Raw genomic sequence first — 112,184 nt, 5'->3', positions numbered from 1 at the left:
CGCAGCGGGGTTCCCCAGCTTCGCGCCGCCTGATGGCGCCTTCTACGTCTATGCCGACAGCCGGCATTTGTCGGACGACTCGCTGTCGCTGTCCACGCGCATCCTGGACGAGGCGGGGGTGGCCGTGACCCCGGGTCTGGATTTCGATCCGGCGCGCGGGGCGGGAATGCTGCGATTTTCGTACGCGCGGGCGACGGCGGACATTGCCGAGGGCCTGGACCGCTTGCGTGATTGGGCCGCAAGGGCCTGATTTTCCTTTTGGCATCGGCGCTGAAATGCTAGGCTACCCCCAGGACCGAGGCGCCAAGACCCCGGCCGAGGCGGGATGACAAGAGGCACGGAATGCATGGGATTCAGAACACTGGCGATTGGCCTTCTGGCGGTGGGGCTTTTGTCCACCGAGGCACGTCCGCAGGAAGACACATCTGACGTCTGGGACGGCGTTCCGGACGAAAGCACGGCTGCCCAGTCGCTGGATCAGGTCCCGGCGGAGGATCAACTGACGGCCCTGGCCCGCATCGACCCCGACAGAAGCCGGATCGAGGATTTCGGCGCCAACCTGCACGTGGAACTGGCCCTCAGCCAGCCGGTGCAATGGCGCGTCTTCACCCTGGACGCGCCGCGACGGCTGGTCATGGATTTCTCGGAAGTCGACTTTTCGGGGGTGGACCTTGAAGCCCTCGTCGCCTCGGACATCGTGGCGGGCCTCTATCGTGGTCGGTTCCGCGAGGGATGGTCGCGGCTGGTGATCGAACTGGGCGCGCCCATGCGGATCGAGACCGCGGGCCTCGCCATCGCCGGGATCGAGGGTGCAGTCCTGAAACTGCAGATGGCCCCCACCACGCAGGAGCGTTTCGACGCCGAAGTCGGCCTGCCGGACGACGCCGCCTTCGCGCTGCCCCAGCCCGAGGAAGTCGCGCCGCCCGTCATGCGCCAGCTCGGCGACCGCCCGTTGCGGGTCACGCTCGACCCCGGGCATGGCGGCTTCGATCCGGGCGCCGAGGTCGGCGGCAGCCGCGAGTCCGACCTGATGCTGCAATTCGCGCTGGAACTGGCCGAGATCCTGAACGCCGCCGGGATGGAGGTCAGCCTGACCCGGACCGACGATGCGTTCGTGCCCTTGCCGGATCGCGTCGGCGTGGCGCGCGCGAGGCAGGCCGACCTGTTCCTGTCCCTGCATGCCGACGCGCTGGCCGAAGGGGCGGCCTCGGGGGCCTCGGTCTATACCCTGTCGTCCGAGGCCTCGGACGACGCGTCGCAGAAGCTGGCCGAACGGATGGACCGGACGGATCTGCTGGCGGGCGTGGATCTGCAGATCGCCGACGACGAGGTTGCGACGATCCTGCAAGAGATGGTGCGCGCCGAGACCGGACCGCGATCCGCCGCATTGGCCGACGAGATCGTGAACGGCCTGTCCCGCGCGACCGGCGATCTTCACAAGCGACCCCGCCTGTCGGCCGATTTCTCGGTGCTACGGGGGGCCGACATCCCGTCTGTCCTGATCGAACTGGGCTTTCTGTCCAGTGACCGCGACCGCCACAACCTGCTGGACGCCGCGTGGCGGCGCGAGGCGGCGCACGGCATTCGCGAAGGCGTCGAAACCTGGGCTAGGGCGGACGCGGCCGAAGCGAAACGATTGATGCAATGACGGGATCACGGCCCCGTGTTCCTGCACATAATTCCGCCGATGCGGTTTTGATTTCACGCGGCCTTCACGCTAGAAGACCCCACTTCCCGTTCCCGACCCCGGAGATCTGCCAGTGATCCGCGCCATCCTTTCCCTCTTCGGCGGACTCTTCACGCTCGTCACCATGGGCGCCCTTGCCGTGGCGCTGTCCATCGGCGGGGTCTTCTGGATCTACGGGCGGGACCTGCCCGATACCGACCAGCTGGCGCAGTACACGCCCCCGACGATCAGCCGCATCTACTCGGCCGAGGGCAAGATCATCGACGAATTCGCCGAGGAACGGCGCCTCTTCACCCCCGCGAACGAGATTCCGGACATGGTGAAGCACGCCTTCATCTCGGCCGAGGACAAGAACTTCTATACCCACCAGGGCTACGATCCGCGCGGCATGGTGGCTGCCGCCCTCGACGCGGCGCAGGGCGGGGCCGTGCGCGGTGCCTCGACCATCACGCAGCAGGTGATGAAGAACTTCCTTCTGGGCGGCGAACGCTCGGCCGAGCGCAAGGTGAAAGAACTGATCCTGGCCGCCCGCATCGAAGAGACGCTGTCGAAGGACAAGATCCTCGAACTCTACCTCAACGAGATTTTCCTCGGTCAGAACAGCTATGGCGTCACTGCCGCCGCGCAGAGCTATTTCAACAAGCCGCTGACCGAGCTCGAGCCTCAGGAGGCCGCCTATCTGGCCGCGCTGCCCAAGGCACCGTCGACCTACCATCCGGTGCGCGCCAAGGAGCGCGCGATCGAGCGGCGCAACTTCGTTCTGCGCGAGATGTTCGAGAACGGCTATCTGACCGAGCCCGAGTATCGCGAAGCCCGCGTCGCGCCGCTTCTGTCCGTGCAGGGCGGAGACTTCGAAAGCTTCCGCGACGAGATCCCGCCGCGCGACTATTTCACCGACGAGATCCGTCGCCAGCTTAGCCGTGATTTCGGCGAGGGGGAGTTCTTCGGCGGCGGCCTGTCGGTGCGTGCCACCATGGACCCCGAACTGCAGAAGGTCGCGGCCGTCGCCCTGCAGGAAGCGCTGGAGAATTACGACCGCGGCCTGGGCCGGTGGCGCGGCAGCGGCAAGACCATCCCCGAAGACCAGCTTGGCGACTGGGAAGATGCTTTGGCCGGCGTGAATATCGCCCGCGACATCGAACTGGACGGGCCGTGGTTCCCGGCGGTCGTTCTGGACATCGCCGACCAGTCCCTGACCGTGGGCGTCGAAGGGCAGGGCACCCAGACAGTCCCGCGCGAGGACATCCAATGGCTGCGCGGCGATTTCTTCGAGAATTTCGCCCGTGGCGACGTGGTCCACGTGCGCAAGATGACCGCCGACGGCGATGGTGCATTCATCCGCTGGACCTTGCGACAGGTCCCCGAGGTCGAGGGCGCGTTCATGGCGATGGACGTGGACACCGGCCGCGTTCTGGCGATGCAGGGCGGCTTCAGCTATCAGCATTCGGTCTTCAACCGCGCCACGCAGGCGACGCGGCAGCCGGGTTCGTCGTTCAAGCCCTTCGTCTATGCCGCCGCGCTGGATTCGGGCTTCTCGCCCGCCACGGTCGTGGTCGACGCGCCCATCGAGATCAACACGCCCCAGGGCCTGTGGCGGCCCAAGAACTACTCGAACAAGTTCTACGGTCCCACGCCCCTGCGCACCGGGATCGAGCAATCGCGCAACCTGATGACCGTGCGCCTCGCACAGGAGGTCGGGATGGACACGGTCGCCAGCTATGCCGAGCGGTTCGGGGTCTACGACAACATGGGGCGGTTCCTGGCCAACTCGCTGGGGTCCGAGGAGACGACGCTTTACAAGATGGTCGCGGCCTATTCGATGTTCGCCAATGGCGGCGAGCGGGTGGAGCCGACGCTGGTCGACCGCGTGCAGGACCGCTGGGGGCGCAGCGTCTATACCCACGACCGACGCCAATGCTTCGACTGCGACATCGCCAGTCTTGAGCCCGGCGTTGCGCCCACCATCGTGTCGAACCGCGAACGTGTGATGAACGCGATCACGGCCTACCAGCTGACGTCGATGATGAAGGGTGTCGTGGAACGCGGCACCGCGCGCGGCAAGGTCGATCTGGGCGTGCCCGTGGCGGGCAAGACCGGCACCACCAACGACGCCAAGGACGTTTGGTTCGTCGGCTTTACCTCGAACATCGCGGCGGGCTGCTATATCGGCCACGACCAGCCGCGAAGCTTGGGCTCGGGCGCGTCGGGCGGCGGCATGTGCGCGCCGGTCTTCAACAAGGTGATGAAGGCCGCGACCGAGAAATACGGCGGCGGCCCGTTCGAGGTGCCCCCGGGCGGTCATTTCATCAAGATCAACCGCTTCACCGGCGCCCGTCTTCCTGACAGCGCGTCCGGTCCGGACGTCGTTGCCGAGTATTTCCGCCTTGGCGAAGAGCCGATCTTCGGCGTGACCTTCGATGGCGGCTTCGAGATGGGCGCGAACCTTCCCCTCGTCGAAGGTGCGGGCGGCGGATCGGGCCAGCAGGTCCAGAACGCCACCGGCAAGACGGTGGTGATCCCCACGAAGAAGGCGACCTTCGGCACGCTCAGCTCGGGCGGTCTCTACTAGGCTCGCTCGGGGCAGGGCTGCGCCTAGGCGTCCCGCGCCGCTCGTTCGGCGTGCATCGGGTCGGGCCCATCCCCTTGGGGCGAGGCGGCCCGGTCCGCGTCCAGCGTTGCGGCAGGACCGTCCGCCAGCGCCCGCGCGGCGATCTTGCGCATGTCCTGCGCCAGCAAAAGCCCGTCTTCGGCATAGGCCAAGCCACGCGCGCTGAGGTCGACGGCGGCCTCCCTGATCCCGGCCGCGTCATGCGTGGCCAGTTGTGCCGCGGCGGTCTGGATCGAGATCTGCACCTCGAAAAACGCCTTCCCGTCGCGGGCCAGCGGGTCCAGCGTGGCCGCAAGGACTTCCTCGGTCTTCAGCGCCGGGACGAAGACCCGCGGGGCAGGCGGCTGATCGAGTTCCCGTTCCGCCGGCATGGTCAACACCAGCCGCGTGATGCGCGAGATCGCGTCCAGCCCCGTGCGCGGATCGTTGATCCCTGGCGACAATGCGCGCTCGCCGATCTCGGCCAGCACGATCAGCGACTGGATGACGTCCTGCCCGGGCTCACGGCGGTCGTCTATGGTGAACGCGGCCCTGAGCTTCGCCTGTCGATCCTCGTCCAGCCGGTCGATCCCGATCTCGGCCAAGACGTCCCCCTGGGCCAGCCAGGCCCCCGGCCGGTGGCGCAGATAGGCCGTGCCGCCCCAGTGATCCAAATCCTTCGACAGCTTGCCGGTATCGACGTTTTGCAAGAACCCCGACCGTTCGGCGGTCAATTCTTGCAGGGCCCCGGCCACGTCTCCCTTCGGACTGCGCCCGCCCAGAAACGGCGTGCGGCGATAGACATCGATCGATTCGACCGCGCGGGCCTCGGCCCGGCGCAGCGTCGCCTCGACCGATCCCAGGCCGTCCAGGTGTCCGACCCACCGCAACAACGCGGCCACGATCAACGCCGCGACCGCGACCGTGAAGGCGTAGATCAGGGCGAATTCGCCCGTCTGGAAGACGCCGAAATCGATCATCACCGTCATCGCCAGCGCATAGACGAAGGCGCCGATGAAGGTCGCGATCACCGTCTGCGTGCGGCTGTCCTGTTGCAGCATCCGGTGCGCCCTGGGGGTCGTGTTCGCATCGGCCGCCAAGTGGGCCGACACCATGATCGACAGCGAAAACGTCGAGACCGTCAGCATCGACGCCGTGATGACGTCCAGCAGATCCTGCAGCGTCTCTTCGTCGATCTTCGCCGCGATGCCAAACGGGATGTAATTGCCCAAAGGCGCCAGGAACGCGGCGATCAACGCCAGTCCGGAAATCAGCGCAGAGCGCACCCAGAGACGCCGCGAGAACAGCCGGAACCGAAAGAAAAGGGAGGAGATCATACGAGAAAGACGTGCCAGACCGGCTGAGGTTCCACGCTTGACAACCCCCGGGCGCTCCGTCATCTAGCGGCCCATATCGGGGCCGTAGCTCAGTTGGGAGAGCGCGTCGTTCGCAATGACGAGGTCAGGGGTTCGATCCCCCTCGGCTCCACCAAACACCGTTTGAAATTTTAGGCCGGTGACGGGTGTCTGTGCGGCCCGTGCCTTTGGGTACACGACGATGTCCGCTTCATGTCGCGTCCGTACGCCTTTGCGGAAAGCTTCAGGTCTTGCGCGCGCGAAACCCCCAATCGCCCGCCCCAAGGGCCGGGGCTGCCCGGTCCACCGTCATGTCGCTGCGTCCGAAGCGGATCGGGGTTCTAAGGCCCTCCATCCCCTCTGGTGCGACGCGCATGCCCCGGGCGGCGATCTGGGGATCGCTCAGCGCTTCGGGGACCGTGTTGATCGGCCCCGCGGGCACCCCAGCCGCCTCGAGCCGGCCGATCAGCGTATCCCGGTCCACCATGGCGGTCGCCTGCGTGAGGTCCGCGCACAGTATGTCACGGTGATCGACCCGAGCCTCGTTCGTGGCGAACCGGGGATCGGCTGCCAGCTCGGCGCGCCCCAGCACGTCGCAGAAGGCGGCGAACTGCCGGTCGTTGCCGCAGGCCACGATCAGGAAGCCGTCGGCGGCGGGGAAGACCTGATAGGGCACGATGTTTGGATGCGCGTTGCCCAGGCGGGTGGGCTGGGTGCCGCCCAGAAGGTGGTTCGCGGCCTGATTGGCCAGCACACCGACCCCGCAATCCAGAAGCGACAGGTCAACGTGCTGCCCGCGCCCCGACCGGACCCGCTCGGCCAGGGCGGCCTGGATTCCGATCACGCCGTAAAGCCCGGTGAAGATGTCGATCCACGCGACGCCGATCTTCTGCGGCTGGCCCTCGGGCTCTCCGGTCAGGTCCATGATGCCGCACATGCCCTGGATCAGGAAGTCGTATCCCGGCTGCCGTGCGCGTGGCCCCGACTGCCCGAAGCCCGTGACCGAGGCATAGACCAGGCCCGGGTTGCGCGCTGAAAGCGTCTCGTAATCCAGCCCGAAGCGCTTCAGCCCCCCGACCTTGAAATTCTCTACCACGACATCCGCCCCGTCGATCAGGTCGCGCAGCCGTTCAAGCTTGGCGGGGTCGCGGAAGTCGCAGGTGATCGAGGTCTTGCCACGGTTGGCCGCGTGGAAATAAGCGGCGACCCGTTCGGTCCCGCCTTCGGGTGTCGGCCTGTCGATGAAGGGGGGCCCCCAACGGCGGGTGTCGTCGCCCTCGGGGCTTTCGACCTTGATGACCTCGGCGCCCAGGTCGGCGAGGGTTTGCCCGATCCATGGCCCTGCCAGGATCCGCGCCAGTTCGACCACGCGCAGACCGCTGAGCGGTGCGTTCGCCCCTTGGGTCGATATCTCCGACATGTAAATCCTCCGTGCCCCGGTGTGGGGGTCATACTGCGCCATGGCCCGAAGCGAAACCGCCGCCGCGCGGGGCTTGGGGAACGCGGGCCCGGCAGCTAAGACATGGGGACCTGCACAAGGATGGATTGAATGCCCGAAATGACGCCCCGATCCTGGCTTTTTATTCCCGGCGACAGCGAACGCAAGCTGGCCAAGGCCGACATGTCGGGCGCCGATGCCCTGATCCTGGACCTTGAGGACAGCGTCGCCCCGGCCGGCAAGGCGGCGGCGCGGGATCTGGTTCTGGAGCATCTGGCCGCCCGACCGGGGGACGCGCGCAGGCCGCTGATCTATGTCCGGGTCAATCCGCTGGACGAGGATGCGCTGGGTGATCTGACGGCGGTCATGCCAGGGGCGCCGGACGGCATCGTGCTGCCCAAGACGCAAGGGGCCGACGACGTGCGCGTCCTGTCGCTGTGGCTCGACGCGTTCGAGGCGGCGCACGGGATCGCCGCCGGTCGCACCCGCATCCTGCCCGTCGCGACCGAAACCGCGGCCGGCACGCTGAAGCTGGCCGAGTTCGCGGAAATCCCCCTGCCGCGCCTGATCGGCCTGACATGGGGGGCCGAGGATCTGTCCGCCGCGCTGGGGGCCGCGACCAACCTGGATCCCGAAACGGGGCAATGGGCGCTGATCTACAGGATGGCGCGGGTGCAGGTGCTTCTGGCTGCGAAGGCCGCGGGGGTGGCGGCCATCGACACCCTGCACATCGATTTCCGCGACGAGGCGGGGCTGCGCCAATCTTCGTCCCGGGCGGCTGGCGAGGGGTTCGCGGGTCGTCTGGCCATCCACCCCGCGCAGGTCGCGCCGATCAACGACAGTTTCGCCCCGTCGCCCGAGGTCGTCGCCCATGCCGAACGTGTCGTCGCCGCGTTCGAGGCCGAACCGGGGGCGGGGACGGTGGGCCTCGACGGCAAGATGATCGACATTCCCCACCTGAAGCAGGCGCAGACCGTCCTGAACCTCCACCGGGCGATTGCCGGGCGGGACTGATCGGGCCCTTCATACGACCGCACGGCCCCCATGCTGGGGTGTCGACAAGTGGACAACGGTGGATCGACAAGTAGACAGGCGGTCGTGAAGGTGTCACAAATTCTCCATGACGGCGGAAACGATCTGGTCTTCCATTGCCGAGACGCTTCGCGCAGAAATCGCGCAGGGCGTCCGTGCACCGGGCGCGCGCCTTCCGACCGAGGCGCAGTTGTCCAAGCGGTTCGGCGTGAACCGCCACACCGTGCGCCGCGCGCTGGCCCACTTGTCGCAGGAGGGGCTGCTTCACTCTCGGCGGGGCGTCGGTGTTTTCGTTGCGTCAAGACCGGCCGAGTATGCCTTGGGCCCGAAGGTGCGGTTCCATCGCAATATTTCGGCCGCCGGGCGCTTCCCGAAACGCCACACCACCCTGATCGAGACGCGAAATCCGACAGAGGCCGAAGCCGAGGCGCTGAAGATTTCGACGTCCGGGCGCGTCATCGCGACCGAGGGGATCAGCCTGTCTGACGGGGTGCCGATCGCCCTGTTCGCCTCGGCCTTTCCCGAAGACCGGTTGCCGGGGCTGGCGGACGCCCTGTCCGAACTGTCGTCGGTCACCGAGGCGCTGGCCCGCGCGGGTGTGCCAGACTACACCCGGCGCACGACCCGGATCACCGCCGTCACGGCCGACCCGGCGCAGGCCGCGCTTTTGCAGATTTCCGCCGGGACTGCCCTGATCCTTGGCGTCAGCCTCAGCGTCGATCCGGCCGGCCGCCCTGTCGAGTTCGGCACGTCCCATTTCGTGGGCGAGCGTGTGACACTGACCCTGGATCACGCCTGACCGACCCGGCTTCGGCCGATCAGGTTCGGGTCAGCATCTCGGTCAGCCACAGGTTGATCGGCTCGCGAACGCTTTGCTGGCGGCTGTGTCGCGCGGTTTCGATCACCTCGCGCGCCTCGCCGATATCCACCCGGCGCAGCAGGTTCTTGACCGGCCCGATCGAGGCGGGGCGCATCGACAGGGCACGCAGCCCGATGGCCGCAAGGCACAGCGCCTCCAATGGACGGCCCGCGTCTTCGCCGCAGAAGCTTAAGGGCGTGCCGAAGGCGTGGCACCGGTCCACGATCATCTGAAGCGCGTTCAGGAACGAGATATTCAGCGTATCGTACCGGCGACGCACCCGCTCGTTCTCGCGGTCGGCGGCGAAGAAGAACTGCTTGAGATCGTTGCCGCCGATCGAGATGAAGTCGGCTTCTTCGAAGAAGGCATCGGGGGCGAAGACCATCGACGGCGTTTCCAGCATCGCGCCCACGCGGATTTGCGTGGGCAGGGTATGGCCCAGCCGACGCTCGCGTTCGATCTCGCGGTCGAGGATGTCGCGCGCGGCCCGGAACTCGTCCAGTTGCGCGATGAAGGGGAACATCACATCCAGCGTCCGGCCCGCCGTGGCGCGGATCAGCGCTTGAAGCTGCATCCGCATCACGCCCTTCTTGTCCAGCCCGACGCGGATGGCCCGCCAGCCCAGGGCCGGGTTCGGCTCGTCCGGGCGCTTCATGTAGGGCAGGACCTTGTCCGACCCGATATCGAGGGTGCGGAACACCACCGGCTTGCCTTGGGCTGCGTCCATCACGCGGCTATAAAGCTTCGCCAGATCGCCGCGCCGGGGCATCGAGCGGTTGGCAAGGAACTGCAGCTCGGTCCGGAACAAGCCCACGCCTTCGGCCCCCGATCCGGCCAGCGAGGGCAGGTCGGCCATCAGCCCGGCGTTCATCGTCAGCGACACGGTGGTGCCGCACAGCGTCGTGGCGGGCTTGTCGCGCAGCGAGGCATAGCGTTCCTGCGCCTGCGCCTGCATCGCCATCTTGTCGCGGAAGGCGGCGGCGATGTTTTCCTCTGGGCGCAGGTGGACGATGCCCTGTTCGCCGTCCAGCATGATATGATCGCCGTTCAGCGCCTCGGTCGTGATGTGATCGGCGTGGATGACCAGCGGAATGGCCAGGGCGCGGGCGATGATCGCGGCGTGGCTGCCGACCGATCCGCCTTCCAGAACAATGCCCTTCAGCGTGCGCCCGTAATCCAGCAGGTCGCCGGGGCCGATGTCGCGCGCGACCAGGATCGGGTCGGCGGGCATCTCGGCCCCCGTCTCGGACCCTTGGCCGGTCAGGATGCGCAAGAGTCTGCGCGACAGGTCGTCGAGGTCGTGCATCCGCTCGCGGATATAGGCGTCCGATGCCGATTGCAGGCGCGTGCGGGCCGAGGATTGCTCTTTCTCGACGGCGGCTTCGGCTGACAGGCCGCGTTCGATGTTCTCGCACATGCGCCGGATCCAGCCGCGGGAATGGGCGAACATGCGATAGGTTTCCAGCACGTCGCGCTGGTCCTTGTCGGCGATCCCGGCACTGCCCAGCATGTCGTCGACGCTGACCTGCAACTGGCGGATCGCGTCGTTCAGGCGCGCGATCTCGGCCTGCGTATCCTCGGCCACGGGGTTGGTGACGACGACGCGGGGCTCGTGCAGCCAGACGTGCCCCTCGGCCGTGCCTTCCTGTCCGACGGTGCCGCGGACCATGACGGGGTGCTGGTGGCGGGCCGACAGGGCCGCGCTGTCGTCGACGAAGGCGCCAAGCTCGGTCATCTCGGCCAGCACCATGGCGACGACTTCCAGGCCGTAGACCTCGTCGTCGGTATAGCCGCGCGCCTCTTTCGACTGGACGACCAGCACGCCCAGCTTGTCGCCCAGGCGCTGGATCGGCACGCCGAGGAAGCTGGAATAGATCTCCTCGCCCGTCTCGGGCATGTAGCGAAAGCCCCGGGTGGAGGGCGCGTCGGCGGCGTTGATGTTCTGCCCCAGCCGGGCGACGCGCCCCACCAGGCCCTCGCCCAGACGCATCCGGGTCTGGTGGACGGCCGCGGGGTTCAGGCCCTCGGTCGCGCAGAGCTCCAGCGTTTCGGGGTCGCGGAACAGGTAGATCGAGCAGACCTCGGTCTGCATCGATGACGCGATGATCGTGGTGATATGGTCGAGCCGTTCCTGCCCCTCGCTTTCCTCGGCAAGGGTGTCGCGCAAGCGCTTCAGCAGCTTGCGGCTTTCGCTTTCGCTCTCGCTGCGATTTGGCATGGCGCGCGTCCCCGCAACCTTTCTCGACCGCTCGCGGCCCGATTAACCCTAACTGCTCTTAGGGGACGTGAGCCGTTCTGGAAAGACGCCAAGGGATGCCCCTGCGGCACCGGGGTGCCCGGTGCCCGGGAATTTCACCCGGGCGAGAGGCCGCCGGGCAGGGATCAGGCGGTGCCGATCTTTTCCAGTTCGAACGCGTCGTGCAGTGCCTGAACGGCCAGCTCCATGTACTTGCGGTCGATCAGGACCGAGATCTTGATCTCGGACGTGGTGATGACCTTGATGTTGACGTTCTCGTCCTTCAGCGCCTTGAACATGTGCGCGGCGACGCCCGCATGGCTGCGCATCCCGATGCCCACGACGGACACCTTGGCCACGTCCTGATCGGCCACAAGCTCGCCGAATTCGTAGGCGCCGGACGCCTTGGCGTCCTCAATCGACTTCTTCGCGCGGGCCACCTGGTCGACGGGGCACGAGAAGGTCATGTCGGTCTTGCCGCCTTCCGAGATGTTCTGGACGATCATGTCCACGTTGATCCCCGCATCGGCCAGCGGCCCGAAGATGGCCGCGGCGATGCCCGGGCGATCCTCGACCCCCAGAAGGGTCATCTTGGCTTCGTCGCGCGAATAGGCGACGCCGTTCACGACATTGGATTCCATGATCTCGTCCTCCGCGCAGACCAGCGTTCCCGCGGTCTCGTCATACTCTCCGAACGAGGAGAGCACCCTGAGTTTCACATTGTAGCGCATCGCCAGCTCGACCGAGCGTGTTTGCAGCACCTTGGCGCCGAGCGATGCAAGCTCGAGCATCTCCTCGAACGCGATGCGGTCGAGCTTGCGGGCCTTGGCGGTGATGCGCGGGTCGGTGGTATAGACGCCGTCCACATCCGTATAGATGTCGCAGCGCACCGCATCAAAGGCGGCGGCGAAGGCGACGGCGGTGGTGTCCGATCCGCCCCGGCCCAGCGTGGTGATCCGTCCTTCGGGGCTGATGCCCTGAAAGCCCGCGACCACCGCGACCTTCATCCCGTCGGCGAAGCGCGCGTCCAGGTTGGCGGTCGGAATCTCTTCGATCCGGGCGGCGCCGTGGGCGCCGTTCGTCTTCAGCGGCACTTGCCAGCCCTGCCAGGACCGGGCGGGAATCTCCATCTCTTGCAATGTTAGCGCCATGAGGCCCGCGGTCACGTTTTCGCCCGAGCTGACGACGGCGTCGTATTCGCGCGCGTCGTAGAAGGGCGAGGTCTCGTTCACCCAGCCGACCAGTTCGTTTGTCTTGCCGGACATGGCCGAGACGATGACGATGACCTCGTGGCCGTTCGCAACCTCACGCGCGACGCGCTTGGCGGCCCGCTTGATACGGTCGAGCGTGGCGACGGACGTGCCGCCGAATTTCATGACGAGACGCGACATCGCGGGCCCCCTTTTCGATCGCGTGCCTCTTATGGGGCCGGACGGGGGGGCGCAAGGGGTCGGGCTTTCCGTCGGGGCATCACGGGCTAGGGTTGAAGGCCGAGATCGCTGCAAGGGAGGAGACGTCATGTCCACACCGGACAGCCGATTCATCCGCGCCTATTCGCGGGTCGAACAGGTCATTTCCGCGTTGATCCTCGTGGGGATGGTCGCTGTGGTGTTCCTGGCGACATGGGCGTTCTTCCGGACCCTGATCGACACCACCCTGGCCGAAAACGCGACGCTGGACTACGGCCAGTTCCAGACTTTGTTCGACCGGGTTCTGGCCGCCATCATCGCGCTGGAGCTGGCGCATTCCATCCGGCAGCTGGTTTCGGGCGAGCATGGACTCGGCCAGCTTCGGACCGTCATCGTGATCGGGATGCTGGCGGTGGTGCGCAAGCTGATCGTGCTGGAAGTGGATTCGACGACCGGGACGTTCCTTTTGGGAATTGCCGCAACCGTGGCGGCGCTGGCCGCGGGGCTGGTCGCGATCTGGTGGGTCAGCGGCGAGAGGTGAGCGCGGACCGGGGGTTTCACACCCCCGGACCCCCGTGGGGTATTTCTGACAAGGATGAATGCGGATGCGGGATTGGCCCGGGGTCGCCTTGGTGAGGCGCCGGGCTGTTCTGCTTTCGACGATGCGAGGAAGAGGGCGGGCCCGCCTGTCGCGAATGGGTCGAGACGGGGCGTCACCCCCGGTCGTGGTCTCACCGGTGAAACCTGTGATCGGGGCGATGTGCGGGGTGTCAGGCCGCACGGCCCCTCTCGATCAAGTTTCGCTGTCTTCGTCGTGGCGCGCGGGGTGGATATGCTCCGGCGCGCGTTAGGATCGGGTGAAGGCGGCGCGCGGTGGATCAGATGGCCGAGATACCGCCGGTGACCGAGATCGTCTGGCCGGTGATCTTCGCCGCCGCGGGGCTGGCGAGGAATGTTGCGAGATGGGCGAGATCTTCGGGCTCGGCCACGCCAAGATGGGCCATTGCTTCTGCCTTCTGGAACAGTTTGCTGGCGAAGGGGTCGGCCATCAGCTTGTCGTAGAGGGACGTGCCCCGCACGATCGAGGGGGTCAGGCAATTGACGCGGATGCCCTGGCGTTTGACCTCGATCGCCATGGCGCGGGCGAACATTGCGATCCCGGCCATGGCGGCGCCGATGGCGACTTCGCCCGGCGTGGCGGTTTTCCCTGCGTCCGAGGCGACCAGCAGGATACAGCCGCCGCCCTGGTCGGCCATCACCGGATAGACGGCGCGGGCGGGCGTGACGACGGGGGCGAGAACACCCGTGATGTCGGCCATGACGTCGCCGACCGGGATGTCCTTCAAGAGCCGTGGCATCGGATCGCCCCCGGCCGAACACATAAGCACGTCGATCCCGCCCATCGCCTCGCGCGCCTCGGCAATCATGCGGGTGGCGTCGTCGGGGTTGGCCGCGTCGCCGGTGACGGCATGGGCGCCGAGGGTTTCGGCGGCGGCTCGGGCGCGGTCGGGGTCGCGGCCCGCGAGGGTCAGCGTCGCGCCGGCGGCCTTCATTGTGCGCGCGGTGGCGAGACCGATGCCGCCGGTGCCGCCGACGATCAGGACGCGGCTGCCTTGCAGATCGCTCATGCCGGGCGCTTTCGCATCAGGGCGGCGCGGTCGCAGGTGCCGCACAGGACGCCGTCCTGGTTGAAGCATTCGTGGCGGAAGTTGACGATGCCGTCGTCGGGACGCTTGCGGCTTTCGCGCTTCGAAAGGACGGTGGTGCGGATGCGGACGGTGTCGCCTTCGAACAGGGGGTGGGGGAACTTGACGTCGGTCATCCCGAGATTCGCGACCGTGGTGCGGAAGGTCGTGTCGTTCACGCTCATCCCGACCATCAGGCCCAGGGTGAACAGGGAATTGACCAGCGGGCGGCCGAAGTCGGTTTCGGTCGCCGCGTAATGGGCGTCGATATGCAAAGGCTGGGGGTTCATCGTCAGAAGCGAGAACCAGCGGTTGTCGGCTTCGGTGATTGTGCGCGTCCAGTCGTGGTCGAAGACCTGACCGTCCTCGAACTCCTCGAAATACTTGCCCGGCATCTTGTCCCTCCCTGGCCGTTTCGGGGCGAGGGTAGGCGGGACGTGCGGGAAGGGAAAGCCCACCCCTTCCGCTTGGCTTCCGGGCGCGTTACCGATGAGTAAATTGCGTCAGGGAGGACGGTCATGGACGATCCGGTGGTCATCGTTGGGGCGGCGCGCACGCCCATGGGCAGCTTCATGGGGGCGTTGTCAAAGCAATCCGCGCCCGAGATGGGATCGGCGGCGATCCGCGCCGCTTTGGACCGCGCCGGGATCGCGCCCGACCGGGTGGACGAGGTGCTGATGGGTTGCGTGCTGCCAGCGGGTTTGGGCCAGGCGCCGGCGCGGCAGGCCTCGATGGGGGCCGGGCTGCCGGAGGGCGTGCCCTGTGCGACGTTGAACAAGGTCTGCGGGTCGGGCATGAAGACCGCAATGATGGCGCATGATGCCATCGCCATGGGGTCCGCCGACATCGTCGTTGCTGGCGGGATGGAGAGCATGACGAACGCGCCCTACCTGCTGGAAAAGGCGCGTATGGGGTATCGTGCGGGGCACGGCAAGGTCGTCGATCACATGTTCCTCGACGGGCTGGAGGACGCCTATGACAAGGGGCGCGCCATGGGCACCTTTGCCGAGGATTGCGCCGAGGCGTATCAGTTCACCCGGTCTGCACAGGATGAGTATGCGCTGGAGTCGCTGGCCCGGGCGAAGAAAGCCATCGAAAGCGGTGCCTTTGCGGGCGAGATTGTGGCGCTGGGCGATGTGGACACCGACGAGCAGCCGGGGCGCGCGAAGCCGGAGAAGATCCCGAACCTCAAGCCCGCCTTCCGCGAGGGGGGGACGGTGACGGCGGCCAACTCGTCCAGCATCTCGGACGGGGCGGCGGCGCTGGCGCTGATGCGTCGAAGCGTGGCCGAGAAGATGGGGCTGACGCCCTTGGCCGTGATCCGGGGCCATGCGGGACATGCGCAGGCGCCGAGCCTGTTCACCACCGCGCCCATCGCAGCCACCCGCAAGCTGATGGAGAAGACCGGCTGGTCGCTGAAGGACGTCGATCTGGTCGAGGTGAACGAGGCCTTCGCTGTGGTGGCCATGGCCGCGATGCGCGACCTGGACCTGCCCCATGACAAGGTGAACGTGAATGGCGGGGCCTGCGCGCTGGGCCATCCGATCGGGTGCTCGGGCGCGCGGATCATCGTGACGCTGCTGCATGCGCTGGCCGCGCGGGACCTGAAGAAGGGCGTCGCGTCGATCTGCATCGGCGGGGGCGAGGCGACGGCCATCGCGGTGGAGCGCCTGGCATGAGCTTCCACGATATCCTCTACGGGGTCGAGGACGGCGTGGCGTTGATCCGGTTCAACCGGCCCGACCAGCTGAATGCCGCGCGGATGGAGACGCATGCCGAGCTGATCCGCGCGCTGGACATGGCCGACGCGGACGACGCTGTGCGCGCCGTCGTGGTCACCGGCGAAGGACGCGCGTTCTGCGCGGGGACCGATCTTGCCTCGGGCGGGTTCGACCTGCCAGAAGGCGGCGACCCGGCCACGGGCGAAGGTGTGCCGCCCGATGTGGGCGGGGTCACGGTGCTGCGGCTGTACGACATGCGAAAGCCGGTGATCGGGGCGATGAACGGCGCAGCGGTGGGCTTCGGGCTGACCTTCACCCTGGGCATGGATATCCGCATCGTGGCCGAAGACGCCAAGCTGGCCTTCCCGTTCACCCGCCGCGGCATCTGCGCCGAAAGCTGCTGCAGCTGGTTCCTGCCCCGGATCGTGGGGCTGGAGCAGGCGATGGAGTGGATGCTGTCGGGGCGGACCTTCCTGGGTAAGGAAGCGGCCGCGAAGGGGCTGGCGTTGCAGGCGCTGCCCGCAGCCGACGTGCTGCCCCGCGCGATGGATCTTGCGCGGGAGATCGCCGCGCAGACCTCGGCCCCGTCGGTCGCGGTGACGCGGGCATTGTTGCTGCGCGGACTGGGCGCGGCGCACCCGGCCGAGGCGCACGCGTATGAAAGCCGCGCGATCTCGGCCTGTCTGGCCGGTCCGGACGCGGCCGAGGGGGTCGCCGCTTTCAAGGCGCGCCGCGCGCCCGCGTTCACGGGCCGCGTGGCCGAGACGGACTACATGCAAGACTGGGAGGCAAAGACGTGAAGATCGACGGACAGATCGCCATCGTGACGGGCGGGGCCTCGGGGTTGGGCGGGGCCACCGCCGCGCGACTAGCGGGGCAGGGCGCGAAAGTCGCCATCTTCGACCGCGACGCCGAAAGGGGCGAGGCTCACGCCGAGGCGCTGGGCGGCAGTTTCCACGCGGTCGACGTCACCGACGAGACCGCGGTGGAAGAGGCCATCGCCGCCGCCGAGGGGCTGCACGGCAAGGCGCGGATCCTCGTGAACTGCGCAGGCATCGGGCCGCCGGGCAAGGTCGTGGACCGCGAGGGCAACGCGATGCCGCTGGCCGAGTTCTCGAAGATCGTGACCATCAACCTGATCGGCACCTTCAACGTGCTGTCGAAGTTCGCCGCCCGCCTGGTTGGCGATCGTGACGGGGACGAGGCTGGGGTGATCATCAACACCGCCTCGGTCGCGGCCTTCGACGGGCAGATCGGGCAACCGGCCTATGCCGCGTCGAAAGGCGGTGTGGTCAGCATGACGCTGCCCATCGCGCGCGAATTCGCCCGCCACGGCATCCGCGTGATGACCATCGCGCCGGGCCTGTTCCTGACCCCGCTTCTGGAAAGCTTGCCGCAGGAGGCGCAGGACAGCCTTGGCGCTCAGGTGCCATTCCCGAACCGGCTGGGCGATCCGGAGGAATACGCGCAGCTGGTGCAATCCATCGTTGAGAACCCCATGCTGAACGGCGAGGTCATCCGCCTCGACGGCGCAATAAGGATGGCCCCGAAATGACCCCGCTGGACCAGATCACCGGACTGTCGGACGAGGCGCGCGACATCGCCGCCCGGATCGAGACCTTCGTGCGCGACACGATCATCCCGTACGAGAAAGACCCCCGCCACGACATGCACGGCCCCACCGACGACCTTGTGCACGAGCTGCGGGGGCTGGCGCGCGAGGCGGGGCTGATGACGCCGCATGTGCGCGACGACGGCACCCATTTCACCCACCGCGAGACGGCGGCGATGCTGATCCGGGCAGGGCTGTCGACGCTGGGGGCGCTGGCGGTGAACGTCTCGGCGCCCGACGAGGGGAACATGTTCCTGCTGGGCCATGTCGGCAGCCCCGAGCTGAAGGAGCGGTTCCTGACCCCCATGATTGCGGGCGAAAAGCGGTCCGCCTTCTTCATGACCGAACCGGCCGAGGATGGCGGCGCGGGCTCGGACCCGTCGATGATGCAGACGGAATGCCATCTGGACGGCAATCACTGGGTGATCAATGGGCGCAAGACCTACATCACCGGGGCGCAGGGCGCGGGCATCGGCATCGTCATGGCCAAGGCCGATGAGGGCGCGTGCATGTTCCTCGTGGACCTGCCCGACCCCGCGATAAGGATCGAACGGGTGCTGGACACGATCGACGGCTCGATGCCCGGGGGGCATTCCGTGATCGCCATCGAGAACCTGCGCGTCCCCGCCGACCAGATGCTGGGCGAGGCGGGCGAGGGGTTCAAGTATGCGCAGGTGCGTCTGGCGCCCGCACGGCTGACCCATTGCATGCGCTGGCTGGGTGCGTGCTATCGCAGTCAGGAGATCGCGACGGATTACACCTGCCGCCGCCACGCGTTCGGCAAGCCCCTGATCGAGCATGAGGGCGTGGGCTTCCAGCTGGCCGAGAACCGCATCGACCTTCAGCAGGCCGAACTGATGACCTTCTGGTGCGCCGATGTTCTGGACCGGGGCAGTCGCGGGACGACTGAATCCTCGATGGCGAAGGTCGCGGTGTCCGAGGCGCTGATGCGCGTGGCCGACCGCTGCGTGCAGGTCATGGGCGGGCAGGGCGTCACGGCCGATACGCCGGTGGAACGCATATTCCGCGAAATCCGCGCCTTCCGCATCTATGACGGGCCGACCGAAGTGCATAAGTGGTCGCTTGGAAAGAAGATCCAGAAGGACTGGCAAAAAGCGCAGGGGTAACGCCCCTGCGACATCGGGGAGGGCGGCATGAGACGGGACGATCTGGGCGCGCGCGACGATTGGGAGGCGAAGGCCGAAGCCGCGGGCTTCACCTTCCACCACATGGACGGGACGCTCTACTGGGACGAATCCGCCGCATACGCCTTCACGCTTGAAGAGATCGAGCGCGAGCTGGAAGGCCCCGCCGAAGAGCTGCACCAGATGTGCCGCGAGGCGGTGGCCGAGATCGTCGGCTCTGACGAGCTGATGGAGCGTCTGCAGATCCCCGAGGCGCATCGTGATCTGGTGGCGGAAAGCTGGCGCATGGGCGAGCCCGAGCTCTATGGCCGGATGGATTTCGCCTATGGTGCCGGGGGTCCGGCCAAACTGCTGGAATACAACGCCGACACGCCCACGACCCTTTATGAAACCTCCGGCTTTCAGTGGCACTGGCTGGAAGACATGATCGCCGCCGGTCGCTTGCCCGAGGGCGCCGATCAGTTCAACGGCATCCACGAGGCGCTGGTCGCCCGGTTCGCCGAGCTGTTCGAGAACGGCACCGAGATCCACTTTGCCGCCTTCGCCGACGCGGTCGAGGATTACGCCACGGTCGAGACGCTTGGCTGGGCCGCGCGCGAGGCCGGGATGGGCGCGCATTTCACCGATATCCGCAAGATCGGCGTGTCCGAGTCCGGCCAGTTCGCGGATGAAGAAGACCGGGTGATCGGCACCCTCTTCAAGCTGTACCCGTGGGAGGACATGCTGCGCGACGATTTCGCCGACGCCATCGTCGGATCCGGCGTGCGGTTTCTAGAGCCTGCGTGGAAGGCGCTGGTGTCGAACAAGGGGATCCTGCCGGTGTTGTGGCGAATGTTCCCGGACCATCCGAACCTGCTGCCGGCGGTCTTCGCCGACGAGGATCCGGCGGTGCTGGGCCCCGATGTCGTGGAAAAACCCATCTTCTCGCGCGAGGGGGCCGGGGTGCGCATTCGCGCCGGGGACGACAGCGAGGTGTCGGCGGACACCAGTTACGACGCGCATCCGCGCATCCTGCAAACCTATGCGCCCTTGGCGAAATTCGGCGAGGATCGCGTCGTGTGCGGCATCTGGATGGTGGGTGCCGAGGCGCACGGGCTGGGCCTGCGCGAAGATGTGTCGCGGATCACCCAGGATACGAGCCGCTTCCGCCCGCACTATATAGAGGCTTGAGATGACAGATATGACCCAACCCCGCCCCCGCAAACGCGCCCGGACCGCCCGCGTGGTCCTTCTGGGCACCGCCGCCTTCAGCCTTGCCGCCTGTCAGCCCGAGGAACAGGTCGAGGCGACCGTTTTTCCGTCGGTCGAGGAATGCCGGGCGCTGGCCGACCTTCCCGAGAACGACTTCACCGCCGAAGAATGTGTTGAAGGATACGAAGAGGCGCAGGCGATCCACCGCGAAAGCGCGCCCCGCTACGAAGATCAGGCCCTGTGCGAGGAACAGCACGAGGGGGAATGCGTGGTCGAACAACGCTCGGACGGGTCGTCGATCTTCTTGCCGCTGTTGGCGGGATACATGATCGGCAACATGCTGGGCGGGCGCGGCATGGCGTCCAAACCGCTGTATCGCACGTCGGGCGGGCGCTATGCGACGCCGGGCGGCGGCACCGTCCTGTCGGGGTTGCGCGGCAAGACGCAGGTGCGCCCCGCGTCCTTCGGCGCCTCGCCCAACACCCGCGCCGCAGCACCGCTCAGCCGGGCAGCGGTGCAAAGCCGCGGCGGCTTCGGCGCCTCGCGCACGGGCGGCGGATTCGGCACCCGCAGCTTCGGCGGGTAGGGACGGCCGGGGAACCGGCACCCGCGGACCTCGTTCAGATCGGTAAGGACGGCGGCACAGGCGCGTCGTCCGGTTCGTTCCGATCTGAGGGGTATCTTATGTTTCCGGACCGCTACAGGGGTCGCTACGACCCCCCGCAGCAAAGCGACATCTGGCAGGCCGCGGGCTTGGCCGCCATCGCCGGCCTGACGGTTTTCGCGCTTTACCAATCGCAAACACGCAACCGAGTGGCCCATCGTCCGCCCGACGACGCCCCGCCGCGCACTGCGCGCGGATCGGGCCGTGGACGGGCCGTCACGGGCCGCACCGTGACCATCGACCGCCCGCGCGGCGAGGTCTACGATTTCTGGCGCGACTTCACCAATCTGCCGCATGTCATGGAAAACGTTCGGGAAATCACGGTTCAGGGCGATCTGACCCGCTGGTCGATCGAAGCTCCGGGGAAGGGGACTGCAGACTTGGTCACCCGCATCGTGGACGACCGCCCGGGCGAGGCGATCTCGTGGGTGTCCACGGAATCGTCGGACATCGCGCATGAAGGACGCGTGACCTTCCGCGACGCCCCCGGCGGGCGCGGGACCGAGGTATCGCTGATCCTGCGCTACGACGCGCCGGCGGGCATGCTGGGGCGGGCCATCGCCAAGATGTTGCAGGCCGAACCGCACCTGCAGGCGCGACGCGACCTCAAGCGGCTGAAGATGCTGCTGGAAACGGGCGAGATCGCCACCAACGCCAATCGCCGTTCGGCGGCCTGAAAGGAAAACCCATGCGCGCACTTACCTGGCACGGCACGCACGACGTTCGGGTCGACACGGTTCCCGACCCCGAGATCGTCAATCCCCGCGACGCCATCATCGAAGTCACCTCGACCGCGATCTGTGGCTCGGACTTGCACCTCTATGACGGGGTGCTGCCCGGCATGCAGCAGGGCGACATCCTGGGGCACGAGTTCATGGGCCGCGTCGTCGAGACGGGTCCGAAAAGCACGCTGAAGAAGGGCCAGCGCGTCGTCGTGCCCTTCACCATCTCTTGCGGAAGCTGCTTTTTCTGCAAGCAGACGATGTATTCGGCCTGCGACAATACCAACCCGGCTGAAAAGCAGGACATGACCGAAGGGTTGTTCGGCCATTCGGTGTCGGCGCTGTTCGGCTATACGCACCTGACGGGTGGCTATCCGGGCGGTCAGGCCGAGTATGTCCGGGTCCCGTTCTCTGATGTCGGCCCCATCGTCATCCCGGATGGCATGGACGACGACGAGGTGCTGTTCCTGTCGGACATCCTGCCCACCGGCTGGATGGGGGCCGAGAATGCCGACATCAAGGAAGGCGACACCGTCGCCGTCTGGGGCTGCGGTCCCGTGGGCCTGTTCGCGGTGCAGTCAGCGCTGGCAATGGGCGCGGCACGGGTCATCGCCATTGACGAGTATCCCAACCGTTTGGCGTTGGCCCGCAAGCTGGGCGCCGAGATCATCGACTTCAAGCGCACCAACGTGATGGAGGCCCTGACCGAAATGTCGGGTGGCCTTGGCCCCGACGCGGTGATCGATGCCGTGGGCATGGAAAGCCACGGCTTCGCGCCGGACACGGTGATGGACAACATCAAGCAGAATGTCGGCATCGGCGCCGACAGTGCCCACGCCCTGCGCGAAGCGATCATGTGTGTACGCAAAGGCGGCACCGTGTCCATTCCCGGCGTCTATGGCGGGATGCTGGACAAGTTCCCGCTGGGCGCGCTGATGGAGAAAGGCGTCCAGGTCCGGTCCGGCCAGACGCATGTGCAGCGCTACCTCGAGCCGCTGCTGGAGAAGATCGGCAACGGCGAGCTGGACACGACCTTCCTGATCTCGCACCGGCTTCCGCTGGAAGAGGCGCCGACTGGCTATGACCGGTTCCGCTTCAACCAGGATGACTGGACCAAGGTGGTCCTGAAGACCAAGGCGGCCTGACCGTCCGCCTGAAGGGCCGGCGCAACAGGTGCCGGCCCGCACTGTCCCCCATTATTGACAGGTTCGACCGGCATGTGACACGCCGACCCACGGGACGGTCCGCCATCGGGCGCGGGCAACCTATGGCGGACAGGGCGCATGCAGATCGAGGACACCACGATTCCGGGCGTGAAGGTGCTGACCCCGCGTCGCTTCGACGACTCGCGGGGCTTCTTTTCCGAGACCTGGAGCGCGCGCACCTTGTCCGATGCGGGCATCGATATCGTATTCGTCCAGGACAACCTGTCCGTATCAGAAACCGCCGGCACCGTCCGCGGCCTGCATTATCAATCCCCGCCGCACGCGCAGGCCAAGCTGGTCCGTTGCGCGCGGGGGGCGATTTTCGACGTCGCGGTGGACGTGCGCAGGTGCGCGCCGACCTACGGGCAATGGGTGGGCGTCGATCTGAGTTTCGAGAATGGACGCCAGCTTCTGGTGCCCGAAGGGTGCTTGCACGGATTTGCGACGCGGCTGCCCGGGACCGAAGTGGTGTACAAATGCTCGGACTTCTACGCCCCGGATTGTGACGGGGCCGTGGCGTGGAACGATCCGGATCTTGGGATCGACTGGGGACTGGCCTCAGGCGATGCGATTCTCAGCGAAAAAGACCGTACGGCCCCTGCCTTCGCCGCCTTCGACAGCCCATTCGTGTGGGAGGGGGCGGTGTGAAGCTTCTGGTCACGGGCGGGGCGGGGTTCATCGGCTCGGCCGTGGTGCGGCTGGCGGTGTCTCGGGGGCACGAAGTCGTCAATCTGGATGCTCTGACCTATGCCGCCTGCCTGGAGAATGTGGCCGAGGTGGCGGACCACCCGTCCTATGCGTTCGTGCAGGCCGATATCCGGGACCGCGCGGCGCTGGATCGCGTTTTTGCGGCCCACGCGCCGGACGCGGTGATGCACTTGGCGGCCGAAAGCCATGTCGACCGCTCTATCGACGGGCCGGGGACATTCGTCCAGACCAACGTGACCGGCACCTTTCATCTGCTTGAGGCGGCACGCGCCTACTGGACCGGGGCGGGCCGGCCCGAGGGGTTCAGGTTCCACCACGTCTCGACCGACGAGGTGTTCGGCGCGCTGCCGCTTGACGCCGACACGCGGTTCACCGAAGACACGCCCTACGATCCACGCTCACCCTATTCCGCCTCGAAAGCGGCCTCCGACCATCTGGTCCGCGCGTGGCACGAGACCTATGGCTTGCCGGTGATCTTGACGAATTGTTCCAACAATTACGGGCCATTCCACTTCCCCGAAAAGCTGATCCCGGTTGTCATCCTGAACGCGCTGGCGGTGCGGCCGATCCCGGTCTACGGGCAAGGGCGCAACGTGCGGGACTGGCTATTCGTCGAGGATCACGCCGACGCGCTGTTGCTGGCGATCCGGCAAGGGCAGGTCGGGCGGACCTATGCCATCGGCGGCGGTGCTGAGGTTGCCAACCTGGATCTTGTTCAGCGGGTTTGCGCGATCCTCGATCGCCTTAGCCCGCGCGCTGAAGGTCCGTATGCCGACCTGATCACCTTCGTCCCCGACCGCCCCGGCCACGACCTGCGCTATGCCATCGATGCCACGCGCATCCGGACCGAACTGGGTTGGAGGCCGGGCGTCACCCTGTCCGAAGGGCTCGAAAGGACAGTGCGCTGGTATCTGGACAACCCGGCCTGGTGGCGTGCCTTGGCGGCGCGCGATGGTGTCGGCCGGCGTCTGGGAACGGGGTAGGAGATGCGGATCCTTGTCTTCGGCAAGACCGGTCAGGTGGCCTCAGCGCTTGGCGGAAATCGGGGCGTGATCACGCTGGACCGGGATGCGGCGGACCTGACCGATCCCGCCGCCTGTGCCGCTGCGGTCCACGCCCATCGCCCCGACGCGGTGATCAACGCGGCTGCCCATACGGCCGTGGACCGTGCCGAGGGGGAGGAGCATCTTGCAACGCTGGTCAATGGCGCGGCCCCCGGTGCGATTGCGGCGGCCTGCGCTGAACTGGGCGTGCCTATGGTCCAGCTTTCGACTGACTACGTCTTCGATGGGTCGGGTACCGCGCCTCGCGCGCCGGCCGAACCATTTGCCCCGGTCAACGCCTATGGACGCTCGAAACTGGTGGGCGAGCGGTTGGTGCGCGACAGCGGTGCGGCCCATGCGGTCCTGCGCACCTCGTGGGTGTTTTCCGGGCGCGGGCCGAATTTCGTGGCGACCATGCTGCGGTTGTCGGAAACGCGCAACACGGTCGACGTCGTGGACGACCAGATCGGCGGACCGACACCTGCTGAGGATATCGCGCAGGCATGCCTGGTCATTGCGGCCCGGTTGGCCCGCGATCCCGGAATGTCCGGGACTTACCATTTGTCTGGCGCGCCCGACATAAGCTGGTGCGGCTTCGCCCAGGCGATCTTCGCCACCGCCGGACGTCGGGTCCGGGTCCGCCCCGTCGCGACCGCGGATTTCCCGACACCGGCGGCGCGGCCGTCGAACTCTCGCCTCGATTGCACCAGCCTGTCGCGCAGTTTTGGAATCGCGCGGCCCGATTGGCGGGACGCCCTGCCGGGGGCGATCGCCGCTCTTTGCCAATCGGAGAGGCAGCCATGACCGCACGCAAGGGCATCATTCTGGCAGGCGGATCGGGCACGCGGCTTTATCCGATCACGCAGGGGATCTCGAAGCAGCTTCTGCCGGTCTACGACAAACCGATGATCTATTATCCCCTGACGGTGCTCATGCTGACCGGAATCCGTGATATTTGCATCATCACCACCCCGCAGGATGTCGACCAGTTCAAACGCACCCTCGGCGATGGCAGCCAATGGGGGATCCGGCTGGACTATGTCATGCAGCCGTCGCCCGATGGCCTTGCGCAGGCCTATCTGCTGGCCGAGCGGTTTCTGGACGGGGCGCCTTCGGCCATGGTGCTGGGGGACAACATCTTTTTCGGGCATGGCCTGCCCGAGCTTTTGGCCGAAGCGGATGCCGAAGCCACGGGCGGGACGGTGTTCGGGTATCACGTGGTCGATCCGGCGCGCTACGGCGTGGTGGCGTTCGATGCCGACGGGCGCGCCCGGACCATCGTCGAGAAGCCTGCGGTTCCGCCATCGAATTACGCCGTGACGGGACTTTATTTTCTGGACGGGGACGCCCCGCGCCGGGCGGCCCGGGTTCAACCGTCGGACCGCGGAGAGCTGGAGATCACGACGCTACTGGAAAGTTACCTGACCGAGGGCGCGCTACGGGTAAAGAAAATGGGGCGGGGCTTCGCGTGGCTTGATACGGGAACGCACGGATCGCTTCTGGATGCGGGCAATTTCGTCCGGACGCTGACAGAACGGCAGGGCCAGCAGGTCGGCAGCCCCGACGAGATCGCGTTCAACGCCGGGTGGATCGGTGCCGATGCGCTGCGAGCCCGGGCCGAGGCGTTTCGCAAGAACGCTTACGGCGCCTATCTTCTGGACTTGATCGAGGGGCGACAATAAGCGCCTAGGCCGCTGCGGCGGGGCGACGCCGAACGGTTTTCAGGACGGTCTGGCAGAGCTCGGCGCGATCCAGCGGCTTGGCAATCTGCCCGTCAAACTCGGACATGTCATTCTGGTGATCGGCCGTCAGGCAAATCACCGGAATGGTCCGCAAATCCGGTTGCGCCCTTATCGCGCTGAGAAGGGCGGTGCCGTCCATCCCGGGCATATGCAGATCCGTCAGGATCAAGTCGATCGGAGCCTGCGACAGGATCCCCAGAGCGGCCTCGCCATGGGCGGCATCCTCGACTTCGGCCCCGGCCAGTTCCAGGAACGAGCGAGCGATCCTGCGATTGAGGGTTGTGTCGTCGACCACGAGAATGCGCAATCCCGCGAGCGATCCGCCCTTTTCACGGCTTGCGTCCGGGTCGGCTTCGGCGGGGGCTTCGGCTGGAACGATTGGCAGCGACAAGGTGAATGTCGAACCGCGGCCGGGTTCGGACGCTACGGTGACTGTGCCGCCCATCAGCTCGGCAAGGGCGCGCGCTATGGCAAGACCGAGACCGGTGCCAATCCCGGCCTTCGAAGCAGTGTCGGCCAGTTGTTCGTAGGGAAGAAAGATCTGCTCGATCCTGTCGGGGGGGATACCGGTTCCCGTGTCGTGGACAGAGAGGTCGACCCAGGGCCGTCCGTCCCTGTCAGCCGGCGCGGCGACGATCCGAACTTGCCCCGCATCGGTATGCTTGATGGCGTTCGACACGAGGTTTGACAGGATCTGCTGGACGCGGATCGCATCCCCTGTGATCCAGTCCGGCAGTGCGTCAGAGGTCTCCAGCTTGAGAGGCAATCCTTTGGACGAGGCCATGTCGGAGAACAGGCCCACGACGTTGCGCAGGATCCTGTCGATCCGCATCGGATCGGAATTGGCGACGAATTGTCCGGCTTCCAACTTGGCGTGGTTCAGCAGATCGTCGAGCAGCGTGCTCATCGCCTTGCCGGAGGCGAGGATCGTCTGCGCGCGTTCGGTTTCCTCGGCGCTGCTTGAACTGTTCGTCATCATCTGACCAATGCCCATGATGCCGTTTAAAGGGGTACGGATCTCATGGCTGACCATGGCGAAGAACCGATCCTTGGAGCGGCGCGACTGTTCCACCCGGTCGAGCGCGTCGATAAGATTGGATCTGATCCGGCGCGAAACCCATCCGGTCTGAAGCGCGAAGGCCAGTTGCAAACCGACGCAGATCAGAACCACACCTTGGAACCCGTCGGGAAAGACGGGTGGTCCGAGTTGCATCGCACCGTATCCGAAGCCGATGAAACCGGGCGCCACGGTGGCGACGTAGACGTTTAGGTCATGGGTTCGGACCACGATGGATTGCGACGTCATGATCCAGACCATGGTCAACGCCATGAAAAGCGACAGGCCGTCCCCGCGTTCCAGGATCATGACGTAGATTATGGCGGGAATGATGCCGTCCACCCAACACCACGCCAGGCACATGGCATATCGCAGCCGGGTGGGGCGGGCGAGATACATCCTGTCGAACGGTTCCGCCGCCATGATCGAGGCGAACATCACGATGGCTGCGGGAACGTACGCTTGCCCGGTGCCGAACCCGAATGCGAGGGCCAGAAAGGCCGCCACGCAGAAAAGACGCAAGGGCCGCTCCTTGCGGTTCAGCCGGATCTGCTGGCATTTTGCGTCCAGTTCGGAATTCATCGAAGGGTCCGGGGCACAGTTCCTCTATGTCCCGAACATATTTCGAACCCGTTGCAGCAACCTTAATTGCGCCCCGGCGATTATATCGCATTCGATGCGATCACCCTTCGTACTCTACCAGAAGGTCCTTCGCGTCGATCTGCGCGCCCGGCGTGACGTGGACGGCCTTGATCACGGCGTCGCGGTCGGCGTGCAGGCCGGATTCCATCTTCATCGCCTCGATGGTCAAAAGCATGTCGCCCTTCTTGACGGATTTCCCGGTCTCGACCGTGATCGAAGCGACGACGCCCGGCATCGGTGCGCCCACGTGGTTTGCATTCCCAAGCTCGGCCTTGGGCCGGGCGGCGGAGGTGCCGGCGAGCTTGCGGTTGGGGACCCGCGCGACGCGGGGCTGGCCGTTCAGTTCGAAGAAGACGCGGACCTCGCCATCCTCCGTCGTCTCGCCCATGGCCTGACAGCGGATTTCCAGCGTCTTGCCGGGGTCGATCTCGGCTGAGATTTCCTGCCCCGGCTCCATTCCGTAGAAGAAGGTGGGCGTGGGCAGGGTGCGGACCGGGCCGTATTCCTCGTTCCGCAGGCGGTATTCGGTGAAGACCTTGGGATACATGAGGTAGCCGAAGAGATCCTCGTCGTCGATCTGGACCCCGCCGCATTTCTCGGACGCCTCGGCGCGGGCGGCTTCAAGGTCCACGGGCTTCAGGTGCTTGCCGGGACGATCTTCCATCGGTTTTTCGCCCTTCAGAATCCGCTTCTGGATCTTGTCGGGCCAGCCGCCCGGGGGCTGGCCGAGCGCGCCGCGCATCATGTCGACGACCGAGTCGGGGAAGGTGACGTCGGTCTTCGGGTCCTCGACTTCCTCGCGGGTCAAGCCTTGCGCGACCATCATCAGGGCCATGTCGCCAACGACCTTGGACGAGGGCGTCACCTTCACGATGTCGCCGAACATCTGGTTCACTTGCGCGTAGGTGTGGGCGACCTCGTGCCAGCGATCCTCAAGCCCCATGGAACGGGCCTGCGCCTTGAGGTTGGTGAACTGGCCGCCGGGCATTTCGTGTAGGTAGACCTCGGACGCGGGGGCCTGCATGCCTGATTCAAAGGCGGCGTAGTGGTTGCGTACGCCTTCCCAGTAGTTCGAGATCTCGCGGATCGCGTCGATGTCGAGGCCCGTGTCGCGGTCCGAGCCAGCCAGCGCCTCGACCACGGTGCCCAGCGTTGCCTGGCTGGTGTTGCCCGACAGCGAGTCCATCGCGCAGTCCACGGCATCGACGCCAGCGTCCGAGGCGGCGAGGATCGTGCCCGATGCAATGCCGGCCGTGTCGTGGGTGTGGAAGTGGATCGGCAGCCCGACCTCTTCCTTCAGCGCCTTGAAGAGGATGCGCGCGGCGGCGGGTTTCATCAGGCCCGCCATGTCCTTGACGCCAAGGATATGCGCGCCTGCGGCCTTCAGCTCCTTCGCGGTGCGGATGTAGTAGTCCAGGTCGTACTTGGCGCGGTCGGGATCGCGCAGGTCGCCGGTATAGCACACGGTGCCCTCGCAGACCTTGTTCGCGGCGATCACCGCGTCCATCGCGACGCGCATGTTCTCGACCCAGTTGAGGCTGTCGAAGACGCGGAACACGTCGATGCCCGAGGTCGCGGCCTGCGCGACGAAACCTTGCACGACGTTGTCGGGATAGTTCGTGTAGCCGACCCCGTTCGAGCCGCGCAGCAGCATCTGCGTCATAATGTTGGGCACCCGCGCGCGGATGTCGCGCAGGCGTTGCCAGGGGCATTCCTGCAAGAAGCGGTAGGCCACGTCGAAAGTGGCCCCGCCCCAGCATTCGAGGGAGAAGAGCTCGGGCAGGTTATGGGCATAGGTGGGGGCGACGCGGATCATGTCGATCGACCGCATGCGCGTGGCCAGAAGGGATTGGTGCCCGTCGCGCATGGTCGTGTCGGTGATCAGAAGCTGGGGCTGGTCGGCCAGCCAGTCGGCGACGGCCTGTGGCCCGAAATCGTCGAGGATCTGGCGCGTACCGGCCGCGGGGCCGTCGGTGCGGAATCGCGGCGCCACGGGGGCCTTCGCCTCGGCCGCAGGCAGGACGCGGCCTTCGGTCTCGGGGTGGCCATTGACGGTGATGTCGGCGATGTAGTTCAGAAGCTTCGTCGCCCGGTCACGGCGGGGGGCGAAGTCGAACAGCTCGGGCGTCTGGTCGATGAACTTGGTGTGGTACTCGTTCGACAGAAAGGTCGGGTGTCGCAGCAGGTTGATGACGAAGTCGATATTGGTGCTGACGCCGCGGATGCGGAATTCGCGCAAGGCCCGGTCCATGCGGGCGATCGCGGCTTCGGGTGTGGGGGCCCAGGCGGTGACCTTTTCCAGCAAGCTGTCGTAGTAGCGGGTGATGACCGCGCCCGAATAGGCGGTGCCGCCGTCTAGACGGATGCCCATGCCGGTCGCGCCGCGATAGGCGGTGATGCGGCCGTAATCGGGGATGAAGTTGTTGGTCGGGTCCTCGGAGGTGATCCGGCACTGGATCGCGTGGCCGGACAGTTCGACGTCGTATTGGCTGGCGGTGCCGGTCGCCTCCATCAGCGACTTGCCCTCGGCGATGAGGATCTGGGCGCGGACGATGTCGATGCCGGTGACCTCTTCGGTCACGGTGTGCTCGACTTGGATTCGGGGGTTCACTTCGATGAAGTAGAAGTCGCCCGTGTCCATATCCATGAGGAACTCGATGGTGCCGGCGCATTCGTATCCCACATGCTCGGCGATCTTCTTGCCCAGGTTGCAGATCCGTTCGCGTTGGGCGCCAGAAAGATACGGGGCGGGGGCGCGTTCGACGACCTTTTGGTTGCGCCGCTGGACCGAGCAGTCACGCTCCCACAGGTGATAGATGTGACCGTGGCTGTCGCCGAGGATCTGCACCTCGACGTGTCGGGCGCGCTGGATCATCTTCTCCAGATAGCCCTCGCCATTGCCGAAAGCGGCCTCGGCCTCGCGGCGGCCTTCCAGCACCTTCTCCTCAAGCTCCTCGGGGCCCATGATGGCGCGCATACCGCGCCCGCCGCCGCCCCACGAGGCCTTGAGCATGATGGGATAGCCGACCTCCTCGGCCGCCTTGCGCGCGGCGTCCATGTCGTCGGTCAGAACCTCCGACGCCGGGACCACGGGCACGCCCGCCTCGATGGCGACGCGCCGCGCGCTGGCCTTGTCGCCAAGTTGGCGCATTGTCTCGGCCTTGGGGCCGATGAAGGTGATCCCGGCCTCGCGGCAGGCATCCACGAAATCGGGGTTTTCCGACAGCAGGCCATAGCCCGGGTGGATCGCGTCGGCACCGCTTTCACGGGCGATGCGGATGATCTCGGGGATCGACAGGTAGGCTTGCACGGGGCCCAACCCCTCGCCAATGCGGTAGGCTTCGTCGGCCTTGAAGCGATGCAGCGACAGCTTGTCTTCCTCGGCGTAGACGGCGACCGTCCTTTTGCCCAGCTCGTTCGCCGCGCGCATCACGCGGATCGCGATCTCGCCGCGGTTGGCAATCAGGATTTTCTTGAAGTCGGTCATCGCACTGCCTTTAGGTATTTCGCGGTTGCAGCATGAGCCTAGGGCCGAGGTTTGCAAGGCCCAATCGTCAGAGACGCTGTCGGGCCTCTGGCGGGGTTCCTATGGCCAACTGGCCCATGTCGGCGATCATCCCCTCGCGCAGGATATGGATGGCGTGGTCGATGCCCGCGCGCCCCAAAGCGGCATAACCGTGATGAAACGCGCGGCCCAGCATCACCAGGTCGGCGCCAAGCGCGATCAGGCGCAGGATATCGGTGCCCGACCGTACGCCCCCGTCGGCGATGAGCGGCAGGTCCGGCACGGCGTTGCGGATCGCGGGCAGGACGGTGGCGGCGGCGGGCGCCCCCTCGAACTGCCGACCGCCGTGGTTCGACACCCAGACGGCGTCGCAAAGGGGGGCGACGGTGCCCGCGTCGTCGGGATCGAGGATGCCCTTGACGATCAGCGCGCCATCCCATTCGGCGCGCAGGGCCTTGAGGTAGTCGAGGTCGGGCGCAACCCGCAAGCGATATCCGATATGGCCGGTGGTGCCGCCGGGCGCGTCGGGGCCGGCATAGGGTTCCAGCGTCTTAAGCCCCGGAATACCGCTGCGCAGCGTGGCCAGCGACCAAGCGGGACGCAGGGCGGCCTGCGCCACGATGTGGGGGCGCAGGCGCATCGGGTTCGTCAGCCGCGCGCGGCGCTGGCGCTCTCGACGCGACGGGGTGCCGACATCCGCCGTCAGGATCAGCGTGTCGAAGCCCGATGCCTTCGCGCGGGCCAGCATGTCGCGGCGGATTTCGGGGTCGCGGGGCGGGTAAAGCTGAAACCAGCCGCGCCCGCCGGTCGACGGCCCGACCTCCTCCGGCGTGGCGGCGGCGACGGTGGACAGGCTGTAGGGCAGGCCCGCCTTGGTTGCGGCCGTTGCCAGCGCGACCTCAGCCCCCGGCCAGACCAGGCCCGACATGCCGACAGGGGCGATCCCGAACGGCGCGTCCCAGCTTTGCCGCAGAAACGTGGTGGTCAGGTCAGCCGTGAAGGGGGAGAGGACCCGGGGTGTCAGCCGCACCGCGTTCAGCGCCGCCGTGTTGGCATGCATCGAACTTTCGTCACCGGTGGCGCTGTCCAGATACTCCCACACGAATCGCGGAACACGCCGTTTCGCGGCGGCGGCAAGGTCGGACAGGGCGGGATAAAGGTCGTCGAGGTCCATTCCGCCCAGATAGCGCGGCCGGACGTGGGCGTCACCATTCGATCAGCGGCGTTCCGTCGGGCGACCATATTTGCGACACCATGCACTCGATCAGGTAAGGACGCAGGGAGCCGTCGCACAGGGTCTCGCCCACCGCTTCGGCGGTCGCGCGGTCGGGCAGACCGCAATGGGTTTCATGCCAATGCGGACCTTCCCGGTGCTGTAGGAACACGTCGACCGAGTGTCCCGCGATTTCGCATGCGGTGGTGACGATGCAATCCTCGGGGAAGCCGCCCTCTGCGACGCAGTTCGACCGCGCGGCCTGGGTCGCATCCTCTATCGTTGCGCCGGTACCGATGCCCCAGCTTTGTTCGACGGCCTGGGCGAACGCGATGGATTGCGCCGAAGCCGGGCCGGACACTGCGACGATCAGGATCGAAAACAGGATTCGCATCGAAACCTCCCTTTCCCGGGCAGGCTACGGAAATGTCGGTCAAGAGAGTATTGAATACTGAGCGAACGAAAGAAGAACAGGCGCTTTTCGTTCGGAATGGGATGGGCTAGAGTAGTGGCATGAGTGAGTTCTCTGACGAAGACGCCTTCGAAGCGGCGGTCCCATTGTCCCGGCAGGCCGCGGCCATGCGGCCGTCGCCGTGGCTGGACGATCTGAACCCGGCGCAACGCCAGGCGGTCGAGGCGCTGGACGGCCCGGTGCTGATGCTGGCGGGGGCCGGGACCGGCAAGACCAAGGCACTGACAGCGCGGATCGCGCATCTGATGACGACGGGGCGCGCCCGCCCGAACGAGATCCTTGCGGTGACCTTCACCAACAAGGCCGCGCGCGAGATGAAGGACCGGGTCGGTCGCCTGCTGGGCCAGACGGTCGAGGGGATGCCGTGGCTGGGCACGTTCCATGCCATCTGCGTCAAGCTTCTGCGCCGCCATGCCGAGCTGGTGGGTCTGAAGTCGAACTTCACAATCCTCGACACCGACGACCAGCAGCGCCTTCTGAAGCAGCTGATCGTGGCCGAGAACATCGACGAGAAGCGCTGGCCGCCGCGGATGCTTGCCGGGCTGATCGACCATTGGAAGAACCGCGCCTGGACGCCCCAGAAGGTCCCCGCCAGCGAGGCCTCGGCGTTCAACCATCGCGGCACCGAGCTTTACGACTATTATCAGCGTCGCCTGAAGGAGCTGAACGCGGTCGATTTCGGCGATCTGCTGTTGCATATGGTCACGATCTTTCAGGATCACCCCGACGTACTGGAGCAGTACCAGCGCTGGTTCCGCTATATCCTGGTGGACGAATATCAGGATACGAACGTGGCGCAGTACTTGTGGCTGCGGCTTCTGGCGCAAAGCCACAAGAACATCTGTTGCGTGGGCGACGACGACCAGTCGATCTATGGCTGGCGCGGGGCCGAGGTGGGCAACATCCTGCGGTTCGAAAAGGATTTTCCCGGCGCCACGGTGGTACGGCTGGAGCAGAACTATCGCTCGACCCCGCATATCCTGGCGGCCGCGTCGGGGGTGATCGACGCCAACCAAGGGCGTCTGGGCAAGACGCTGTGGACCGCGGAAGAGCAGGGCGAGAAGGTGCGCCTGATCGGTCACTGGGACGGTGACGAGGAAGCGCGCTGGGTCGGGGAAGAGATTGAATCGATGGCAAAGGGCACCCGCGGGATGCGGTCCTTCAGCCTCGACGACATGGCGATCCTCGTCCGCGCCTCGCACCAGATGCGCGCGTTCGAGGACCGGTTCCTGACCATCGGCTTGCCCTACCGGGTCATCGGCGGCCCCCGCTTCTATGAGCGGATGGAGATCCGCGATGCCATGGCTTATTTCCGGCTGGCCGTGTCACCCGACGACGACCTCGCGTTCGAGCGGATCGTGAACACGCCCAAGCGGGGCTTGGGCGACAAGGCTCAGCAGAAGATCCAGATCGCGGCCCGCGAGAACGGGGCCAGCCTAGTCGATGGCGCGCGGATCCTGTTGCAGGACAAGGGCCTTGGCGGGAAGGGCGCGGCGGAGCTGCGCGTGCTGGTCGACGGGATCGCACGGTGGCACGATGCGGTGCGCGCGGGCGAGCGCAGCCATATCGAGCTGGCCGAAGTGATCCTGGATGAGTCGGGCTATACGACTTTCTGGCAGAACGAAAAGTCGCCAGAAGCGCCCGGCCGTCTTGAGAACCTCAAGGAACTGGTGAAAGCGCTGGAGGGCTTCGAGAATCTGCAGGGCTTCCTCGAACATGTCGCACTGATCATGGATAACGAGAGCGAAAGCGAAGGTGCCAAAGTCTCGATCATGACGCTGCACGGCGCGAAGGGGCTGGAGTTTCCGGCCGTGTTCCTGCCCGGTTGGGAAGACGGCCTGTTCCCGTCGCAACGGTCGATGGACGAAAGCGGTCTGAAGGGCCTCGAGGAAGAGCGTCGGCTGGCCTATGTCGGAATCACCCGCGCGGAAGAGGTTTGCACGATCTCGTTCGCGGCGAACCGGCGGGTCTATGGCCAGTGGCAATCCGCGCTGCCGTCACGTTTCATCGACGAACTGCCCGCCGATCACGTCGAGGTTCTGACGCCGCCGGGCCTCTATGGCGGGGGATACGGTGCGGCAGGTATGGCCGCCAGCGCATCGCCGCAGATCATGGCCGAGTCGCAGTCGGACCTGCACGACAGGGCGAGCCGGGCGGATGTCTATAACTCACCCGGATGGCGTCGCCTGCAGGAACGCAGCCAGCAGCGCCCGATGAGCCAGCCGCGCGAAAGCCGGAACATGGTGGTGGACGCCGAGGCCGTGTCCTCCTTTACCGAGGGCGACCGCGTGTTTCACCAGAAATTCGGGTATGGCACCGTCACCGGTCTGGAAGGCGACAAGGTCGACGTGTCGTTCGACAAGGCCGGCTCGAAGAAGCTGGTCGGCCGCTTTCTGGTAGAAGCGGCGCAGGCTGGCGACGTCCCGTTCTAGGTACTTTGATTTTCAAAGACTGAAACGAAAAAGCGGCGATGCCCGGGAGGAGGTGGGCATCGCCGCAGCGAACGTGCACCCCGGGAGGAGGTGGGGCGACGTTATACGTGACGACGGTGCCGGGAGGAGGTGACACCGTCGCCATACGCTTGCGCCGGGGAGGAGGTCGGCGCAGCAACTGAAACCTGGTGCGGCGATGGTCGGGAGGAGGTGACCATCGCCGCGAAACCCGCGCCCGGGAGGAGGTGGGCGGGGTGTAGGGTGGCGACGGGTCCGGGGAGAAGGTCGGACCCATCGCCAGATGCATGAACCGGGGAGGAGGTCGGTCCGCTGCATGTTTCTGCAGCGGCGACACTCGGGAGGAGGTGAGTGTCGCCGCCATTTACGTTCGCCCGGGAGGAGGTGAGCGTTCGCAACCTTTTGTTCTGTCGCGACGGCGCCGGGGAGGAGGTCGGCGCCGTCGCTGTATCAGACCGCCAGGGAGGAGCGGCGGGCTGAAACCGTGTATCTCAGTTGCCGTAGGCCGCTTCGCGGGCCACGGCGGTGATGCCGGACCGGTGCAGGCCAAGATCGGCAAGCTCGCGGTCGGACAGTTCGTTCAGTTCCCGGCGCGTCTGCCGGAACACTTTCCAAGCCTCGAACCGGGTGCGCAGATCGCGGCGGATGCCGTCGAAGCGACCTTCGGTGTGGCCGTGGATCGTGGTGGTGTTCAGCGTGGTCATTGTCATCGTCTTTCGGTTGGCGTGTCTGTTGTCGCCGGCGTTGGGAGTAAGATGGGGCAATTGCTGCGAGCGCACAATCCCGAGCCTCGGCAATGCTGCTATGCGGCAAACGCAAGGCGGGCCGGTGGCTGGGCTTAGGGTGGGATGTGGGATCCGGTCGCTGCCGCCTCATGGGAATTTATGGGCGACCCGCGACTTCATGGGATTGCGTGGTCCGACGTTAGTGATTCTGGGAATCGTACAGGATTCGGGAGGCGAGTCTGGCGGCTGCCGGGTCCAGATGGGGCCAAATGCCCAAATATGCCGCGCTCGCTTTCGGATTTTTTGGGGAATGGCGGTGGCCTATATATGGCCCTCGATCCCTTGAATAACCGCTATATCAGCGGAGAGATCACAACCTCACACTGCAAGACTGTGTGGAATTCGCCATACCCGGAGGACCCCTGAACCGGTTCTCTGGACATTTCTTCTTGCCGCCCACGATTTCCCATGGAATACCTTGGGCATCGAAAGGCGGTCGGCTCTAGAGGCGGAAACAGCTTCAGGGTCACATAATAAAAACAAGAGCTTAGGCTTCATACAGGCAAACGATAGGCCGCTTGACGATACATGGTTCCGGTGCGCGGGCGAGCAGACGTTCCCCCAGATGTCGCGCGCTATCGGACTAGCCCGGTGACGGGATGACGGCGGCGATCCGGACAGTGGCAGCAGTTCGGATCGCCGTTTTCGCCCCCGGGAATCAGCAGGATCGAAACGGGGCAGCTTGGTCAAGGGGAGTTTTCGGTGCTCGACGTCTTTATCGGACAGCACGAAAACAAGATCGACGGGAAGGCCCGACTCTCGATCCCGTCGCAGTTCCGAAAGATCATCGAAAGCGGCGATACCGACCGCGAGGCCGGTAGCCTGCCGAACTTCGTCCTGATCTTCGGGGACGAGCGGACCGACTACCTCGAAGGTCTCACAATCAAGCAATACAACAAGATGACGCGCAAGCTGCGCAAGATGGACAAGGGCGATCCCAGGCGGCAGCAGATGGAGCTGATCCTCTATTCCCTGGCGCAATTGATGACCCTGGACGAGACGGGGCGCATCGTCATGCCCCCCAAGGGTCGTGCGAAACTGGCGCTCAACGCGAACGATATGGTCGAGTTCACGGGGGCGGGCGACTCGTTCCGGGTCAAGAAAGCGGCTGGCGAGGCGGAACGGCAGGCTGAACGGCCCGCGGCCAAGCCAGACATCGGGTACCACCCCGACACCAATCCGATGGACTACTTCTCTGGCGACGACGAGGACGATGAGGACTGACAGATGGCACCCCATGTTCCCGTTCTCCTCAGCCCGATCCTGATGCATTGCGCCCCGATCCGGGGGCTTTGGGTGGACGGCACGTTCGGCGCGGGCGGCTATGCGCAGGGGCTTCTGGCCGCGGGCGCCGACCGGGTGGTGGGCATTGACCGCGACCCGAGCGTCTTTCCCATGGCCGCGGAATGGGCGGATGAGTATGGCGACGCGCTGCATCTGGTCGAGGGGACGTTCTCGGACATGGATGAATACGTGGATGGTCCGGTCGACGGGGTTGTTCTGGACCTCGGGGTGTCGTCCATGCAGCTCGACCGGCCCGAACGCGGTTTTTCCTTTATGCGCGACGGCCCCTTGGACATGCGGATGGGCGACGAGGGCGCGACGGCCGCGGATATCGTCAACGAAGCAGGCGAGGGCGTGCTGGCCGACATTCTGTATCATTACGGAGAGGAGCGTGCCTCGCGCCGGATCGCCCGGGCGATTGTCGAGGCCCGCAAAACGGGGCGCATCCTGACGACCGGCCAGCTTGCCGGCCTGGTCGAAAAGGTCCTGCCGCGCCCGAAGCCCGGTCAAAGCCATCCGGCCACCCGCAGTTTCCAGGCGCTCCGGATCGCGGTCAATGACGAGTTCGGCCAGCTGGTCGCCGGGCTGGAGGCGGCCGAGCGTGCGCTGACCCCCGGCGGATGGCTGGCGGTGGTCAGTTTCCACTCGCTCGAAGACCGGGTCGTGAAGCGGTTTCTTCAGCAGCGCGGCGGGAAGGGCGGGGGCGGCAGCAGATTTCAGCCGAAAGTCGATGCGCCAGAGCCACGGTTCACGGATCTTTCCAAAGGGATCGTCGCGGACCATGCCGAAGTCGATCTAAATCCCCGGGCGCGTTCGGCGCGCCTGCGCATCGCGCGGCGGACCGAGGCGCCGGCGGCGCCCGTGGATCGTAGCGGTCTGGGTCTGCCGAAGTTCGACCTCGGGGATCTTTGATGCGTACGCTTCTTTTTGTTCTTCCCGGCCTGGCGATCATGGCGCTGGCGTTCTGGGCCTATTCGGAAAACTACGAAACCCAGCAATCCCTGTCGCATGTCCGCGATTTGCAGGCGCAGATCGGGACCGAGCGCGAGACCCTGGCCATCCTGAAGGCCGAATGGGCCTATCTGAACCGCCCCGCGCGCTTGCGTGACCTGGTGGATCTCAACTTCCAGCGGCTTCAGCTGATGCCATTGATGCCGCACCATTTCGCGGGGGTCGACCAGATCCCCTATCCTCAGCCGGTCCTGCCGGCGCTGGACGGAACCATCACGCTGAGCGGGGAGCTTGACCCATGATCCGCACGCCCCTTCGTCCTCTGGCCCGGGTTCTGGAAGCCCGCGAGAGCGGCGAGAGCCCCGACGCGATCGAGCGCGAGAACCTGCGCCGCCGCCATGACGACATGCGCGACAAGGCGCGGCGGCGTGCCGAAGGGCGTCTGGTCCTGATGGCGGGCTTCTTTCTTTGCGCCTTCATGGTGATTGGCGGACGCATGGCGCTGATGGCGATCTCGGAACCGGCCGAGCCGCGCGCCTATGTCGCCGGAAGCTCGATCGCGGCGCAACGTGCCGATATCGTCGACCGGCACGGGCGGACGCTGGCCACGAACCTGGCGACCTATGCGCTTTACGCCCAACCGCCGCACATGATCGACAAGGCTGGCGCGGCGAAGAAGCTGGCCGGGATCTTTCCCGACCTGAAGGAAGACGAGCTGCTGGAGGACTTCACCGGCAAGCGCAAGTTCCTGTGGATCAAGAAGAAACTCAGCCCCGAACAGCGGCAGGCGGTCCACGATATCGGCGATCCGGGCCTTCTGTTCGGCCCGCGCGAGATGCGGCTTTATCCCAACGGTCCGCTGGCCGCCCATATCCTGGGCGGTGCCAGTTTCGGGCGCGAGGGCGTGAACTCGGCCGAGGTGATCGGCGTCGCCGGGATCGAGCGGGCGATGGACGACACGCTGCGCGACCCCGCCCGCGCCGGTCAGCCGCTGGAGTTGTCGATAGACCTCAGCGTGCAGGCGGCCATGCGCGAAGTGCTGAACGGGGGAATGTACCTTCTGAACGCCAAGGGCGCGGCCGGCGTGCTGATGGACATTCACACGGGCGAGATCCTGTCGATGGTCTCGCTTCCCGATTTCGACCCCAACGACCGCCCCCGTCCGCTGACCAAGGGGGATGCCGCCGACAGCCCGCTGTTCAACCGCGCGGTTCAGGGCGTCTACGAGCTTGGGTCGACCTTCAAGATCTTCACCGTCGCCCAGGCGATGGAGATGGGGATGGTCGGGCCCGACACCATGGTCGATGCGAACGCGCCGATGCAATGGGGCCGGTTCAAGATCAAGGAGTTCCAGAACAAGAACTACGGGCCGCTTCTGTCCGTCACGAACGTCATCGCCAAAAGCTCGAACGTCGGGACGGCCAAGCTGGCCTTGCGGATTGGCGGCGAGGCGCAAAAGAAGTTCCTGTCGGATTTCGGCGTGCTGGAGCCGACCCCGGTCGAGCTGATCGAGGCCCCGGGCGCCGCGCCGCTGGTGCCGCCCAACTGGTCCGAGATCGTGACAATCACGGCTTCCTACGGGCACGGCTTCTCGGCCTCGCCTCTGCACTTGGCCACGGCCTATTCGTCGCTGCTGAACGGCGGCACGAAAGTCACGCCTACCCTTTTGAAGCGTGACCGGGTCGAGCCCGGGCCGCGACTGGTGAAGCCCGAGGTCAGCCAGGCGGCCGCCGACATGCTGCGCGAGGTTGTGCTGACCGGAACCGCCAGCTTCGGCGCCGTGCCGGGATACGAGGTAGGCGGCAAGACAGGGACGGCGAACAAGCCGTTGAAGACCGGTGCGGGATACCACAAGGACAAGAACATCAATACGTTCGCCAGCGTCTTCCCCGCGTCCGACCCGAAATACGTCCTGATCGTCACGTTGGACGAGGCATCGGACGAAACCGGGTCCGAGCCGCGCCGGACCGCCGGCTGGACCGCCGTGCCCGTCGCGGCCGAAGTCATCCGAAGGGCGGGCCCGTTGTTGGGCCTGCGTCCCTCGATTGAACCTCTGCCCCTGACTGAGCTAACACTGGCCTCGGAGTAAGGGGGCTGGTCATGGCCGAGAAGACGACACCGCTGGCGGGGCTGGGCCTGTCCGCGCAAGGCGGGGCAGAGGCCCGGATCACCGGGCTGTCCGTCGACAGCCGCGAGACTCGGGACGGGCACTTGTTCGCGGCCCTTCCTGGCGTGCGGGTGCACGGTGCTGAGTATGTACAATACGCCGTCCGCATGGGCGCTGCCGCGATCCTGACGGACCGGGAGGGGGCGCGCATCGCGGCCCCGGCGTTGGAGGGCACCACAGTCGCGCTGATCGTCGCCGAAGCGCCGCGCCAGGCGCTGGCCTTCGCGTCCGCGCTGTGGTTCGACCGCGCGCCTGAAACGATCGTCGCGGTCACGGGTACGAACGGCAAGACCTCGGTGGCCAGCTTCACCCGCCAGATCTGGGCCGAGCTGGGGCTTCCGGCGATCAATGTCGGAACGACCGGGGTGGAAGGGGCGTGGGATACCCCGCTGCATCACACCACGCCCGAGCCCGTGACCCTGCACCGGGTGCTGTTCGAGGCCGCGCGGGTTGGCATCACCCATGCCGCGATGGAGGCCTCGTCCCACGGGCTGGACCAGAACCGGCTGGACGGCGTGAGCCTGCGCGCCGCGGCGTTCACCAACCTGTCGCAGGATCACCTGGATTATCACCCTGATCTCGACAGTTATTTCGACGCCAAGGCGGGCCTTTTCGCGCGTGTTTTGCCCGAGGACGGGACGGCTGTCATTAATGTCGAGGATTCCAAGGGCGAGGCGATGCGTCTGGTGGCCGAAAAACGCGGCCAGGATATCCTGACGGTGGGGCGGCAGGCCAATGCCGCCCTGCGCATCACCGGGCAACGCTTTGACGCGACGGGCCAGGATCTGCGGTTCACATGGAACGGGGCGGCGCGGCAGGTTCGGCTGAACCTGATCGGCGGTTTTCAGGCCGAGAACGTGCTGCTGGCCGCCGGCCTTGCCATCGGGTCCGGCAGTGACCCGCAGGCAGTGTTCGACGCGCTGCCGGCGCTATCCACCGTGCGGGGGAGGATGCAACTGGCCGCGACGCGCGACAACGGGGCCACGGTGTTCGTGGATTACGCGCATACGCCCGCCGCGCTGGAAACTGCGCTGAAAGCCCTTCGTCCCCATGTCATGGGACGGCTGATCGTCGTCTATGGCGCCGGGGGCGATCGAGACCGGGGCAAGCGCCCGATGATGGGCGAAGCCGCGCGGGACCATGCCGACCTCAGGATCGTCACCGACGACAACCCACGCTCCGAGGAGCCCGCCGCCATCCGCGCGCAGATCTGCGCCGCCGATCCGGAAGCGGGCAATATCGGCGACCGCGCCGAAGCGATCCTGCGCGGGGTAGACGCGCTGGAGCCGGGCGATGCGCTGCTGATCGCCGGCAAGGGCCACGAGACGGGCCAGATCGTGGGTGAAACGGTCTATCCGTTCGACGATGCCGAACAGGCGAGCGTGGCTGTCGCCGCCCTCGACGGGCGTGTGGCATGAGCCTCTGGACCTCTGCCGATGCCGTTGCCGCGACCGGGGGCCGGACCATCTGCGACTGGCAGGCCTTCGGCGTTTCCATTGACACGCGCACCTTGCAGCCCGGCGATCTGTTCGTTGCGCTGACGGTCGCGCGGGACGCGCACGATTTCGTGGCGACTGCGCTGAAAAAGGGGGCTGCGGCGGCTTTGGTCAGCCGCGTGCCCGACGGGGTGGACCCGGGCGCGCCTTTGCTGATCGTCGACGACGTGCAGACCGCGCTGGAAGGTCTCGGGCGGTTTGCCCGGTCGCGTTTGACGGGGCGTGTGCTGGCGATCACCGGGTCGGTCGGCAAGACCACCACCAAGGAAATGGCCCGTGCGGCCTTCGCGGCGCAGATGCGCGTTCATGCGGCCGAGGCGAGCTATAACAATCACTGGGGCGTGCCGCTGACGCTGGCGCGGATGCCGCCCGAGACCGAGTTGGGCATTATCGAGATCGGAATGAACCATCCCGGCGAGATCGCGCCCCTGTCCGAACTGGCGCGCCCGCATGCGGCTATCGTGACCACGGTCGCGCCGGCCCATCTGGAGGCGTTCGAAAGTATCGAGGGGATCGCCGTTGAGAAGGCGTCGATCTTCCGCGGGCTAGAGGCTGGGGGGATCGGTATCTACAACGCCGACATTCCGACCGCATCGATCCTGGCCGACGCCGCCGGGCCAGGGGAAATCGGGTTCGGCACGGGGGAAGGCTGTGACCTGCGGGTTTGTGACGTCATGCTCCGGGACGAGCAGACAATTTTTCGCGCGATCCGGAACGGCACGGAGATCCTCGTCTCTCTGTCCGCCCCGGGCAAGCATCTTGCGATGAACGCTGCATCCGTTCTGGCCGCGGCCGAAGCCGTGGGGGCGGACCCGGATCTGACCGCGCGCAACCTCAGCGCGTGGCAGCCCCCGCAGGGCCGGGGTACGCGAGAGACGATCGTTCTGGACGAGATAGAAGGGCGCCAGATCACGCTGATCGACGACGCCTTCAACGCCAACCCCGCCTCGATGGAGGCGGCGCTGGACCGGTTGGCCGCGGCCCAGCCCGGCCCCGGGGGCCGACGCGTGGCGATCCTGGGCGACATGCTGGAACTGGGCCCCGAAGCGGACGCGCATCACGCCGCCCTCGCGCAGCTTCCCGCGATGGAGCGGATCGCCTGCGTCCATTCCTCGGGGCCGCTGATGCGCATCCTTCATGACGCCCTGCCACCCGACCGCCAGGGGGTCTGGGCCGAGACGGCCGAAGAGCTGGCGGCCGATATTCGCCATCTTGTCCATTCCGGCGATATCGTGCTGGGCAAGGGATCGAAATCGGCAAAAACGTCGGTGGTCGTTGACGCGATCCGCAAAATGGCCCATCGCACCCGCCGTGCCGCCCAACAGGACACCTGACCCATGCTTTACTGGCTGACCGAGTTCTCTGACGGGGGGGATCTGTTCAACCTGTTCCAGTACATCACCTTCCGCGCCGGCGCCGGGTTCTTCACCGCCCTTGTTTTCGGGTTCGTGTTCGGACAGCCCCTGATCAACCTTCTGCGCAAGCGCCAGAAGCACGGGCAGCCCATTCGCGCCGACGGCCCGGAGGGACACCTGACCACCAAGGCCGGAACGCCGACAATGGGCGGGGTGCTGATTCTGGGGGCGCTTCTGGTTTCGACCCTGCTATGGGCGCGGCTCGACAACCCATACGTGTGGATGCTGTTGTTCGTCACGGGCGGCTTCGGCGTGATCGGGTTCCTCGACGACTATGCCAAGGTCACCAAGAACACCCATGCCGGTCTGTCGGGGCGGGTGCGGCTGCTGATCGGGTTCACCATCGCCGGGATCGCGGGGGCTTGGGCCGCATGGTTCCACCCCGCCGATCTGACCGGGCAATTAGCCTTTCCCGTCTTTGCCAACGTGCTTCTGAACCTTGGGGTGATGTTCGTACCCTTCGCGATGATCGTGATCGTGGGGGCGGCGAATGCCGTGAACCTGACCGACGGGCTGGACGGGCTGGCGATCATGCCGGTGATGATCGCCGCCGCGACGCTGGGCGTTATTGCCTATACCGTGGGGCGGACGGATTTCACCGAATATCTGGGCGTCCACTACGTGCCCGGTACGGGAGAGATCCTGATCTTTACCGCCGCGTTGATCGGCGGGGGCTTGGGCTTTCTGTGGTACAACGCGCCGCCGGCCGCGGTCTTCATGGGCGATACCGGAAGCCTCGCCCTGGGTGGGGCACTGGGGGCCATTGCCGTGGCGATCAAGCACGAGCTTGTGCTGGCCATCGTCGGCGGCCTTTTCGTGGTCGAGGCGCTGTCGGTCATCATTCAGGTCCTGTACTTCAAGAGTACGGGCAAGCGCGTTTTCCTGATGGCCCCGATCCACCACCATTTCGAGAAGCGTGGCTGGGCCGAACCGCAGATCGTGATCCGGTTCTGGATCATCTCGCTGATCCTTGCGCTGATCGGCCTTGCGACGTTGAAGCTGCGATGATCCCGGTCACGGGCGTCAGCGGGCGCAAGATCGCCGTTCTGGGCCTTGGGCGGTCCGGCCTTTCGGCCGCGCGGGCGATCCGTGCCGGCGGAGGAGAGCCGGTGTGCTGGGATGACGGTGCCGAGGGACGGCAAAGGGCCGAGGACGAGGGGTTCACCGTCACCGACCTGACCCGCGGCGGCGCGTTCGAGGGGATTGCCGAGCTGATCGTCTCGCCCGGGATCCCTCATCTGTATCCGCAGCCCCATGCCGTCGTGTCGGCCGCCTTGGCGGCAAGCGTGCCGGTGGATAACGATATTGGCCTGTTTTTCCGGTCCGTCGGTGTGGACGGATTGCCCAAGGTGATCGCGGTGACGGGATCGAACGGGAAGTCCACGACCGCCGCCCTGATCGACCATGTGCTGCGCAGTGACGGCCGACAGGTGCAACTGGCCGGCAATATCGGGCGCGGCGTGCTGGACCTGGACCCGCCGGGCGAGGGTGACGTGGTCGTGCTGGAGCTGTCGAGCTATCAGACCGAACTGGCGCGGGCGTTGACCCCCGATGTCGCGGTGTTCACCAACCTGTCGCCCGACCATCTGGACCGGCATGGCGGGATGGGCGGATATTTTGCGGCCAAGCGCAGGCTGTTCTCGGAAGGCGGTCCGGACCGCGCGGTGATCGGCGTGGACGAGATCGAAGGGCGGTTCCTGGCCGGTCAGATGGCCGAGGGCGCCGGCGACGACCGCGTCATCCGCATTAGCGTCGACCGCAAGCTGCCCGGCCCCGGCTGGTCCGTGGTTGCGCGGAAAGGATACCTTGCCGAATGGCGCAAGGGACGACAGGTCGGTGCCATCGACCTGCGCGCGGTGAAAGGACTGCCGGGCAGTCACAACCACCAGAACGCGTGCGCCGCCTATGCCGCGACGCGTGCGCTGGGGCTGTCGCCCAAGGCAATCGAATCCGCGTTCCACAGCTTCGCAGGACTGCCGCACCGGTCGGAACTGGTGGCCGAGCGAGCCGGGGTGCGGTTCGTGAACGATTCGAAGGCGACGAATGTCGATGCGGCCGCCAAGGCCCTTCTTGCCTTCGACAAGGTGCGCTGGATCGCTGGCGGTCTGGGCAAGGAAGGCGGGGTCACCGCGTTGGAGCCGTTCCTGGGATCGGTGTCAAAGGCCTATCTGATCGGGCATTCGGCGCGGGATTTCGCGGTGCAGCTGACCAGTATCCCGGTCGAGATCTGCGAAACCATGGAAGTTGCCGTGGCCCGCGCGGCAGCCGAGGCCGCACCGGGCGAGGTAGTTCTACTGGCCCCCGCAGCGGCCAGTTTCGACCAGTATCCGAATTTCGAGAAGCGCGGCGACGATTTCAAACGCCTCGTCGGTGCGCTGGACCAGACCGGGTAGGCGGGCACGAAAAAGCCCGGCCGCAACGCGGTCCGGGCCTGTCCGGTCTGGCAGTTGGTCCTAGCGCGAGGGGCCGATCATCATGACCATCTGGCGGCCTTCCATCTTCGGGAAGTTCTCGACCTTGCCGATCTCCTTGGTGTCCTCGGCCACACGCTCCAGCAGCTCGCGGCCCAAGTTCTGGTGCGCCATCTCGCGGCCACGGAACCGCAGCGTGACCTTCACCTTGTCGCCGTTTTCAAGGAATTTGAAAACGTTACGCATCTTGACTTCGTAGTCGTGCGTGTCGGTGTTGGGGCGGAACTTGACCTCCTTCACCTCGATCGTCTTCTGCTTCTTGCGTGCCTCGGATTCCCGCTTCTGCTGTTCGTATTTGAACTTGCCGAAATCCATGATCTTGCACACGGGCGGTGTGGCGTTGGGCGAAATCTCGACCAAGTCCAACCCGGCCTGTTCGGCCATTTCCATGGCGCGATCGGGCGTCACGACGCCTGCGTTTTCCCCATCCGCGCCGATCAGGCGGATTTCGGGGGCACGGATGCGGCCGTTGACGCGGGGTCCGGTGTCACGCGTGGGGGGCGCGTTATGAGGTCTGCGGGCGATGGGTGTGTCCTCTCTCAAGACAATATTACAGGCAGGCAATTTAGCGTCTCGGGGCGTCTGCTTCAAGCCATGCCGGACCTTCGTGCGATTTGCCGCGTTGGAAGGCGAATGAGGGCCGGATCCACCGGCGATATCACGAGGAAGGAGTGTCCCTATGTTGACGCGTATGACATCGCTTGCTGCGCTTCTGGCCGCTGGCATGACGCTGGCCGCCTGCCAGGAAGAAGAGACCGAGACCACGACCGAGGAGACCAGTTCGGTCGCGGAGGACTCGACCGACATGGCTGAAGAGGCCGAGGCCGAAGTCGAAGAGACCGTGGACGAAGCATCTGCCGAAGTGGAAGAAGCCGAGGCCGAGGTGGAAGAGACCGCTGAGGACGTCGGTGCAGAAGCTGAAGACGTCGCGCAGGACGTAGAGGCCGCCGCGGAAGATGCCGAAGCCGAAGCCGAAGACGCGGCCGCCGAAGCGGAAGCCACTGCCGAAGAGGCCGAGCAGGAAGCCGAAGAGGCGACCGGGATGACGGACGGCGAAACCACTGCAGCCGGTACGTCGGATGACGAGCAAGCGGCCGCGGTCGATGCCCCCGAGGATTCGGCTGCTGAAGTGACCGAGGCGGAAACCTCGAGCACCGGGGAAGCGTCCTCGGAAGCGACTGAAGCAGCCCGTGCGGCCGCGCAAGATGGCGAATCCCCGGCCCAAGCTGCCGAGGTCGAAGCGACCGAAGCGGCCCAGGAAGAGGGTGTTGCCGGGTCCGGCGCCGATGGCGGCGTCACAATCGACGAGCTTCTGACCGAGGACGGGTTCGATCCGGACCGCATCGTCGCCTACATGGAAGAAGAGCAGACCGATCTCGATCAAGAGACGCGGGATGCCTTGGTCCAGGCCGTAGAGACCGTCGACACCGAGAACGAGGTCGCGGTCGAGGCGTTGATCGAGCGCCTGCGGATTGCGTTCGACATGGAAGCGAACGCCGCTGCCACCACCGAATGACGACAAAGCCCCGGCGCAGAGCTGCGCCGGGGCTTCGCTTTTTCTCCGAAGGTCGCCTGGTTCAGCCGACAAAGGCCTTTTCCACCACGTATTCGGCAGGATCGCTGTTCGCGCCCTCGCGCAGACCGAAGCCTTCCAGAATTTCCTTCAGATCGTTGTTCAGCCCCAGCGACCCGCAGACCATTGCACGGTCCGTGCCCGGCGTAATGCCGTCGATGCCGAGGTCACGGAAAACCTCGCCCGAGCGCAGAAGGTCGGTGATCCGACCCATCTTCGGGCTCTCCTCGCGTGTTGTGGTGGGGTAGTAGACCAGCTTGTCCACGCCCCCCTCAGTCAGCTCACGCATCATCTCGTCCGATTTCACGTGCTCGACCAGCTGCCGGCCGTATTCCAGCTCGGCCACGTCGCGGCAGGTGTGGGTCAGGATGACCTGGTCATAATCCTCGTAGGTTTGCGGCTCGCGGATCAGGCTGGCGAACGGCGCGATGCCGGTTCCGGTCGAGAAGAACCACAGCCGGTTGCCCGGAAGCAGGGCGTCATGCACCAGCGTGCCCACGGGCTTGGGGCGCAGGATGATCTGGTCGCCGGGCTGAATGTGCTGAAGACGCGAGGTCAGCGGGCCGTCCTGTACCTTGATCGAGTAGAATTCGAGCTCGTCGTCCCAGGCGGGCGAGGCGATGGAATAGGCGCGCAGAAGCGGTTTGCCGTCATCCTTCAACAGGCCGATCATCACGAACTCGCCCGAGCGGAAGCGCAGCGAGGCAGGCCGCGACACCCGGAACGAGAACAGCCGGTCGGTCCAATGCGTGACCGACTGAACCGTTTGCGCGTCGGGAAGGGTAGGGGTCTTTGGGTTGGCGACGGAGGTCATGTCATTCATTCTGGGTTGCCGGAACGGGTCCGGCCCTTCTGTAACGGGGTCGTTTTCGATGCGAAAGGCGGGTCAGCCGCGCAGGCGGCTTTGATAGTCGTGGGCTTGCCACTTGGCGCGGGCCAGCCACTGATCCTCGGGCTGACGGGCGGCCAGATCGTCGTCGATCTCGACCTCGTCGAACCCGGCGCGGCGCGCCATGGCGTATTGATCGGCGATCACGTGGCCCTTGGCACGCAAGCGGCCCTCATAGCCCAAGCGGCGCAATTGGCGGGCGATGGTGAAACCGCGCCCGTCGGAAAAGCTTGGGAAGTCCACGCGGATCATCGCGACGCCCCCCAGCTTGCCGTCCATTTGCACGGGATCGGTGTCTGAAGGCACGTCCAGCGCCAGACCCCGCCCGGCCTCGTCGCTGGGGTGATTTTGCAGCGGGGTATAGCCAGCTTCCCAGTCGTCGGGGGCGAAACCTTGATCTGTGACGATGACGCTCATGCCGCGTCCTCCTTCTTGATGCGGACCATCTTGCCGTTGACGAAGTGGATCCCGCATTCTTCCTTTTCCTGGCCGCGCCAGCGCCCGGCGCGTTCGTCCTCGCCCGGGTTCACCTTGCTGGTGCAGGGCTCGCATCCGATCGAGGGGTACCCCTGGCTGACCAGCGGATGACGGGGCAGCTTGTTGTTGACCATGTATTCGCGCGTCGCGTCGCGTTCCCAATGGACCAGCGGATTGATCTTGATGCGGCCCGAGCCCGGTTCTTCCTCGAAGAAGTCCAGATCGGTGCGCGCCCCGCCTTGATACTGCTTGCGCCCGGTGATCCATGCGTCGAACCCGTCGAGGGCGCGTGCCAGCGGCACGGTCTTGCGAAAGTTGCAGCACGCATCCGGGTCGGTGACGTTGAGCTGCCCGTCCGGGTCCAGCCTGGCGGTATCGTCGGGATCGGGTTTCAGGATCCGGACATCGGTGAGGCCGAGCTTCCTGGCGACCTCCTTTTGATACTCCAGCGTTTCCTTGAACAGCATCTGCGTGTCCAGAAACAGGACCGGCGTCTTAGGATTGACGACCGACACAAGGTGCAGCAGCGCTACGGATTCCGCCCCGAAGGACGAAACCATGGCAACCTTGCCCACGTCATTATCCCTCAATGCATGGCGCAGCACGTCGATGGCGGCGTGGTGCGCGTAGCGCTTGTTCAGCTCGGCGACGCGGGTCGCGACGGGGGTGTCGAACGCTTCATGCCGCATCTTGCTTCGCCTTTTCCGGGTACAGCGCGGCCTTGAATGGCTCCATCCCGACCCGGCGATAGGTCTGCAGGAAGGTCTCGTCCTCAGCCTCGCGAATGTCCAGGTATTTCAGCATGATGCGCTCGATCGCGGGGACGATCTCGTCATAGGCGAATCCGGGGCCGGTGCGGGTGCCGATGGTGGCATCCTCGGTCCCGTCGCCGCCCAGCGTGATCTGGTAGTTCTCGACCCCCGCGCGGTCGAGGCCGAGGATCCCGATATGGCCGACATGGTGGTGGCCGCAGGCGTTGATGCAGCCCGAGATCTTGATCTTCATCGGGCCGATCTCGTGTTCAAGCTTCAGCTCCTCGAAGCGGGTCGCGATGTCTTGCGCGACGGGGATCGAGCGTGCGGTGGCCAGTGCGCAGTAATCCATGCCGGGGCAGGCGATGATGTCGCTAAGCAACCCGATATTGGCGGCGGCAAGGTCCGCCTCCTTCAACGCGCGGTGGATTTCGGGCAGATCGGCGCGGCTGACATGGGGCAGGATGACGTTCTGCTCGTGGCTGATCCGAAGCTCATCATAGCCGTAAGCCTCGGCCAGCGCGGCCATGACTTCCATCTGGTGTGCGGTCGCGTCGCCCGGGGTGGCGCCCGGCTTTTTCAGCGAGATCGAGACGATGCCATGATCGTCGCGCTTGTGGGGCGTGACGTTGGTGTCGACCCAGGCGCGGAAGACCGGGTCCGCGTCATACGCCTGCCGGTAGGCGGCAAGATCCGCGGCCTCGAACGCGGGCGGGGCGAACTGGGACTGGATCTCGCCCAGGATCTGCTGGTCCACGCCGGTGAAGGCGGGGCGGATCTCGGCGAAGCGTTCCTCGACCAAGCGGCGAATTTCCTCGATCCCGGTCTCGTGCACGGTGATCTTGATGCGCGCCTTGAACTTGTTGTCGCGGCGGCCCAGCAGGTTGTAGACGCTGACGATGGCCTCGCAATAGGGCAGCAGGTCGGCCTCGGGGACGAAATCGCGCACGACCTTGCCGATCATCGGCGTCCGGCCCAGGCCACCTCCGGCCAACACGCGGAAGCCGATCTCTCCGTCCTTCTCGACGATCTGCAGGCCGATGTCGTGGGCCTTGATGACCGCGCGGTCGTGTTCGGCGCCGGTGATGGCGATCTTGAACTTGCGCGGCAGGAACTGGAATTCCGGGTGGTCGGTGGACCACTGGCGCAGCAATTCGGCATAGGGGCGGGGATCGCGAATCTCGTCCTGCGCGGCCCCTGCGAAATGGTCGGCAGTTACGTTGCGGATCGTGTTTCCGGAGGTTTGGATCGCGTGCATCTCGACATCGGCCAGCGCGTCGAGGATGTCGGGAATGTCCTTCAGCTTGGGCCAGTTGTACTGAATGTTCTGGCGCGTGGTGAAATGGCCATAGCCCTCGTCCCAGCGATCGGCGATCATGCCAAGCTGGCGCATCTGGCGGCTGGACAGCGTGCCATAGGGGATCGCCACGCGCAGCATGTAGGCGTGCAGTTGCAGATACAGGCCGTTCATCAGGCGCAGCGGCTTGAACTCGTCCTCAGTCAGCGAGCCGTCGATGCGGCGTTCGACCTGGGCGCGGAACTGGGACACGCGCTCGCGCACGAAGGCTTCGTCGAAATCGTTGTACTTGTACATGGGATCAGACCTCTGCCTGCTTGCCGAGGGCGTAGTTCGACGGGCCGCGGGTGCGGAACGCCTCTCGGAAATGGGTGGGTTCGGGGCCGTTCTCCCCGGCCTTTGCATCTGCAAGGTAAGCGCCGACGACCAGGTCGGGCTGGCTCTGGGCGTGGATCAGGCGATCCTGCGCGACGGCCTCGTCCTCGATCAGTTCGGCGTCGGCGATGGTCGTGGACCAGCGGTCGTCGGCGGTCAGCCAGACCGAGTCGCCTTCGAGCAGGCGGTTCGCGGTGACGACTTTCGGGGTGAAGGCGCGGGGCATCAGAGGACCTCCTGCAGGGTCGGATGTTCCAAATGGGGACGGGTCAGGGACGCGGCGGTCCGCGGGGCGAGACCCAGAAGAACGACAGCCGGACCGGTCAGGTTCGCCCGGCTCAGCTCGGGTTCCAGCGTGGAAAGCGTGGCCGACAGCACTCGTTCATTCGGGCGAGACGCGTTCTCGATCACCGTGACGGGGGTTTCGGGGTCGGCCCCGTGCATCAACAGGCGGCCCTGGATGAACCGCGCGGCGCGCTTGCCCATGTAGATCGCGGCAACCTGACCGGGCTTGGCGAGGTCCGCCCAGTCGTGATCGGCAAAGCCTTTCATGTCGTGCCCGGTCAGGAACCGGACATTGGCGTTCCGCCCCCGCCGTGTGAGGCTCTGCCCGATTGTAGCAACAGAAGCCGACGCGGCCGTGATGCCAGGCACGATCGAGAAGGACAGGCCGGCCGCCTCGACCGCCTCGACCTCTTCGTCGAGCCGTCCGAACACGGTGGGATCACCGGATTTCAGGCGCACGACCTGGTGGCCGTCGGCGACGTGCCGCACGATATGGGCGTTGATCTCTTCCTGTGGCGTGTGGCGGCCGAAGCCTTCCTTGCCGACATCGATCATCAGGGCCTCGCGCCGGGCGAGTTCCAGGATCTCGGGCGTGACCAGCCGGTCGTAGATCACCACATCGGCGGTATCGAGCGCCTTGCGCGCCTTCATGGTCAGAAGATCGGGATCACCCGGGCCAGAGCCGACAAAGGCCACATGGCCGGCCGCGGCCTGGCGGGTCAGGTGGGCGTTCAGAAGGTCGTCCAGCGTTTCACGTACGGATGCCTCGCCGCCCGCTGCATGTGCGCGCGGGCCCGCGGTGTCATAATAGTCGGCCCAGAAATCCCGGCGGGCGCGACCCATGGGCAGGGCTTCTGCCACGTGCCGGAAGGACTTGCCGATCCGGGCGAGGGTGCCGAGGACGGGCGACAGGCGTTCTTCCAGCTCGCGCTTGATCTGGCGGGCGAGGACAGGGGCGGCACCTTCCGTCCCGATGGCAACGGTGACGGGGTCGCGGTCGACGATGGCGGGCGTGATGAACTGCGAGCCATGAAGGTTGTCGACCAGGTTCGTCAGCGCGCCGTCGGCCCGGGCCAGCTTCGCAACGCGTGCATCTTCTGCATCGTCGTCATTGGCCGCATAGAACAGCGCGGCGCACATTGCGTCACCCGGTTGCAGGCGGCGGCGGACCAGGCGCAGCCGTCCTTGCGTGGCCCACTCGGCGATCTCGGGCGCGGGATCCGGGGCGAAGACGGTCAGGTGCGCTTCGGTCTTCAAAAGCAGACGTAGCTTGGCCAGCGCGGCCTCGCCGCCGCCCGACAGGACGACGCGGCGCCCTTCAAGCGCGAGGAAGATCGGAAAGTGCTTCATCGGACGGACTCCGGGTATTGCGCGTTGCAGTCGAGATAGAACGTTTTTCCGCTTCCGTGCAGGGGCATGGGCTATATAAGGAACGTGTGTTCCCGCCGGGTGCCCTTGCGGGTCGGGTGTTCCGCACGAAGGGGGTTGAGCGAATGGATGTCCGCCTGGACGATCTGGATCGGAAGATCCTCCGCGAATTGCAGCGTGATGCGGGGCAATCCCTTGATGAAATCGCGAAAGAGGTCGGTTCGTCCAAGACGCCCGTCTGGAACCGGATCCGCAAGATGCGCGAGGCTGGCATCGTCGGCGCGCAGACGGTCCTTCTGGATGCTGAGTCGTTGGGATTCGACGCGTGTTTCTTCGTGCTGATCCGCACCAGCGAGCATGAGAAGGATTGGCAGGACAGATTCCTGGCCGCCCTGAAGGCCCGCCCGGAAGTGCAGGAGGCACACCGGCTGGCGGGGGATATCGACTATATTCTGAAGGTCCGTGTGAAAAATGCGCGGGCCTATGACACATTTTATCAGGCGCTTATTGCAGAGGTGAAAATTCACAACGTTACGGCGCTTCTGTCGATGGAAGAGCTGAAGTTCACCACCGCGCTGCCGTTGTGATCGGCGAAATTTGGGTATTTTTCCAAGGGTGAAACAGCGGTGCGTCAGACGGCATCGGCTTTCTCGACTTCCGAAAGGGAGGCCCACCATGTCGCGTATGTCGAGTTCCAAGGCGCCGTTCGGGTCTGGTCCGGGGCACCATCGGTCCACCAGACCGGGCCACGCTCGCCCAAGCGCCGTTTTGCCGCGTCCACATCATTGCGTGCGACGTGTTCGCCTTCCTCGGTTTCCGCCTGGCCGACCGCGCGGCGGGCTTGCATCAGGGCCTTGACGGCGGCGCGCCGTTCGGTGTCGGGCAGGGAAGGGTCGGTCTTGCGCCAGAGCCGACCCTTGGAGACGAAGTAGCGCCCGTCGGGCGTCGTCGGCGCATCCTTCGGCATCAGGCGCTTTCGTAATCCGAAAGCTGATCGATCATGGTCTGGTCCAACGGCGTCGTGGCGCGGAGAACGCCGTCCTCGCTTTCCTCGATCTGAACATCGTCGAGGTTCAGAAGGACCTTTCGCGTCGACAACTCGCCAAAGCCCCCCATGGACATCACGAGTTTGTCCGGACCGTCCCTGATAATGACGACATCTTCGATTTCACCAAGGCCCTCGCCGTCCGAACCGGTGATCATGGTACCAATCAGACGCTCGGCCTCGAGCCCGTCGATGGGGATTTCCGAGAACTCGGCGGGCCCGACGCTGAGGGTCTGGGCCAGCCCGGAATTCTCTTGCGCATGAAGTTGCAGGCATGGCGTGAGGATGAGGGGTAGAGCGAACAGGATACGCATGTGCGGCCTCGCTTTCTCTTGCACTGTCAAAAGATAAACTCGCGTCCCGGCCCCGATGTTCCGGATCAGTTCGCCGCCCGCTGCCCGTCATAGGGGGGCAGGGCGAGCAGGTCCTGACGTGTCATGTCGAGGACCACCCGCGTTCCGAAGTCGTCGGAGCGTCCAATCTGGGCCCGATCGAGCGGAACTGCGACGGGGTGGTCGAACGTCCCCAAAACACCGCCCACGGTGAAGATCAGCGCCTCGGCCATGCCATCCTGGATCACGAGGCCGTCGACGTCGCCGATCCGATTGCCCGCAGAGTCGAGGACGCGGGCTGCCGTCACCAGCTCGACGCTTAGCTCCTCGGGCGGGACCGGGGTGAAGCTTTCGACGGCCTCCGTCCCGGCTTTGAGCCGTCCTGCAAGGCTACCCGATTGCTTGAACGGAACCTCCTCAACAGGGATCGTTCCCTGCGCGGGCGCAGCGATGGGCAGAATGAGGAGGTAAGGCAGAACGTGTCGGAGCATGGAATATCCTTCTTGTGCGCTTGCTCCGAAGGATAGCGCAAAGCTGGAAGTTCCGAGTGCATCGTGGCGCGGCCCAGCGTCGCATTGGGCCGCGCCGGTCCGGGAATGTCCTACCGGTTCAGGCGGTTCTCGATCAGGTCGTCGACGACCTCGGGCTCGGCCAGTGTCGAGGTGTCGCCCAACGCGTCATGCTCGTTCGCGGCGACTTTCCGCAAGATGCGGCGCATGATTTTCCCTGATCGCGTCTTCGGCAGACCGGGGGCGAACTGGATAAAGTCAGGCTTCGCGATCGGGCCGATCTCCTTGCGGACCCAGTCCGAAAGCTCTTTCTTCAGTTCGTCTGACGGCTCCTGTCCCGACATGAGCGACACATAGGCGTAGATGCCCTGGCCCTTCACGTCGTGGGGGACGCCGACAACGGCGGCCTCGTTCACCGCGTCATGCGCGACAAGGGCCGATTCCACCTCGGCCGTGCCCATGCGGTGACCGGACACGTTGATGACATCATCGACGCGGCCGGTGATCCAGTGATAGCCGTCCTCGTCCCGCGTGCAGCCGTCGCCCGAGAAGTAGTAGCCCTTGTATTGCTGGAAATACGTGTTTTCGAACCGCTCGTGATCGCCGTAGACGGTGCGCATCTGGCCGGGCCAGCTGTCGGCGATGGCCAGCACGCCATCGACCCCGTTCCCGTCCTTTTCGGTACCGGCCTCGGCGTCGAGCACGACCGGCTTCACACCGAAGAAGGGCAGGGTGGCCGAGCCGGGTTTCGTCGGCGTGGCGCCGGGCAGGGGCGTTAGCATGTGGCCGCCGGTCTCGGTCTGCCACCAGGTGTCCACGATGGGGCAGCGGCCTTCGCCCACGACCTTGTCGTACCAGTTCCAGGCCTCGGGGTTGATCGGCTCGCCCACGGTGCCGAGAACCTTGATCGAGGACCGGTCGTACTTCGTGACGAAGTCGTCGCCCTTTCCCATCAGCGCACGGATCGCGGTGGGGGCGGTGTAGAACTGCGCGACCTTGTGGTCCTGCACGATCTTCCAGCAGCGTCCCGCGTCGGGATAGGTGGGCACACCTTCGAACATGATCGTCGTCGCGCCGTTGGCCAGCGGGCCGTAGACGATGTAGCTGTGACCGGTGACCCAGCCGACATCGGCGGTGCACCAGTAGACGTCGCCATCCTTGTAATCGAACGTGTATTCGTGGGTGATGGCGGTGTAGAGCAGATAGCCGCCGGTGGTGTGAACGACCCCCTTGGGCGCGCCGGTTGAGCCGGAGGTATAGAGGACGAACAGCGGATCCTCGGCGTTCATCTCCTCGGGCGCGCAGCTGTCGTCGACATCCTCTTCCATCTCGTGCAGCCAGTGATCGCGACCGGCGACCATGTTGGCCTCGTTGCCCTGGCGTTTGACGACAAGCACCTGCGCGTCATGTTCGACCTTCTCCATCGCCTTGTCGGTGTTGCCCTTGAGGTCGGTGGCCTTACCGCCGCGGGGGGCGCCGTCCGAGGTGATGACGACCTTGGCCCCGCAGCCGTTCACCCTCTGGGCCAGCGCGTCGGGTGAGAATCCGGCGAACACGACCGAATGAATCGCGCCGATCCGCGCGCAGGCCAGCATTGCATAGGCGGCCTGCGGGATCATCGGCAGATAAATCACCACGCGGTCGCCCTTGCCCACGCCCATCTTCTTCAGCACATTGGCGAACTTGTTCACATGGCTGGCCAGCTGCTGGTATGTGATGTGCTGGTCGCTGCCGTCATCCTCGTCGGGGACCCAGATGATCGCGGTCTGGTCGCCACGGTCCTTCAGGTGCCGGTCGATACAGTTCTGGGCGACGTTCAGCGTGCCGTCCTCGAACCACTTGATCGAGACGTTGCCATAGTCGAAATTCGTGTTCTTGATCTTCGTCGGCGTCTTCATCCAGTCGAGCCGGGTCATCTGCTCGGACCAGAACCCCTCGGGGTCTTCGATCGAACGGGCATACATCTGGTCGTACTTCGTCCGGTCGATATGGGCTTTCGACGCGAAATCGTCGGACGGGGCGTGCATCTTCTGTTCATCCAGCATTGGGTGTCCTCCCTTCAAGTCCTTGCCTGGCCAGCTAGGGGGCTTGGCCTAGATGGCGAGGTATTCCTGCCTGAGCGCCTCGTTCTCTAGCACCTCGGCGGCCGAGCCGTCATAGACCACCGATCCCGTATCCAGGATCACCGCGCGGTCAGAGATCTTCAAGGCGGCGACGGCGTTCTGTTCGACCAGGATCGTCGTGATCCCCTGGTCGCGGATGAGGTTTAGGGTCTTCGCAATTTCCTGTACGATCACCGGGGCCAGACCTTCGTAGGGTTCGTCCAGTAGCAGCACCTTGATGTCCCGGCACAGGGCGCGGCCGATGGCCAGCATCTGCTGTTCGCCGCCCGAAAGGGTCACGCCCTCCTGCTTGCGCCGCTCTCCCAGGCGGGGGAACAACTCGTAGATCCGCTCGATCCCCCAACCCTTGGGCGGGGCGATCTGGGCCAGTTGCAGGTTCTCCTCGACCGTGAGGCCAGCAATGATGCGGCGATCCTCGGGGACAAGCTGAATGCCGGCGGCGGCGGCCTGATGGGCCTTCATCTCGTGCAGGGGCTGGTGATCCAGCCAGATTTCCCCGTGCTTCAGCTCGGGCGTGCCGACCCGGGCGATTGTGCGCAGGGTCGAGGTCTTGCCAGCCCCGTTGCGGCCCAGCAGGGCCAGGATCTCACCCTCGTGGACGTTGAAGCTGACATCCTGAACGATGTAGCTCTCGCCGTAATACGCCTCGATGTTCGAGACCGAAAGGAAGGCGGGCGCGGTGGCCGCGTGGTTGGCGTTGGGGTTCCAGTCGCCGGACTTGTCGGGCTTGTTCATGGTGTTTCCTTTCAGACCTCGGCTTCGCCAAGATAGGCTTCGCGCACCTTCGGGTGGCCCTTGATGTTCTCGGGGATATCCTCGACCAGCGGGGTGCCCTGGGCCAGCACGGTGATCCGGTCTGCAAGGCTGAAGACGACGTGCATGTCATGCTCGATGATGCACAGCGTCACGTCGCCCTTGGCCTTGATGGTCTTGAGAAGGTCGATCGTGTTGTTCGTGTCGGCACGGGCCATGCCGGCCGTGGGTTCGTCCAGCAGCAGGAGCTTGGGCTTCTGCGACAGGCACATCGCCATCTCCAGCCGCCGCTTGTCGCCGCGCGACAGCGAGGACGCCACGATGTCCCGCTTTTCTAGCATGTTGACCTCGTCCAGCATCCGTTCGGCCTTGTCGACGATGTCGGTCTCGTTATCCGTCCGCTCGTAGGCGTGCATTCGGAAGGCCCCGTCGCGCTTGGCGAAGCAGGGGATCATCACGTTCTCGAACACCGTCAGATCGCCGAAGATTTCGGGCGTCTGGAACACGCGGGAGATACCCATCTGGTTGATCTCGTGCGGCTTGCGTCCCAGCACCGAATTTCCGTCGAACATGACCGAACCCGAGTCGGGGATCAGCTTGCCGACGAGGCAGTTCAGCAACGTCGACTTGCCTGCCCCGTTGGGCCCGATGATGGCGTGGCAGGTGTTCTCCTTGACGGAGAGGTTCACGTCGCCCAGCGCCTGCAGACCGCCGAAGCGCTTGTTCACGCCTTTGACTTCAAGGATTCCCATCGTTTCGTCTCCCTTACTTGGCGTTGCGCTTCTTGGCGGCCGCGTCTTCGACATTGGTCGCCTTGCGGTCGCGGCGGAACACGGTGGCGATGCGCTGTCCGCCCTCGACCAGCCCGCCGGGCAGGAAGATGACGACGAGCATGAACATCAGGCCCAGTGTCAGGTGCCAGCCCTTGCCCACGAAGGGGTGGACGATCGTCACGAGCAGATCCTCGATCCCGTCGGGCATGAATGCGAACCACTGGTGCAGGACGCCGTCGTTGATCTTCGAGAAAATGTTCTCGAAATACTTGATAAGGCCTGCGCCCAGGACCGGGCCGATTAGGGTGCCCGCACCGCCCAGAATGGTCATAAGCACGACCTCGCCCGAGGCGGTCCACTGCATCCGCTCGGCGCCCGCAAGCGGGTCCATCGAGGCCATGAGCCCACCGGCAAGCCCCGCATACATCCCCGAGATCACGAAGGCCGCCAGGGTGTAAGGACGCGGGTTGACGCCGGTGTAGTTCAGGCGCTGCTGGTTCGACTTCACCGCCCGCAGCATCATCCCGAAGGGCGAGCGGAAGATGCGGATCGCCATGTAGAAGGCGGCGAGCATGATGATCGCGCAGACGTAGTAGCCGAAGTTGAAGGTGAACGACCACGCGCCGATCTCGATCGTCTCGGTCGCGCGCATCGTCACGCCGAACAGGTGCGGCATGTCAGGGGCACCCGCCGATTGCAGGTATTGCGGGTCCGAGGTGTAGACCTGAAGCCCCGTCTCGCCATTGGTGATGGGGGTCAGCACCGAATATGCCAGCGCGAAGGACATCTGCGCGAAGGCAAGAGTCAGGATCGAGAAGTAGATCCCCGACCGCCGCAGCGAGATATATCCGATCAACACCGAGAACAGCGCGGCCACGATGACCGACAGAACGAGGCCCGGCAGGATGTTGTAGTTCAACAGCTTGAACATCCAGACGGTGGCGTAGGAGCCGACCCCGAGGAAGGCCGCGTGGCCGAACGACAGGTAGCCGGTCAGGCCGAAGAGGATGTTGAAGCCAATCGCGAAGATTCCGAAGATGACGAAGCGCTGCATCAGGTCCGGATAACCTGCGTTGAACTGTGCCAGGCTGCTATCGGCCGGGAACGGATTCAGCAGGATCGGCGCGGCCATGGTCAGGATCAGGACAATCACCATCAGCGTGATGTCGCGGCCTTTCAGTCCCAGGATGCCCGAGGTTTCACGGGTTTTCCGGGTGGTTGTCGCACCGGCGGGAGTGTGGGTGGTCTGGTCGGTCATTGGATTACTCCTCCATCACGCCCTTGCGGCCCATCAGACCGCGCGGACGGGTCAGCAGCACCACGATGGCGACGAGGTAGATGATGATCTGGTTGATGCCGGGCACGAGGCCGATGGCCCAGGTGGTCGAGGCGAAGCTTTCGAGAATTCCCAGAAGGAAGCCCGCCAGCACCGCACCGGGCAGCGAGCCCATGCCGCCCACGACGACCACGACGAAGGACAGCACCAGGAAGTCCATGCCCATGTGGTAGTTCGGCGGGTTGATCGGCGTGTACATCACGCCCGCCAGACCCGCGACGGCCGCCGCGATGCCGAACATGATGGTGAAGCGCTTGTCGATATCGATGCCCAGGATGCCGACCGTCTCGCGATCCGCCATGCCGGCGCGAACGACCATGCCGAAGGTGGTGAATTGCAGGAACCCGAAGACCGCGGCGATGATCGACAGCGAGAAGATGAAATAGACCAGACGCCAGATCGGGTAGATGACGACGTTGGGGTCAAAGCCCAGCAGCACGCCGAAATCCATCGACCCGCGGAACACGTCGGGCGCGGGCGTCGGGATCGGGTTGGCGCCGTAGAAATACTTGATGACCTCCTGCAGAACGATCGCCAGGCCGAACGTCACGAGGATCTGGTCCGCGTGGGGGCGCTTGTAGAAGTGCTTGATGAGGCCGCGCTCCATGATGAAGCCGACGAGCAGCATCACCGGAATCGCCAGCAGGATGGCCAGCGGGACCGACCAGTCGATGATGCTGGCGCCGATTTCGGGGCCGAACCACGCTTCGACATACGGCGTCTGGACCTGCATCGGATTGCCCAGGAAGTCGGTCCGGCTTTCGTCGATCGTCGTGAAGCTGGCGTTGAAGATGCGTTGCAGCGTGACGGCGCAGAAGGCGCCGATCATGAACAACGCGCCGTGGGCGAAATTGACGACGCCCAGGGTGCCGAAGATCAAGGTCAGGCCAAGGGCGATCAGCGCATAGGCCGATCCCTTGTCCAGGCCGTTCAGGATTTGAAGGAAAATGGCTTCCATGGGCCTCGCCTTTGATGAAGGGAAGGGGTTCGGCGCCCCCAGGGGGAGGCCGGCGACCGCGTAGATGTCATGTCGTTAAGTCCCGGCGTCGGGGCCGGAAGGGTCGCCCCGGCGGTTACGCCGGGGCGGGGGCACGCATCAGGCGCCCGGGTTGCACTCGCCCAGGTCGCCGCCGGCGAACATGGGGTGGTCGGGATCGTAGGTGACCTGCTCGGTCGGGGTGGCCTCGACGATCTCGACCAGGTCGAACTCGTTTTCCGGGTTCTCCTTGCCGCGCACGACCACGACGTCCTTGAAGCACTGGTGGTCGGCGGCACGATACAGCGTCGGACCATTGCCCAGGCCGTCGAACTCGAAGTCTTCCAGTGCCTCGACCACGGCACAGGGGTTGAACGAGCCGGCGCGCTGCACCGCATCCGCATAGAGCATCGTCTGCGCGTAGCAGGTGTGGGCCGCCTGCGAGGGCGGAAAGCCGTACTTCTCTCCGAAGGACTGCACGAAGGCATTGGTGCCTTTGTAGCGGTCGCCCAGCTGGTTCTCGAGCTTCCAGTCCCAGTTCTGCGAGCCGGGGATACCGGCGATGTTCTCGCCCGCGCCGCGCGCCATCAGCTCGGAATACAGCGGAACGATGATCTGGAAGTCCTTGCCGTTGGCCTGCGCTTCCTTCAGCCCGAACTGCACGGCGTTGGTCAGCGAGTTGACCATGTTGCCGCCGTAGTGGTTCAGGAACAGTACGTCCGCGCCCGATTGCAGGACCGGCGTGATGTAGGACGAGAAGTCCGTTGCCGCCAGCGGGGTGAGGACGTTGTTCACCGTCTCCCAGCCCATCGCCTCAGTCGTGGCCTGCATCGATTCCTGCGTGGTCCAGCCCCAGGTATAGTCGGCTGTCAGGTGATAGGCCTTGCGGTCCGTGCCGTAGAGGCTCTCCAGAACGGGACCCAGTGCCGCGGCGGACTGGTAGGCGTTGAAGAAGTGGCGGAAGCCGTTGGCCTTGCGGTCCTTGCCGGTGGTGTCGTTCGAGTGGGTCAGGCCGGCCATGAAGATGACGCCGGCTTCCTGGCAAAGGCCCTGGACCGCAACCGCGACGCCCGAGGACGACCCGCCCGAGATCATCACCGCGCCGTCTTTCTCGATCATCGAACGGGCGGAGGCACGCGCGGCGTCGGACTTGGTCTGCGTGTCGCCGGTCACGTACTCGACCCGCTTGCCGAGGATCCCGCTGCCTTCCAGCGCGTTGGACGAGAAGGTCTGGAGCATGCCGCCCGATCCATCGCCGTTCAGATGCTCGACCGCCAGTTCGAAGGCGCGCAGCTCGTCGGCGCCCTCATCGGCATAGGGGCCGGTCTGGGGCACGTTGAAGCCAAGGGTCACGGTGTCGCCGGTGGGGGCGTTGGTAAAGCCCTGCTCCTGCGCCCAGGCGGCGCCGGTAAAGATCGTGGGGGTGGCAAGCGCCGCACCCGTGGCGGCACCGGTCTTTATCAGACCGCGACGCGTCAGGTTCGATTTGGTCATGGAGTCCTCCCGTTTGATTGATCGCCCCTTTAGCCCGCGCGTCTCCTCCCGCGGTAGGGTCGTGGCCCTTGTTACAGGACTGCCTGCATTCTGCGGAGCGTCGGCAAAGCAGGCAACAAACCGTTGCCACTTGGTAACTTTTCTGTAAATTTATGCGCGCTGCAGTGCCGCAATCTGTAAATTTCTTGTCGGCGCGGCGCAGAAACACCCTTTGAGGAAAGGAAGATTCCGTTGGCGTCTGACAGGATGATCGGCGCGCGGATCCGGGCGCGGCGCTTCGATCGGGGTCTCAGCCAAGCGGATCTGGCGAAGGCCGCGGGGATCTCGGCCTCGTATCTGAACCTGATCGAACACGACAAACGGCGCATCGGCGGGCGGGTTCTGGCGGCCGTGGCGGACGCCTTGGGAACCGATCCGCACCGCCTGTCGGAAGGGGCCGGGCCGCGGTTGATCCGGGCCTTGATGGCCGCCGCTGCCGCCACCGAGAGCGACCCGCCACCCGAGATCGACCAGATCGAACGCCTTGCCGCCGATCTGCCCGGTTGGACCGCGCTGATTGCCGCGCAGTCCGACCGTATCGCGGCGCTGGAGGCACGCATCGCCGCCATGGGCGACCGAATGGCACACGACCCGGCGCTTTCGGCCTCGGTCCACGATGTGCTGTCGATGGTCACCGCGATCCGATCCTCCGCGGCCATTCTGGTCGAGGAAGAGCTTGAGGCCGATTGGCAGCGCCGGTTTCACCGCAATATTGACGAGGATAGTCGGCGGCTTGCGACCTCGGCCCAGGCCTTGGCCGGCTATCTGACCGCCGGAGAGGGGGCCGCATTCGACGCGGTCAGCCCGCAGGAAGAGGTCGAGGCATGGTGCGCCGAGCGTGGGTTCGCGATTTCAGGCGACATGCCGGTCGAAGGCGATCTGAGCGAGGGTGCCCGCGCCCTTCTGGGCGCCGTGCTGGCCCGGGCGGGCGCGGATGCGTCCCGGCTGCCGGACAGCGCCTTGCTGCGCGGGCTGGAAGATGGTGTCGATCCGTTCGCGCTGGCCTCCGGAACGGGGGTCGATCCGGGACTTGTCATGCGCCGGATCGCCACGCTGCCGCGCGAAAGGCTGGGGCGCGATGTCGGTCTGGTGGAATGCGACGGCGCGGGCGCGATCCTGTTCCGCCGCCCCACGGCGGGGTTCGATCTGCCGCGCTATGGCGCGCCCTGTGCGCTATGGCCGATCTTCCAGGCGCTTCTGGTGCCGCACGGCCCCCGGCATGACGTCGTCCGCCAGTTCGGCCGCGATGCCCGCCCGGCCGAGACGTGGTGTTCCGTGGCCCTCGACCATCCGGCGGGGTATGGGGGGCCCTTGACGGCGCGGGCTACGATGCTGATCCTGCCGGGCGCCGCGGAGGACGTTCCGCCAACGCTCGGCACCACGTGTCGCCTGTGTCCGCGGGCCGACTGCCCCGCCCGGCGGGAGGCGGCGATCCTGTGAAGCCTTTTGACAAGCCGACCGCGCTGCCGTCTTATGCACGGGTCCTGACCCGGGGGGAGTGTGGTCCGGCAAGAGGGAGGAGGGTCGGTCTTGACCGACAGACAGCGCGTTCTTCTGATCGAGGACGAGCCCAACATCATCGAGGCGATCCGCTTCGTGCTGTCCCGCGACGGCTGGCAGGTCGCGACCCATCCTGAGGGAAGGGGCGCGGTCGAGGCCGTGCGCGACCGCATGCCGGACGTGCTGATCCTGGACGTTATGCTGCCTGACCGGTCGGGCTATGACATCCTGGCCGACCTGCGCGCGGACGAGGCGTTGCGCGATCTGCCGATCATGGTGCTGACGGCGCGCGGTCAGTCCAAGGAGCGCGAGATGGCGCTGGAGATCGGGGCGGACGTGTTCATGACCAAGCCGTTCTCGAATGCCGAAATGCTCGAGGCCGTCCGCGCGCTCGCGCATCGACGCGATACGGCATGAGCCCGCTGAAGGAATTGCCGTTCCTTGAGCGGACGAGTTACCGTCGGCGACGGCTGGGCGATGCCGCGCGACTTCTGCCGGTTCTGGGTATGGTCCTGTTCCTGCTGCCGTTAATGTGGGCGAGCGACGGGGCCGGGACTACCGCGCGCAGCGGACTTTACCTGTTCGGGGCGTGGGGCGGGCTGATCGCATTGTCCTTCGCGATCTCACTCCGGTTGGCGCGGATCGTCCGGGCCGAGGACGGGACAGGCCCGGAGGGCGACTGAAATGCCGGCCTTCGATGTGATCCTGGGGGCCTGCGTCCTTTACGCAGCACTTCTTTTCGTCATCGCGTTTCTGGCGGAAAGGCTGTCGGTGCGCGGCCGGGCGCGCTGGCTGCGCGGGCCGGTGGTCTATACCCTGTCGATGTCGATCTACTGCACGGCGTGGACCTTTTACGGCGCGGTCGGCTATGCGGCGCGCTCCGGTCTTGAGTTCGCGACCATCTATCTGGGGCCGACGCTGGTACTGGTGGGCTGGTGGACGCTTCTGCGCAAGCTCGTCCGGGTCGGACGGTCGCAGCGGATCACCTCCGTCGCCGACCTGATTTCCTCGCGGTTCGGGAAGTCGAACCTGCTGGGCGGATTGGTGACCTTGCTGGCCGTGGTCGCAACGACCCCTTACATCGCACTGCAACTGCAATCGGTCACGCTGTCCTTCGCCGTCTTCTCGGACGGACCGCAGGCGCCTGACCTCAATGCCATCGCGCTTTGGGTCGCAGCGGGCCTGGCCGTGTTCACCATCGTCTTCGGCACCCGGCGCCTAGATGCGAACGAACGGCATGACGGCATCGTCGCCGCCATCGCCGTCGAAGCGGTGGTCAAACTTCTGGCGCTTCTCGCGGTCGGGCTTTTTGTCGTCTTCACGGTCGCGGGCGGCCCGGCCGAGACGTTCCGGATCATCGACGCCTCGCCCATCGCCGAATGGCAGGTGCAGCCGGGCCGCTGGGTCGGCCTGACCTTCCTGGCGGGGGCGGCCTTTCTGTGTCTGCCGCGCATGTTCCAGGTGCTGGTGGTCGAAAATTCCGACGAACGGCACCTTGCGACGGCGTCTTGGGCCTTCCCCCTCTACCTGTTCGCGATGTCGCTGTTTACCCTTCCCATCGCTGCGGTGGGCCTTGGGCGGATGCCAGAGGGGGCGAACCCCGATCTGTTCGTCCTGACCCTTCCCCTGGCCGAAAACCAGGAGGCGCTGGCGCTTTTCGCCTTCCTGGGCGGGTTCTCGTCGGCCACGTCCATGGTGATTGTGGCGGCCATCGCGTTGGCGACGATGATCTCGAACCACGTGGTCATGCCGATCTGGCTCCGCTCGGGGCCCCCTGGTGCGCTGGTTTCGGGCGATGTGCGCCATGTCGCGATCCGCGCGCGACGGGTGTCCATCGTGGCCATCCTTGCGCTGGGCTATGCCTATTACCGGTTGTCGGGAGGGGGCGAGGCGCTGGCGGCGATCGGGTTGATCTCGTTCGCGGGGATCGCGCAGATTCTGCCGGCGATGCTGGGCGGGCTGTTCTGGCGGGGTGCCACGCGGGTTGGCGCGGCGCTGGGACTGGGGCTGGGCCTGTTGATCTGGGGATGGACGTTGTTCCTGCCGTCCTTCGCGACGGGCCTTCCGCAGGCGGTCATGGCGTCGGGCCCCTTCGGCATCGATCTGTTGCGGCCGCAGGCGCTGTTCGGGATCGGCGGGGTGGATCCGCTTTTGCACGCGCTGATCTGGTCGCTCCTGTTCAACACGGCCGGTCTCGTGATCGGGTCGCTTCTAACCTTTCCAAGCCCGATGGAGCGTCTGCAGGGCGCGGCCATGGTCAACGTGTTTCGCACCAAGCCCGGTGCGCGCGGCTGGCAGTCGACCCACGTCGAGGCCGAGGATCTTCTGGTCATGGCGCAACGCATCCTTGGCCCGACCGAAGCACAGGCGGTGTTTCGCAGTGCCGCGATCCGGCAAGGCAAGGCGGGGTACCTGCCCGATCCCGATCAGGAGTTTCTGGAAGGGCTCGAACGTGAGCTGGCCGGGTCCGTGGGCGGGGCCACTGCCCACGCCATGCTGGGCCAGATCACGGGGGGCGGATCGGTCTCTGTTGAGGAGTTGATGCGCGTCGCCGACGAGACGGCGCAGATCATGGAATATTCGGCCCGGCTTGAAGCGCAGAGCCGCGAGCTGGCCCGCACCGCCACGCAGCTACGCGAGGCCAACGAGAAACTGACCCGCCTGTCGGTACAGAAGGACGCCTTCCTCAGCCAGATCAGCCACGAGCTGCGCACGCCCATGACGTCGATCCGGTCGTTCTCGGAGCTTTTGCGCGACGGGGCAGGAACGCTGGACCCGGAAAACCGCGCACGTTTCGCGGGCATCATTCAGGACGAGGCCGAACGCCTGACCCGCCTTCTTGACGACCTTCTGGATCTCAGCGTTCTGGAATCGGGGCAGGTGACCCTGCGTATCGAGGAAGCACAACTGGCCGACGTGCTGGACCGGGCGATTCAGGCCTGCGATGGCGGCGGTCCCGTGATGATTGAAAGATCGGGGCGGGCAGAGATGCGGTTGCGCACCGATCCCGACCGGCTGGCACAGGTCTTCATCAATCTGGTAACGAACTGCCGCAAGTATTGCCGGGTCGACACGCCCCGGTTGCGGATCGTTTCTCGCCTTTCGGGCGACGCGGCCGAGGTCGACTTCATCGACAACGGGCCCGGCATTCCGGCAACCGAGCAGCAGATGATCTTCGAAAAATTCGCCCGCGGGGGGGACAGCCGTGCTGCGGGCGGGGCCGGGCTGGGCCTGGCGATCTGCCGCGAGATCCTGGGCCGCCTGGGTGGGTCGATCGCGTATCTGCCGGGACAGGGTGGTGCCGCGTTCCGGGTGCGGGTGCCCCTGGCGCAGCGCGACGTCCACGCGGCTGGATAGATCGAACTTTATGGTTTGGTAAGAATTGGCGTCTATCGAAAGGACAAGCCAGAAGCGAGTTCCCCCGGTCGATGTCCGACATGTCGCCCCTTCGCCGAAAGATCGGTGCCATACGGCGCGATGCGCCACCCCCGCCCAGCCCCGAACGGGTCTGGAGGCGGGCGGTCGTTCACGGGCTGTCCCGCGGCGCAGGCCTGACTGTCGAGGTCGAGCGTCCGGGACGGGCCACCATCCTGCCCGAAGATGCCGCCCCCCTGATGGGCGAAGGCATGCTCACCCTGCTTCTCGATTCAGCGGCCGGACCGGGCGTTTTGATCCTGGAACCCGGTCCGATGGCGGCGCTGGTCGAACAGCAGACGCTGGGACGGCTTGGCACGCGCCCGCCCCGCAAGCGGACGCCGACAGGAACCGACGCCGCGCTGGTCGCGGATGCCGTGGATTGCATTCTGACCACGCACGAGGCGATGATCGACGAGCTTCAGATGGCCGGCGCGGTCACGGGGTTCCGGTATGCGACGCCCCTGTCCAAGCCGCGCGATATCATGCTGGGGCTGCGGGATACGGCGCATGATCACTGGAAACTGCCGCTGAAGTTTCCGGGCAACGAAAGCCGCGAGGGTACGCTTCATCTTGTCCTTCCCAACGAGGCGGCCAAGACCGACGACCCGGCTGACAAGTCCGCCAACTGGGCCGAGAAGATGGAAGCCCGCCTGATGGGCAGCGAGCTTCAGGTCACCGCCCTTCTGGGCGAGATCGAGACGACGGTGGCCGCCATGCGCGCCCTTCGGGTTGGGGACCGGCTGACCCTTCCACGCGAATCGATCGGGCGCGTCTCGATCGTCGGGGCGACGGGTGCGCGGATCGGGGAGGGCCGTCTGGGACAATCGGGGGGGCGCAAGGCGGTTCGGCTGGAACAGCCCGGTGCGGCAGAGTTCTTGTCGCCGGAAGACGATACGATGATGCTTCCGGACGGAATGGCCGCCGCTTGGGACAGCGAGTAACGTGACACCGCCGCCGTTGGCCTACGACCTGGCTTGCTCCAGCGCCATCAACGTGGGACGAAGACCGCTCAGGTCATAGCCGGCGTCTGCTCCCGACTGCACGATGGTGTCGACATCGATCTCGCCCGCCCGACCCAGGGCCCAGATGTGACAGGACCGCGTGCCCGACCGGCAATAGGCGAAGACAGGACCCTCGGCGGTGTCGATCGCGGTGCGGTGCTGATCGATCAGGTCCTGTGTCACGCCCGCATGGGTTACCGGGATCATGTGGAAGGACAGACCAGCGGCCGCGCATGCCTCACGTATCGTGGCCGAACTTTCGTCGCCGGCAACTTCCTCGTCGGGGCGGTTGCAGATCACGCGGGTGAACCCCGCCTCGGCCAGGGCGTCAATGTCCCCTGGCTGGATTTGCGGGCTGACCGCGTAGGTCGGGGTGACCTGTCGAATGTCCATGGCGCGATTTCCTGGCTGCGGGGATGCGAAACCTTGTGCCGTGCCTACGCCATTCAGGCAAGGGGGTCAGCCGAGGAAGAGACCCGTGATGACGATGACGAGGCCCAGGGTCGACAGAAGAAGCGCCCCCATGTTCCACCCTACGAGGCGCTTCAGGCGCGCGCGCATTTCATCTTCGTCCAGCCCCGCCCGTTTGGCGCGCAGTGCCGCGATCACGCAATAGACCAGCCCGGCCAGCCCGAGGCAGGACAGCGCTGTTCCGATCCAGATGATATACTCCATGGTCACCCCTGTGCCGCCGTCGCGGACTCGCGATAGGGCATCGGGGTCCGGGCGGCAACACCCTTGCCAGACACCACGGGTCCGCGTAGGACCCGCCCCCGTGCATATTCACATCAAGGGGCGGCCGACCATGTCCGACGCAAGCGTGATCGACAGCAACTACAAGGTGACGGCCGACGAGCTGCGCCAGTTCATCGAGCGGTTCGAGCGACTCGAACAGGAGAAGAAGGACATTGCCGACGCGCAGAAGGAAGTCATGGCCGAAGCCAAGGGGCGCGGTTACGACACCAAGGTGATGCGCAAGATCATCGCCATGCGCAAGCGCGACAAGGACGACATTGCCGAGGAAGAGGCGGTGCTCGAGATGTACATGGAAGCGCTCGGGATGAGCTGAGGCTTAGACGAGAGTGACGATCTCGGCCTCGATCCCGGGGCCGAGGGTCAGGATCGCCAGAGTGACCGGCAGCTTGAACCGCCGCCGCCCCGCGCTGCCTGGATTGAGGTAGAGGATACCGTCAGACCACGTGCAGGACGGCTTGTGTGAATGGCCCGAGATGATGACCGAGACGTCCTTGGGCGCGGTCCCGAGGTCCTTCAGGTCGTGGATCATCATTATTCCTTGGCCGGCAAACGTCAGCTGCATCTGCTGTGGCAGGCCAGCCGCCCAGTCTTCGGTATCGATATTTCCACGGATCGCAACAACCGGCGCGATCTTGGCAAGGGCGGGCAAGATGTCCGGCCGCCCGATATCGCCCGCGTGCAGGATATGGTCGACACCGTCCAAACAGGCCAAAGCCTCGGGCCTGAGAAGCCCGTGTGTATCCGAGATCACGCCAATGCGCATGAAGTTTCCCCCTGGTCTGTCCCGGTTTGCTGGACACCGCCCCGCGTGCTGACCTATCTAGCCGCATGACCGAGCAGATCACTCAGATTGTCGCGATGCGGCGCGGGCCGGGCGGTTGGTCGCTGGGCGCGGCGGTGATTGCGGCCCTTGTGCTTCTGCCGATCCTGACGGTCGTCTGGCTGGCACTGAACCCTAGCCAGGACATCTGGCACCACCTCATCTCGACAACGCTGCCGCGTTATCTGTCGAATTCGGTCATCCTGATGACGGCCGTGGGCGCGCTGTCGGCCGTGGTGGGCACCGTCACTGCATGGCTGGTGACCATGTACAGGTTCCCGGGCGTGCGTTGGTTGGAATGGGCGCTGCTGATGCCGCTGGCGATCCCGGCCTACGTGGGGGCCTACGCATTGGTCGATTTCCTGGAATATGCTGGACCTGTGCAGACCGGCCTGCGCCAGGTTTTTGGCTGGCATAGCGCGCGCGACTACGCCTTTCCGGAAATACGGTCGCGCTGGGCCGCGGTCCTCGTGATCTCTGCTGCGCTTTATCCTTATGTCTACCTGTTGGCCCGGGCCGCGTTTCGTGAATTGTCGGCCCAGAGCTTCGACGTGGCCCGCGCGCTGGGGGCGGGGCATGTCGCGCGGTTCTGGCGGGTCGGCTTGCCACTGGCCCGTCCGGCCATCGCCGCGGGCACCGCCGTCGTCATGATGGAAACCGTGAACGATTTCGGCGTAGTCGAGTATTTCGGCGTGCAGACCCTGACCACCGGCATCTTCACCGTCTGGTTGGAGCAGGGAAACGCCGGTGGGGCGGCTCAGATCGCCTGTGTGATCCTTACGCTCGTGTTCGTTCTCGTGATGCTCGAAAAGCTCTCGCGCCGCCGGTCGCGGTTCTATGCGCTCAGCCGCTCGGAAAGCCGGCCGGGGCGGACTTTAATTCGGGGGGGCTGGGGTTGGTTGGCCTTCGTGCTTTGCACGATTCCGTTTGCCGCGGGGTTTGTCCTGCCGGTAGCGGTCCTGTCCGGCCACGCGGTCGGCGCCGCGGACCGATGGGCGGACCCCGATCTGGCGCGCGCCACACTTCATACCCTTGTCACGGGGGGAGCCGCGGCCGTACTGACGGTCGGGGGTGCGCTGTTCCTGGTCTATGGGGTGCGACTGTCGGGCCGGGTTTTGCCGCGGTTTCTGATGCCTGCGACCCTTGTTGGGTATGCCGCTCCGGGGGCCGTCCTGGGCCTGGGGCTTCTTCTTCCGCTTGCGTGGTTCGACAACCGGGTCGCCGACCTTTGGCTGGCGATCACCGGCACCGATCCGGGGCTGATCCTGACCGGCTCGGCCGCGGCAATCGTATTGGCCTACACGGTGCGCTTCTTCGCGATCGCGCAGGGGGCGACGGACGCCGCGATGGGCCGCGTCTCGCCCAGCCTGCCCATGGCCGCGCGCGCATTGGGGCGGACGGCCGGCGGCGCGCTGAGCGCGATTTACCTGCCCATGATGCGCGGATCACTGGCCACGGCCCTGCTTCTGGTCTTCGTGGACTGCGTCAAGGAACTTCCGGCAACGCTGCTTTTGCGTCCGTTCAACTACAACACACTGGCGACGCGGGTCTACGAGCAGGCATCGCTCGAGCGGATCGGCGACGCGGCGCCGGCGGCGCTGCTGGTGACGTTCGTGGGGCTGACGGCCGTTGCAATCCTTGCACGCGCAAACCGCTGACGGTATGGGCATGTCGCGGGCCGGCGTAGCTCAGATGGCCAGAGCGGCGATTTTGTAAGTCGAGGGTCGGGGGTTCGAATCCCTCCGCCGGCACCATTTTCCCTCGCATTGTCGCGATTGTGCCACGGGTGAAATGACGTTTCCCGGCGGGCTTTAAGGCAACCTTAAATCATCGCGCGCATGGTCTTTCGGAAAGTTGTCGCCGCTGCGGCACCAACCGGAGGACTGGGATTTGCTTCGCACGACCCTTGCAACCGCATTCGCATTCATTGGGTATAGTACGGCGGTTCCCGCCGACCCCATGCAGGACTTCGTCACCCGTCAGATGGACCTGATTGCGGCGTCCCCGGCCATCATGGCTGCGGTCGCGAACGCCAACGAGGCCCACGCTGGCGTGACCGAAGCGGATGTGATCGCGCTCGATGAAACGTGGCGGCAGGAAATCGCGTCAGCGTCCAGACCCCTCATTTCAAATCTGACCGGATCGGACGCCTCGATGCAATTGCGCATGATGGTGAAGGAAAGCGAGGGTCGGATCGCCGAGATCATCGTGATGGATACCGTGGGTCTGAACGCGGCGATCAGTGGCATCACCTCTGACTACTGGCAGGGGGACGAGGCCAAACACCAGGAAACGTTCGGCGCGGGTCCGACCGGCGCACACACTTCCGATGTAGAACTCGACGCGTCTACAGGGGTGTACGCGGTGCAAGCGTCCCGAACCTTGCTCGATCCCGACAGCGGTGAGCCGGTCGGAGCCGTCACCTTCGGCCTCGACAGCCTTTCATTTTGATGCAGCCCAGTGCCGAAAAACAAACCATGAAATTTGATTCCAAGATTCCGCTTCACCGTTCGGTCGCCGTGAAGATCGGCCTGTGCCTTTTCGCCAGCATTGCCGCCGTCAGCATATCGCTGGACCTACTGCATTCGCGCGGCTCCGACACCGTCATGCAAACTGTGGCCCGTGGAAATGCGGGCGTGGTTGTCGATCTCATCGGCGATACACTAGCTCCGCCTGTCGCGTTCGATCGCCTCGATGCCGCGGGAGAGATGCTTCGCGACACGCTCATGACGTCCAACGGAGCGATCGTGGCTGCCACCGTTTCGAACGCTGCCGGCCAACCGGTTCTGCGCGTGGGAACAGCATCCAAGGTCAGCGAACTGGACAGCGCAGCAGGGGTCGCGTTGGAATTCAGCGGGGTTCAAGATATCTCCGACCGCATCGTGGGCTTCCCTTTGGAATTGCCCGATGGCCGGCGGGTCGGTGCATTGGCCGTCGAATGGGATCCGACCTATCTTGACACCGTCCGGACTGCGGCGTCCACACGCGCCGTTCTCGTATCGGCCGGCATCGGCATATTGTGTTTGGTCGGTGCTCTGTTCGCCTTTGGCCCGCTGGTTGTGAATCCGCTCAAACGCCTTCGTCGTGACGTCGAACGGCTGAGCGCGCGGGACTATTCCGTACCCAGCAAAGACCGAATGCGCGCGGACGAGTTCGGCGCCGTCAGCCGCGCGGTCGACGCGTTTCGAACCGACTTGGCCGCAGTCGCAAGCCTGGAAGAACAGGCCCGATACGCCGAAGCGGCGTTCCAGGGGGCATCCGGGGCGTTGATGCTTACCGATACGGGTGGTGAAATCCGGGCAGTGAACCCCGCAATGCGCAATCTTCTGTCCGTCGGTGAGGGGATGCTGCACGGGTGCGTGGACGAAGACGAATCCACGGACCTTATTGGTCAGCCGGTTCAACGCCTCATCGGCAGCGCCTTCGAGGACATGCAACAGAGCCTTGAGGCTTCCCAGGAGACGACATCGACAACTGTCATCCGGCTCGGTAAAGGCCGCATCCAGTTGGCTGTGACGGCGATCGAAGGCAAAGACGGCACGGTAACCGGCTACGTCCTTGAATGGGCCGACGTTACCGGAGAGTTTCGCCGGAAAGCGGCCTTCGCTGCCATCGACGCGACCCAGCTCAACGCGGAATTTGATCTTCGCGGGTCCATTCTGGAGGCCAACGCGCTGGTGCAGCGGACGTTCGGTGGGCCTGACGGGGAGACCCGCCTTGATCTATGCCGCGACATCTATCCCATGAAGGACGGTCTGACCATGGATGCGGTCCTGCGCGGTCTCTCCCAGGGAGACGGCTTTGACGGGCTGTGGAGAATCGGCGACCAAGGCCCCAACGCTATCTATATCGAAGCCAGCTTCAGCCCGATCCGCGACGCCGATGGAACGGTCGAGCGGGTGCTTCTGCTGGGTCGAGATGTCAGCGAAGCCCAGCGCGAGCTGCAGATTGCACGCGATAGACAGGACGCCGCCGAGCGCGAAAGGATTGTCGTCGTCGACGAGCTGCGACGCGGCATGAGCCGTCTTGCCGATGGCGACCTGGACGCCTCCATAGAGACGGAATTCGCGGCCAAGTATGAAGAATTGCGCCAAGATTTTAATGATACGGTCAAAATGTTGGGCGAGGCCATGTCGGAGATCGCCGACCGGGCGAACAACATCGGGTCGGAATCCAAGGATATCAGTGCGACCGCCGAGATCCTCTCGCAGCGCAGCGAAAGCACCGCTGCCACGCTTGAGCAGACGGCAGCCGCACTGGACGATCTGACCGGAGGCGTGAAATCCGCAGCAGAAGGCGCCGACAAAGCTTCGGCGATGGTCTCGGAGGCACGCCAGAACGCAGAATCCAGCGGAGAGATCGTTGTACGTACCGTCCAGGCCATGGACGAGATCGCTGCCTCGTCCGAACGTGTTGCGTCGATCATTCGGGTTATTGACGACATTGCGTTCCAGACGAACCTCCTGGCGTTGAATGCCGGGGTCGAAGCAGCGCGAGCCGGCGATGCCGGGCGGGGCTTCGCAGTTGTTGCATCCGAGGTGCGAGCATTGGCGCAGCGATCTTCCGACGCCGCAAATGAGATCAATTCCTTGATCGAGCAATCCCGAACCCAAGTGAAGGATGGCGTCTCGCTTGTGGGGGAAACCGGAAACGCTCTGCGCCATATCGTTTCTTCGGTCACCGATATCTCGACTCGGGTGACGGAAATCGCAAAATCGGCCCGCAGCCAGTCCGAAACCCTCGAAGAAATCAATTCTGCGGTTACACAACTAGATCAATCGACGCAAAATAACGCCGCCCGGCTGGAGGAAACGACTGCGGCAAGCGAAGCCCTCCGCAACGATGCCGAGACGCTTGTCGCAACGATCGGCCGCTTCCGTTTCGGAAGCGTGAGTAAGACCTCTGCGGCCGTCCAACCTCCAACTCGCCAACTGCACGCCCCAAAACTCGCGTTTGTGTCGGGAAACGCGGCGTCGTCAAACGCCGTCGAAATGTGGACCGATTTCTGATTCGGCCGGGATTGAAGAGGGCAGAGGGTGTCAAAAGATGAATTACAAAATTCTGATAGAACCAGAAAAACAATTTCTGTCGTTCAAGGCGAGTGCCGCGTCTCTGATTGCCCGGAAATCGAAATGACGACACTCCTAGGATCATGTGTAGCAACCTGCATGTGCGATCCCGTAGCAGGCGTTGGCGGAATGAACCACTTTCTTCTGCCTTACGCACGATCGGCCGCCGTTTCGTCGGAGCGTTATGGTTTACACGCAATGGAAGTACTCATCAATGGACTTCTAAAGCTTGGAGCTAGGAAACCTCGGCTGCAGGCCAAGGTCTTTGGGGGGGCCATGATGGGAGATGTTGCCAACTCAATAGGACAGCAGAATGCAGCCTTTGCATTATCCTTTCTTGACGACGAAGGGATACCCTGCATCGCCAACAGCATAGGAGGGCTAATGGCCCGTCGTCTGAAATATGCCCCGACAACTGGAAGAGCGCGTCAACTGTTCGTCCGGGAATTTGATCCTGGCAATACTCAGTGCTCCCATAAAGCTGACGTGAAAGACGATATTCAATTTTTCGATGGAGGTAGAAGATGATACCGCCAATAAAACTCCCCAAAACACTTAAGTCGGCGGATGCCGAAGCATTGAGGGAATGCCTCGCTGCTGCATCCGGGGACGCCGAACTCGACGGGACGGAAGTACAAGCATTGGGTGGATTGTGTGCGCAAGAATTACTAATTTTCCATAAAAGACAGCTGAAATCGAACTATACAGTACGGATTAATGCATCTCCGGAATTATATGACGATCTGCAGCTTTTGGGCCTGGCAGACCTCGCAAGAGAAAAAGGGGAATCCCAATGAGCAATCTGAAGGTGCTAGCAATAGATGATTCTCGTACGATGCGCAATCTCGTGCGCGCTACACTGGAAGGTGCAGGATTCGACGTCGAGACTGCGGAAGATGGTGAAGTTGGAGTTGCTAGCGTAAGTGATGCCGATCCAGACGTCATTATTACCGATATTAACATGCCAAATTTGGATGGCTTCGGAGTAATTACCGCAGTTAGACAAATGCCGCAATATAGAAGCGTTCCGATTCTTGTTCTTACCACGGAAAGCGACCATTCGTTAAAAGTACGTGCACGTGATAGTGGGGCGACTGGGTGGATTGTGAAGCCGTTTGAGGATTCGAAACTTATTGCGGCTATACGGCGTGTAGCGAGGATCTGAATATGTCGAGCTTGGACGAAATCAAAGAAATGTTCTTCGTCGAGTGTGATGAACAACTGGAAGCTTTGGCGGACGGACTCGCTGAGCTCGAAACGGGCGATGCGATCAGCGAAACTGTGAACACCATGTTTCGGGCGGTTCATTCGGTCAAGGGGGGCGCAGCGTCATTCAACTTAGATGCATTGACGCAGTTTGCACACGCGTTCGAGTTTGTCTTGGATGACCTGCGAAGCGAACGAATTTCGGTAACTCCGGAGGTTGTGCGGCATCTCTATAAAGCCGCTGACCATTTGGCCGCTTTGATATCCGACGGTGGAAACGGCGAGAGCTTTAATTCCGAACAGCTTGAGGCGATGATCACAGAGATTGGCGCACTAGCTACCAGCGAAATCCCTACTGAGAACGAAGCCGATGAACTCGTCTTCGAACCTATGCAATTGGATTTCGAAGCGCCGGATATACGTATCTTCGACATCATATTCCGCCCGTCGCAGAAGCTCTACGACCTTGGGCATGACCCAGTACACTTGTTCCGCGAGCTTGCCGGAATGGGTGAACTGCGTTCTGTTCCCGATATACCGAAAAATTTAGATTCGGAGCTTCTATCATTGGTTCTCGAACTTGAGACCGACAGCAAATTGGAAGAGGTTGCCGAGGTCTTCGAGTTCATAGACGGGCTTGCTGAACTGAATTTGACCGTGCGACAAGAGGAGAACCAGGGTGATGATCTGCCCGACATACCTTTGCCGGCAGTTCCCGATCCCGCACCGGGTGCCACCGAGGACGCCCTGAAGACGGAAGTTGGTACATCTTCACCCCATAAGCCACCGACGACCAAGCCGACATTGCGTGTTGACCTCGGGCTCGTAGATAATCTGATTAATCTAGTAGGCGAACTTGTCATCAACCAATCCGTCCTGAGTCAAGCCACCTACAACCTTCAAAGTGATAGCGGTGCTAGGGTGGGTCAATCACTAGAAGAATTAAAGAACTTGACTCGTCAAATCCAAGAATGCGTAATGTCTCTCAGAGCTCAGTCTGTCAAAACGCTGTTTCAAAGAATGGCTCGGATCGTTCGGGAGACAGCAGATGTATCCGGAAAAGATGTTCACTTTGAGCTGGATGGTGAATCAACAGAAGTAGACCGTACGGTTATCGAACACCTCGTGGATCCCTTGACGCATATTCTGCGAAATTCGATTGACCACGGGCTCGAATCTCCAGAGGTTCGAGTGATGAATGGCAAAGAGCCTTCTGGTAATGTTAGGCTGAGTGCGCAGCACAGGTCTGGGCGGGTAGTAATCGAAGCTACTGACGATGGTGGTGGCATCGATCGTAAGAGGGTACTCGCCAAAGCGATAGAAAAAGGTATGGTGCCCGATAACGCAAAACTATCCGATCAGGAAATCGATAGACTTTTGTTCGCTCCTGGCTTCTCGACAGCTGAATCCGTAACCAGCCTTTCCGGCCGAGGGGTTGGCATGGACGTTGTGAATAAGGAAATTCAAAAACTCGGAGGGAGGATTGCGATATCATCCGAAGCAGGGCAAGGTACGTCATTGACGATCAGCTTACCACTAACTCTTGCAGTACTTGACGGCATGGTCGTCGATGTCGCTGGACAGACAATGGTCGTTCCACTCTCGGCGATATTCGAAACGATTAGACCCAGGGCTGGTCAGATACATCGAGTTGAGCCTGGAAAATCGATGATCCGCATCCGGGATGTTCTCGTCCCGGTTATCGATCTATCGGTCATGTTCGGATATCCAAGGGAAACGCCCGCGGATATTTTTTCCCAGGTCCTACTTCTAACGGAGTCCGCTGAACAAGAACGTCGCGCATTGATTGTCGACCGCATATATGATCAGCGCCAAGTAGTTATTAAGAGTTTGGAAAATAATTATGGTCAAGTTGCAGGAGTGTCTGCGGCAACCATTCTTGGCGATGGAAAGATCGCACTCATTATCGACCCTGACGAAATTGTCAATATCGACGCGGTAAAAATACCGTCAACGCAACTGGAAGCTATGCAATGAAAGAAAATGGTGCCGAACATAGCCGAGCTAACCGTGAGCTAATCGCTTTTACCGTTGGCGATCAGTCCCTTTGTATTGATATCATGAAGGTTCGAGAAATTAGAGGGTGGACGAGCACTACTATATTGCCTCATTCGCCCGCCTATGTTCTTGGGGTCATCAACTTGCGTGGAGCAGTAGTGCCTATTGTTGATCTTTCTGCTCGTCTTGGTTTAGAGCCCATCAAACCAAAAGCAAGGAATGTTATACTCGTTACTCAAATTGTAGATCAGATTGTTGGCCTGCTCGTCTCGTCGGTCTCCGATATCGTAAGTGTTTCACCTGACGATATCCAGCCAATGCCTCAGGTTGGTCCACGTAGCGGAATGGGCATGATCGACGGCATGGTTGTATCAGGCGAAAGAGCACTGAGCATTTTAAATGCATCTGCCGCTGTTCCCCCCGAGACGACGATGGCGGCGTTGTAGATGGATCAGGCTGCCAGTCCCTTAGAGTACCGGAAGTCTTCCATAAACATGACGGAGGAAGACTTTCGGACTGTTTCCAACTTGCTGTACCGCCTGACTGGGATCTGCTTGGATCAAAGCTCTCGTCAAATTGTCGAATCCAGGCTTTCGCGGCATTTTCGTGACTCGCACGCGGGGACTTTTTCTGAGTTTATTGAAGGCACCTTACTTAGAAACGGTCAAGTTGGGGCTAGCTTACTCATTAGTGCACTTACTACGAACACAACGAGATTCTTTCGTGAACCGGCTCATTTTGAAATATTTTCCCGTGACGTCGTCCCGCAAATATCGAGGAGGGCACGCAAAGGTGAGCGGGTTAGGATTTGGTCGGCCGCTTGTTCCTCCGGCGAGGAGCCGTTTTCGATTGGCGCAGTCCTTCTAAGAGACTTTCCAGAGGTTTGCGAATACGACGTTAAGATACTGGCAACGGATGTGGATAGGTTAGTTCTTGAGAAGGGAAAGGTAGGGCGATACCGAGCGCAATCGTTCTCTGGTATTGACCAAAATCTATCCCGATATCTCGTTAAAGATTGCGGTGATGGGATTAACGAGCTTGAGCTGAATGATGACCTTAGGAAACTGGTGACCTTTAGGTATCTTAACTTTGTCGAGCCGTGGCCGGTCTCAGGTCCATTCGACGCAATCTTCTGTCGGAATGCTGCGATCTATATGGATCCTGAAGTTCAGGCAAGGCTTTGGATCGGGCTCGAAAAGGTTTTGTCGCCGGATGGATGCCTTTTCATCGGTCATTCGGAGAGGCTAACTTCTGAAGTGGCCATACATTTTGATTCGATTGGTCGCACGGCTTTCAAAAGGCGTAAGGCGACGCTTCAAACCGGAAAAGGAAATTCGGTATGTCTGTAAAAGATATGATGTCCATTTTGGTCGTTGACGATACGAGTGTCAGCCGCGGCCTTATCATTGCGTCACTGGAAGAGATCGGTTTCAAAAAGATCGATTTTGCTAAGGACGGTGCGTCGGCTTTAGATAAAGCAAGTCGTCAACCAACTCATCTGATCATATCGGATCATAATATGCCGGGCATGAGCGGCCTCGAACTGTTGGCTAAACTTCGGTCTCAGCGCGCAACGGCAAAAGTTGGTTTCGTGCTGATTAGCGGAACAATGACACCGCAATTGATCGCAGACGCCAAGAAAACCGGCGTCAATAATATTTTGGCCAAGCCCTTTGATACTGCAAAGATTCGGGCGTGCCTAAAGCCGATCGTGGGGCCGGTTTGACGACCCTGGCGCGCGCGGACCTGTTTCTGTTCATGGCTCGTCGTTTCCAGGATATCGAGGCTTATGGGGCTGTTCTCGAGGAAGCGTTGACACCGGCCATAGGGTCGACCGGCCTTGGGGATCATGCGACCAAGGCGATGCAGTCGATCGATCTTTCGCAGCAGACTGCCCAGGAAATGGCGCGGTTTTGCAAGGCGCTGGCTGGAGCCGATGGCGGCGAACCAATTGATGTGGCTTCTGCGGTGAGCGGACTGAAACTCGGCGCTATACGCGATGATATCGCTCCAGCGCCGGGTCGAAAAAAGGCTGACAGCGAAGTCGACATTTTTTAGGGCGCAGGACCGGGAAGAACACTTATGCTTCGGGGTAAAAGCACGCCGCGGGATGCGGCGTGCCCTCCATTATTGGGCGATCACGACGACATTTGTCCTGCGCTTTCCAGCATCGCGGTGAAAAAGGGCATCCTGGCGGGACCGCGAGTGGCGAGGGCAGCTCTCCGACGAGTTTGATGCGTTCCCGGCGGTTTCGCGGGTCAGCCGAAGGAGTGGCCGAGATCAGGGCCTTGGTATAGGGATGTCTTGGTGCATCGAAAATCTCGTCCTTGGGGCCGAATTCGACCGGACGACCCAGATACATGACCAAGATTTCGTCGGCGACATGGCGGACGACCGACAGGTCATGGCTGATGAAGAGATAGGCAAGGTTCAAACGCGTTTGAAGGTCATTCAAAAGGTTCAAAATCTGGCTTTGGATCGATAGATCCAGGGCTGATACCGGTTCGTCCAAGACCAGAAGCTTAGGCTCCAGCATCAGGGCCCGGGCGACGGCAATACGCTGTCGTTGCCCACCGGAGAACATGTGGGGATAGCGATCGTAATGCTCTTCGCGCAGACCGACCAGACGCATCATTTCGCGCGCCTTGGCCCGGCGCTCTGCCGCGCTCATTCCGCGCCGATTAATTTTCAGAGGCTCTTCCAGGATTTGGCCGACCCGCTGGCGCAGGTTCAGCGACCCATAAGGATCCTGGAACACGATTTGGACGTGGGTGCGCAGGTCGGCCCACCGGTCCGGCGTAACAGTCTCGCCGTCCAGCAGGAAGGTTCCGGAGGTCGGTTCTTCAATCATGGTGACAAGACGCGCGAGCGTGGATTTTCCACACCCGGACTCGCCCACAACCGCCAGCGTCTTCCCTGCCGAGACGGAGAACGATGTCTCGGCAACCGCGCGGACCACTCCTGGCTTCGAGAACATCCCGCCGCCAACCTCGTAATCCCGTCCCAATCCGCGGGCTTCGATGATCGCGCTCATGCCTTGGCCTCCTGCGGAGCGTGAAGTGGATAATGACACAGCGCCAGGCCCAGTTCAGGCGGTTGGACGGGCGGCTCAATGGTCCGGCAGGTATCGTCCGCGAACTTGCATCTGGGGCTGAACAGACATCCGGCGGGGCGATCATGCTGGCCCGGGACGACGCCCGGGATTGTAGGCAGATGCCGTTCCGTCGCGCGCTCGGGCAGGGCGGCCAGAAGCGCGGCAGTATAGGGGTGGTGCGGGGTATCGAACAAGGCGTCCACCGGTTGATCCTCGACTTTTTGGCCCGCGTATTGCACGGCCACACGTTCGGCCGTTTCCGCCACCACGCCCATGTCGTGGGTGATCAGGATCAGACCCATTCCGGTCTCGGCCTGCAGACCGGTCAGCAAATCCAGGATCTGCGCCTGGATCGTGACGTCCAGGGCCGTCGTCGGTTCGTCCGCGATCAGAAGCCGGGGTCGGCAGGCGATGGCCATCGCAATCATCACACGCTGATTCATGCCGCCCGACAGCTGATGCGGGAACGCCTTCAGCCGCCGTTCCGGGGCAGGGATGCCCACCATCTCGAACAGCTCGATGCACCGGGCGTGCCGTGCTTTAGCATCCAGCGAGGTGTGCTTGCGCAAAGCCTCGCGGATCTGGAAGCCAACCGTGAAGCACGGGTTCAGGGACGACATCGGCTCTTGGAAGATCATTGCCAAGTCGTTGCCGATCAGGCGGCGTCGCGCCTTGCCGGACATCGCGCGCAGATCCCGGCCGTCGAAGCTCATCTCGTCAGCGGTTACTGTGGCGGTCCAAGGCAGCAGCCCCATTGTTGCCAGCATCGAGACCGACTTGCCCGACCCCGACTCGCCCACGATGGCCAGAATCTCACCCGGGCGGACATCCACGTCGACCTTGTCGACCGCCCGGAACGGTCCGGAGGATGTCGTGAAGGTCACGGAAAGATTGCGGATTTTCAGAAGCGACATCGGGTCAGCTCCGCTTGAGTTTCGGGTCGAGCGCGTCGCGAAGCCCGTCGCCCATCAGGTTGATCGCCAGCACGGTCACGAGGATCGCGATGCCCGGCAAAGTGACGACCCACCAAGCGCGCAGCACGAATTCGCGCGCATCGGCCAGCATCGTGCCCCATTCCGGCGTGGGCGGCTGTGCGCCCATGCCCAGAAAGCCCAACGCGGCGGCATCAAGGATCGCGGTCGAGAAGGACAGGGCGGCCTGCACGATGATCGGCGCAAGGCAGTTCGGCAGAACGGTAATGAACATCAGCCGCGCCCGGCCGGCCCCCGCGACGCGCGAGGCGATCACGTAGTCCTTCGACCGCTCCGACAGGACTGACGCACGTGTCAAGCGGACGTAATGCGGCTGCAACACCAGCGCGATCGCGATCATCGCGTTCAGAAGCGTGGGCCCCAGCACTGCCACCAGCACGAGGGCCAGCAAAAGCGACGGGAACGCCAGGATGATGTCCATCAGGCGCATGATCAGCGTATCCAGCCACGTCGGCGCAAACCCGGCGATCAGGCCGATGATGATCCCGCCCGTCGCGGCCACGACCACGACCACGATGCCCACGAAGAACGAGAACCGCGCGCCGTGGATCAACCGGCTGAGCATGTCGCGCCCGACGGCATCGGTGCCCAAGGGGAAGCCCCACGTCCCCCCCTCCTGCCAGACGGGGGGTTGCAGGGTGGCATCGCGGAATTGGGCCGAGGGGTCGTAGGGCGCCAGAAATGGGGCGAAAACCGCCACCAGAAGGAACGCCAGGAACACCCAGAGGCCCATCACCGCGCCGCGGTTTTCCTTGAACGAATTCCAGAACGTGCGGAAGCGGGTGGGGCGCGTGCCGCCGTCCTTCAGGACCTGCCGTCCGGTTTGCGAGGATGCGTCGGCCATGTCAGCGTTTCCGGATCTTGGGATTGATAAGACCATAGAGCAGATCGACGATCAGGTTCACGAACATCACCATCACGGCGATCATCAGAAGTCCGCCCTGAACAACGGGATAATCCCGCCGGAAAATGGAATCGACCATCCATTTCCCGATGCCGGGCCAGGAAAAGATCGTCTCGGTCAGGATCGCGCCGGCCAGAAGCGTGCCGACCGACAGGCCGATCACGGTGATGACCGGGATCATCGCATTACGCAGCGCGTGCAGCCCGTTGACCCGGCCAGGCGACAGGCCCTTGGCGCGTGCGGTGCGGATGTAATCCTCGGATAGGACCTCCAGCATGGCTGACCGCGTCTGGCGGGCGATCACGGCCAGCGGGATCGTCGCCAGCACGATCGACGGTAGGATCAAGTGATGCACCGCGCTGCCGAAGGCCCCCTCCTGACCCGACAGCAGCGAATCGATCAGCATGAATCCCGTCACGTCGTCGAAGAAATACAAAAGCCCCATCCGCCCCGACACCGGCGTCCACCCCAGATTGCCCGAGAACACGATGATCAGCAGCAGCGCCCACCAGAAAATCGGCATGGAATATCCGATCAGCGCCGTGGACATCAGCGCGCGGTCGAAGAACTTGCCGCGATAGACCGCTGCGATGACGCCTGCGGGAAGTCCCAGCGCGATCGCAATGATGATGGCGCAGATCGACAGCTCCAGCGTGGCTGGGAACAGCGAGAAGAATTCGTCCCACACGGGTCGGTTCGTCACGAAGCTGGTGCCCAGATCGCCCTGCAGCACGCCGGTGAAATACTCCCAGAATTGCACGTAAAGCGGCTGGTCGAACCCGTATTGGCTGCGCAGCGCCTCGTATCGCTCCTGGCTCAGGCCGCGCTCGCCGGCCATGACGATGATCGGATCGCCCGGCAGCACGCGGATGAACGCGAACGAAATCAGCGTAACACCGAGAAACGTCGGAATGAACGTCCCAAGCCGCGAGAGGAAGAATTTAAGCATCAGATCACCTTCTACCCGGTCGGGAAGGACGTCAGGGACCGGAAGCCCGTGTCGGGCGTCGGCACGCCGCCCTTGATCCGGAACTCGGCCACGGCATCGACCTCACGCCTGTCGGCGGGGTCGCGATATCCTGCGTAACGGTCTGTCATAAAAGGAAAACGACGGGGCGCACCGAATGGTGCACCCCGCCGCCGTGTCAGTCAATCAGTCCTGGTTGATCGAAACCGTGTCGAAAAGGTGTCCGCCCAGCGGATGGACGATATAACCCTCGACCTCGGACCGGACCGGCATGAACACGACCGAGTGTGCGATGGTCGCCCACGGCGCCTGCTCCTTGAAGATGGCCTGCGCCTCTTCGTACATGTCCGCCCGCTCGGACTGGTCGCTAACCGTCTTCGCTTCCTGCACGATCGAGTCGAACTCCTCGTTGCACCATTGCGCGCGGTTCGCACCGCCCACGCCGTCGCAGCCCAGAAGCACGGCCAGGAAGTTGTCCGGATCGCCGTTGTCACCGGTCCACCCCAGAAGCACCGCACCGTCGCGATCCTCGGCCGACGACCGCTCCAGATACTCGCCCCATTCGTAGGACACGATCTCGACGTCCACGCCGACCTCGCTGAAATCCTCCTGGATCAGCTCGGCCATGCGGCGGGCGTTGGGGTTGTAGGGGCGCTGCACCGGCATCGCCCAGATTTTCATCGACAGGTCCTCGACCCCGGCCTCTTCCAGCATCTGGCGGGCCTGCTCGGGATCGTAGGGATCGTCCTCGATCTCTTCGTTGTAGGACCACATGGTCGGCGGGATCGGGTTCTTGGCCTGTTCGGCCTGACCGCCGAAGATCACGTCGATGATGGCCTCCTTGTCGATGGCCATGTTCAGCGCCTTGCGCACCTGCGGGTCGTCGAACGGCTCCTGCGTGGTGTTGTAGGCCAGGTACCCGACGTTCAGGCCTTCCTGCTCAAGCAGGTCCAGATCGTCGTTCTCGCGAATCGATTCGACATCTGCCGGGTTCGGGTAGGGCATGACATGGCACTCGCCCGCCTGAAGACGCTGCAGCCGCACCGACGCGTCGGGCGTGATCGCGAAGACCAGGTTGTCGACCTTTGGCTCGTCCGACTTCCAGTAGTCCTGGTTCTTGGAATACCGGATGACCGCGTCGGTCTGGTAATCCTCGAACACGAAGGGTCCGGTGCCGATGGGCTGCTGGTTCACCATCTCGGGCGTTCCGGCCTCTTCCATCGCCTGCGCGTATTCCGCCGACACGATCGACGCGAAATCCATGGCCATGTTGGCAATGAACGGCGCCTCAGGGCGCGTCAGGTTGAAGCGGACTGTCATGTCGTCGACCTTCTCGATCGATTCGATGAGGTCGGGCATCGACATGGCGTTGTAGTATTCCCACGAGCCTTCGCCGCCCTGACGCTCGAACGTGTGGATCACGTCGTCGGCGTTGAAGTCACGGCTGGGGGTGAACATGTCGTTCGAGTGGAATTGAACCCCCTCGCGCAGGGTGAACGTCACCTGCGTACCGTCTTCGCTGACCTCCCAGCTTTCGGCCAGGCCGGGGACCACGTTGGTGGTGCCGGTCTCGAATTCGACCAGCTGGTTATAGACGGTGTGCGACGAGGCATCGAAGGTCGTGCCTGCGGTATAAAGCGCCGGATCGAAGCCCTCGGGGCTGCCTTCCGAGCAATAGACAAGCGTCTGCTGCGCGCTGGCCGCGCCTGCAAGACCGAGCGCCAGGGCCGAGACGGCCAGGGTGGATCGGAATTTCATGGAAAAACTCCCTGTTGAGGTGGAGCCGGGTCGTTGATGCCCGGCCGCATGCCGCAAACCTTTGCAGGGGGATCGGGGATGGTCCAGACCCTCCCGCCGGGAAGTTCCACCTCATTTCGCGACGTCAATGAAAAATATCGGACTGAAGTGGGTGATTGACGTATCCAATAAAAATAGTCAGGATTTTCGCACGCCACGAGGATCCGCCATGAACCGCCCCGTCTTCCGCCCCGAAACGCCGCCCCCCGGTGCCGCCCCCGTGCGCCGGCGCGAGACTCTGTCCGCGCCCGAAGCATGGTGGCTGCGCGCCCTGCGGCTGTGGGATGGCCCCCCCGACGGCCGTGTCGAGCTGGCCGAGGATTTGACGATCCGCTTCGGCGCCGCGCGCGCCAAGCGCCTTCTTGCCCGTTTCGGCGAACTGTTCGACCTGGTGTCCCAGACCGCGCGGCGTCCCTTGGCCATCCACGCGCCGTCCTGCGACTGTGATTGCGTCGGCTCGGACGAAGCGGTCTTTGCCCTGTTCTGCAGCACCGCGACCCATGGTCCGCGCGAGGATGCGATGATGATTGCCTGCCTGATCCTGCGTCCCGACGTGGCCCCGCTGGCCGTCTCCCTGGCGCAAAGCCTGGGGCTGGAGCTTGACCGCAGCTTGCGCGCGTCCGTTCGCTGATCGGGAAACGCGGGCGATTGACGCGGCCCCCCGACCGGATCAAGGCTGGGACAACGTCATGGAGGACCCGATGAACGCCCCGAACGACCTGTCCGCCTTCTGGATGCCCTTCACCGCGAACCGCCAGTTCAAGGCGGCGCCGCGTATGCTGACCCGCGCCGAGGGTATGAGCTATTTCACCGATACCGGGCGCGAGATCCTCGACGCCACCGCCGGCCTGTGGTGCGTGAATGCCGGGCATTGCCGCCCGAAGATCGTGAAGGCTGTGCAGGACCAGGTGGCCGAACTCGACTACGCGCCCGCCTTCCAGATGGGCCACCCCAAGGCGTTCGAGCTGGCCTCGCGCCTCGGCGCGCTGGCACCGCAAGGACTGGACCACGTATTCTACACGAACTCCGGCTCGGAAGCTGTTGAGACGGCTCTGAAAATCGCTCTGGCCTACCACAAGGCGAAAGGGCAGGGCGGCCGGACCCGCCTGATTGGCCGCGAGCGCGGCTATCACGGTGTGAACTTCGGCGGGATTTCGGTTGGCGGAATTGTCAACAATCGCCGCGTTTTTGGGCCATTGGTTCCGGGTGTGGATCACCTGCCCCATACCCACATCCCCGACAACGCCTGGACGCGCGGCCAGCCCGAGCATGGCGCCCATCTGGCCGAGGATTTGGAACGCCTCGTGGCCCTTCATGGCGCCGAAACCATCGCCGCCGTGATCGTCGAACCCGTCGCAGGCTCTACCGGCGTCCTGTTGCCGCCCAAGGGCTACCTCGAACGCCTGCGCGAGATCACGCGAAAGCATGGCATCCTGCTGATCTTCGACGAGGTCATCACCGGCTTCGGCCGTCTGGGGTCGGCGTTTGCGGCGGATCGTCTGGGCGTCACGCCCGACATGATCACCTGCGCCAAGGGCCTGACCAACGGCACGATCCCCATGGGCGCCGTCATCGCCAGTGCCGAGATCCACGACGCCTTCATGCACGGCCCCGACCATCTGATCGAGCTGTTCCACGGCTATACCTATTCGGGGACGCCGGTCGCCTGTGCGGCGGGCCTCGCCACGTTGGACACCTACCGCGAGGAGGGGCTGTTCGAACATGCCGCCGGGTTGGAGGACGCGTGGGCCGACATGCTGCATGGGTTGCGCGACTGCCGCCATGTGATCGACATCCGCAACATGGGCCTGATCGGCGCGATCGAGTTGCAACCGATCGACGGCCACCCGACCAAGCGGGCCTTCCAGGCCTTCCTCGACGCGTTCGAGGCCGGCGTGATGATCCGCACCACGGGCGACATCATCGCCATGTCGCCGCCCCTGATTATCGACCAGTCGCATATCGACCAGATCGGAGAGACGTTGCGCACCGTCCTGAACGCTCTCGACTGATGGATCTGCGCCCCGGTGAACAGGCGGCGGAGCTTCCCGCGCCCGATGACGCCGCGCTGCGCTTCATCGGGCGCATCCGTACACCCTGGACAGATCGCAAGGACTGCCCCCGGCAAGGCGATCCAGACGGGCCCTTGTGCCGGGTGGAGCTCGATCCGCCTTGGGACGCGGCCCTCGACGGGATCGAACAGTTCGCCGGGGTCGAGCTTCTCTATTGGCTCGACCTCAGCCGCAGGGACCTGATCCTGCAAAGCCCGAAATCGGACGGAAAGGTTCGCGGGACGTTTTCGCTCCGCTCGCCGGTGCGGCCAAACCCCATCGGAACGTCACGCGTACGCCTGATCGGGCGCGAGGGGGGAAAGCTGCTGGTGCGGGGTCTCGACTGCCTCGACGGTACGCCGCTTCTGGACGTCAAGCCGGACCGCTGCGCCTATACCCCCGTCGCCCCAGACAAATGAAGGTCGCCGGATAACCCCAAGAGTTTCGGCCAAAAACCTGTTTCGCGATGCTAGGCGACGGTCCCGGTGATCCCTTCGGCCGCCGACCGGATCGCCGCGATGTTGCGCCCGTAAACCTCCGGTTCCGCGACCGAGCCACCCTTGAATACGGCGCTGCCCGCGACCAGCACATCTGCCCCGGCGGCGACGACCTTCGGGGCGGTCGAAGGATCGACACCCCCGTCGATTTCGATATGCACGGGCCGGTCCCCCAGCATCGTGCGCAGCTGCCGGACCTTGCCGGTCATGTCGATGAAGCTCTGCCCGCCGAAGCCCGGATTGACCGTCATCACGCAGACCAGATCCACCAGGTCCAGCACATGGGCAACCGCCTCGGCCGGTGTGCCGGGATTCAGCGCCACGCCGGCCTTCATCCCCGCGCCCCGGATCGCTTGAAGCGTGCGGTGGATGTGGGGGCCGGCCTCGACATGGGCGGTCAGGATGTCGGCGCCGGCAACCGCGTAGGCCTCGATGAACGGATCGACGGGCGCGATCATCAGATGCACGTCCATCACGGTTTTCACGTGTGGGCGAAACGCCTTCACGGCGGGCGGCCCGAAGGTCAGGTTCGGCACGAAATGCCCGTCCATCACGTCTACATGGACCCAGTCCGCGCCCTGATCCTCGATGGCGCGAATCTCGCGCCCGAAATCGGCGAAGTCGGCGGACAGGATCGAGGGGGCGATCTTGATGCTCATGGTGTCAGTCCCGTGTCCCCGAGAAGCGCGCGGCCCAGTCGTCGCGGCTCTCGTCGGTGATCTTGGCAAAGAGGTTTTCCGGCACGTCGAAGGCGTGACCGGCGGGCAGGGCGTCGAGCGCCTGCGACACGTCGTTGGGCCACGCGGCATCGGTGCGCATGGCTTTCAGCATCGCGTTCGCTGCGTCCGGGATAAAGGGCTGCGACAGGATGCCGTAGAGACGGATCAGGCTCAGCGACAGGCGGATGATCGCAGCGGCGCGGTCGGGGTCTTCCTTGAATGCCGTCCAGGGGGCGGTGCGCTGGAGATACTCGTTGCCCACGACCCAGATCGCGCGAAGCTCGGCCGCCGCCTTGCGGATCTCGATCGCGTCCATGAGGCGCGTGTACTCGGCCACGCGCGTCGTCAGGTCGGCGATCACCGCCTCTTCCTCGGGACCGTAGGTGCCGCCTTGGGGGACGGTTTCGTCGAATTTCGAGCGGCAGAACTTGGTGACGCGGCTGACGAAGTTGCCCAGCACGTCCGCGAGGTCGCGGTTCGAGGCGGCCTGGAACGTCTCCCACGTGAATTCGCTGTCGCCGTTCTCGGGCGCGTTGCGCAGCAGGTACCAGCGCCAGTAATCCGCCGGAAGGATCGACAGCGCCTGGTCCATGAAGACGCCACGGCCCTGACTGGTCGAGAACTGCCCACCATCGTAGTTCAGGTAATTGAACGACTTGATGTAATCGACAAGCTTCCAATCCTCGCCCGTCGAGTTCGCGCCCATGATCGTCACGGGGAAGGACAGGGTGTGGAACGGCACGTTGTCCTTGCCCATGAACTGGACGTAACGCACGTCGTCGGCGCCGTGGTCGGTGCGCCACCAGCGCTGCCAGTCGGCGTCGGGCATGCCCTTCTCGTCGGTCCATTCCTTGGCGCAGGCGATGTATTCGATGGGGGCGTCGAACCAGACGTAGAAGACCTTGCCCTCCATCCCCGGCCAATCTCCGTCGCCCCGGCGCACCGGCACGCCCCATTCCAGATCGCGCGTGATGCCACGGTCCTGCAAGCCGTCGCCGTCATCCAGCCATTTCTTCGCAATGGACGTGGTCAGGATCGGCCAGTCCGTCCGCGTGTCGATCCATTCCCGCAGGTCGTCGCGCATCTTGGATTGCAGAAGGTAGAGGTGCTTGGTCTCGCGCACCTCAAGGTCCGTGCTGCCCGAAATGGCCGAGCGCGGTTCGATCAGATCCACGGGGTCGAGCTGCTTCGTGCAGTTCTCGCACTGGTCGCCGCGCGCCTTGTCGTGGCCGCAGTTGGGGCAGGTGCCCTCGATATAGCGGTCGGGCAGGAAGCGGCCGTCGGCGTTGGAATAGACCTGCGTCTCGGTCCGTTCCTCGATCAGGCCAGCCTCGTGCAGCTTGGCCGCGAAATGCTGCGTCAGCTGGCGGTTCTGCGGGCTGGAGGATCGGCCGAACTTGTCGAAGGACAGCAGGAACCCGTCGCTCAGGGCCTTCTGGGTCTGCCACATCTCGGCGCAGTATTCGGCCACCGGTTTGCCGGCCTTCTGGGCGGCGATCTCGGCGGGTGTGCCATGCTCGTCCGTGGCGCACAGGAACAGCACCTCGTCGCCGCGCCCGCGCCGGTAGCGCGCATAGAGGTCGGCGGGCAGCATCGAGCCGACGAGGTTCCCGAGATGCTTGATGCCATTGATGTAAGGGATCGCCGAGGTGATCAGGACGCGGGACATGGGGGCCTCGTTTCAGGTGTCGCGCTCATTTAGACGCTGGGTGCGGCAATTTCCAGCACGCCCGCACGTCCAATCGGGTTTGACCGGGGCAGGGGGCGGTATAGCTGGCCTATCCATGAAACATGCACTCATCACCGGCGGCGCGAACGGCATTGGCCGCGGCATTGTCGCTCATCTTCTGGACCTCGGCTGGATTGTCCACGCGCTGGACCGCGATGCGGACGCGCTGGACGATCTGACCGATCACGCCAACCTGCGCCGCATCCGGGCCGACGTCTCGGACGAGGCGTCTGTCCGACAGGCTGTCACGGGGCTGGACCGGCTGGACCTCCTCGTCTCGAACGCCGGTGTCGCAAGCCCCGAAAGCGGCCCGATCGAGGATCTGTCGCTGTCGGACTGGAACGCCTGGATCGGCACCAACCTGACCGGCAGCTTCCTGATGGCCAAGCACGGCGTGCCGCTGCTGCGCGCCGCAAAGGGGGCGATGGTTCTGATGAGCTCCACCCGCGCGCGCATGTCCGAGGCCAACACCGAAGCCTACGCCGCCACCAAGGGCGGGATCGAGGCGCTGACCCATGCGCTGGCGATCTCGCTGGGGCCGCAAGTCCGGGTGAACGGCATCGCGCCGGGCTGGGTCGTGACGGGCGATTTCGACGCCCTGCGCGACGTTGATCACGACCAGCACCCTGTGGGCCGTGCCGGCAAGCCGTCGGACATCGCCGAGGCGGTCGAATACCTCGCCGGGGCACAGTTCATGACCGGGCAGATCCTGACGCTGGACGGCGGGATGACACGAAAGATGATTTATGCCGAGTAACCGCACCCTGGTGGTCGGCGCCTCGGGCGGGGTGGGCGCGGCGGTCGCCGCCGAACTGGACGCGCGCGGCTGGACCGTGACGCGTCTGTCGCGCAGCAAGGATGGCCTCGACATCACCGACGAGGACAGCGTGAAGGCGGCGCTCGCCGCCCTCGACCACCCGTTCGGACTGGTCTTCGTGGCGACCGGGGCGCTGACCTCGACCCGCGCGGCGCCCGAGAAATCGCTGGCAGACCTGACCGGGGACGAGCTGATCGCGCAGATCCGCCTGAACGCGCTTGGCCCCGCGCTGGTGCTGAAGCACCTGAAACCCCACATCCCCCGCGGCGACCGGTTCGTCTTTGCCGCCCTGTCGGCGCGGGTCGGCTCGATCGGGGATAACGGCTTGGGCGGCTGGTACTCCTACCGCACGTCGAAGGCCGCGCTCAACAGCCTGCTGCACGGCGCTGCGGTCGAACTCGCGCGCACCCATCGGCAGGCCATCGTCACCTGCCTGCACCCGGGCACCGTCGCCACGACCTTCACCGAGGGTTACGACCACGACAAGGTCACGCCCGACACCGCCGCCGCCAACCTGATCGACGTGATCGAGGGCCTGACCCCAGAGCAGACAGGCCGCTTCTACGACTACGCGGGCAAGGACATCCCCTGGTGAGCCGCCTGATCCTTGTCCTTGGCGATCAGCTGACCCGCGACGTGGCGGCCTTGCGCGACTATCGCGATGGCGACACGGTCGTCATGGCCGAGGTCGAGACCGAGGCGACCTACGTCCCCCACCACCCACGCAAGATCGCCTTCTGCTTTGCCGCCATGCGCAAATTCGCTGCCGGCCTGCGCGAGGGCGGGTTGCGCGTCGCCTACACCACGCTCGACGACCCGGAAAACGCGGGGTCCATCCCGGCTGAGCTTCTGCGACGCGCCGAGGAACACGGGACGACCAAGGTCATTGCGACCGAACCCGGCGAATGGCGCCTGATCGAGGCGCTGAACGACTGTCCCCTGACCGTCCGCCAGCTGGAGGATGACCGCTTCATCGCCAACCACACCGAGTTTGCGCGCTGGGCCGAGGGCCGGAAAGAGCTGCGCCTCGAATGGTTCTACCGCGACATGCGCCGCAAGACCGGCCTGTTGATGGAAGGCGACCAGCCCGCGGGCGGCAAGTGGAACTATGACCACGACAACCGCAAGCCCGCACCGGAGGCCATCGACTTCTCCGGCCCCATGCACTTCACCCCCGACGAGATCACCGAGGACGTGCTGACCCTTGTCCGCCGCCGCTTCGGCAACAGCTTCGGCACGCTCGACGGGTTCTGGTTCGCCACGGATCGTGGCGAGGCCCATCGCGCGCTGGCCCGCTTCATCACTCACGCCTTGCCACGCTTCGGAGATTACCAGGACGCGATGATGGCCCAAAGCTGTTTTCTCTATCACTCGGTGCTGTCGGTCTACATGAACGCGGGCCTTCTGACCCCGCTCGAGGTCTGCCGCGCCGCCGAACAGGCCTGGAAGGACGGCGACGCCCCAATCAATGCGGTCGAAGGCTTCATTCGCCAGATCATCGGCTGGCGCGAATACGTGCGGGGGATCTACTTTCTGCAAGGTCCCGACTACGCACAACGCAACGATCTGGACGCGCAGCGCAGCCTGCCGGGCTTCTTCTGGGGCGACCCGACCGACATGCGCTGCATTTCCGAAACCGTGGCCCAGACCCGGGACGAGGCCTATGCCCACCACATCCAGCGCCTGATGGTCACCGGCAATTTCGCCCTGATCGCTGGGCTGAACCCGCAAGAGGTCCAGCACTGGTACATGAGCGTCTATGCCGACGCCTATGAATGGGTGATGTGCGCCAATGTCATCGGCATGACCCAGTTCGCCGATGGCGGCATCGTGGCGTCCAAACCCTATGCCTCCAGCGCGAATTACATCGACAAGATGTCCGACTATTGCGGCGACTGCGCCTATTCGGCCAAGACCAAGACGGGGCAGGGGGCCTGCCCGTTCAACCTGCTCTACTGGCATTTCCTCGTGCGCAACCGCGACAGGTTCGCGGATAACCCCCGGATCAGCCGCGTCTATTCCACTTGGGACCGGATGGCCCCGGACAAGCGCGAAACCATCCTGTCCGAGGCCGATACGTTCTTGAACCGCATGGCGCAGGGCGCGCGGGTCTAGGCCGCCAGTGCCGCCTGCTCCTGCATCGCCTCGGCGGCGATCTCGAACGACCGCAACCGGTCGGCATGGCCGTGGATGTTGCCGGTCAGGATCACCTCGTCGGGGCGGTGACGTTCGACCATCGCGGCGATCTGGTCGGCGACCTCATTCTTCGTGCCCGTCGCCGTGATCCGCAGCGCATGATCCACGGCCTGCGTCATCTGTCGCCCGATCGCGGCATCGATATCGTCCACCGGGGCGGGCAGCTTGCCGGGCTGTCCGGTGCGCAGTCGTGCAAACGCCTGCTGCATCGAGGTGCGCATCTTCACGGCATGGTCCCGCGTATCGGCGGCAAAGACGTTGATCGCCATGATCGCGTGGGGCGTCGGATGCGCGTCCGAGGGCTGGTAGCTGTCGCGATACAGGCGGAACGCATCCTCCAGCGCATCGGGCGCGAAATGCGAAGCAAAGGCATAGGGCAGCCCCTGCTGCGCCGCGAACCCCGCGCCGTAGAGCGACGAGCCCAGGATATACAGCGGCACGTTCGTCCCCTCGCCGGGTACGGCAACGATCGGGGCACCGGGCCGGGCGGGACCGAACAACTGCTGAAGCAGCGCGACATCCGCGGGGAAGTCGTCGCGGCCGGGACGATAAAGCGCGCGCATCACGTTCATATCGCCGCCGGGCGCGCGTCCAAGGCCCAGATCGATCCGGTCGGGATACATCGTCGCCAGCGTGCCGAATTGTTCGGCGATGGCCAGCGGCGCGTGGTTGCCAAGCATGATGCCACCCGCGCCGACCCGGATACGCTTCGTGGCGCCCGCCACATGGCCGATCAGCACCGACGTCGCGGCCGACGCGATGCCGGGCATGTTGTGGTGTTCGGCCAGCCAGAACCGGTGATAGCCCAGCCCTTCGGCATGGCGGGCCAGATCGACGGTGTTGGCGATGGCGTCCTTCGCCTCGAACCCTTCGGGGACGGGCGACAGGTCGAGAAGGGAATACCGCATGAGACTGCTCCTTTTCACCCGATATGGGGGCAGCGCCGCCCGGGCAAAAGGGGCTCAGCCGTCCTCGGAGTCCACCTCGGCGGCAGGCTCGACCTCGGCGGCGGGCTCGGCCTGTTCGGCCTGCGCGGTCAGCGCGCCCGAAACCCAGGTGCCCGTCTCTTCCTCGCCATTGGCGTATTGCACGGTGCCTTCGCCCTCGCGCTGGCCATCGACAAATGCCCCGCGATAGACGTCGCCATTGGCATAGGTCGCGACGCCCTCGCCCTCGATCCGGCCCTCGACGAAGCTGCCCTCGTAGGTGGACCCGTCGGGATAGGTGATCCGGCCTAGGCCGCTTCGGCGGTCATCCTCGTAATTGCCGACATAGACGGTGCCGTCGGGATATGTCGCCGTGCCTTCGCCCTCGCGCTGCCCATCCACGAACTGGCCCTCATAGACGGTCCCGTCCGGCAGCGTCAGCGTGCCTTCCCCCTCACGCTCGCCATCGGCGAACTGACCCTCGTAGATCGCGGCATTGGGGTAGGTCGCGATGCCGGTGCCCTGGATCACGCCGCCCTCGAACTGTCCTTCATAGATCGTGCCGTCGGCGAAGGTGATGCTGCCTTGGCCGGTGGGCAGGTCGTCGCGGAACTGTCCGGTATAGACCGACCCGTCGGGATAGGTCGCCGTGCCTTGCCCCTCGATCCGGCCGGCCACCCAGTCGCCGGTATAGCTGTAGCCGTTGGCGCCAAGGAAGCTGCCCTCGCCCTCGCGCAGGTCGTTGACGAAGCCGCCCTCGTAGACGTCGCCATTGGCGTATTCCACCCGACCCTGGCCCTGGCGCTGCTGGTTGACCAGCGCGCCGGTATAGACGTCGCCGTTGGGCAGGGTCAGGGTGCCTTCGCCGGTCATGGCGCCCTGGGTCCATTCCCCCTCGTAGATCAGGCCGTCGGCCATTTCCAATCGGCCTTGCCCGTTGCGGGCATCGTCCGACATCTGGCCTTCATAGGTCGATCCGTCCGAAAAGGTGATGACGCCTTCGCCGGACTTTTCGCCATACACCCAGTCGCCTTCGTAGACATACCCGGCCTCGGTCTCCAGCCGGCCTTGCCCATGGCGCTGGGCGTTGCGGAATTCCCCGGCATAGCGGCTGCCGTCGGCATAGGTCGCAACACCTTCACCCTCGATCACGCCGGCCAGCCAGTCACCCTCGTAGGTGGCCCCGTCCGCGAAGGTAATCCGGCCTTGCCCATGGGGCTTGCCGGACATGAACGCGCCCTCGTAGACCGACCCGTCAGGAAAGCGTCCGACGCCCTCGCCGCGGATCTCTCCCTCGACCCATTCGCCGGTGTATTCGAACCCGTTGGGCAGGCGGTAGGTGCCTTGGCCATGCTGCAAGCCATCCTGGAACTCGCCTTCGTAGACGCCCCCATCCTCGTACTGGACGGGCCCGCCCTGACCGTCCTGCGCCGAGGCCGCACCGGCCACCAGTAGCGATCCGATAAGGCCATATCTCAGAAGAAGGCTATTCGTCATACGCTCCGTCCTTGAAACTTCGCCTGAAATTAGCCGGGGCACGCCCGGGCCGCAACGCTTTTCCCGTTTCGCCCCTTCCCATGGCCTGCGCGCCGGATAAGTCGCGCCGGATGGAGGCCCCGACATGACCGATCGTTTCCGCGCCACGCTGGCGCAACTCGGCCCCGCGCCCGGTGATCTTGCCGGCAACGCCGCGCAGGCCATGACCGCGTGGACGGCCGCGCGCGAGGCGGGGTCGGACATGCTGGCGTTGCCCGAACTGTTCCTGACCGGTCCCGACCTTGGCGATCTGGTTCGGGATCAGGCCTTCATGGACGCCGTACATGATACGGTCGCCGATCTCGCGCAGCGCACATCCCAAGGCCCCGCGCTTCTGATCGGTGCGCCCTGCCGCGCGCGCGGCACCCTGCACGCGGCCTACTGGGTGTGCCAGGGCGGGGCGATCACCGCCCGCGTCCTGAAGCATACCGTGGCGAAGGACGGCGCCTATGACCACGCCGGCCTTTTCGACGCGGCCCCGATCCCCGGTCCGGTCTCGGTCGGGCCAGTCCGCATCGGCGTGCTGCTCGGCGAGGACGCACACGCCCCCGACGTGGCCGAAGCGCAGGCCGAGTCGGGGGCCGAGATCCTGCTGGCCCCCACGGCGGCCCCATTTCACCGCGGCGGGCATGACCGGCGACTGACCCACGCCGTCGCCCGGGTGGTCGAGACCGGGTTGCCCCTGATCCATCTAAACGGACTGGGCGGGGACGGCCGGACCACCTGCGACGGGACCAGCTTCATTCTGAACCGGGGCGGGGCGCTGGCCCATCAGATGGGGTTTTGCGACCCGGGTCTGCGTCACGTCGACTTCGCAAGGGACGGGGCGGGCTGGACCGCCTCGACCGGGGACCGCCCGCCGCTTCCGCCACAGGTCGAGCAGGAGTATCGTATCCTGGTCGACGCGCTGACGCACCGATGCCACGTTACAGGGGCCGGCACGGCCATCGTCGACCCGACCGGCGGCACCGACAGTGCCTTGACCGCAATCATCGCAGTGGATGCCTTGGGCCCCGACAACGTGCACTGCGTGATGATGGGCGAAGGGGGGCCTACCCGGCCTTCGCGAGATGCCGCCAGAGACCTCGCGCACGATCTGGGCGCCCGGATCGATCAGATCGCGCTCGACGCGGTTGCCGGGGCCTTGGCCGAGGCGCTTCACCCCCTGCTGAGGGACCACGAAGACAGAACCGCCTTCCCCGCGCGCCTGCGCGATCTTGCCCTTGCGGCGCTGGCCGAAACGACCGGGGCCCTGCCACTGGTGGCCGTGAACAAGACCGACATGGCACTTGGCGCGATGCCACACGGTGCAAACCCGGGCCGTTACAATCCGGTGGGGGACGTTTTCAGCTCGCGCGTAGAGCAGCTTTGCCAATGGCGCGTCGGGACCCATCGAAACTGGATGCGCGCCCCGGCGAATATCACGATCCCGTCCGGAGTCTTCAGGGCGTCGGGCCCACCGTCCACCGAGGGTCTGCCCCCGGACGTCCTCGACGAAATTCTTGGGCATCTGATAGAGCGCGATGCCGACCTCGCCGACTTGGCGGCCCGGGGGCACGATCCTGATACCCTCGTGCGGATCACCCGCCTGCTCCACAAGGTGGAGGCCGGGACAGCCGGGTTCCCCCCCGGTCCGCGTCTTTCGTCCCGGGCGTTGGGGGACCGGCGCTATCCGGCAGGACAAGCCTGGCTGGCCGAGAGCTGAGGCGGGACACGCGCTGCCGGGTCTTCGGGCAGAACAATCGCCGGCGCGACCTGCGGATATTGCTTTCAATCTGAAAGACGCGGCGTCTTCCCGCGGCCTTTGAATAGACCGGCGTTTCGGAATGGCAGCCCTTGGTGCCTTGATATGGATGTCCGTCATCAGGACGGCAGTCACCCCCGTGGCCGACCGCTCTTGCCGTCGCTGGGTATTGTTCGGTTGGCCGAAACTGGGTGCCGAGATGACTTGGGCATGACCTTCATCCTCTAATCCAGCCGGCGGAGCGTCTGCGCCCGAACCGGGAAAGGCTCAGCGGTCGGGAATGACCTCTCGCCTCACGTTGCGCGATGAACAACGACCGCAACCGTGCGCCCCCCGGATCTGCAGGCGGCACGATCCTGCGGGGCCCCGCCGTAGCCGCTGAATCGCCTCAAGGTTCGAACGCTCCTCCCGCAGTGACACCGCCGCGGTTGCCCATGTCATTGCCTCGCACTCCCGCGGTACAGGACCCGACCGGGCAGCGTCATCTGCATCGTCGCGCCGCGCCCCAGACGCGGGGGAAGGGGGGTCAGGCTGCCACCAACCGAGGACAGAAGCCGGACGATGGCGCCCGGCCCGCTACTGCGCATCCCGTGATGCGGCCCGTCCACCCCGTGTGCGGGATCGACCGATTTTCCGAAGCCCGGGCCGTCATCCGCGACGGTCAGGCACAGATCGTCCCCGGACGCGCTTTCGTACAGGCTGACCTCAACCATCCCGTGCGCATAGCGCGCGGCGTTGGCGATCAGGTTGCGCAGGCAGACATGCAGAACCATCGGGTCGGCCTGGATCCGGGTGTCGGGGTAGACAATGTCGATCCGCGCCGTGGGGTCGATGATGGCCGCGATGTCGGCGCAGACCTGATCGAGGTGCAAAGGTTCGCACCGACAGGCGGCCGCGCCCTGCGCCTCGATCCTGGCGACCAGACCGTCGGCCGCCAACATGGCCCTGCTCGCCGCGTTGCGACCGTTGGCCAGGACCTGCCAGAGGGGCACGTCGGATCCCTGCGCCCCGTCGTCCGTATCTTCGAGTATTGCGACAGCATCACGCATCTGGACCGCCGTTGCGGCGGCCAGCTTGGCCATGGCCTCTGTCCCCTCGCGCAGCTCGGCGGCCGTCTCGAGGAGTTTGAGCGCGGCCATCTTGAGGTCCGTGATATCCTGCGCGGTGATCAGCACCAGTTCGTCGGCGGTATCGCACTTGGAAACGGTCAATCGCCACCAGGCCAGATCCCCGTCGATCACCAGGGCCTTGTCGACCGTTTCGGGCAAGCCGGTGGCCAGAACCCGTCGAGACACACGCCGAAGATCGGCCGCTACGCGGGGCGGGATGATCCGGGCGAACGCGCCCGAGTCCTCGGCCTTCATATCCAACCCCATCGCGCGGAACGCGGCGTTCATCCGTACGATGCGAAATGCCTGGCGGTTGTCCCGACCCGCCACGACGGCGGGAAGGCCGAGCGAGACGAACATGTCGAACAGTCCCCCGCCAGCCTCCTGAACTGTGGTGTGATACATCCCGATCCCCCGACCCCATCACCGCAGAGAATGGTCCGCAATGCTTACCGCGAGGTTTCGAAATACCGGGCCGCCACCTTCCTTATCCCTAAAATCCAAGGCGATACCGGCCGTCTGCCAGGGCGGTCGTCCGCGGTCCGGCACAAAAAAAGCCTGCCGGACGAAGGGTCTGGCAGGCTTCGAGACGTATCCAGATCTGGGCTGCGCGTTACTCGCGCTGGCCCATGAAGCTCAGGAGGAACATGAACAGGTTGATGAAGTCGAGGTAGAGGTTCAGCGCGCCCATGATGGCGGATTTCTGAAGCCACTCCTGATCCATCGCCTGCGCGTGCTGGATATAGTCGTTCTTGATCCGCTGCGTGTCATAGGCGGTCAGGCCGGCGAAGATCAGCACACCCAGCGCCGAGATCGCGAAAGCGATGGCCGGCGAACCGAGGAAGATGTTGACGATCGACGCCACGATCAGACCCACGACACCCATGATGAGGAACGATCCCCACCCAGAGATGTCCTTTTTCGTGGTGTATCCCCACAGCGACAGCGCCGCGAAGGCGATGGCCGTGACCAGGAAGGTCTGCGCGACCGATACGCCGGTATAGATCAGGAAGATCGACGACAGCGACAGGCCCATCAGAACCGCGAAGGTATAGAAGAACAGTTGCGCGCCCGCGGCCGAGATCCGGTTGACCATCGCCCCGAAGGCGAACACCATGATGAGCGGCGCGAACATGATCAGCCATTTCAGCGGCGAGGCGTAGATCGCGTTGCCCAGCTGCGTCAGCTGCCCCGCGTCGTTCACGGCCAGCCCCGAGATGGCCCATCCCGCCAGCGCGGTGATGACCATGCCCACGGACATCGTTCCGTAAACCTTGTTCATGTGGGCGCGAAGCCCTTGATCGACCTGCGCGGAACGCGTTCCCGCGCCCGCACGGATCGTCTGATAGTCAGCCATCGAATGCCTCCAAGCGATTGATCCGTTGGACCAGCACACCCGCCAGTCCCCACATCCATATTGGCAATTGCCGGGGGTTCTTCAAGATCCCGCAGGATCCTGCGTCATTATTTCATCCAATGGGCGGGCGCGTCCCAAGCCGGGCGCACCACTTCGGCATCCCGCGCTGCGGGCGCGATGCCAAGATCGCGCAGAAGATGGGCGTCGAGCGACGCCAACTGTCTGCGCTGGCGATACAATTCCCAGAAATGCAGGGGATTGTTCAGCGCAAGCCGGCGGGCTGGGCGGGATTGGGACATTCCGGTCGAGAGGGCAGACATAGAAAGCTCCGTAAGGTTTGATGGATCAAGCGAATTGCATAAGCGGACTTGATGTATATGGGCCGACGGGATACTTTTTGAAAACGAATGTTTCTTACCCTCGACATCAAGGATATTGATATGGCCCGAAACCTCGACATGACCGCGCTCCGCTCTTTCGTGACGGTGGCCGAGGTGGGGGGCGTGACCCGGGCGGCGGGGCATCTGCACCTGACGCAATCTGCGGTGTCGATGCAGCTCAAGCGGCTGGAGGAATCGCTGGGCCTGCAGCTTCTGGACCGTAGCGCGCGCACCGTGTCGCTGACGCCCACGGGCGAGCAACTGCTCAGCTATGCGCGCCGGATGCTGATCCTGAACGACGAGGCGGTGGCCCGCCTGACCGACGACATTTACGAAGGCGAGATCACGCTGGGCGTGCCGCACGACATTCTTTACCCGGCGATCCCGCCCGTGCTGGCCGCCTTCGCGCAGCGTTATCCCCGCCTGCGCATCCAGCTTCTGTCGCTTCCCACGCGAACCCTGAAGGAGATGTTTGCCCGGGGCGAGTGCGATGCGATCCTGACCACGGAAGAGACGATGGATGACGGGGCCGAGACGTTGCAGACGCTGCCGCTGATCTGGGCGGGGGCACCCAACGGCACGGCCTACCGCGAACGGCCCCTGCGGTTCGCCTTCTGTCGCAATTGCATCTTCAGCCCGATCGCGCGGGCGCGGCTGGACGCGGCCGGAATCGACTGGGTGTCGGTGGTCGACAGCGCCTCGGACCGGGCGACCGAAGTTGCCGTGATGGCCGACCTCGCGGTCTATGTGATCCTCGACCAGACGCTGCCGCACGGGATCCACCCGGTGCCGTCGGGCGCCGGACTGCCGGCGCTGCCGGACCAGAAGATCAACCTGTACCGCTCGAAATCCCTGCAGGCCGAGGTGGCCGCGACCCTGACGACCCTGCTGCGCGACAGCTACGCCCGCCTCAACCGGCCCGCGATAGCTGCCGAATAGACCGGGGGCCTACATCGTCACGACGACCTTGCCGGTGGACTTGCGGCTGCGCAGGAACTCCAGCGCCTCATCGGCCTGGGCGAGGGGAAAGGTCCGGCTTATGTGGGGGCGCAGTTTGCCGGCAGTGTACCAGTCCATCACCTCGGCCAGGCTGTCGCTCAGAACCTCGGGCGCGAACCCCTTGTAGCCGCCCCAGTAGAAGCCGACGACGTCCACGTTCTTCACCATCAGGTGGTTGGCCCGCAGCGTCGGGAAATCCCCGCTGGCAAAGCCGACGACCAACAGCCGCCCCTCGGGCCGGGCGGCGCGCAGGGCCTGTTCGGTCAGGGCACCGCCGACCGCATCGTAGATCACGTCCACGCCGCCCAGAGCCTTGAGACGGTCGCGCAGATCGCCCTCGGTGCCCGAATCGATCAGGTGATGCGCCCCGGCCGCCTGCGCGATTTCAAGCTTTGCGGCGCCGCGCGCGACGGCGACGATTTCGGCGCCCAGTGCCGCGCCGACTTCGACCGCGGTCAGCCCCACGCCGCCCGCGGCCCCAAGCACCACCATGCGCTCGCCCCGTTTCAGGCGCGCGCGCCGCACCAGCCCCAGATGGGACGTGCCGTAGGCGACCATGAAGGCAGCAGCGTCCTCGAACGGCATGGCATCGGGGATCGGCTGGGCCGCGGCGGCGGGGAAGACCCCGGCTTCGGCCAGGCCGCCATGGCCCGCATTCACCGCGACGCGCTGCCCCACCGATAGCCCGGTGACCCCGTCGCCCAGACGCGCGACCGTGCCGGCAAGCTCCATCCCCAGGGTGAAGGGCAGGGGCGGGGTGTCCTGATAGGTCCCCCTGGCCATCAGCATATCGGCGAAATTCAAACCGCAGGCGGCGATCCGGATCAGGACTTGCCCATCCCCGGGATCGGGCATTGCAATGTCGTCAAGCCGGGGCGGAGTAGCGAAATCGGAAACCTGGAGCGCGCGCATCGGTGTGAGTTGATCCTCTTTAGGTTGTGCGCAGCCTTTGGGTGGGGGCGAAGCGCGCACGTTTTGCGTGTGTATCTACGGCGATCTTCACCGAACCTGACTAAACGGGCAGGTTGATTGCCGACATAATATTTCGTCTATCGGGTCCACGCTACTATTGGGGCATTGGGACCGAAGGGTATTTGAAATGAAGCATCCCGTGGATATTCACGTGGGGTCACGCATCCGACAACGTCGCTGGATGACGGGCGTGACGCAACAGCAACTGGCCGAAAAAGTCGGCATCAAGTTCCAGCAGATTCAGAAATACGAAACCGGGATGAACCGGGTCAGCGCATCGCGGCTTTGGGACATCGCCGAAGCGCTGGACGTCACGATCTCGTTCTTCTTCGAGGGGCTGGATACCGAGGCCGCGACTGGCGAGGACGCGCAGCGCGATTTCATGACCGACCGCGAAGCGATGGAGCTGATCCGCTCGTACTACGCGATTCCCGAAGCGCAACGTCGCCGCCTGTTCGAATTGGCCCGCGTCCTGTCGGACGTCGCCTGAGCGCGGCTTGACCGGCACCTGTCCGGGGCGTAGCGATATTTGATGCCGCATGCCCCCGACCTTATCGCCGATTTGACGGCTGCCGCCCACGCGGCCGCCGACGCCGCCCGACCCGAGACCTTGCGCCATTTCCGTACCGCGCTGGATGTCGCGAACAAGGAGGATGGCGGCTTCGATCCCGTGACCGAGGGCGACCGCGCGGCCGAACGCGCCATGCGCGAGGTCCTTGGCCGGCTGCGGCCCGACGACGCCATCCTGGGCGAGGAGTACGGAGCGCAGGCCGGCAGCAGCGGCCTGACCTGGGTTCTCGATCCCATCGACGGCACCCGCGCCTATCTGGCGGGCGCACCGACATGGGGCGTTCTGGTCGCCGTCTCGGACGCGGGCGGCCCCATCCTGGGTCTGATCGACCAACCCCATATCGGGGAGCGGTTCTTCGGCGGGCCGGATGGTGCCACCCTGACCGGGCCGGGCGGGCAGATGCCGTTGCACACCCGACCGAGCCGGCCCCTCCAGGACGCCATTGTGATGACCACCTTCCCCGAAGTGGGCACCGCGCCCGAGGGACAGGCCTTCGTCCGTGTCGCGCAGAAGTCCAAACTGGTGCGGTATGGTCTGGATTGCTATGCCTACGGTCTTCTGGCCATGGGCCAGATCGATGTGGTGATCGAGGCGGGCCTGCAACCCTACGACATCCAGGGACCGATGGCCGTGGTGAAGGCCGCTGGCGGGATCGTCACCGACTGGACCGGCGGCCCGGCCCATAGGGGCGGTCGGGTCATCGCCGCGGCCAACCCCGCCATTCATGCCGAGGCGCTGGCGCTGCTGAAGGACTGATCGGATGTCCCATGTCCTGATCCGCCGCGCGGGCACGATCCTGAGCATGGATGACGACCGGGCCGAGCTGTCGGACCAAGACCTGCGTCTGAGGGGCGGCATCATCGCCGAGATCGGGCGCGACCTGCCCGCCGACGGGGCCGAGGAAGTGCGCGCCGAAGGCTGCCTGATTACGCCCGGCCTGATCAACACGCATCACCACCTGTACCAGACGCTGACCCGCGCCGTTCCCGACGCGCAGGACGCGCTGCTGTTCGGGTGGCTACGCACCCTCTATCCCATCTGGGCGCGGATGGGGCCCGATCACATGCGCGTCTCGGCCCTGGCGGGGCTGGCGCTGTCTGGCTGCACGACGACCTCGGATCATCTGTACCTGTTCCCCAATGGCGCGCGGCTGGACGACACGATCCATGCCGCCGCCGAGATCGGGATGCGCTTTCATCCCACCCGCGGAGCCATGTCCATCGGTGAAAGCGCCGGGGGCCTGCCGCCGGATGCGCTGGTCGAGCGCGAGGGGGCGATCCTGGACGATTGCATCCGGGTGATCGACACCTTCCACGACCCCGCTCCGGGATCGATGTGCCGGGTGGGGGTTGCGCCATGCTCGCCCTTCTCGGTCAGCCGCGAGCTGATGCGCGACGCGGCGATCCTGGCCCGTGACAAGGGCGTGCGGCTGCACACCCACCTGGCCGAGAATGCCGAGGACGTGGCCTATTCGCTGGCGACGTTCGGCTGCCGCCCGGGGGAGTATGCGCGCGACCTGGGCTGGACCGGCGACGACGTGTGGCACGCCCATTGCGTGAAGCTGGACGGGGCCGAGATCGACCTGTTCGCGCGCACCGGGACGGGGGTGGCGCATTGCCCATGCTCGAACTGCCGCCTGGGATCGGGGATCGCGCCGGTGCGGGCGATGCGGGATGCGGGCCTGCGCGTGGGGCTGGGGGTGGACGGCTCGGCCTCGAACGACGCCGGGAACATGGTGGCCGAGGCGCGCATGGCGATGCAGTTGCAGCGCGTGGCTTCGGGGGCGGACGCCATGAGCGCACGCGAGGCCCTATGGATCGCCACCCGCGGCGGGGCCGAGGTGCTGGGCCGCGACGATGTGGGCCGGATCGCGCCGGGGTATCGCGCGGATCTTGCGATCTGGGACATGACAGGGGTCGAGGCCGCGGGGTCGTGGGATCCGGCCGCCCTGCTGCTGGCGGGCCCGACCCGCGTGCGTGACCTTTTCGTCGAGGGACGCGGGATCGTGCGGGACGGGCGGGTGACCACGATCGACCTGGCGGCTACTTTGGCCGATCAGAGGCGCCTTGCCACGGCGCTGGCCAATGGTGAGGGCTGAGATGCGCGCGATCCTGATCTGTCTGATGCTCGGCGGCTGCGTCGCGGCGCCATCGATTCCGGAGGTGTCGGGATCGGCGGGCGGAGACGTGAACGTCTATCGCCAAGCGGCCGGTCTGCCCGTGCTGACGACCAGCGCCGCCACCCGTCGCGCGGCCGAACGGCACGCGGCCGACATGGCGCGGGCCGGGTTCTTCTCGCATGATGGATCGGATGGCAGCACCATGGCCGACAGGTTGCGCGCGGTCGGCTGTACCGGCGGGGCCGAGAACATCGCGGCCGGTCCCTATGACCGCGTGACCGTGCTGGAGGCGTGGATGGACAGCCCGGGCCACCGCGCCAACATCCTGAATCCGGCAATGCGCACCTACGGCGTGGCGCAGTCGGGGGACCGGTGGGTTATGGTGCTTGGCATGGATTGCTGACGCGCAACGCCGATGGCCCGGCGGCGGCGTCAGGCCGGGCCGGGGATCGGTCGTGTGATGGTATGGAAGTCGGTGGCGCCACCTTCGGGGCACGAGATCAGAGCAGGGCGTCACCCCCGGTCCATCAATCCTACCGGTAAGACCTGCGGGCGGGCCATGTTCGGGTCGCTAGGCCGAACGGGTCCCCCTGGTCTCGCTGTTCTTCCAAGTGCGCGCGGGACGGATATGGCTTGGCGCGCGTTACGAACCCGCAAACGCGGCGTGCGGTGGGGTCCATCGCTTGCCCGCCACCCAGACGGCGGCGGTGGCGCGGTCGTCGCCCATCATGATCGTGGGGAACACGGCCTCCCACAGGTCGTCGGCGCGGGCGGTGCGCTGGGCGATGGCGGGGGTCGAGGCGAGGTTCAAAGCCACGAGGTCCGCGGCCGATCCGGGCGCGAGGGTGCCGATGTCCGCCTCCATCCGCATGGCGCGGGCCGATCCCGCGGTCGCCAGCCACAAAAGCTGCGCCGGGTGCAGCGCGGTGCCCGAAAGCTGCCCGATTTCATAGGCGGCGGCCATGGTGCGCAGCATGGAAAACGACGACCCGCCGCCGGTATCGGTGGCCAGCCCCGTCGTGATCCCGTCGGCCTTCATGCGCGCCATGTCGAAGACCCCCGACCCGATGAAGGTATTCGATGTGGGGCAGTGGACCACGGCCGAGCCGCTGTCGCGAAGGCGGTCGCGTTCCCGATCCGTCAGGTGGATGGCGTGGCCGAACATGGCGCCGGGGCCGACCAGCCCGAACCGTTCGTAGGTGTCGAGGTAGTCGCGCGCCCAGGGTTCCAGGTCCTGCACCCAGGCGACCTCGTCCACCTGTTCCGACAGGTGGGTCTGCATCGCGCAGGTGGGATGCGCGGCCCACAGCGTCCCCAGGGCCTCGAGCTGTTCGGGCGTAGAGGTCGGCGTGAAGCGCGGCGTGATCGCATAGCGCGCGCGGCCCCGGTCGTGCCACTTGTCCAACAGGGCGGCGCTTTCTTCATGGGCGGCCTGTGCGGTGTCGCGCAAGCCGGCGGGGGCGTTGCGGTCCATGCAGGTACGGCCCGCCATGACGGCCATGCCCCGCGCCTCGGCCGCTGAAAACAGCGCGTCGACGCTTTCGGGGTGGATGGTGCAGAAACTCGACAGGGATGTGGTGCCGTGGGACAGCATCAGGTCCAGCGTCGTGTCGGTCTGCGCGCGGGCATGGGCGGGGTCGCCGAAGCGCGATTCCTCTGGGAAGGTATAGGTGTTCAGCCAGTCGATCAGCCGCTTGCCCCAACTGGCGATCATTCCAGTCTGGGGATAGTGCATGTGCGCGTCGACGAAGCCCGGAAGGATCAGCGCATCGCCCATGTCGGTTTGGGTCGCGCCCGGATGGTCGCGGCGCAGACCGTCGGCGGCGCCCACCGCCAGGATGCGGTCGTCGCGGATCGCCACGCCTTCGTGCAGGGTGAAGGCATCCCCGACCGGGACGGCGAACGGGTCGGAATGAAGGTCGAGCACGCGGCCCAGGATCAGCTCGGTCATGAAAAGGGGCGTAGCGCGGATCGGCGCGTGGCGGAAGCCGCCCAAGGGGGCGACCCCGCGAAATCGTGCGGCCGGGGCAGCACGCGCACGCTGGTGAAACCGGCGGGACTGGCCTAAGTCTCGGCCCGGTTCCACGCAAGGAGACGGTCATGGCCGAGCCTGAAGAGCTTCTCGAGCAGGACGACGACGCCTATGCGCTGGACCGCGAAACGATCCGGGTTGTGCGCGACGCGGTCGACGCGGAGGATCGGGATGCATTGCTGGCGGCGATGGAGCCGATGCACCCCGCCGACATCGCCGACCTTCTGGAACAGCTGGACGAGGGGCCGCGCCACCGGCTGATCGCGCTTCTGGGCCATGATTTCGATGGCGAGGTGCTGTCGGAACTGGATGAGGGCCTGCGCGAGGAGGTGATCGCGGCGTTGTCGCCCGCGGTGCTGACGGATGCCGTGCGCAAGCTGGAATCCGATGACGTGGTCGACCTGCTGGAGACTCTGGAAGAGCCGCAGAAGGAGGCGATCCTGGGGTCTCTGACCCGGCCCGACCGGATCGCCATCGAACGCGCGATGAGCTTCCCCGACGGGTCGGCCGGGCGCCTGATGCAGCGCGAGGTCGTCACCGCGCCCGAACACTGGACCGTGGGCGACGCCATTGACTTCATGCGCGCCAGCCTCGACCTGCCCGAACAGTTCTATCACATCGTTCTGGTCGATCCGCGCTACCGGCCCATCGGGCATGTGACGCTGGGCAAGGTCATGTCCTCGGACCGGGTCACGCCGCTGCGCGAGCTTCTGGAGGATTCGTTCCGCACGATCCCCGCGACGCAGGACGAGGAGGACGTGGCCTACGCGTTCAACCAATATCACCTGATCTCGGCCCCCGTGGTGGACGACAATGACCGTCTGGTGGGCGTCATCACCATCGACGACGCGATGATCGTCCTCAGCGAGGAAAACGAGGAGGACCTTCTGCTTCTGGCCGGTGTGGGCGACGAGAGCATCGCGGACCGCACGCTTCAGATCGTGCGGCAGCGGTTTCCGTGGCTTCTGGTGAATCTCGGCACCGCGATCCTGGCGTCGCTGGTGATCGCCCAGTTCGAAGACGTGCTGGCCGCCGTGGTCGCGCTGGCGGTGCTGATGCCCATTGTCGCGTCGATGGGCGGGAATGCGGGCACGCAGTCGATGACGGTGGCGGTGCGCGCCATCGCGACGCGCGACCTCACAGGCTCGAACGCGTGGCGGGTGGTCCGGCGCGAGGTGACAGCGGGGCTGCTGAACGGCGTTGCCTTCGCGATCATCATCGGGATCGTCGGGGTGATCTGGTTCGGCAACGTGCTGCTGGGCGTGGTGATCGCACTGGCGATGGTCATCAACCTCGTCGTCGCGGGCCTTGCCGGGGTGCTTCTGCCGATCCTGCTGGACAAGGCAGGGGTCGATCCTGCGCTGGCCTCGGGGACCTTCGTGACCACGGTGACGGACGTGGTCGGCTTCTTCGCCTTCCTGGGGCTGGCGGGGATCATCCTGCTGTGAGCCTCGAGGCGGCGAAGGCGGAGCTGCGGCGCGCGGCATTGGCGCGGCGCAAGGCGGCCCATGCGGCGGCCGGACCAAATGTGACCGAACGGCTTCTGGAGGTTCTGGACGGGCACCGGGGGCGGGTCATCTCGGGCTACATGCCGATCCGGACGGAGATCGATCCGATCCCCGCCATGGCAGCGATGGCGCAGGATGGTCCCGTCTGCGCGCCGGTGATCGAAGGGCCGGGGACGCCGCTGAAGTTTCGGGAATGGCGTCCCGGCTGCGACATGGTGGAGGGGCCGTTCGGTGCTCAGGTCCCGGCGAAGGGGGACTGGCTGGTGCCCGACGTGCTGATCGTGCCCTTGGTCGCGTTCGACCGGCAGGGCGGGCGGCTGGGCTATGGCGGGGGCTTCTACGACCGGACGCTGGCCGATTTGCGGCGCGCGGGGCCGGTCACGGCCATCGGGTTCGCCTATGCCGCGCAGGAGGATGCCGGCCTGCCACAGGAGCCGACGGACGAGCGGCTGGATCTGGTCGTGACCGAGCGTGAGGTGCTTCTTGCGGGCCGCGGAGGGGTATTTCAACAAGGGTGAATGGGGCGGGGCGCGCGTCGAATTGGCCGATGGGGCTTAAATTCCGCGCGTGATGGACTAGCATTGAGCGTGAAACGGACGGGAGGGTGATCATGGCCCAAGGCGAGATCGCGAAGACCGAATACGACCTCTTCATCATTGGAGGGGGGATCAACGGCACCGGCATCGCGCGGGATGCGCAAGGCAGGGGGCTGTCGGTCTGCCTGGCCGAGATGGGCGATCTGGCGGGCGCGACATCCTCGAAATCCACGAAGCTGTTCCATGGCGGGCTGCGGTACCTGGAGTTCTTCGAGGTGGGGCTGGTGAAAAAGGCCCTGGTCGAGCGCGAGGTGCTGCTGGAGGCCATGCCCCATATCTCGTGGCCGATGCGGTTCGTGCTGCCTTACAGTCCCGACATGCGGTTCGAGGGCGAGACGCCGACCTCGAAGCTCCTCAACACCGTGATGCCCTGGATGAAGGGGCGGCGGCCCGACTGGATCATCCGGGTCGGTCTATTCATGTACGACAATCTGGGCGGGCGGAAATACCTGCCGGGCACGAAGACGCTGGACCTGCGCAATGCGCCCGAGGGGGTGCCCTTGGAGGACCGGTTCAAGAAGGCCTACGAGTATTCCGATTGCTGGGTCGAGGATTCGCGCCTGGTCGTCCTGAACGCGCGCGATGCCGAGGCGCGCGGCGCGCGGGTCCTGACGCGCACCAAGGTCGTCACGGCCGAGCGCGAGGACGGCGTCTGGTCCGTCACGATCGAGGATGGCGAGACCGGCGCGCAGGAGAAGATCCGCGCTAAGGGGCTGGTCAACGCGGGCGGTCCCTGGGTCGAGAACGTGGTTAAGAACACGGTGCGCATGAACTCGTCCGAGGGCGTGCGGCTGGTCCGGGGCAGCCATATCGTGGTGCCCAAGCTGTTCGACCACGAGAAGGCGTATTTCTTCCAGGGCGAGGACGGCCGCATCATCTTCGCCATCCCCTACGAGACCGATTTCACCCTGATCGGCACGACCGACAAGGATCACGGCAGCGACCCTTCGGTAAAGGCGGAATGCACGCCCGAGGAACAGCAATACCTGTGCGATTTCGTGTCGAACTACCTCAAGGCCGATGTTTCGCGCGACGATATCGTATGGACCTACTCGGGGGTGCGCCCGCTGTATGACGACGGCGCGAAATCGGCGACGGCGGCGACGCGGGACTATGTCCTGAGCGTCGATGCGGGCCCCGCGACGGACGGCCCCGTGGGGATGGAGCCGCCGCTTCTGAACGTGTTCGGGGGCAAGATCACCACCTATCGCAAACTGGCCGAGCAGGCGATGGCGAAGCTGGCGCCGTTCTATCCGGGGCTGAAGCCGGACTGGACCGCACGGGTGCCGATGCCCGGCGGCGACTTCCCCGTCGACGGGGTCGAGGCGCAGATCGACAGCCTGAAATCGGCCCACCCGTTCCTGAGCGACTATCACGCGCGCCGCCTGATCCGCGCCTACGGGACCGAGGCGAAGGAGATCTGCGACGGGGCCGACACCGCCGAGGGAATGGGTCGAGATTTCGGTGGCACCCTGACCGAGGCCGAGGTGCGCTGGCTGATGGAGCGCGAATACGCGCGGACGGCCGAGGATGTCGTCTGGCGCCGCACAAAGCTGGGCCTGCGCATGACCGACGAGCAGGTCGCGGCCCTGGACACGTGGATGCTCGAAGCGCGCGGCGTGGCGCAGGCGGCCGAGTAAGGGCGCACGGCCGTCGAAATCCCGCGATGCGAAAGCGTTGCCTGCTTGACGCGGGCATCTCGCATGCGAGGTTTCGTCACAGCAAGGGAGGACACACATGTCGCATATTCTGGCCATCGACCAGGGAACGACCTCGAGCCGGGCGATCATTTTCGACGGGGACATGCAGGTCGTCGCCAGTGCACAGGAAGAGTTCGAACAGCATTACCCCAACAGCGGCTGGGTCGAGCACGATCCGTCCGACCTGTGGTCCTCGACCGCCGCGACCTGCCGGTCGGTGATCGAAAAGGCCGGCATCCCCGAGGGCGACATCGCCGGGATCGGCATCACCAACCAGCGCGAGACCGTCGTCGTCTGGGAGAAGGAGTCGGGCCGCGCGATCCACAACGCCATCGTCTGGCAGGACCGACGCACCAGCGACATCTGCCGCCAGCTGAAGGCCGACGGGTACGAGGATCAGGTGATCGAGAAGACGGGGCTATTGCTGGATCCCTATTTCTCGGGGACGAAGCTGAAATGGATCCTTGACCATGTGGACGGGTCGCGCGAGCGCGCGCGCAGGGGCGAGCTGCTGTTCGGCACCGTGGACACCTATCTGATCTGGCGGATGACGGGCGGCAAGCGGCACGTGACGGATGCCACCAATGCCTGCCGGACGCTGATGTATGACAGCTTCAAGGGCGGGTGGTCGACGACGATCTGCAAGATGCTGGACATCCCGATGGAGATGCTGCCGGAGGTCTGCGACAGCGCGGCCGAGTTCGGCGTGACGCGCCCCGATCTGTTCGGGCGCGAGATC

107 protein-coding genes and 2 tRNA genes (2 of these 109 cut by a window edge) are annotated in these 112,184 nt (G+C 64.9%); 64 read left to right on the top strand and 45 right to left on the bottom strand.

Annotation, left to right across the window (positions count from 1 at the left end):
- From PAA8504_RS08650 to PAA8504_RS08640, 3 genes are all read left to right on the top strand, one after another.
- Window positions 1-250 carry the final stretch of a pyridoxal phosphate-dependent aminotransferase gene (locus PAA8504_RS08650; protein ID WP_108893782.1) on the top strand. The gene continues 890 nt to the left of window position 1, outside the view, so 250 of the gene's 1,140 nt are visible here — the last part of the coding sequence; the start codon falls outside the window, past its left edge; the stop codon is at window positions 248-250.
- Window positions 251-346: 96 nt separating this feature from the next.
- Window positions 347-1,648, top strand: a complete 1,302-nt coding sequence (locus PAA8504_RS08645) for an N-acetylmuramoyl-L-alanine amidase (RefSeq protein WP_108893781.1) — start codon at window positions 347-349, stop codon at window positions 1,646-1,648.
- A 112-nt stretch (window positions 1,649-1,760) separates the two neighbouring features.
- Window positions 1,761-4,256 (top strand): penicillin-binding protein 1A, encoded by a 2,496-nt coding sequence (locus PAA8504_RS08640; RefSeq protein WP_108893780.1) that lies wholly within the window; start codon window positions 1,761-1,763, stop codon window positions 4,254-4,256.
- Between the two features lie 23 nt (window positions 4,257-4,279).
- On the opposite strand, the gene PAA8504_RS08635 is transcribed toward PAA8504_RS08640, so the two are convergent.
- Window positions 4,280-5,611 carry a DUF2254 domain-containing protein gene (locus tag PAA8504_RS08635; RefSeq protein ID WP_181375739.1) on the bottom strand — a complete coding sequence of 444 codons (1,332 nt, stop codon included), beginning with the start codon at window positions 5,609-5,611 and terminating at the stop codon, window positions 4,280-4,282.
- 78 nt (window positions 5,612-5,689) lie between these two features.
- Between PAA8504_RS08635 and PAA8504_RS08630 the strand changes: the two genes are divergently transcribed.
- Window positions 5,690-5,765 (top strand) — tRNA-Ala (locus PAA8504_RS08630).
- A 108-nt stretch (window positions 5,766-5,873) separates the two neighbouring features.
- Here PAA8504_RS08630 and PAA8504_RS08625 read toward each other — a convergent pair.
- Window positions 5,874-7,049 carry a CaiB/BaiF CoA transferase family protein gene (locus PAA8504_RS08625; RefSeq protein ID WP_108893778.1) on the bottom strand — a complete coding sequence of 392 codons (1,176 nt, stop codon included), beginning with the start codon at window positions 7,047-7,049 and terminating at the stop codon, window positions 5,874-5,876.
- Window positions 7,050-7,178: 129 nt separating this feature from the next.
- On the opposite strand from PAA8504_RS08625, the gene PAA8504_RS08620 reads away from it, so the two are divergent.
- Window positions 7,179-8,081: an HpcH/HpaI aldolase/citrate lyase family protein gene (locus tag PAA8504_RS08620; RefSeq protein ID WP_245897571.1), complete on the top strand. Its 903-nt coding sequence runs from the start codon at window positions 7,179-7,181 to the stop codon at window positions 8,079-8,081.
- Window positions 8,082-8,187: 106 nt separating this feature from the next.
- The gene (gene phnF, locus PAA8504_RS08615; protein ID WP_108893777.1) at window positions 8,188-8,898 is read left to right on the top strand and encodes a phosphonate metabolism transcriptional regulator PhnF; all 711 of its coding nucleotides are present in this window, start codon (window positions 8,188-8,190) and stop codon (window positions 8,896-8,898) included.
- Between the two features lie 19 nt (window positions 8,899-8,917).
- On the opposite strand, the gene ptsP is transcribed toward phnF, so the two are convergent.
- Window positions 8,918-11,176, bottom strand: a complete 2,259-nt coding sequence (gene ptsP, locus PAA8504_RS08610; protein ID WP_108893776.1) for a phosphoenolpyruvate--protein phosphotransferase — start codon at window positions 11,174-11,176, stop codon at window positions 8,918-8,920.
- A 164-nt stretch (window positions 11,177-11,340) separates the two neighbouring features.
- Window positions 11,341-12,585, bottom strand: coding sequence for an aspartate kinase (locus tag PAA8504_RS08605; RefSeq protein WP_108893775.1), 1,245 nt, complete (start codon window positions 12,583-12,585; stop codon window positions 11,341-11,343).
- 127 nt (window positions 12,586-12,712) lie between these two features.
- On the opposite strand from PAA8504_RS08605, the gene PAA8504_RS08600 reads away from it, so the two are divergent.
- On the top strand, window positions 12,713-13,144 hold the full coding sequence (locus PAA8504_RS08600; protein ID WP_108893774.1) for a phosphate-starvation-inducible PsiE family protein: 432 nt from the start codon (window positions 12,713-12,715) through the stop codon (window positions 13,142-13,144).
- A 337-nt stretch (window positions 13,145-13,481) separates the two neighbouring features.
- Here the strand turns inward: PAA8504_RS08600 and PAA8504_RS08595 are convergent, their stop codons facing one another.
- Window positions 13,482-14,231, bottom strand: coding sequence for an SDR family NAD(P)-dependent oxidoreductase (locus PAA8504_RS08595; RefSeq protein ID WP_108893773.1), 750 nt, complete (start codon window positions 14,229-14,231; stop codon window positions 13,482-13,484).
- A complete protein-coding gene (locus PAA8504_RS08590; RefSeq protein WP_108893772.1) occupies window positions 14,228-14,683 on the bottom strand; it encodes a MaoC family dehydratase in 456 nt (151 codons plus the stop codon). Before PAA8504_RS08590 ends, PAA8504_RS08595 begins: the two co-directional genes overlap by 4 nt.
- A 123-nt stretch (window positions 14,684-14,806) precedes the next feature.
- On the opposite strand from PAA8504_RS08590, the gene PAA8504_RS08585 reads away from it, so the two are divergent.
- The 12 genes from PAA8504_RS08585 (at window position 14,807) to rfbA (ending at window position 25,981) form a co-directional block, all read left to right on the top strand.
- A complete protein-coding gene (locus PAA8504_RS08585; RefSeq protein WP_108893771.1) occupies window positions 14,807-15,967 on the top strand; it encodes an acetyl-CoA C-acyltransferase in 1,161 nt (386 codons plus the stop codon).
- Window positions 15,964-16,809, top strand: coding sequence for an enoyl-CoA hydratase-related protein (locus PAA8504_RS08580; protein WP_108893770.1), 846 nt, complete (start codon window positions 15,964-15,966; stop codon window positions 16,807-16,809). Before PAA8504_RS08585 ends, PAA8504_RS08580 begins: the two co-directional genes overlap by 4 nt.
- Window positions 16,806-17,564, top strand: coding sequence for an SDR family NAD(P)-dependent oxidoreductase (locus tag PAA8504_RS08575; protein WP_108893769.1), 759 nt, complete (start codon window positions 16,806-16,808; stop codon window positions 17,562-17,564). The genes PAA8504_RS08580 and PAA8504_RS08575 overlap by 4 nt, the downstream gene beginning before the upstream one ends.
- Window positions 17,561-18,748 (top strand): acyl-CoA dehydrogenase family protein, encoded by a 1,188-nt coding sequence (locus PAA8504_RS08570; protein WP_181375738.1) that lies wholly within the window; start codon window positions 17,561-17,563, stop codon window positions 18,746-18,748. Before PAA8504_RS08575 ends, PAA8504_RS08570 begins: the two co-directional genes overlap by 4 nt.
- A 27-nt stretch (window positions 18,749-18,775) precedes the next feature.
- Window positions 18,776-19,936: a glutathionylspermidine synthase family protein gene (locus tag PAA8504_RS08565; RefSeq protein ID WP_108893768.1), complete on the top strand. Its 1,161-nt coding sequence runs from the start codon at window positions 18,776-18,778 to the stop codon at window positions 19,934-19,936.
- A gap of 1 nt (window position 19,937) precedes the next feature.
- Window positions 19,938-20,543: a DUF1190 domain-containing protein gene (locus PAA8504_RS08560; protein ID WP_245897570.1), complete on the top strand. Its 606-nt coding sequence runs from the start codon at window positions 19,938-19,940 to the stop codon at window positions 20,541-20,543.
- A 98-nt stretch (window positions 20,544-20,641) separates the two neighbouring features.
- Complete coding sequence (locus tag PAA8504_RS08555; protein WP_108893767.1) at window positions 20,642-21,298, top strand: SRPBCC family protein; 657 nt, start codon at window positions 20,642-20,644, stop codon at window positions 21,296-21,298.
- A gap of 11 nt (window positions 21,299-21,309) precedes the next feature.
- On the top strand, window positions 21,310-22,488 hold the full coding sequence (locus PAA8504_RS08550; RefSeq protein WP_108893766.1) for a zinc-dependent alcohol dehydrogenase: 1,179 nt from the start codon (window positions 21,310-21,312) through the stop codon (window positions 22,486-22,488).
- Window positions 22,489-22,626: 138 nt separating this feature from the next.
- The gene (rfbC, locus tag PAA8504_RS08545; protein ID WP_108893765.1) at window positions 22,627-23,196 is read left to right on the top strand and encodes a dTDP-4-dehydrorhamnose 3,5-epimerase; all 570 of its coding nucleotides are present in this window, start codon (window positions 22,627-22,629) and stop codon (window positions 23,194-23,196) included.
- Window positions 23,193-24,239 carry a dTDP-glucose 4,6-dehydratase gene (gene rfbB / locus PAA8504_RS08540; RefSeq protein ID WP_108893764.1) on the top strand — a complete coding sequence of 349 codons (1,047 nt, stop codon included), beginning with the start codon at window positions 23,193-23,195 and terminating at the stop codon, window positions 24,237-24,239. Before rfbC ends, rfbB begins: the two co-directional genes overlap by 4 nt.
- Window positions 24,240-24,242: 3 nt before the next feature.
- Window positions 24,243-25,103 carry a dTDP-4-dehydrorhamnose reductase gene (gene rfbD, locus PAA8504_RS08535; RefSeq protein WP_108893763.1) on the top strand — a complete coding sequence of 287 codons (861 nt, stop codon included), beginning with the start codon at window positions 24,243-24,245 and terminating at the stop codon, window positions 25,101-25,103.
- Window positions 25,100-25,981, top strand: a complete 882-nt coding sequence (rfbA, locus tag PAA8504_RS08530) for a glucose-1-phosphate thymidylyltransferase RfbA (protein WP_108893762.1) — start codon at window positions 25,100-25,102, stop codon at window positions 25,979-25,981. The genes rfbD and rfbA overlap by 4 nt, the downstream gene beginning before the upstream one ends.
- Window positions 25,982-25,985: 4 nt before the next feature.
- On the opposite strand, the gene PAA8504_RS08525 is transcribed toward rfbA, so the two are convergent.
- The 4 genes from PAA8504_RS08525 to PAA8504_RS08510 form a co-directional block, all read right to left on the bottom strand.
- Window positions 25,986-27,680, bottom strand: a complete 1,695-nt coding sequence (locus PAA8504_RS08525) for an ATP-binding protein (protein WP_108893761.1) — start codon at window positions 27,678-27,680, stop codon at window positions 25,986-25,988.
- Between the two features lie 100 nt (window positions 27,681-27,780).
- A complete protein-coding gene (locus PAA8504_RS08520) occupies window positions 27,781-31,227 on the bottom strand; it encodes a pyruvate carboxylase (protein WP_108893760.1) in 3,447 nt (1,148 codons plus the stop codon).
- A 67-nt stretch (window positions 31,228-31,294) separates the two neighbouring features.
- Window positions 31,295-32,419: an alpha-hydroxy acid oxidase gene (locus tag PAA8504_RS08515; protein WP_108893759.1), complete on the bottom strand. Its 1,125-nt coding sequence runs from the start codon at window positions 32,417-32,419 to the stop codon at window positions 31,295-31,297.
- Window positions 32,420-32,450: 31 nt separating this feature from the next.
- Window positions 32,451-32,852 carry a hypothetical protein gene (locus tag PAA8504_RS08510; RefSeq protein ID WP_108893758.1) on the bottom strand — a complete coding sequence of 134 codons (402 nt, stop codon included), beginning with the start codon at window positions 32,850-32,852 and terminating at the stop codon, window positions 32,451-32,453.
- A gap of 119 nt (window positions 32,853-32,971) precedes the next feature.
- Here PAA8504_RS08510 and PAA8504_RS08505 point away from each other — a divergent pair, with 119 nt between their 5' ends.
- Window positions 32,972-35,362, top strand: a complete 2,391-nt coding sequence (locus PAA8504_RS08505; RefSeq protein ID WP_108893757.1) for an ATP-dependent helicase — start codon at window positions 32,972-32,974, stop codon at window positions 35,360-35,362.
- Window positions 35,363-35,871: 509 nt separating this feature from the next.
- On the opposite strand, the gene PAA8504_RS08500 is transcribed toward PAA8504_RS08505, so the two are convergent.
- Window positions 35,872-36,084 (bottom strand): DUF1127 domain-containing protein, encoded by a 213-nt coding sequence (locus PAA8504_RS08500; protein WP_108893756.1) that lies wholly within the window; start codon window positions 36,082-36,084, stop codon window positions 35,872-35,874.
- 783 nt (window positions 36,085-36,867) lie between these two features.
- Here PAA8504_RS08500 and PAA8504_RS08495 point away from each other — a divergent pair.
- From PAA8504_RS08495 to murD, 8 genes are read left to right on the top strand one after another with little or no spacing between them, the layout of a single operon-like run.
- Window positions 36,868-37,389: a division/cell wall cluster transcriptional repressor MraZ gene (locus PAA8504_RS08495; RefSeq protein WP_108893755.1), complete on the top strand. Its 522-nt coding sequence runs from the start codon at window positions 36,868-36,870 to the stop codon at window positions 37,387-37,389.
- Between the two features lie 3 nt (window positions 37,390-37,392).
- Window positions 37,393-38,361: a 16S rRNA (cytosine(1402)-N(4))-methyltransferase RsmH gene (gene rsmH / locus PAA8504_RS08490; protein WP_108893754.1), complete on the top strand. Its 969-nt coding sequence runs from the start codon at window positions 37,393-37,395 to the stop codon at window positions 38,359-38,361.
- Entirely contained in the window at window positions 38,361-38,702 is a 342-nt protein-coding gene (gene ftsL / locus PAA8504_RS08485; RefSeq protein ID WP_108893753.1) for a cell division protein FtsL, read from the top strand. Before rsmH ends, ftsL begins: the two co-directional genes overlap by 1 nt.
- Window positions 38,699-40,489: a peptidoglycan D,D-transpeptidase FtsI family protein gene (locus PAA8504_RS08480; RefSeq protein WP_108893752.1), complete on the top strand. Its 1,791-nt coding sequence runs from the start codon at window positions 38,699-38,701 to the stop codon at window positions 40,487-40,489. The genes ftsL and PAA8504_RS08480 overlap by 4 nt, the downstream gene beginning before the upstream one ends.
- A gap of 11 nt (window positions 40,490-40,500) precedes the next feature.
- Window positions 40,501-41,985 carry a UDP-N-acetylmuramoyl-L-alanyl-D-glutamate--2,6-diaminopimelate ligase gene (locus PAA8504_RS08475; protein WP_108893751.1) on the top strand — a complete coding sequence of 495 codons (1,485 nt, stop codon included), beginning with the start codon at window positions 40,501-40,503 and terminating at the stop codon, window positions 41,983-41,985.
- Window positions 41,982-43,397, top strand: coding sequence for a UDP-N-acetylmuramoyl-tripeptide--D-alanyl-D-alanine ligase (locus PAA8504_RS08470; RefSeq protein WP_108893750.1), 1,416 nt, complete (start codon window positions 41,982-41,984; stop codon window positions 43,395-43,397). The genes PAA8504_RS08475 and PAA8504_RS08470 overlap by 4 nt, the downstream gene beginning before the upstream one ends.
- A 3-nt stretch (window positions 43,398-43,400) precedes the next feature.
- Window positions 43,401-44,486, top strand: coding sequence for a phospho-N-acetylmuramoyl-pentapeptide-transferase (mraY, locus tag PAA8504_RS08465; RefSeq protein ID WP_108893749.1), 1,086 nt, complete (start codon window positions 43,401-43,403; stop codon window positions 44,484-44,486).
- A complete protein-coding gene (murD, locus tag PAA8504_RS08460) occupies window positions 44,483-45,871 on the top strand; it encodes a UDP-N-acetylmuramoyl-L-alanine--D-glutamate ligase (RefSeq protein WP_108893748.1) in 1,389 nt (462 codons plus the stop codon). The genes mraY and murD overlap by 4 nt, the downstream gene beginning before the upstream one ends.
- A 60-nt stretch (window positions 45,872-45,931) precedes the next feature.
- Here the strand turns inward: murD and infC are convergent, their stop codons facing one another.
- Window positions 45,932-46,492 carry a translation initiation factor IF-3 gene (gene infC / locus PAA8504_RS08455; protein ID WP_245897569.1) on the bottom strand — a complete coding sequence of 187 codons (561 nt, stop codon included), beginning with the start codon at window positions 46,490-46,492 and terminating at the stop codon, window positions 45,932-45,934.
- 136 nt (window positions 46,493-46,628) lie between these two features.
- Here infC and PAA8504_RS21775 point away from each other — a divergent pair, with 136 nt between their 5' ends.
- Complete coding sequence (locus PAA8504_RS21775) at window positions 46,629-47,465, top strand: hypothetical protein (RefSeq protein WP_146190469.1); 837 nt, start codon at window positions 46,629-46,631, stop codon at window positions 47,463-47,465.
- Window positions 47,466-47,526: 61 nt separating this feature from the next.
- Here the strand turns inward: PAA8504_RS21775 and PAA8504_RS08445 are convergent, their stop codons facing one another.
- The 6 genes from PAA8504_RS08445 to cysG form a co-directional block, all read right to left on the bottom strand.
- On the bottom strand, window positions 47,527-48,345 hold the full coding sequence (locus PAA8504_RS08445; protein ID WP_108893746.1) for a ferredoxin--NADP reductase: 819 nt from the start codon (window positions 48,343-48,345) through the stop codon (window positions 47,527-47,529).
- Between the two features lie 63 nt (window positions 48,346-48,408).
- Window positions 48,409-48,828: a DUF934 domain-containing protein gene (locus PAA8504_RS08440; protein ID WP_108893745.1), complete on the bottom strand. Its 420-nt coding sequence runs from the start codon at window positions 48,826-48,828 to the stop codon at window positions 48,409-48,411.
- A complete protein-coding gene (locus PAA8504_RS08435; protein ID WP_108893744.1) occupies window positions 48,825-49,577 on the bottom strand; it encodes a phosphoadenylyl-sulfate reductase in 753 nt (250 codons plus the stop codon). Before PAA8504_RS08435 ends, PAA8504_RS08440 begins: the two co-directional genes overlap by 4 nt.
- Window positions 49,567-51,234: a nitrite/sulfite reductase gene (locus PAA8504_RS08430; protein WP_108893743.1), complete on the bottom strand. Its 1,668-nt coding sequence runs from the start codon at window positions 51,232-51,234 to the stop codon at window positions 49,567-49,569. Before PAA8504_RS08430 ends, PAA8504_RS08435 begins: the two co-directional genes overlap by 11 nt.
- 4 nt (window positions 51,235-51,238) lie before the next feature.
- On the bottom strand, window positions 51,239-51,538 hold the full coding sequence (locus tag PAA8504_RS08425; protein WP_108893742.1) for a DUF2849 domain-containing protein: 300 nt from the start codon (window positions 51,536-51,538) through the stop codon (window positions 51,239-51,241).
- On the bottom strand, window positions 51,538-52,947 hold the full coding sequence (gene cysG / locus PAA8504_RS08420) for a siroheme synthase CysG (protein ID WP_108893741.1): 1,410 nt from the start codon (window positions 52,945-52,947) through the stop codon (window positions 51,538-51,540). The genes PAA8504_RS08425 and cysG overlap by 1 nt, the downstream gene beginning before the upstream one ends.
- A 143-nt stretch (window positions 52,948-53,090) precedes the next feature.
- On the opposite strand from cysG, the gene PAA8504_RS08415 reads away from it, so the two are divergent.
- On the top strand, window positions 53,091-53,552 hold the full coding sequence (locus tag PAA8504_RS08415) for an Lrp/AsnC family transcriptional regulator (protein WP_108893740.1): 462 nt from the start codon (window positions 53,091-53,093) through the stop codon (window positions 53,550-53,552).
- Window positions 53,553-53,596: 44 nt separating this feature from the next.
- On the opposite strand, the gene PAA8504_RS08410 is transcribed toward PAA8504_RS08415, so the two are convergent.
- From PAA8504_RS08410 to PAA8504_RS08370, 9 genes are all read right to left on the bottom strand, one after another.
- Window positions 53,597-53,932: a hypothetical protein gene (locus PAA8504_RS08410; RefSeq protein ID WP_108893739.1), complete on the bottom strand. Its 336-nt coding sequence runs from the start codon at window positions 53,930-53,932 to the stop codon at window positions 53,597-53,599.
- Entirely contained in the window at window positions 53,932-54,324 is a 393-nt protein-coding gene (locus PAA8504_RS08405) for a hypothetical protein (RefSeq protein WP_108893738.1), read from the bottom strand. Before PAA8504_RS08405 ends, PAA8504_RS08410 begins: the two co-directional genes overlap by 1 nt.
- 65 nt (window positions 54,325-54,389) lie before the next feature.
- Entirely contained in the window at window positions 54,390-54,833 is a 444-nt protein-coding gene (locus PAA8504_RS08400) for a PRC-barrel domain-containing protein (protein ID WP_108893737.1), read from the bottom strand.
- A gap of 110 nt (window positions 54,834-54,943) precedes the next feature.
- Window positions 54,944-56,896 carry an acetate--CoA ligase gene (gene acs, locus PAA8504_RS08395; protein ID WP_108893736.1) on the bottom strand — a complete coding sequence of 651 codons (1,953 nt, stop codon included), beginning with the start codon at window positions 56,894-56,896 and terminating at the stop codon, window positions 54,944-54,946.
- A 48-nt stretch (window positions 56,897-56,944) separates the two neighbouring features.
- A complete protein-coding gene (locus PAA8504_RS08390; protein WP_108893735.1) occupies window positions 56,945-57,709 on the bottom strand; it encodes an ABC transporter ATP-binding protein in 765 nt (254 codons plus the stop codon).
- 11 nt (window positions 57,710-57,720) lie between these two features.
- The gene (locus PAA8504_RS08385; RefSeq protein ID WP_108893734.1) at window positions 57,721-58,479 is read right to left on the bottom strand and encodes an ABC transporter ATP-binding protein; all 759 of its coding nucleotides are present in this window, start codon (window positions 58,477-58,479) and stop codon (window positions 57,721-57,723) included.
- A 13-nt stretch (window positions 58,480-58,492) separates the two neighbouring features.
- Window positions 58,493-59,689 carry a branched-chain amino acid ABC transporter permease gene (locus PAA8504_RS08380; protein ID WP_181375757.1) on the bottom strand — a complete coding sequence of 399 codons (1,197 nt, stop codon included), beginning with the start codon at window positions 59,687-59,689 and terminating at the stop codon, window positions 58,493-58,495.
- Window positions 59,690-59,762: 73 nt separating this feature from the next.
- Window positions 59,763-60,794 (bottom strand): branched-chain amino acid ABC transporter permease, encoded by a 1,032-nt coding sequence (locus PAA8504_RS08375; protein WP_108893733.1) that lies wholly within the window; start codon window positions 60,792-60,794, stop codon window positions 59,763-59,765.
- A gap of 138 nt (window positions 60,795-60,932) precedes the next feature.
- Complete coding sequence (locus PAA8504_RS08370; protein ID WP_108893732.1) at window positions 60,933-62,306, bottom strand: substrate-binding protein; 1,374 nt, start codon at window positions 62,304-62,306, stop codon at window positions 60,933-60,935.
- A gap of 231 nt (window positions 62,307-62,537) precedes the next feature.
- Between PAA8504_RS08370 and PAA8504_RS08365 the strand changes: the two genes are divergently transcribed.
- The 5 genes from PAA8504_RS08365 (at window position 62,538) to PAA8504_RS08345 (ending at window position 68,203) form a co-directional block, all read left to right on the top strand.
- Complete coding sequence (locus tag PAA8504_RS08365; protein ID WP_146190468.1) at window positions 62,538-63,785, top strand: helix-turn-helix domain-containing protein; 1,248 nt, start codon at window positions 62,538-62,540, stop codon at window positions 63,783-63,785.
- Window positions 63,786-63,875: 90 nt separating this feature from the next.
- Window positions 63,876-64,262 carry a response regulator transcription factor gene (locus tag PAA8504_RS08360; protein WP_108893730.1) on the top strand — a complete coding sequence of 129 codons (387 nt, stop codon included), beginning with the start codon at window positions 63,876-63,878 and terminating at the stop codon, window positions 64,260-64,262.
- Window positions 64,259-64,528, top strand: coding sequence for a hypothetical protein (locus PAA8504_RS08355; RefSeq protein WP_108893729.1), 270 nt, complete (start codon window positions 64,259-64,261; stop codon window positions 64,526-64,528). Before PAA8504_RS08360 ends, PAA8504_RS08355 begins: the two co-directional genes overlap by 4 nt.
- 1 nt (window position 64,529) lies before the next feature.
- Window positions 64,530-67,202: a sensor histidine kinase gene (locus PAA8504_RS08350; protein ID WP_108893728.1), complete on the top strand. Its 2,673-nt coding sequence runs from the start codon at window positions 64,530-64,532 to the stop codon at window positions 67,200-67,202.
- 80 nt (window positions 67,203-67,282) lie between these two features.
- Window positions 67,283-68,203: a FliM/FliN family flagellar motor switch protein gene (locus PAA8504_RS08345; RefSeq protein ID WP_181375737.1), complete on the top strand. Its 921-nt coding sequence runs from the start codon at window positions 67,283-67,285 to the stop codon at window positions 68,201-68,203.
- Between the two features lie 21 nt (window positions 68,204-68,224).
- On the opposite strand, the gene PAA8504_RS08340 is transcribed toward PAA8504_RS08345, so the two are convergent.
- Together PAA8504_RS08340 and PAA8504_RS08335 are read right to left on the bottom strand one after the other, a co-directional pair.
- The gene (locus PAA8504_RS08340) at window positions 68,225-68,656 is read right to left on the bottom strand and encodes a protein tyrosine phosphatase family protein (protein ID WP_108893726.1); all 432 of its coding nucleotides are present in this window, start codon (window positions 68,654-68,656) and stop codon (window positions 68,225-68,227) included.
- A 66-nt stretch (window positions 68,657-68,722) separates the two neighbouring features.
- A complete protein-coding gene (locus tag PAA8504_RS08335) occupies window positions 68,723-68,938 on the bottom strand; it encodes a hypothetical protein (protein WP_108893725.1) in 216 nt (71 codons plus the stop codon).
- 130 nt (window positions 68,939-69,068) lie between these two features.
- Here PAA8504_RS08335 and PAA8504_RS08330 point away from each other — a divergent pair, with 130 nt between their 5' ends.
- Window positions 69,069-69,332, top strand: coding sequence for a DUF2312 domain-containing protein (locus tag PAA8504_RS08330; RefSeq protein WP_108893724.1), 264 nt, complete (start codon window positions 69,069-69,071; stop codon window positions 69,330-69,332).
- A 3-nt stretch (window positions 69,333-69,335) separates the two neighbouring features.
- Here the strand turns inward: PAA8504_RS08330 and PAA8504_RS08325 are convergent, their stop codons facing one another.
- Window positions 69,336-69,782 (bottom strand): metallophosphoesterase family protein, encoded by a 447-nt coding sequence (locus PAA8504_RS08325; protein ID WP_108893723.1) that lies wholly within the window; start codon window positions 69,780-69,782, stop codon window positions 69,336-69,338.
- Window positions 69,783-69,847: 65 nt separating this feature from the next.
- On the opposite strand from PAA8504_RS08325, the gene PAA8504_RS08320 reads away from it, so the two are divergent.
- From PAA8504_RS08320 to PAA8504_RS08270, 12 genes are all read left to right on the top strand, one after another.
- On the top strand, window positions 69,848-71,497 hold the full coding sequence (locus PAA8504_RS08320; protein WP_108893722.1) for an ABC transporter permease: 1,650 nt from the start codon (window positions 69,848-69,850) through the stop codon (window positions 71,495-71,497).
- Between the two features lie 19 nt (window positions 71,498-71,516).
- A tRNA-Thr gene (locus tag PAA8504_RS08315) sits at window positions 71,517-71,593 on the top strand.
- A 205-nt stretch (window positions 71,594-71,798) separates the two neighbouring features.
- Window positions 71,799-72,290 carry a hypothetical protein gene (locus tag PAA8504_RS08310; protein WP_146190467.1) on the top strand — a complete coding sequence of 164 codons (492 nt, stop codon included), beginning with the start codon at window positions 71,799-71,801 and terminating at the stop codon, window positions 72,288-72,290.
- Between the two features lie 26 nt (window positions 72,291-72,316).
- The gene (locus PAA8504_RS08305; protein ID WP_181375736.1) at window positions 72,317-74,848 is read left to right on the top strand and encodes a methyl-accepting chemotaxis protein; all 2,532 of its coding nucleotides are present in this window, start codon (window positions 72,317-72,319) and stop codon (window positions 74,846-74,848) included.
- Window positions 74,849-74,875: 27 nt separating this feature from the next.
- Window positions 74,876-75,436 (top strand): chemotaxis protein CheD, encoded by a 561-nt coding sequence (locus PAA8504_RS08300; RefSeq protein ID WP_245897568.1) that lies wholly within the window; start codon window positions 74,876-74,878, stop codon window positions 75,434-75,436.
- Complete coding sequence (locus PAA8504_RS21770; RefSeq protein WP_146190466.1) at window positions 75,433-75,705, top strand: chemotaxis protein CheX; 273 nt, start codon at window positions 75,433-75,435, stop codon at window positions 75,703-75,705. The genes PAA8504_RS08300 and PAA8504_RS21770 overlap by 4 nt, the downstream gene beginning before the upstream one ends.
- A complete protein-coding gene (locus tag PAA8504_RS08295) occupies window positions 75,702-76,073 on the top strand; it encodes a response regulator (RefSeq protein WP_108893718.1) in 372 nt (123 codons plus the stop codon). The genes PAA8504_RS21770 and PAA8504_RS08295 overlap by 4 nt, the downstream gene beginning before the upstream one ends.
- A 2-nt stretch (window positions 76,074-76,075) precedes the next feature.
- Window positions 76,076-78,112: a chemotaxis protein CheA gene (locus PAA8504_RS08290; RefSeq protein WP_108893717.1), complete on the top strand. Its 2,037-nt coding sequence runs from the start codon at window positions 76,076-76,078 to the stop codon at window positions 78,110-78,112.
- The gene (locus tag PAA8504_RS08285) at window positions 78,109-78,579 is read left to right on the top strand and encodes a chemotaxis protein CheW (RefSeq protein ID WP_108893716.1); all 471 of its coding nucleotides are present in this window, start codon (window positions 78,109-78,111) and stop codon (window positions 78,577-78,579) included. The genes PAA8504_RS08290 and PAA8504_RS08285 overlap by 4 nt, the downstream gene beginning before the upstream one ends.
- Window positions 78,580-79,482: a CheR family methyltransferase gene (locus tag PAA8504_RS22765; protein WP_108893715.1), complete on the top strand. Its 903-nt coding sequence runs from the start codon at window positions 78,580-78,582 to the stop codon at window positions 79,480-79,482.
- Window positions 79,473-79,859, top strand: a complete 387-nt coding sequence (locus PAA8504_RS08275; protein ID WP_108893714.1) for a response regulator — start codon at window positions 79,473-79,475, stop codon at window positions 79,857-79,859. Before PAA8504_RS22765 ends, PAA8504_RS08275 begins: the two co-directional genes overlap by 10 nt.
- Window positions 79,856-80,191 carry a DUF8776 family protein gene (locus PAA8504_RS08270; RefSeq protein ID WP_108893713.1) on the top strand — a complete coding sequence of 112 codons (336 nt, stop codon included), beginning with the start codon at window positions 79,856-79,858 and terminating at the stop codon, window positions 80,189-80,191. The genes PAA8504_RS08275 and PAA8504_RS08270 overlap by 4 nt, the downstream gene beginning before the upstream one ends.
- Window positions 80,192-80,213: 22 nt before the next feature.
- Here PAA8504_RS08270 and PAA8504_RS08265 read toward each other — a convergent pair whose 3' ends face one another.
- Genes PAA8504_RS08265 through PAA8504_RS08245 form a run of 6 tightly spaced genes read right to left on the bottom strand, consistent with a single transcriptional unit; the run spans window position 80,214 to window position 85,848 of the window.
- Window positions 80,214-81,167: an ABC transporter ATP-binding protein gene (locus tag PAA8504_RS08265; protein ID WP_108893712.1), complete on the bottom strand. Its 954-nt coding sequence runs from the start codon at window positions 81,165-81,167 to the stop codon at window positions 80,214-80,216.
- Entirely contained in the window at window positions 81,164-82,141 is a 978-nt protein-coding gene (locus PAA8504_RS08260; protein WP_108893711.1) for an ABC transporter ATP-binding protein, read from the bottom strand. Before PAA8504_RS08260 ends, PAA8504_RS08265 begins: the two co-directional genes overlap by 4 nt.
- 4 nt (window positions 82,142-82,145) lie before the next feature.
- The gene (locus tag PAA8504_RS08255) at window positions 82,146-83,063 is read right to left on the bottom strand and encodes an ABC transporter permease subunit (RefSeq protein ID WP_108893710.1); all 918 of its coding nucleotides are present in this window, start codon (window positions 83,061-83,063) and stop codon (window positions 82,146-82,148) included.
- A gap of 1 nt (window position 83,064) precedes the next feature.
- Window positions 83,065-84,072, bottom strand: coding sequence for an ABC transporter permease subunit (locus tag PAA8504_RS08250; RefSeq protein ID WP_108893709.1), 1,008 nt, complete (start codon window positions 84,070-84,072; stop codon window positions 83,065-83,067).
- 11 nt (window positions 84,073-84,083) lie between these two features.
- Window positions 84,084-84,221: a hypothetical protein gene (locus PAA8504_RS22025; RefSeq protein ID WP_181375734.1), complete on the bottom strand. Its 138-nt coding sequence runs from the start codon at window positions 84,219-84,221 to the stop codon at window positions 84,084-84,086.
- Between the two features lie 55 nt (window positions 84,222-84,276).
- Window positions 84,277-85,848 (bottom strand): ABC transporter substrate-binding protein, encoded by a 1,572-nt coding sequence (locus PAA8504_RS08245; RefSeq protein WP_108893708.1) that lies wholly within the window; start codon window positions 85,846-85,848, stop codon window positions 84,277-84,279.
- Between the two features lie 208 nt (window positions 85,849-86,056).
- On the opposite strand from PAA8504_RS08245, the gene PAA8504_RS08240 reads away from it, so the two are divergent.
- From PAA8504_RS08240 to PAA8504_RS08230, 3 genes are read left to right on the top strand one after another with little or no spacing between them, the layout of a single operon-like run.
- Window positions 86,057-86,518, top strand: a complete 462-nt coding sequence (locus tag PAA8504_RS08240; RefSeq protein ID WP_108893707.1) for a hypothetical protein — start codon at window positions 86,057-86,059, stop codon at window positions 86,516-86,518.
- Between the two features lie 58 nt (window positions 86,519-86,576).
- The gene (aptA, locus tag PAA8504_RS08235; protein WP_108893706.1) at window positions 86,577-87,899 is read left to right on the top strand and encodes an omega-aminotransferase AptA; all 1,323 of its coding nucleotides are present in this window, start codon (window positions 86,577-86,579) and stop codon (window positions 87,897-87,899) included.
- Window positions 87,899-88,357 (top strand): SAM-dependent methyltransferase, encoded by a 459-nt coding sequence (locus PAA8504_RS08230; RefSeq protein ID WP_108893705.1) that lies wholly within the window; start codon window positions 87,899-87,901, stop codon window positions 88,355-88,357. Before aptA ends, PAA8504_RS08230 begins: the two co-directional genes overlap by 1 nt.
- Before the next feature lie 50 nt (window positions 88,358-88,407).
- Here the strand turns inward: PAA8504_RS08230 and rpe are convergent, their stop codons facing one another.
- A complete protein-coding gene (gene rpe / locus PAA8504_RS08225; protein ID WP_108893704.1) occupies window positions 88,408-89,094 on the bottom strand; it encodes a ribulose-phosphate 3-epimerase in 687 nt (228 codons plus the stop codon).
- Window positions 89,095-89,098: 4 nt separating this feature from the next.
- Window positions 89,099-90,823, bottom strand: a complete 1,725-nt coding sequence (metG, locus tag PAA8504_RS08220) for a methionine--tRNA ligase (protein ID WP_108893703.1) — start codon at window positions 90,821-90,823, stop codon at window positions 89,099-89,101.
- Between the two features lie 115 nt (window positions 90,824-90,938).
- Here metG and PAA8504_RS08215 point away from each other — a divergent pair, with 115 nt between their 5' ends.
- The 3 genes from PAA8504_RS08215 to PAA8504_RS08205 are packed head-to-tail and all read left to right on the top strand — an operon-like array spanning window position 90,939 to window position 93,815.
- Complete coding sequence (locus PAA8504_RS08215) at window positions 90,939-91,640, top strand: SDR family oxidoreductase (RefSeq protein ID WP_108893702.1); 702 nt, start codon at window positions 90,939-90,941, stop codon at window positions 91,638-91,640.
- Window positions 91,630-92,295 (top strand): SDR family NAD(P)-dependent oxidoreductase, encoded by a 666-nt coding sequence (locus PAA8504_RS08210; protein WP_108893701.1) that lies wholly within the window; start codon window positions 91,630-91,632, stop codon window positions 92,293-92,295. Before PAA8504_RS08215 ends, PAA8504_RS08210 begins: the two co-directional genes overlap by 11 nt.
- Window positions 92,292-93,815 (top strand): cryptochrome/photolyase family protein, encoded by a 1,524-nt coding sequence (locus PAA8504_RS08205; protein ID WP_219928906.1) that lies wholly within the window; start codon window positions 92,292-92,294, stop codon window positions 93,813-93,815. The genes PAA8504_RS08210 and PAA8504_RS08205 overlap by 4 nt, the downstream gene beginning before the upstream one ends.
- On the opposite strand, the gene PAA8504_RS08200 is transcribed toward PAA8504_RS08205, so the two are convergent.
- Together PAA8504_RS08200 and PAA8504_RS08195 are read right to left on the bottom strand one after the other, a co-directional pair.
- On the bottom strand, window positions 93,812-94,804 hold the full coding sequence (locus tag PAA8504_RS08200) for an LLM class flavin-dependent oxidoreductase (protein ID WP_108893699.1): 993 nt from the start codon (window positions 94,802-94,804) through the stop codon (window positions 93,812-93,814). The two genes, PAA8504_RS08205 and PAA8504_RS08200, sit on opposite strands and share 4 nt — an antisense overlap.
- A gap of 54 nt (window positions 94,805-94,858) precedes the next feature.
- Complete coding sequence (locus PAA8504_RS08195; RefSeq protein WP_108893698.1) at window positions 94,859-96,319, bottom strand: MORN repeat-containing protein; 1,461 nt, start codon at window positions 96,317-96,319, stop codon at window positions 94,859-94,861.
- A gap of 124 nt (window positions 96,320-96,443) precedes the next feature.
- Between PAA8504_RS08195 and PAA8504_RS08190 the strand changes: the two genes are divergently transcribed.
- The gene (locus PAA8504_RS08190) at window positions 96,444-98,063 is read left to right on the top strand and encodes a nitrilase-related carbon-nitrogen hydrolase (RefSeq protein ID WP_108893697.1); all 1,620 of its coding nucleotides are present in this window, start codon (window positions 96,444-96,446) and stop codon (window positions 98,061-98,063) included.
- A gap of 476 nt (window positions 98,064-98,539) precedes the next feature.
- On the opposite strand, the gene PAA8504_RS08185 is transcribed toward PAA8504_RS08190, so the two are convergent.
- The 3 genes from PAA8504_RS08185 to PAA8504_RS08175 all read right to left on the bottom strand — a co-directional run bounded on the left by PAA8504_RS08185 (window position 98,540) and on the right by PAA8504_RS08175 (window position 100,888).
- A complete protein-coding gene (locus PAA8504_RS08185; protein WP_108893696.1) occupies window positions 98,540-99,616 on the bottom strand; it encodes a PAS domain-containing sensor histidine kinase in 1,077 nt (358 codons plus the stop codon).
- Window positions 99,617-99,824: 208 nt separating this feature from the next.
- Entirely contained in the window at window positions 99,825-100,568 is a 744-nt protein-coding gene (locus PAA8504_RS08180; protein WP_108893695.1) for a Bax inhibitor-1/YccA family protein, read from the bottom strand.
- A 107-nt stretch (window positions 100,569-100,675) separates the two neighbouring features.
- Complete coding sequence (locus PAA8504_RS08175; protein WP_245897567.1) at window positions 100,676-100,888, bottom strand: DUF1127 domain-containing protein; 213 nt, start codon at window positions 100,886-100,888, stop codon at window positions 100,676-100,678.
- An 87-nt stretch (window positions 100,889-100,975) separates the two neighbouring features.
- Between PAA8504_RS08175 and PAA8504_RS08170 the strand changes: the two genes are divergently transcribed.
- Window positions 100,976-101,887, top strand: coding sequence for a LysR family transcriptional regulator (locus PAA8504_RS08170; protein WP_370739683.1), 912 nt, complete (start codon window positions 100,976-100,978; stop codon window positions 101,885-101,887).
- A 9-nt stretch (window positions 101,888-101,896) separates the two neighbouring features.
- Here PAA8504_RS08170 and PAA8504_RS08165 read toward each other — a convergent pair whose 3' ends face one another.
- Window positions 101,897-102,859: an NADPH:quinone oxidoreductase family protein gene (locus PAA8504_RS08165; RefSeq protein WP_108893694.1), complete on the bottom strand. Its 963-nt coding sequence runs from the start codon at window positions 102,857-102,859 to the stop codon at window positions 101,897-101,899.
- 187 nt (window positions 102,860-103,046) lie between these two features.
- Between PAA8504_RS08165 and PAA8504_RS08160 the strand changes: the two genes are divergently transcribed.
- From PAA8504_RS08160 to PAA8504_RS08145, 4 genes are read left to right on the top strand one after another with little or no spacing between them, the layout of a single operon-like run.
- A complete protein-coding gene (locus PAA8504_RS08160) occupies window positions 103,047-103,409 on the top strand; it encodes a helix-turn-helix domain-containing protein (RefSeq protein WP_108893693.1) in 363 nt (120 codons plus the stop codon).
- Between the two features lie 42 nt (window positions 103,410-103,451).
- Window positions 103,452-104,246: an inositol monophosphatase family protein gene (locus tag PAA8504_RS08155; RefSeq protein WP_108893692.1), complete on the top strand. Its 795-nt coding sequence runs from the start codon at window positions 103,452-103,454 to the stop codon at window positions 104,244-104,246.
- 4 nt (window positions 104,247-104,250) lie between these two features.
- Entirely contained in the window at window positions 104,251-105,588 is a 1,338-nt protein-coding gene (locus PAA8504_RS08150) for an 8-oxoguanine deaminase (protein ID WP_108893691.1), read from the top strand.
- Window position 105,589: 1 nt separating this feature from the next.
- Window positions 105,590-106,012, top strand: coding sequence for a CAP domain-containing protein (locus PAA8504_RS08145; RefSeq protein WP_181375733.1), 423 nt, complete (start codon window positions 105,590-105,592; stop codon window positions 106,010-106,012).
- 240 nt (window positions 106,013-106,252) lie between these two features.
- Here the strand turns inward: PAA8504_RS08145 and guaD are convergent, their stop codons facing one another.
- A complete protein-coding gene (gene guaD, locus PAA8504_RS08140; protein ID WP_108894065.1) occupies window positions 106,253-107,560 on the bottom strand; it encodes a guanine deaminase in 1,308 nt (435 codons plus the stop codon).
- A 149-nt stretch (window positions 107,561-107,709) separates the two neighbouring features.
- On the opposite strand from guaD, the gene mgtE reads away from it, so the two are divergent.
- The 4 genes from mgtE to glpK form a co-directional block, all read left to right on the top strand.
- Window positions 107,710-109,089 carry a magnesium transporter gene (mgtE, locus tag PAA8504_RS08135; protein WP_108893689.1) on the top strand — a complete coding sequence of 460 codons (1,380 nt, stop codon included), beginning with the start codon at window positions 107,710-107,712 and terminating at the stop codon, window positions 109,087-109,089.
- The gene (locus PAA8504_RS08130) at window positions 109,086-109,667 is read left to right on the top strand and encodes a 5-formyltetrahydrofolate cyclo-ligase (protein WP_108893688.1); all 582 of its coding nucleotides are present in this window, start codon (window positions 109,086-109,088) and stop codon (window positions 109,665-109,667) included. Before mgtE ends, PAA8504_RS08130 begins: the two co-directional genes overlap by 4 nt.
- Window positions 109,668-109,759: 92 nt before the next feature.
- Window positions 109,760-111,385, top strand: a complete 1,626-nt coding sequence (gene glpD, locus PAA8504_RS08125) for a glycerol-3-phosphate dehydrogenase (protein ID WP_108894064.1) — start codon at window positions 109,760-109,762, stop codon at window positions 111,383-111,385.
- A 97-nt stretch (window positions 111,386-111,482) separates the two neighbouring features.
- Window positions 111,483-112,184: the beginning of a glycerol kinase GlpK gene (gene glpK, locus PAA8504_RS08120; protein ID WP_108893687.1), read on the top strand. The gene runs 786 nt beyond the window's last position; 702 of the gene's 1,488 nt are visible here — the first part of the coding sequence; it begins with the start codon at window positions 111,483-111,485; its stop codon lies beyond the right edge, outside the window.

It is taken from the genome of Palleronia abyssalis (assembly GCF_900302445.1).
GTDB lineage: Bacteria > Pseudomonadota > Alphaproteobacteria > Rhodobacterales > Rhodobacteraceae > Palleronia > Palleronia abyssalis.
The sequence above is the reverse complement of the archived record's forward strand: the minus strand, read 5'-3'. Positions and strand labels throughout refer to the sequence as shown.

Excerpts from the sequence above, each read along its gene's own strand:
- PAA8504_RS08210 (WP_108893701.1), top strand. The coding sequence starts at position 91,630 with ATGCCGAGTAACCGCACCCTGGTGGTCGGCGCCTCGGGCGGGGTGGGC.
- PAA8504_RS08595 (WP_108893773.1), bottom strand. The coding sequence starts at position 14,231 with ATGAGCGATCTGCAAGGCAGCCGCGTCCTGATCGTCGGCGGCACCGGC.
- PAA8504_RS08520 (WP_108893760.1), bottom strand. The coding sequence starts at position 31,227 with ATGACCGACTTCAAGAAAATCCTGATTGCCAACCGCGGCGAGATCGCG.
- PAA8504_RS08185 (WP_108893696.1), bottom strand. The coding sequence starts at position 99,616 with ATGTATCACACCACAGTTCAGGAGGCTGGCGGGGGACTGTTCGACATG.
- PAA8504_RS08170 (WP_370739683.1), top strand. The coding sequence starts at position 100,976 with ATGTTTCTTACCCTCGACATCAAGGATATTGATATGGCCCGAAACCTC.
- PAA8504_RS08240 (WP_108893707.1), top strand. The coding sequence starts at position 86,057 with ATGAACCGCCCCGTCTTCCGCCCCGAAACGCCGCCCCCCGGTGCCGCC.
- PAA8504_RS08350 (WP_108893728.1), top strand. The coding sequence starts at position 64,530 with ATGCCGGCCTTCGATGTGATCCTGGGGGCCTGCGTCCTTTACGCAGCA.
- PAA8504_RS08345 (WP_181375737.1), top strand. The coding sequence starts at position 67,283 with ATGTCGCCCCTTCGCCGAAAGATCGGTGCCATACGGCGCGATGCGCCA.
- ftsL (WP_108893753.1), top strand. The coding sequence starts at position 38,361 with ATGCGTACGCTTCTTTTTGTTCTTCCCGGCCTGGCGATCATGGCGCTG.
- rsmH (WP_108893754.1), top strand. The coding sequence starts at position 37,393 with ATGGCACCCCATGTTCCCGTTCTCCTCAGCCCGATCCTGATGCATTGC.
- ptsP (WP_108893776.1), bottom strand. The coding sequence starts at position 11,176 with ATGCCAAATCGCAGCGAGAGCGAAAGCGAAAGCCGCAAGCTGCTGAAG.
- PAA8504_RS08505 (WP_108893757.1), top strand. The coding sequence starts at position 32,972 with ATGAGTGAGTTCTCTGACGAAGACGCCTTCGAAGCGGCGGTCCCATTG.
- PAA8504_RS08550 (WP_108893766.1), top strand. The coding sequence starts at position 21,310 with ATGCGCGCACTTACCTGGCACGGCACGCACGACGTTCGGGTCGACACG.
- PAA8504_RS08330 (WP_108893724.1), top strand. The coding sequence starts at position 69,069 with ATGTCCGACGCAAGCGTGATCGACAGCAACTACAAGGTGACGGCCGAC.
- PAA8504_RS08160 (WP_108893693.1), top strand. The coding sequence starts at position 103,047 with ATGAAGCATCCCGTGGATATTCACGTGGGGTCACGCATCCGACAACGT.
- PAA8504_RS08215 (WP_108893702.1), top strand. The coding sequence starts at position 90,939 with ATGAAACATGCACTCATCACCGGCGGCGCGAACGGCATTGGCCGCGGC.
- metG (WP_108893703.1), bottom strand. The coding sequence starts at position 90,823 with ATGTCCCGCGTCCTGATCACCTCGGCGATCCCTTACATCAATGGCATC.
- PAA8504_RS08555 (WP_108893767.1), top strand. The coding sequence starts at position 20,642 with ATGTTTCCGGACCGCTACAGGGGTCGCTACGACCCCCCGCAGCAAAGC.
- PAA8504_RS08325 (WP_108893723.1), bottom strand. The coding sequence starts at position 69,782 with ATGCGCATTGGCGTGATCTCGGATACACACGGGCTTCTCAGGCCCGAG.
- PAA8504_RS08580 (WP_108893770.1), top strand. The coding sequence starts at position 15,964 with ATGAGCTTCCACGATATCCTCTACGGGGTCGAGGACGGCGTGGCGTTG.
- PAA8504_RS08585 (WP_108893771.1), top strand. The coding sequence starts at position 14,807 with ATGGACGATCCGGTGGTCATCGTTGGGGCGGCGCGCACGCCCATGGGC.
- PAA8504_RS08410 (WP_108893739.1), bottom strand. The coding sequence starts at position 53,932 with ATGCCGAAGGATGCGCCGACGACGCCCGACGGGCGCTACTTCGTCTCC.
- PAA8504_RS21775 (WP_146190469.1), top strand. The coding sequence starts at position 46,629 with ATGTTGACGCGTATGACATCGCTTGCTGCGCTTCTGGCCGCTGGCATG.
- PAA8504_RS08500 (WP_108893756.1), bottom strand. The coding sequence starts at position 36,084 with ATGACCACGCTGAACACCACCACGATCCACGGCCACACCGAAGGTCGC.
- PAA8504_RS08320 (WP_108893722.1), top strand. The coding sequence starts at position 69,848 with ATGACCGAGCAGATCACTCAGATTGTCGCGATGCGGCGCGGGCCGGGC.
- PAA8504_RS08180 (WP_108893695.1), bottom strand. The coding sequence starts at position 100,568 with ATGGCTGACTATCAGACGATCCGTGCGGGCGCGGGAACGCGTTCCGCG.
- PAA8504_RS08590 (WP_108893772.1), bottom strand. The coding sequence starts at position 14,683 with ATGCCGGGCAAGTATTTCGAGGAGTTCGAGGACGGTCAGGTCTTCGAC.
- PAA8504_RS08370 (WP_108893732.1), bottom strand. The coding sequence starts at position 62,306 with ATGACCAAATCGAACCTGACGCGTCGCGGTCTGATAAAGACCGGTGCC.
- PAA8504_RS08445 (WP_108893746.1), bottom strand. The coding sequence starts at position 48,345 with ATGAATGACATGACCTCCGTCGCCAACCCAAAGACCCCTACCCTTCCC.
- PAA8504_RS08255 (WP_108893710.1), bottom strand. The coding sequence starts at position 83,063 with ATGGCCGACGCATCCTCGCAAACCGGACGGCAGGTCCTGAAGGACGGC.
- mgtE (WP_108893689.1), top strand. The coding sequence starts at position 107,710 with ATGGCCGAGCCTGAAGAGCTTCTCGAGCAGGACGACGACGCCTATGCG.
- PAA8504_RS08285 (WP_108893716.1), top strand. The coding sequence starts at position 78,109 with ATGAAAGAAAATGGTGCCGAACATAGCCGAGCTAACCGTGAGCTAATC.
- PAA8504_RS08565 (WP_108893768.1), top strand. The coding sequence starts at position 18,776 with ATGAGACGGGACGATCTGGGCGCGCGCGACGATTGGGAGGCGAAGGCC.
- PAA8504_RS08635 (WP_181375739.1), bottom strand. The coding sequence starts at position 5,611 with ATGATCTCCTCCCTTTTCTTTCGGTTCCGGCTGTTCTCGCGGCGTCTC.
- PAA8504_RS22765 (WP_108893715.1), top strand. The coding sequence starts at position 78,580 with ATGGATCAGGCTGCCAGTCCCTTAGAGTACCGGAAGTCTTCCATAAAC.
- rfbA (WP_108893762.1), top strand. The coding sequence starts at position 25,100 with ATGACCGCACGCAAGGGCATCATTCTGGCAGGCGGATCGGGCACGCGG.
- PAA8504_RS08145 (WP_181375733.1), top strand. The coding sequence starts at position 105,590 with ATGCGCGCGATCCTGATCTGTCTGATGCTCGGCGGCTGCGTCGCGGCG.
- guaD (WP_108894065.1), bottom strand. The coding sequence starts at position 107,560 with ATGACCGAGCTGATCCTGGGCCGCGTGCTCGACCTTCATTCCGACCCG.
- rfbD (WP_108893763.1), top strand. The coding sequence starts at position 24,243 with ATGCGGATCCTTGTCTTCGGCAAGACCGGTCAGGTGGCCTCAGCGCTT.
- PAA8504_RS08645 (WP_108893781.1), top strand. The coding sequence starts at position 347 with ATGGGATTCAGAACACTGGCGATTGGCCTTCTGGCGGTGGGGCTTTTG.
- PAA8504_RS08605 (WP_108893775.1), bottom strand. The coding sequence starts at position 12,585 with ATGTCGCGTCTCGTCATGAAATTCGGCGGCACGTCCGTCGCCACGCTC.
- PAA8504_RS08400 (WP_108893737.1), bottom strand. The coding sequence starts at position 54,833 with ATGCTCCGACACGTTCTGCCTTACCTCCTCATTCTGCCCATCGCTGCG.
- cysG (WP_108893741.1), bottom strand. The coding sequence starts at position 52,947 with ATGAAGCACTTTCCGATCTTCCTCGCGCTTGAAGGGCGCCGCGTCGTC.
- PAA8504_RS08375 (WP_108893733.1), bottom strand. The coding sequence starts at position 60,794 with ATGGAAGCCATTTTCCTTCAAATCCTGAACGGCCTGGACAAGGGATCG.
- PAA8504_RS08200 (WP_108893699.1), bottom strand. The coding sequence starts at position 94,804 with ATGCGGTATTCCCTTCTCGACCTGTCGCCCGTCCCCGAAGGGTTCGAG.
- PAA8504_RS08415 (WP_108893740.1), top strand. The coding sequence starts at position 53,091 with ATGGATGTCCGCCTGGACGATCTGGATCGGAAGATCCTCCGCGAATTG.
- PAA8504_RS08340 (WP_108893726.1), bottom strand. The coding sequence starts at position 68,656 with ATGGACATTCGACAGGTCACCCCGACCTACGCGGTCAGCCCGCAAATC.
- rpe (WP_108893704.1), bottom strand. The coding sequence starts at position 89,094 with ATGAGCATCAAGATCGCCCCCTCGATCCTGTCCGCCGACTTCGCCGAT.
- PAA8504_RS08525 (WP_108893761.1), bottom strand. The coding sequence starts at position 27,680 with ATGAATTCCGAACTGGACGCAAAATGCCAGCAGATCCGGCTGAACCGC.
- PAA8504_RS08385 (WP_108893734.1), bottom strand. The coding sequence starts at position 58,479 with ATGGGAATCCTTGAAGTCAAAGGCGTGAACAAGCGCTTCGGCGGTCTG.
- PAA8504_RS08435 (WP_108893744.1), bottom strand. The coding sequence starts at position 49,577 with ATGCGGCATGAAGCGTTCGACACCCCCGTCGCGACCCGCGTCGCCGAG.
- glpD (WP_108894064.1), top strand. The coding sequence starts at position 109,760 with ATGGCCCAAGGCGAGATCGCGAAGACCGAATACGACCTCTTCATCATT.
- PAA8504_RS08470 (WP_108893750.1), top strand. The coding sequence starts at position 41,982 with ATGAGCCTCTGGACCTCTGCCGATGCCGTTGCCGCGACCGGGGGCCGG.
- PAA8504_RS08165 (WP_108893694.1), bottom strand. The coding sequence starts at position 102,859 with ATGCGCGCGCTCCAGGTTTCCGATTTCGCTACTCCGCCCCGGCTTGAC.
- PAA8504_RS08510 (WP_108893758.1), bottom strand. The coding sequence starts at position 32,852 with ATGCGAATCCTGTTTTCGATCCTGATCGTCGCAGTGTCCGGCCCGGCT.
- murD (WP_108893748.1), top strand. The coding sequence starts at position 44,483 with ATGATCCCGGTCACGGGCGTCAGCGGGCGCAAGATCGCCGTTCTGGGC.
- acs (WP_108893736.1), bottom strand. The coding sequence starts at position 56,896 with ATGCTGGATGAACAGAAGATGCACGCCCCGTCCGACGATTTCGCGTCG.
- PAA8504_RS08290 (WP_108893717.1), top strand. The coding sequence starts at position 76,076 with ATGTCGAGCTTGGACGAAATCAAAGAAATGTTCTTCGTCGAGTGTGAT.
- mraY (WP_108893749.1), top strand. The coding sequence starts at position 43,401 with ATGCTTTACTGGCTGACCGAGTTCTCTGACGGGGGGGATCTGTTCAAC.
- PAA8504_RS08250 (WP_108893709.1), bottom strand. The coding sequence starts at position 84,072 with ATGCTTAAATTCTTCCTCTCGCGGCTTGGGACGTTCATTCCGACGTTT.
- PAA8504_RS08230 (WP_108893705.1), top strand. The coding sequence starts at position 87,899 with ATGGATCTGCGCCCCGGTGAACAGGCGGCGGAGCTTCCCGCGCCCGAT.
- PAA8504_RS08175 (WP_245897567.1), bottom strand. The coding sequence starts at position 100,888 with ATGTCTGCCCTCTCGACCGGAATGTCCCAATCCCGCCCAGCCCGCCGG.
- PAA8504_RS08295 (WP_108893718.1), top strand. The coding sequence starts at position 75,702 with ATGAGCAATCTGAAGGTGCTAGCAATAGATGATTCTCGTACGATGCGC.
- aptA (WP_108893706.1), top strand. The coding sequence starts at position 86,577 with ATGGAGGACCCGATGAACGCCCCGAACGACCTGTCCGCCTTCTGGATG.
- PAA8504_RS08390 (WP_108893735.1), bottom strand. The coding sequence starts at position 57,709 with ATGAACAAGCCCGACAAGTCCGGCGACTGGAACCCCAACGCCAACCAC.
- PAA8504_RS08430 (WP_108893743.1), bottom strand. The coding sequence starts at position 51,234 with ATGTACAAGTACAACGATTTCGACGAAGCCTTCGTGCGCGAGCGCGTG.
- PAA8504_RS08475 (WP_108893751.1), top strand. The coding sequence starts at position 40,501 with ATGGCCGAGAAGACGACACCGCTGGCGGGGCTGGGCCTGTCCGCGCAA.
- PAA8504_RS08620 (WP_245897571.1), top strand. The coding sequence starts at position 7,179 with ATGCCCGAAATGACGCCCCGATCCTGGCTTTTTATTCCCGGCGACAGC.
- PAA8504_RS08305 (WP_181375736.1), top strand. The coding sequence starts at position 72,317 with ATGAAATTTGATTCCAAGATTCCGCTTCACCGTTCGGTCGCCGTGAAG.
- PAA8504_RS08190 (WP_108893697.1), top strand. The coding sequence starts at position 96,444 with ATGACCGATCGTTTCCGCGCCACGCTGGCGCAACTCGGCCCCGCGCCC.
- PAA8504_RS08515 (WP_108893759.1), bottom strand. The coding sequence starts at position 32,419 with ATGGACCTCGACGACCTTTATCCCGCCCTGTCCGACCTTGCCGCCGCC.
- phnF (WP_108893777.1), top strand. The coding sequence starts at position 8,188 with ATGACGGCGGAAACGATCTGGTCTTCCATTGCCGAGACGCTTCGCGCA.
- PAA8504_RS08405 (WP_108893738.1), bottom strand. The coding sequence starts at position 54,324 with ATGCGTATCCTGTTCGCTCTACCCCTCATCCTCACGCCATGCCTGCAA.
- rfbC (WP_108893765.1), top strand. The coding sequence starts at position 22,627 with ATGCAGATCGAGGACACCACGATTCCGGGCGTGAAGGTGCTGACCCCG.
- PAA8504_RS08335 (WP_108893725.1), bottom strand. The coding sequence starts at position 68,938 with ATGGAGTATATCATCTGGATCGGAACAGCGCTGTCCTGCCTCGGGCTG.
- PAA8504_RS08355 (WP_108893729.1), top strand. The coding sequence starts at position 64,259 with ATGAGCCCGCTGAAGGAATTGCCGTTCCTTGAGCGGACGAGTTACCGT.
- PAA8504_RS22025 (WP_181375734.1), bottom strand. The coding sequence starts at position 84,221 with ATGACAGACCGTTACGCAGGATATCGCGACCCCGCCGACAGGCGTGAG.
- PAA8504_RS21770 (WP_146190466.1), top strand. The coding sequence starts at position 75,433 with ATGATACCGCCAATAAAACTCCCCAAAACACTTAAGTCGGCGGATGCC.
- PAA8504_RS08625 (WP_108893778.1), bottom strand. The coding sequence starts at position 7,049 with ATGTCGGAGATATCGACCCAAGGGGCGAACGCACCGCTCAGCGGTCTG.
- PAA8504_RS08570 (WP_181375738.1), top strand. The coding sequence starts at position 17,561 with ATGACCCCGCTGGACCAGATCACCGGACTGTCGGACGAGGCGCGCGAC.
- PAA8504_RS08260 (WP_108893711.1), bottom strand. The coding sequence starts at position 82,141 with ATGTCGCTTCTGAAAATCCGCAATCTTTCCGTGACCTTCACGACATCC.
- PAA8504_RS08155 (WP_108893692.1), top strand. The coding sequence starts at position 103,452 with ATGCCGCATGCCCCCGACCTTATCGCCGATTTGACGGCTGCCGCCCAC.
- PAA8504_RS08600 (WP_108893774.1), top strand. The coding sequence starts at position 12,713 with ATGTCCACACCGGACAGCCGATTCATCCGCGCCTATTCGCGGGTCGAA.
- PAA8504_RS08265 (WP_108893712.1), bottom strand. The coding sequence starts at position 81,167 with ATGAGCGCGATCATCGAAGCCCGCGGATTGGGACGGGATTACGAGGTT.
- PAA8504_RS08275 (WP_108893714.1), top strand. The coding sequence starts at position 79,473 with ATGTCTGTAAAAGATATGATGTCCATTTTGGTCGTTGACGATACGAGT.
- PAA8504_RS08310 (WP_146190467.1), top strand. The coding sequence starts at position 71,799 with ATGCAGGACTTCGTCACCCGTCAGATGGACCTGATTGCGGCGTCCCCG.
- PAA8504_RS08480 (WP_108893752.1), top strand. The coding sequence starts at position 38,699 with ATGATCCGCACGCCCCTTCGTCCTCTGGCCCGGGTTCTGGAAGCCCGC.
- PAA8504_RS08440 (WP_108893745.1), bottom strand. The coding sequence starts at position 48,828 with ATGAGCGTCATCGTCACAGATCAAGGTTTCGCCCCCGACGACTGGGAA.
- PAA8504_RS08245 (WP_108893708.1), bottom strand. The coding sequence starts at position 85,848 with ATGAAATTCCGATCCACCCTGGCCGTCTCGGCCCTGGCGCTCGGTCTT.
- PAA8504_RS08195 (WP_108893698.1), bottom strand. The coding sequence starts at position 96,319 with ATGACGAATAGCCTTCTTCTGAGATATGGCCTTATCGGATCGCTACTG.
- PAA8504_RS08560 (WP_245897570.1), top strand. The coding sequence starts at position 19,938 with ATGACAGATATGACCCAACCCCGCCCCCGCAAACGCGCCCGGACCGCC.
- PAA8504_RS08425 (WP_108893742.1), bottom strand. The coding sequence starts at position 51,538 with ATGCCCCGCGCCTTCACCCCGAAAGTCGTCACCGCGAACCGCCTGCTC.
- PAA8504_RS08150 (WP_108893691.1), top strand. The coding sequence starts at position 104,251 with ATGTCCCATGTCCTGATCCGCCGCGCGGGCACGATCCTGAGCATGGAT.